105 protein-coding genes and 2 riboswitches are annotated in these 115,330 nt (G+C 70.4%); of the genes, 46 read left to right on the top strand and 59 right to left on the bottom strand.

The features are described from left to right. The coding region (locus C9992_RS17800; RefSeq protein WP_235008322.1) for an SDR family oxidoreductase at positions 1-1,018 on the top strand (1,018 nt) is incomplete at its 5' end. Between the two features lie 572 nt (positions 1,019-1,590). Next, positions 1,591-2,454 (top strand): hypothetical protein, encoded by an 864-nt coding sequence (locus C9992_RS17795; protein WP_235008321.1) that lies wholly within the window; start codon positions 1,591-1,593, stop codon positions 2,452-2,454. A gap of 326 nt (positions 2,455-2,780) precedes the next feature. On the opposite strand, the gene C9992_RS17790 is transcribed toward C9992_RS17795, so the two are convergent. The 3 genes from C9992_RS17790 to C9992_RS17780 all read right to left on the bottom strand — a co-directional run bounded on the left by C9992_RS17790 (position 2,781) and on the right by C9992_RS17780 (position 5,716). Then, complete coding sequence (locus C9992_RS17790; protein ID WP_106816977.1) at positions 2,781-3,896, bottom strand: adenosine deaminase; 1,116 nt, start codon at positions 3,894-3,896, stop codon at positions 2,781-2,783. 87 nt (positions 3,897-3,983) lie between these two features. Further along, complete coding sequence (locus C9992_RS17785) at positions 3,984-5,318, bottom strand: thymidine phosphorylase (RefSeq protein ID WP_106816976.1); 1,335 nt, start codon at positions 5,316-5,318, stop codon at positions 3,984-3,986. Next, complete coding sequence (locus C9992_RS17780; RefSeq protein ID WP_106816975.1) at positions 5,315-5,716, bottom strand: cytidine deaminase; 402 nt, start codon at positions 5,714-5,716, stop codon at positions 5,315-5,317. Before C9992_RS17780 ends, C9992_RS17785 begins: the two co-directional genes overlap by 4 nt. Positions 5,717-5,752: 36 nt before the next feature. Between C9992_RS17780 and C9992_RS18550 the strand changes: the two genes are divergently transcribed. Next, positions 5,753-5,881, top strand: coding sequence for a hypothetical protein (locus C9992_RS18550; protein ID WP_327317992.1), 129 nt, complete (start codon positions 5,753-5,755; stop codon positions 5,879-5,881). On the opposite strand, the gene C9992_RS17775 is transcribed toward C9992_RS18550, so the two are convergent. The 6 genes from C9992_RS17775 to C9992_RS17750 form a co-directional block, all read right to left on the bottom strand. Then, the gene (locus tag C9992_RS17775) at positions 5,871-7,103 is read right to left on the bottom strand and encodes an ABC transporter permease (protein WP_106816974.1); all 1,233 of its coding nucleotides are present in this window, start codon (positions 7,101-7,103) and stop codon (positions 5,871-5,873) included. The two genes, C9992_RS18550 and C9992_RS17775, sit on opposite strands and share 11 nt — an antisense overlap. Before the next feature lie 46 nt (positions 7,104-7,149). Then, complete coding sequence (locus C9992_RS17770; protein ID WP_200826379.1) at positions 7,150-8,550, bottom strand: ABC transporter permease; 1,401 nt, start codon at positions 8,548-8,550, stop codon at positions 7,150-7,152. Further along, a complete protein-coding gene (locus C9992_RS17765; protein ID WP_106816973.1) occupies positions 8,547-10,064 on the bottom strand; it encodes an ABC transporter ATP-binding protein in 1,518 nt (505 codons plus the stop codon). The genes C9992_RS17770 and C9992_RS17765 overlap by 4 nt, the downstream gene beginning before the upstream one ends. A gap of 93 nt (positions 10,065-10,157) precedes the next feature. After that, positions 10,158-11,276, bottom strand: coding sequence for a BMP family lipoprotein (locus C9992_RS17760; RefSeq protein WP_106816991.1), 1,119 nt, complete (start codon positions 11,274-11,276; stop codon positions 10,158-10,160). Positions 11,277-11,454: 178 nt separating this feature from the next. Next, the gene (locus C9992_RS17755; RefSeq protein ID WP_106816972.1) at positions 11,455-12,570 is read right to left on the bottom strand and encodes a mannose-1-phosphate guanylyltransferase; all 1,116 of its coding nucleotides are present in this window, start codon (positions 12,568-12,570) and stop codon (positions 11,455-11,457) included. Between the two features lie 97 nt (positions 12,571-12,667). Further along, positions 12,668-13,831, bottom strand: coding sequence for an endo-1,4-beta-xylanase (locus C9992_RS17750; RefSeq protein WP_106816971.1), 1,164 nt, complete (start codon positions 13,829-13,831; stop codon positions 12,668-12,670). Positions 13,832-14,160: 329 nt separating this feature from the next. On the opposite strand from C9992_RS17750, the gene sdhC reads away from it, so the two are divergent. The 7 genes from sdhC to trpS all read left to right on the top strand — a co-directional run bounded on the left by sdhC (position 14,161) and on the right by trpS (position 21,207). Continuing rightward, positions 14,161-14,586 (top strand): succinate dehydrogenase, cytochrome b556 subunit, encoded by a 426-nt coding sequence (sdhC, locus tag C9992_RS17745; RefSeq protein ID WP_106816970.1) that lies wholly within the window; start codon positions 14,161-14,163, stop codon positions 14,584-14,586. Further along, entirely contained in the window at positions 14,586-15,044 is a 459-nt protein-coding gene (locus tag C9992_RS17740; protein WP_106816969.1) for a succinate dehydrogenase hydrophobic membrane anchor subunit, read from the top strand. Before sdhC ends, C9992_RS17740 begins: the two co-directional genes overlap by 1 nt. A gap of 40 nt (positions 15,045-15,084) precedes the next feature. After that, positions 15,085-16,908, top strand: a complete 1,824-nt coding sequence (gene sdhA / locus C9992_RS17735; protein WP_106816968.1) for a succinate dehydrogenase flavoprotein subunit — start codon at positions 15,085-15,087, stop codon at positions 16,906-16,908. Continuing rightward, the gene (locus tag C9992_RS17730; protein WP_200826378.1) at positions 16,908-17,708 is read left to right on the top strand and encodes a succinate dehydrogenase iron-sulfur subunit; all 801 of its coding nucleotides are present in this window, start codon (positions 16,908-16,910) and stop codon (positions 17,706-17,708) included. The genes sdhA and C9992_RS17730 overlap by 1 nt, the downstream gene beginning before the upstream one ends. Positions 17,709-17,804: 96 nt before the next feature. Continuing rightward, entirely contained in the window at positions 17,805-19,151 is a 1,347-nt protein-coding gene (locus tag C9992_RS17725; RefSeq protein ID WP_106816967.1) for a YihY/virulence factor BrkB family protein, read from the top strand. A gap of 41 nt (positions 19,152-19,192) precedes the next feature. Then, positions 19,193-20,059 carry an exodeoxyribonuclease III gene (locus C9992_RS17720; RefSeq protein ID WP_235008320.1) on the top strand — a complete coding sequence of 289 codons (867 nt, stop codon included), beginning with the start codon at positions 19,193-19,195 and terminating at the stop codon, positions 20,057-20,059. A 140-nt stretch (positions 20,060-20,199) separates the two neighbouring features. Then, a complete protein-coding gene (gene trpS / locus C9992_RS17715) occupies positions 20,200-21,207 on the top strand; it encodes a tryptophan--tRNA ligase (protein ID WP_106816966.1) in 1,008 nt (335 codons plus the stop codon). 193 nt (positions 21,208-21,400) lie between these two features. Here trpS and C9992_RS17710 read toward each other — a convergent pair whose 3' ends face one another. Then, positions 21,401-22,267 carry a type IV toxin-antitoxin system AbiEi family antitoxin domain-containing protein gene (locus C9992_RS17710; protein ID WP_106816965.1) on the bottom strand — a complete coding sequence of 289 codons (867 nt, stop codon included), beginning with the start codon at positions 22,265-22,267 and terminating at the stop codon, positions 21,401-21,403. Positions 22,268-22,465: 198 nt separating this feature from the next. Between C9992_RS17710 and C9992_RS17705 the strand changes: the two genes are divergently transcribed. Beyond that, entirely contained in the window at positions 22,466-23,032 is a 567-nt protein-coding gene (locus tag C9992_RS17705; protein ID WP_106816964.1) for a GNAT family N-acetyltransferase, read from the top strand. A gap of 38 nt (positions 23,033-23,070) precedes the next feature. Next, positions 23,071-23,931 (top strand): Fpg/Nei family DNA glycosylase, encoded by an 861-nt coding sequence (locus C9992_RS17700; protein ID WP_106816963.1) that lies wholly within the window; start codon positions 23,071-23,073, stop codon positions 23,929-23,931. 30 nt (positions 23,932-23,961) lie between these two features. On the opposite strand, the gene glpK is transcribed toward C9992_RS17700, so the two are convergent. Further along, positions 23,962-25,503, bottom strand: coding sequence for a glycerol kinase GlpK (gene glpK, locus C9992_RS17695; protein ID WP_106816962.1), 1,542 nt, complete (start codon positions 25,501-25,503; stop codon positions 23,962-23,964). Between the two features lie 149 nt (positions 25,504-25,652). Beyond that, positions 25,653-27,365 (bottom strand): glycerol-3-phosphate dehydrogenase/oxidase, encoded by a 1,713-nt coding sequence (locus C9992_RS17690; protein WP_106816988.1) that lies wholly within the window; start codon positions 27,363-27,365, stop codon positions 25,653-25,655. Positions 27,366-27,552: 187 nt separating this feature from the next. Further along, positions 27,553-27,715: riboswitch (FMN riboswitch) on the top strand. 65 nt (positions 27,716-27,780) lie between these two features. On the opposite strand from C9992_RS17690, the gene ribD reads away from it, so the two are divergent. The 6 genes from ribD (at position 27,781) to C9992_RS17660 (ending at position 33,506) form a co-directional block, all read left to right on the top strand. After that, positions 27,781-28,866 (top strand): bifunctional diaminohydroxyphosphoribosylaminopyrimidine deaminase/5-amino-6-(5-phosphoribosylamino)uracil reductase RibD, encoded by a 1,086-nt coding sequence (ribD, locus tag C9992_RS17685; RefSeq protein WP_106816961.1) that lies wholly within the window; start codon positions 27,781-27,783, stop codon positions 28,864-28,866. Then, the gene (locus tag C9992_RS17680; protein ID WP_106816960.1) at positions 28,866-29,564 is read left to right on the top strand and encodes a riboflavin synthase; all 699 of its coding nucleotides are present in this window, start codon (positions 28,866-28,868) and stop codon (positions 29,562-29,564) included. Before ribD ends, C9992_RS17680 begins: the two co-directional genes overlap by 1 nt. Continuing rightward, the gene (gene ribA / locus C9992_RS17675) at positions 29,561-30,835 is read left to right on the top strand and encodes a GTP cyclohydrolase II (protein ID WP_106816959.1); all 1,275 of its coding nucleotides are present in this window, start codon (positions 29,561-29,563) and stop codon (positions 30,833-30,835) included. Before C9992_RS17680 ends, ribA begins: the two co-directional genes overlap by 4 nt. Further along, complete coding sequence (ribH, locus tag C9992_RS17670; RefSeq protein WP_106816958.1) at positions 30,832-31,314, top strand: 6,7-dimethyl-8-ribityllumazine synthase; 483 nt, start codon at positions 30,832-30,834, stop codon at positions 31,312-31,314. Before ribA ends, ribH begins: the two co-directional genes overlap by 4 nt. A gap of 88 nt (positions 31,315-31,402) precedes the next feature. Further along, complete coding sequence (locus tag C9992_RS17665; RefSeq protein WP_106816957.1) at positions 31,403-31,756, top strand: Fe-S protein; 354 nt, start codon at positions 31,403-31,405, stop codon at positions 31,754-31,756. Positions 31,757-32,027: 271 nt separating this feature from the next. Next, positions 32,028-33,506: an MFS transporter gene (locus C9992_RS17660; protein WP_106816956.1), complete on the top strand. Its 1,479-nt coding sequence runs from the start codon at positions 32,028-32,030 to the stop codon at positions 33,504-33,506. 70 nt (positions 33,507-33,576) lie between these two features. On the opposite strand, the gene C9992_RS17655 is transcribed toward C9992_RS17660, so the two are convergent. The 7 genes from C9992_RS17655 to C9992_RS17625 form a co-directional block, all read right to left on the bottom strand. Beyond that, positions 33,577-34,194, bottom strand: coding sequence for a DUF4166 domain-containing protein (locus tag C9992_RS17655; protein ID WP_235008319.1), 618 nt, complete (start codon positions 34,192-34,194; stop codon positions 33,577-33,579). 71 nt (positions 34,195-34,265) lie between these two features. Beyond that, positions 34,266-34,865, bottom strand: coding sequence for an SRPBCC family protein (locus C9992_RS17650; protein ID WP_106816955.1), 600 nt, complete (start codon positions 34,863-34,865; stop codon positions 34,266-34,268). A gap of 2 nt (positions 34,866-34,867) precedes the next feature. Next, entirely contained in the window at positions 34,868-35,278 is a 411-nt protein-coding gene (locus C9992_RS17645; protein WP_106816954.1) for a hypothetical protein, read from the bottom strand. Then, positions 35,275-35,949, bottom strand: coding sequence for a TetR/AcrR family transcriptional regulator (locus tag C9992_RS17640; protein WP_106816953.1), 675 nt, complete (start codon positions 35,947-35,949; stop codon positions 35,275-35,277). Before C9992_RS17640 ends, C9992_RS17645 begins: the two co-directional genes overlap by 4 nt. 121 nt (positions 35,950-36,070) lie before the next feature. Then, the gene (locus C9992_RS17635; protein ID WP_106816952.1) at positions 36,071-36,895 is read right to left on the bottom strand and encodes an ABC transporter permease; all 825 of its coding nucleotides are present in this window, start codon (positions 36,893-36,895) and stop codon (positions 36,071-36,073) included. Beyond that, positions 36,892-37,776: an ABC transporter permease gene (locus C9992_RS17630; RefSeq protein WP_106816951.1), complete on the bottom strand. Its 885-nt coding sequence runs from the start codon at positions 37,774-37,776 to the stop codon at positions 36,892-36,894. The genes C9992_RS17635 and C9992_RS17630 overlap by 4 nt, the downstream gene beginning before the upstream one ends. 35 nt (positions 37,777-37,811) lie before the next feature. After that, a complete protein-coding gene (locus tag C9992_RS17625) occupies positions 37,812-38,753 on the bottom strand; it encodes an ABC transporter ATP-binding protein (RefSeq protein ID WP_106816950.1) in 942 nt (313 codons plus the stop codon). Between the two features lie 102 nt (positions 38,754-38,855). On the opposite strand from C9992_RS17625, the gene C9992_RS17620 reads away from it, so the two are divergent. Both C9992_RS17620 and C9992_RS17615 read left to right on the top strand, forming a co-directional pair. Then, positions 38,856-39,116, top strand: coding sequence for an AsnC family protein (locus C9992_RS17620; protein ID WP_456085563.1), 261 nt, complete (start codon positions 38,856-38,858; stop codon positions 39,114-39,116). 26 nt (positions 39,117-39,142) lie between these two features. Then, positions 39,143-41,230: an ABC transporter ATP-binding protein gene (locus C9992_RS17615; protein ID WP_106816949.1), complete on the top strand. Its 2,088-nt coding sequence runs from the start codon at positions 39,143-39,145 to the stop codon at positions 41,228-41,230. 193 nt (positions 41,231-41,423) lie between these two features. Here C9992_RS17615 and C9992_RS17610 read toward each other — a convergent pair whose 3' ends face one another. Continuing rightward, positions 41,424-43,202, bottom strand: coding sequence for a phosphoenolpyruvate carboxykinase (GTP) (locus tag C9992_RS17610; RefSeq protein WP_106816948.1), 1,779 nt, complete (start codon positions 43,200-43,202; stop codon positions 41,424-41,426). A gap of 244 nt (positions 43,203-43,446) precedes the next feature. On the opposite strand from C9992_RS17610, the gene C9992_RS17605 reads away from it, so the two are divergent. Then, positions 43,447-44,883, top strand: coding sequence for an XRE family transcriptional regulator (locus C9992_RS17605; RefSeq protein ID WP_106816947.1), 1,437 nt, complete (start codon positions 43,447-43,449; stop codon positions 44,881-44,883). Between the two features lie 82 nt (positions 44,884-44,965). Here the strand turns inward: C9992_RS17605 and C9992_RS17600 are convergent, their stop codons facing one another. From C9992_RS17600 to C9992_RS17585, 4 genes are all read right to left on the bottom strand, one after another. Next, positions 44,966-46,114: a winged helix DNA-binding domain-containing protein gene (locus C9992_RS17600; RefSeq protein ID WP_235008318.1), complete on the bottom strand. Its 1,149-nt coding sequence runs from the start codon at positions 46,112-46,114 to the stop codon at positions 44,966-44,968. Between the two features lie 93 nt (positions 46,115-46,207). Then, a complete protein-coding gene (locus C9992_RS17595) occupies positions 46,208-46,789 on the bottom strand; it encodes a DUF6790 family protein (protein ID WP_106816946.1) in 582 nt (193 codons plus the stop codon). Between the two features lie 93 nt (positions 46,790-46,882). Then, positions 46,883-48,352, bottom strand: coding sequence for an NAD-dependent succinate-semialdehyde dehydrogenase (locus C9992_RS17590; protein WP_106816984.1), 1,470 nt, complete (start codon positions 48,350-48,352; stop codon positions 46,883-46,885). A gap of 169 nt (positions 48,353-48,521) precedes the next feature. After that, positions 48,522-50,438 (bottom strand): FAD-binding monooxygenase, encoded by a 1,917-nt coding sequence (locus tag C9992_RS17585; RefSeq protein WP_106816945.1) that lies wholly within the window; start codon positions 50,436-50,438, stop codon positions 48,522-48,524. Between the two features lie 144 nt (positions 50,439-50,582). On the opposite strand from C9992_RS17585, the gene C9992_RS17580 reads away from it, so the two are divergent. Continuing rightward, positions 50,583-51,305 carry an IclR family transcriptional regulator gene (locus tag C9992_RS17580; RefSeq protein ID WP_106816944.1) on the top strand — a complete coding sequence of 241 codons (723 nt, stop codon included), beginning with the start codon at positions 50,583-50,585 and terminating at the stop codon, positions 51,303-51,305. A 438-nt stretch (positions 51,306-51,743) separates the two neighbouring features. Here C9992_RS17580 and C9992_RS17575 read toward each other — a convergent pair whose 3' ends face one another. Next, entirely contained in the window at positions 51,744-52,052 is a 309-nt protein-coding gene (locus tag C9992_RS17575) for a hypothetical protein (protein ID WP_106816943.1), read from the bottom strand. Positions 52,053-52,193: 141 nt separating this feature from the next. On the opposite strand from C9992_RS17575, the gene C9992_RS17570 reads away from it, so the two are divergent. Beyond that, entirely contained in the window at positions 52,194-53,861 is a 1,668-nt protein-coding gene (locus C9992_RS17570) for a thiamine pyrophosphate-binding protein (RefSeq protein WP_106816942.1), read from the top strand. 136 nt (positions 53,862-53,997) lie between these two features. Here C9992_RS17570 and C9992_RS17565 read toward each other — a convergent pair whose 3' ends face one another. From C9992_RS17565 to C9992_RS17520, 10 genes are all read right to left on the bottom strand, one after another. Next, complete coding sequence (locus tag C9992_RS17565; protein ID WP_106816941.1) at positions 53,998-54,759, bottom strand: enoyl-CoA hydratase/isomerase family protein; 762 nt, start codon at positions 54,757-54,759, stop codon at positions 53,998-54,000. A 10-nt stretch (positions 54,760-54,769) separates the two neighbouring features. Further along, positions 54,770-55,984, bottom strand: coding sequence for a 1,2-phenylacetyl-CoA epoxidase subunit PaaE (gene paaE, locus C9992_RS17560; protein WP_106816940.1), 1,215 nt, complete (start codon positions 55,982-55,984; stop codon positions 54,770-54,772). Then, positions 55,984-56,478, bottom strand: coding sequence for a 1,2-phenylacetyl-CoA epoxidase subunit PaaD (paaD, locus tag C9992_RS17555; protein ID WP_106816939.1), 495 nt, complete (start codon positions 56,476-56,478; stop codon positions 55,984-55,986). Before paaD ends, paaE begins: the two co-directional genes overlap by 1 nt. Then, positions 56,472-57,254 carry a 1,2-phenylacetyl-CoA epoxidase subunit PaaC gene (paaC, locus tag C9992_RS17550; RefSeq protein WP_106816938.1) on the bottom strand — a complete coding sequence of 261 codons (783 nt, stop codon included), beginning with the start codon at positions 57,252-57,254 and terminating at the stop codon, positions 56,472-56,474. Before paaC ends, paaD begins: the two co-directional genes overlap by 7 nt. Before the next feature lie 161 nt (positions 57,255-57,415). Then, the gene (gene paaB / locus C9992_RS17545) at positions 57,416-57,721 is read right to left on the bottom strand and encodes a 1,2-phenylacetyl-CoA epoxidase subunit PaaB (RefSeq protein ID WP_106816937.1); all 306 of its coding nucleotides are present in this window, start codon (positions 57,719-57,721) and stop codon (positions 57,416-57,418) included. After that, entirely contained in the window at positions 57,718-58,803 is a 1,086-nt protein-coding gene (gene paaA / locus C9992_RS17540) for a 1,2-phenylacetyl-CoA epoxidase subunit PaaA (RefSeq protein ID WP_235008317.1), read from the bottom strand. The genes paaB and paaA overlap by 4 nt, the downstream gene beginning before the upstream one ends. Before the next feature lie 94 nt (positions 58,804-58,897). Next, on the bottom strand, positions 58,898-59,329 hold the full coding sequence (gene paaI / locus C9992_RS17535) for a hydroxyphenylacetyl-CoA thioesterase PaaI (protein WP_235008316.1): 432 nt from the start codon (positions 59,327-59,329) through the stop codon (positions 58,898-58,900). Further along, complete coding sequence (gene paaZ, locus C9992_RS17530; protein ID WP_235008315.1) at positions 59,326-61,494, bottom strand: phenylacetic acid degradation bifunctional protein PaaZ; 2,169 nt, start codon at positions 61,492-61,494, stop codon at positions 59,326-59,328. Before paaZ ends, paaI begins: the two co-directional genes overlap by 4 nt. After that, the gene (locus C9992_RS17525; protein WP_235008323.1) at positions 61,491-62,303 is read right to left on the bottom strand and encodes a 3-hydroxyacyl-CoA dehydrogenase family protein; all 813 of its coding nucleotides are present in this window, start codon (positions 62,301-62,303) and stop codon (positions 61,491-61,493) included. Before C9992_RS17525 ends, paaZ begins: the two co-directional genes overlap by 4 nt. 116 nt (positions 62,304-62,419) lie before the next feature. After that, on the bottom strand, positions 62,420-63,157 hold the full coding sequence (locus C9992_RS17520) for an enoyl-CoA hydratase/isomerase family protein (RefSeq protein WP_106816934.1): 738 nt from the start codon (positions 63,155-63,157) through the stop codon (positions 62,420-62,422). A 134-nt stretch (positions 63,158-63,291) separates the two neighbouring features. On the opposite strand from C9992_RS17520, the gene C9992_RS17515 reads away from it, so the two are divergent. Beyond that, a complete protein-coding gene (locus tag C9992_RS17515; protein WP_106816933.1) occupies positions 63,292-63,909 on the top strand; it encodes a TetR/AcrR family transcriptional regulator in 618 nt (205 codons plus the stop codon). Between the two features lie 165 nt (positions 63,910-64,074). Here the strand turns inward: C9992_RS17515 and C9992_RS17510 are convergent, their stop codons facing one another. Further along, complete coding sequence (locus C9992_RS17510; RefSeq protein ID WP_106816932.1) at positions 64,075-65,457, bottom strand: MFS transporter; 1,383 nt, start codon at positions 65,455-65,457, stop codon at positions 64,075-64,077. 145 nt (positions 65,458-65,602) lie between these two features. Here C9992_RS17510 and C9992_RS17505 point away from each other — a divergent pair, with 145 nt between their 5' ends. The 12 genes from C9992_RS17505 (at position 65,603) to C9992_RS17450 (ending at position 77,966) form a co-directional block, all read left to right on the top strand. Further along, complete coding sequence (locus C9992_RS17505; RefSeq protein WP_106816982.1) at positions 65,603-67,186, top strand: fumarylacetoacetate hydrolase family protein; 1,584 nt, start codon at positions 65,603-65,605, stop codon at positions 67,184-67,186. Continuing rightward, a complete protein-coding gene (locus tag C9992_RS17500; RefSeq protein ID WP_106816931.1) occupies positions 67,183-67,884 on the top strand; it encodes a GntR family transcriptional regulator in 702 nt (233 codons plus the stop codon). The genes C9992_RS17505 and C9992_RS17500 overlap by 4 nt, the downstream gene beginning before the upstream one ends. A 72-nt stretch (positions 67,885-67,956) precedes the next feature. Beyond that, a complete protein-coding gene (gene hpaE / locus C9992_RS17495) occupies positions 67,957-69,552 on the top strand; it encodes a 5-carboxymethyl-2-hydroxymuconate semialdehyde dehydrogenase (protein ID WP_106816930.1) in 1,596 nt (531 codons plus the stop codon). Positions 69,553-69,686: 134 nt separating this feature from the next. Next, complete coding sequence (gene hpaD / locus C9992_RS17490; protein ID WP_106816929.1) at positions 69,687-70,853, top strand: 3,4-dihydroxyphenylacetate 2,3-dioxygenase; 1,167 nt, start codon at positions 69,687-69,689, stop codon at positions 70,851-70,853. A 111-nt stretch (positions 70,854-70,964) separates the two neighbouring features. Next, positions 70,965-71,789, top strand: a complete 825-nt coding sequence (locus C9992_RS17485; RefSeq protein WP_106816928.1) for a 2-keto-4-pentenoate hydratase — start codon at positions 70,965-70,967, stop codon at positions 71,787-71,789. Beyond that, positions 71,774-72,574, top strand: coding sequence for an HpcH/HpaI aldolase family protein (locus tag C9992_RS17480; protein WP_106816927.1), 801 nt, complete (start codon positions 71,774-71,776; stop codon positions 72,572-72,574). Before C9992_RS17485 ends, C9992_RS17480 begins: the two co-directional genes overlap by 16 nt. Before the next feature lie 51 nt (positions 72,575-72,625). Further along, positions 72,626-73,225, top strand: a complete 600-nt coding sequence (locus C9992_RS17475) for a hypothetical protein (protein WP_106816926.1) — start codon at positions 72,626-72,628, stop codon at positions 73,223-73,225. A gap of 81 nt (positions 73,226-73,306) precedes the next feature. Continuing rightward, complete coding sequence (locus C9992_RS17470) at positions 73,307-73,687, top strand: YciI family protein (RefSeq protein WP_106816925.1); 381 nt, start codon at positions 73,307-73,309, stop codon at positions 73,685-73,687. Next, on the top strand, positions 73,687-74,799 hold the full coding sequence (locus tag C9992_RS17465; protein ID WP_106816924.1) for an RNA polymerase sigma factor: 1,113 nt from the start codon (positions 73,687-73,689) through the stop codon (positions 74,797-74,799). Before C9992_RS17470 ends, C9992_RS17465 begins: the two co-directional genes overlap by 1 nt. A 653-nt stretch (positions 74,800-75,452) precedes the next feature. After that, positions 75,453-76,304 carry an ABC transporter substrate-binding protein gene (locus C9992_RS17460; protein WP_106816923.1) on the top strand — a complete coding sequence of 284 codons (852 nt, stop codon included), beginning with the start codon at positions 75,453-75,455 and terminating at the stop codon, positions 76,302-76,304. Between the two features lie 22 nt (positions 76,305-76,326). Then, the gene (locus C9992_RS17455; protein WP_235008314.1) at positions 76,327-77,232 is read left to right on the top strand and encodes an amino acid ABC transporter permease; all 906 of its coding nucleotides are present in this window, start codon (positions 76,327-76,329) and stop codon (positions 77,230-77,232) included. After that, positions 77,229-77,966 (top strand): amino acid ABC transporter ATP-binding protein, encoded by a 738-nt coding sequence (locus tag C9992_RS17450; RefSeq protein ID WP_106816922.1) that lies wholly within the window; start codon positions 77,229-77,231, stop codon positions 77,964-77,966. The genes C9992_RS17455 and C9992_RS17450 overlap by 4 nt, the downstream gene beginning before the upstream one ends. A gap of 219 nt (positions 77,967-78,185) precedes the next feature. On the opposite strand, the gene C9992_RS17445 is transcribed toward C9992_RS17450, so the two are convergent. Together C9992_RS17445 and glyA are read right to left on the bottom strand one after the other, a co-directional pair. After that, positions 78,186-79,067 (bottom strand): bifunctional methylenetetrahydrofolate dehydrogenase/methenyltetrahydrofolate cyclohydrolase, encoded by an 882-nt coding sequence (locus C9992_RS17445; RefSeq protein WP_106816921.1) that lies wholly within the window; start codon positions 79,065-79,067, stop codon positions 78,186-78,188. A gap of 227 nt (positions 79,068-79,294) precedes the next feature. Continuing rightward, positions 79,295-80,569 carry a serine hydroxymethyltransferase gene (glyA, locus tag C9992_RS17440; RefSeq protein WP_106816920.1) on the bottom strand — a complete coding sequence of 425 codons (1,275 nt, stop codon included), beginning with the start codon at positions 80,567-80,569 and terminating at the stop codon, positions 79,295-79,297. A 76-nt stretch (positions 80,570-80,645) separates the two neighbouring features. Continuing rightward, positions 80,646-80,730: riboswitch (ZMP/ZTP riboswitch) on the bottom strand. 184 nt (positions 80,731-80,914) lie between these two features. Between glyA and C9992_RS17435 the strand changes: the two genes are divergently transcribed. The 6 genes from C9992_RS17435 (at position 80,915) to C9992_RS17410 (ending at position 88,149) form a co-directional block, all read left to right on the top strand. After that, positions 80,915-82,447 (top strand): family 20 glycosylhydrolase, encoded by a 1,533-nt coding sequence (locus C9992_RS17435; RefSeq protein WP_200826376.1) that lies wholly within the window; start codon positions 80,915-80,917, stop codon positions 82,445-82,447. A gap of 13 nt (positions 82,448-82,460) precedes the next feature. After that, positions 82,461-83,597: an N-acetylglucosamine-6-phosphate deacetylase gene (nagA, locus tag C9992_RS17430; protein WP_106816919.1), complete on the top strand. Its 1,137-nt coding sequence runs from the start codon at positions 82,461-82,463 to the stop codon at positions 83,595-83,597. A gap of 332 nt (positions 83,598-83,929) precedes the next feature. Beyond that, a complete protein-coding gene (locus C9992_RS17425) occupies positions 83,930-85,924 on the top strand; it encodes a sigma-70 family RNA polymerase sigma factor (RefSeq protein WP_106816918.1) in 1,995 nt (664 codons plus the stop codon). Positions 85,925-85,934: 10 nt separating this feature from the next. Continuing rightward, positions 85,935-86,345 (top strand): YrdB family protein, encoded by a 411-nt coding sequence (locus C9992_RS17420; protein ID WP_106816917.1) that lies wholly within the window; start codon positions 85,935-85,937, stop codon positions 86,343-86,345. After that, complete coding sequence (locus C9992_RS17415; protein ID WP_106816916.1) at positions 86,342-87,748, top strand: FAD-binding oxidoreductase; 1,407 nt, start codon at positions 86,342-86,344, stop codon at positions 87,746-87,748. The genes C9992_RS17420 and C9992_RS17415 overlap by 4 nt, the downstream gene beginning before the upstream one ends. Further along, a complete protein-coding gene (locus C9992_RS17410) occupies positions 87,745-88,149 on the top strand; it encodes an NUDIX hydrolase (protein ID WP_235008313.1) in 405 nt (134 codons plus the stop codon). The genes C9992_RS17415 and C9992_RS17410 overlap by 4 nt, the downstream gene beginning before the upstream one ends. A 61-nt stretch (positions 88,150-88,210) precedes the next feature. Here C9992_RS17410 and C9992_RS17405 read toward each other — a convergent pair whose 3' ends face one another. The 6 genes from C9992_RS17405 to C9992_RS17380 all read right to left on the bottom strand — a co-directional run bounded on the left by C9992_RS17405 (position 88,211) and on the right by C9992_RS17380 (position 94,407). Then, positions 88,211-88,990: a glucosamine-6-phosphate deaminase gene (locus tag C9992_RS17405; RefSeq protein WP_106816914.1), complete on the bottom strand. Its 780-nt coding sequence runs from the start codon at positions 88,988-88,990 to the stop codon at positions 88,211-88,213. Next, on the bottom strand, positions 88,983-89,933 hold the full coding sequence (locus C9992_RS17400; RefSeq protein ID WP_106816913.1) for an ROK family protein: 951 nt from the start codon (positions 89,931-89,933) through the stop codon (positions 88,983-88,985). Before C9992_RS17400 ends, C9992_RS17405 begins: the two co-directional genes overlap by 8 nt. A gap of 43 nt (positions 89,934-89,976) precedes the next feature. Beyond that, a complete protein-coding gene (locus C9992_RS17395; RefSeq protein WP_106816912.1) occupies positions 89,977-90,816 on the bottom strand; it encodes a carbohydrate ABC transporter permease in 840 nt (279 codons plus the stop codon). After that, a complete protein-coding gene (locus C9992_RS17390; protein WP_106816911.1) occupies positions 90,813-91,781 on the bottom strand; it encodes a carbohydrate ABC transporter permease in 969 nt (322 codons plus the stop codon). The genes C9992_RS17395 and C9992_RS17390 overlap by 4 nt, the downstream gene beginning before the upstream one ends. An 87-nt stretch (positions 91,782-91,868) precedes the next feature. Beyond that, positions 91,869-93,137, bottom strand: a complete 1,269-nt coding sequence (locus C9992_RS17385) for an extracellular solute-binding protein (RefSeq protein WP_106816910.1) — start codon at positions 93,135-93,137, stop codon at positions 91,869-91,871. 70 nt (positions 93,138-93,207) lie between these two features. Then, entirely contained in the window at positions 93,208-94,407 is a 1,200-nt protein-coding gene (locus C9992_RS17380) for an ROK family transcriptional regulator (protein ID WP_106816909.1), read from the bottom strand. Between the two features lie 221 nt (positions 94,408-94,628). Between C9992_RS17380 and C9992_RS17375 the strand changes: the two genes are divergently transcribed. Next, a complete protein-coding gene (locus C9992_RS17375) occupies positions 94,629-96,383 on the top strand; it encodes a L,D-transpeptidase family protein (RefSeq protein ID WP_106816908.1) in 1,755 nt (584 codons plus the stop codon). 129 nt (positions 96,384-96,512) lie between these two features. Here C9992_RS17375 and C9992_RS17370 read toward each other — a convergent pair whose 3' ends face one another. Beyond that, positions 96,513-98,741 carry an NADP-dependent isocitrate dehydrogenase gene (locus C9992_RS17370; protein ID WP_106816907.1) on the bottom strand — a complete coding sequence of 743 codons (2,229 nt, stop codon included), beginning with the start codon at positions 98,739-98,741 and terminating at the stop codon, positions 96,513-96,515. Positions 98,742-98,953: 212 nt separating this feature from the next. Between C9992_RS17370 and C9992_RS17365 the strand changes: the two genes are divergently transcribed. The 3 genes from C9992_RS17365 (at position 98,954) to C9992_RS17355 (ending at position 101,793) form a co-directional block, all read left to right on the top strand. Next, positions 98,954-99,406, top strand: a complete 453-nt coding sequence (locus C9992_RS17365; RefSeq protein ID WP_106816906.1) for a GNAT family N-acetyltransferase — start codon at positions 98,954-98,956, stop codon at positions 99,404-99,406. Between the two features lie 155 nt (positions 99,407-99,561). Continuing rightward, a complete protein-coding gene (locus C9992_RS17360; protein ID WP_106816905.1) occupies positions 99,562-100,530 on the top strand; it encodes an acetylxylan esterase in 969 nt (322 codons plus the stop codon). Positions 100,531-100,734: 204 nt separating this feature from the next. Continuing rightward, entirely contained in the window at positions 100,735-101,793 is a 1,059-nt protein-coding gene (locus C9992_RS17355) for a hypothetical protein (RefSeq protein ID WP_146145351.1), read from the top strand. Positions 101,794-101,853: 60 nt separating this feature from the next. Here C9992_RS17355 and C9992_RS17350 read toward each other — a convergent pair whose 3' ends face one another. The 14 genes from C9992_RS17350 to C9992_RS17285 form a co-directional block, all read right to left on the bottom strand. After that, positions 101,854-103,668, bottom strand: a complete 1,815-nt coding sequence (locus C9992_RS17350; protein WP_106816903.1) for an ABC transporter ATP-binding protein — start codon at positions 103,666-103,668, stop codon at positions 101,854-101,856. Beyond that, complete coding sequence (locus C9992_RS17345; protein WP_106816902.1) at positions 103,665-105,611, bottom strand: ABC transporter ATP-binding protein; 1,947 nt, start codon at positions 105,609-105,611, stop codon at positions 103,665-103,667. The genes C9992_RS17350 and C9992_RS17345 overlap by 4 nt, the downstream gene beginning before the upstream one ends. Before the next feature lie 458 nt (positions 105,612-106,069). After that, positions 106,070-106,579 carry a methylated-DNA--[protein]-cysteine S-methyltransferase gene (locus C9992_RS17340; RefSeq protein ID WP_106816901.1) on the bottom strand — a complete coding sequence of 170 codons (510 nt, stop codon included), beginning with the start codon at positions 106,577-106,579 and terminating at the stop codon, positions 106,070-106,072. Next, positions 106,576-108,192, bottom strand: a complete 1,617-nt coding sequence (locus C9992_RS17335) for a DNA-3-methyladenine glycosylase 2 family protein (protein ID WP_106816900.1) — start codon at positions 108,190-108,192, stop codon at positions 106,576-106,578. Before C9992_RS17335 ends, C9992_RS17340 begins: the two co-directional genes overlap by 4 nt. Before the next feature lie 119 nt (positions 108,193-108,311). Then, entirely contained in the window at positions 108,312-108,977 is a 666-nt protein-coding gene (locus C9992_RS17330; protein ID WP_106816899.1) for a hypothetical protein, read from the bottom strand. Positions 108,978-108,986: 9 nt separating this feature from the next. Further along, complete coding sequence (locus tag C9992_RS17325; RefSeq protein ID WP_106816898.1) at positions 108,987-109,619, bottom strand: hypothetical protein; 633 nt, start codon at positions 109,617-109,619, stop codon at positions 108,987-108,989. Position 109,620: 1 nt separating this feature from the next. Next, the gene (locus tag C9992_RS17320; protein ID WP_106816897.1) at positions 109,621-110,748 is read right to left on the bottom strand and encodes a hypothetical protein; all 1,128 of its coding nucleotides are present in this window, start codon (positions 110,746-110,748) and stop codon (positions 109,621-109,623) included. Continuing rightward, positions 110,745-111,047, bottom strand: coding sequence for a hypothetical protein (locus tag C9992_RS17315; protein WP_106816896.1), 303 nt, complete (start codon positions 111,045-111,047; stop codon positions 110,745-110,747). Before C9992_RS17315 ends, C9992_RS17320 begins: the two co-directional genes overlap by 4 nt. An 86-nt stretch (positions 111,048-111,133) precedes the next feature. After that, positions 111,134-111,421 (bottom strand): WXG100 family type VII secretion target, encoded by a 288-nt coding sequence (locus tag C9992_RS17310; RefSeq protein ID WP_106816895.1) that lies wholly within the window; start codon positions 111,419-111,421, stop codon positions 111,134-111,136. 120 nt (positions 111,422-111,541) lie between these two features. After that, positions 111,542-112,318 (bottom strand): hypothetical protein, encoded by a 777-nt coding sequence (locus tag C9992_RS17305; RefSeq protein WP_106816894.1) that lies wholly within the window; start codon positions 112,316-112,318, stop codon positions 111,542-111,544. Beyond that, the gene (locus C9992_RS17300; protein ID WP_106816893.1) at positions 112,315-112,932 is read right to left on the bottom strand and encodes a hypothetical protein; all 618 of its coding nucleotides are present in this window, start codon (positions 112,930-112,932) and stop codon (positions 112,315-112,317) included. Before C9992_RS17300 ends, C9992_RS17305 begins: the two co-directional genes overlap by 4 nt. Position 112,933: 1 nt before the next feature. Further along, a complete protein-coding gene (locus C9992_RS17295) occupies positions 112,934-113,551 on the bottom strand; it encodes a hypothetical protein (protein WP_106816892.1) in 618 nt (205 codons plus the stop codon). Positions 113,552-113,611: 60 nt separating this feature from the next. Then, positions 113,612-114,823, bottom strand: a complete 1,212-nt coding sequence (locus tag C9992_RS17290) for a hypothetical protein (RefSeq protein ID WP_146145350.1) — start codon at positions 114,821-114,823, stop codon at positions 113,612-113,614. A 5-nt stretch (positions 114,824-114,828) separates the two neighbouring features. Beyond that, complete coding sequence (locus C9992_RS17285) at positions 114,829-115,122, bottom strand: flagellar protein FlgN (protein ID WP_106816890.1); 294 nt, start codon at positions 115,120-115,122, stop codon at positions 114,829-114,831. Positions 115,123-115,330 lie beyond the last annotated feature (208 nt).

Raw genomic sequence — 115,330 nt, 5'->3', positions numbered from 1 at the left:
GTGCCGGCGCGGGCGGGGCTGCGGGCGGCGGGATTGGTTCGGCGGGTCCCGCGGGGCCGGTCCCGTGACCCGGGGCCTGGGGACAGGGGGCTCCGGATTCCTCGGTTCGCACGTAGCCGCGGCCCTCGCCGCCCGGCCCGACGTGGCACTCGTCGTGGCCGGCGACGTGCGGGAGCCGCAGCATCCGGTCCACCGCGTCGTGTACGACCGGTGCGACGTGACGCGACCCGGCACCCTCGTGCCGTTGCTGCGCCGGCACGGCATCGATGTCGTCGTCCACCTCGCGGCGATCGTGAACCCCGGGCGCGATCACGAGCTGGAGTACCGGGTCGACGTCGACGGTTCCCGCCATGTGCTCGAGGCGTGCGTCGACGCCGGCGTCAGGCGGGTCGTGGTCTCATCCTCGGGCGCCGCCTACGGCTACCACGCCGACAACCCCGAGTGGCTGCGCGAGACCGATCGAGTGCGCGGGAACGACGAGTTCCCGTACGCACGTCACAAGCGCCTGGTCGAGGAGCTGCTCGCTGAGTACCGCGAGACCCAACCGCAGCTCGAGCAGGTGGTGTTCCGTATCGGCACGATCCTCGGTCCCACCGTGCGCAACCAGATCACCGCGCTGTGGGACGGCCGCGCGATCCTGGCCGTCCGCGGCTCGGACTCGCCGTTCGTGTTCGTCTGGGTCGACGATGTCGCGGCAGCGATGGCCCGCGCCGCGACTGACGGGCCACCCGGCATCTACAACGTCGCCGGAGACGGCCGCCTGACGGTGCGCGAGATCGCCCGGCGTCTGGGCAAGCCCGTCGTCGCCGTTCCCGCGGGGCTGCTCGGCCTCGGCCTCCGGGTCGGGCGTGCGCTGCACCTCACCGTCCACGGCCCCGAGCAGGTCGGCTTCCTCCGCTACCGCCCTGTGCTCGCCAACGACGCACTCAAGGACCGCTTCGGCTACACCCCCGCCAAGACCTCCGCCGAGGCCTTCGACGCCTATCTCGAGACCCACCCCGGCGTCGCCCGCCGCTGACCCGGCGCCGTTTGTCCACCCCGCGCCGTCCGGCCCGTCGTCGGCCACCCGCCCGGTCGCATGGGCCCCCAGTCGCGTGGCGCCCGGTCGCGTGGCGCCGGGTCGCATGAGCGACACAAACTCCTCAAGCCCGGGCCGAATCCCGGGCGCCGACTCCGGACCACGCCGCCGATCCCGCGATTCGGAGGAGTTCCGGCACACGCCGCCGATCCCGCAATTCGGAGGAGTTCCGGCACACGCCGCCATCCCGCGATCTCGAATCCCCCCTGCCGGCACCCCGCCCGCACACCCGCACCGCCGGTCGATCGGCAGCGCCGCTGCTCCCACCTGACACAAACTCCTCAATCCCGGGCGGCAACCCTGGCTCCGGCATCCAACCCGGCCGCCGATGCGGCGCTTCGAAGGAGTTCTGGCAGCGGCTGGACCTTGCGGGTGCGCTCGGAATCGGGGCCCCGGGGTGGCGGGGCGGAGTTGTTGTTGTCGCCTCCTCCCGAGGAGGCCAGATCGAGTGACTCTCCACAGGATGCCTTCCCCGCCCATCCGCGGTCGTCCGGTCGCGGCAGAGTCGACGCATGTCGGGAGTCCGGGAGGCGCCGTGGGGTCAAACCGCCCCCACATTCCTCGGTCTCGCCGCACTCCGACGTGCCGGCATGACGCGAGCGGGCATCGCCCGCTCCGTTGCTTCAGGCACCCTGATCCGCGCGCGGAACGGCCGCTACGTCGTGGGCGGCACCCACCCGGACCTCGAGTTCGTGGCGCGCCTGGGCGGTAGGCTCGACTGCGTCTCGCTGCTTCGCCACCTTGGCGTCTTCGTGCTCGACGGCTCGTCGATGCACATGCAGGTGGATACGGGTGCGAGCAGGTTGCCGACACCACCGTCCGGCGTCGTACGGCACTGGCGCGTGTCACGCGCGCGGCGTGACGCTCTCGTCGCCGACCTGACCGAGGCCCTTGCCCAAGCCGTGCGATGCCAAGGCCCACGGGAGGCCGTCGCCACCCTCGACAGTGCCTGGCATCTCGGTCTCATCGACGACGAAGGTCTTGCGCTCGTCTTCGAACGCCTCCCTGAGCGATACCGGGTGCTGAGATTCCTGCTGGACAGGCGGAGCGAATCCGGCTCGGAGTCACTCATGCGTCTGGTCCTGCGCACGCTGGATTGCCACGTCGACGTCCAAGTCAAGATCCCGGGCGTAGGCAGAGTGGATTTCGTCGTCGACGGCTGGCTCATCATCGAGTGCGACAGTGAGAGGTTCCACTCCACCTGGGAGGCTCAGAAGCGCGACCGACGGCGGGATCTCGCCGCAGCGGCGCGCGGCTACGGCACGATCCGGATCCTCGCCGAGGACATCTTCTACCACCGGGATGAGGTTCGAGCAGCGCTCCAGTCCACGCTGGCTCACCGCACCGCGCTGCGCCGGGCCGGCGCAAGGCGCTGACACGGCACTGACGGCGGCGCACAAACTCCTCATGAAGGAGTGCCGCGTGCACGCAGACGCGTGCCGGGACCGACCTCCGCGGTGAAGCTGAGGAGTTCGGGCGCACCGGCACTCCTGAGCCGACGACGCCTCGACGACCCCGCCCGCTCTCTCAGATCGCAGGGCCGGCGCGACAGCGGCACAAACTCCTCACACACGAGCCGCACCGGCATCACACCGCACCCGAAGACGGGTTTCCGGCGCGACGTTGAGGAGTTCGTGTCGTGCGGGGACGTCGCGTGGCCGCAGACTCGAGAACCCCCGCCCCCCGAAGCCGACGACCCGGATTACGCGCCGAACCCCTCCGCGATGAGGTCGATGAGCTCCTCGCGCTCCTCCACGGGGAGGAAGGCGCCGGCGGCGGCGTTCAGCTGGAACGCCTCCAGGTCGTCGAGGCTGTACTCGAAGGTCTCGGCGAGCAGCGCCAGCTCGCGCGTCAGTGACGTGCGGCTCATGGTGCGGTTGTCGACGTTCACGGTCACCGAGAAGCCGAGCTGGTAGAGAAGGTCGAAGGGGTGGTCCTCGAGGGTGGTCCCCCAGCGCTCGATGGCGCCCGTCTGCAGGTTCGACGACGGCGAGAGCTCCAGCGGGATCTCGCGGTCCCGCACCCACCGCGCCAGGTCGCCGAACTGCACGAGCACCTCTTCCCCGGCGCGCGAGACGACCTCCAGGTCCTCGGCGATGCGCACGCCGTGGCCCAGCCGCAGCGCGCGGCCGTCGATGAGGGCGGAGCGGATGGATTCCAGACCCGCCGCCTCGCCGGCATGCACGGTCGTCGGGAAGAACTCCGACGCGAGGTAGTCGAAGGCGGCACGGTGGTTGGCGGCCGGGAAGCCGTCTTCGGGGCCTGCGATGTCGAAGCCGACGGCGCCGCGCGTGCGCCAGTCGACGGCCAGCCGGGCGATCTCGAGGGAGCGATCGGTGTGCCGCATGGCCGTGATCAGCTGCCCGACGCGGATGTCGTGGCCGCGGCTCTCGGCGGCATCCTCGCCCTCTTCGATGCCCTCCTGCACCGCCTCCACAACCTCGTCCAGCGACAGGCCGCGGGCCAGGTGCTGCTCGGGCGCCCAGCGCACCTCGCCGTAGATGACGCCGTCGGCCGCGAGGTCCTCGACGAACTCGCGCGCGACGCGGGTCAGCCCCTCCCGCGTCTGCATCACCGCGGTGGTGAGGTCGAACGTCTTCAGGTACTCCACCAGCGACCCCGAGTCGCTCTTCTCCGCGAACCAGTCGGCGAGGTCGTCCGGGTCGGACTCGGGCACCTCCAGCCCGATCGCGTCGGCGAGCTCGATGATCGTCGCCGGACGCACGCCCCCGTCGAGATGGTCGTGCAGCGACACCTTGGGCAGGCCGCGGATCGAGAGGCCGTCGAGGATGGCGTCGCCGTGCTGATCGATGGGCATGGGGTTCTCCTCGGTTGCGATCGCGAGAGTGGTGTGATGACGGATGCCGCGGCCGGCGTCGCGCCGGAAACCCGGCGGCTGAACAGTCTAGGCAGTGATGCGTTCCAGGACGAGAGGAGAGCGCGCCGGAGCATCCGGGCCGATCTCCCACGCTCCCTCGAGGGCGTCGAGGGCACGCTCGAACCGGGTGGCATCCTGCCCCAGCAGGGTGAACAGCGGCTGACCGGCGGCCACCTCGTCACCGGGCTTCACGTGCAGGTCGATCCCGGCGGCGTGCAGCACCGGGTCCTGCGCGCGTGCGCGCCCGGCGCCCAGGCGCCACGCGGCGATGCCGAAGGGCAGCGCCTCCATCCGCGTCACGAATCCGGCGTTCGGCGCGGTGACGGTGTGCGTCTCGTTGGGCGCCGGCAGCGCGGCATCCGGATCGCCGTCCTGCGCGCGGATCATGGCGCGCCACGAGTCCATGGCGCGGCCGTCGCGCAGCGCCGCTTCGACGTCGGCGTCGGGCTGTCCGGCGAGGGCCAGCATCTCGCGGGCCAGCGCCACGGTGAGCTCGACGACGTCGGCGGGGCCGCCGCCGGCGAGCACCTCGACCGACTCCCGCACCTCGTTCGCGTTGCCGATCGCCAGGCCCAGCGGCGTGTTCATGTCGGTGAGGAGCGCTGTGGTGGCCACGCCCGAGTCGGTGCCGAGCTCGACCATCGTGCGGGCCAGCTCACGAGCACGGTCGACGTCGCGCATGAACGCGCCGGAGCCGAACTTCACGTCGAGCACGAGCGAGTCGGTGCCCTCGGCGATCTTCTTGGACATGATGCTCGAGGCGATGAGCGGGATCGCCTCGACGGTGCCCGTGACGTCGCGGAGGGCGTAGAGCTTCTTGTCGGCGGGGGCCAGACCCGAGCCCGCGGCGCAGATCACCGGACCGATGTCGCGCAACTGGGCGAACATCTCGTCGTTGCTGAGGGCCGCCCGCCACCCGGGGATCGATTCGAGCTTGTCGAGAGTGCCGCCGGTGTGGCCCAGGCCTCGGCCCGAGAGCTGCGGGACGGCGACGCCGAACGACGCCACGAGGGGCGCGAGAGGCAGCGTGATCTTGTCGCCGACGCCACCGGTGGAGTGCTTGTCGACAGTAGGCTTGCCGAGCCCGGCAAAGCTCATGCGCTCGCCCGACGCGATCATGGCGTCGGTCATGACGCGGATCTCGTCGCGCGTCATGCCGTTCAGGAGCACGGCCATCGCGAACGCGGCCATCTGCGAGTCGGCGACGTAGCCGCGCGTGTATGCGTCTACCATCCAGCGCAGCGCCGGCTCGGGCACCGCGGCGCCGTCACGCTTGGCACGGATGACGTCGACGGCGTCGAAGGGCTCGACAGCGGCAGCGTCGCCCGCCGGAGCCGATTCAGCCGGCCGCGGATCGCTCATCGAGCAGCCTCTTCCAGGTCGCGCGGGCCGAACGCGTCCGGCAGCACCTCGTCGATGGTGCGGATGCCGGAGACCGTCTCGAGCAGCATGCCCGGGATCGCGAACTCGTACAGCAGCTGGCGGCAGCGGCCGCACGGCATGATGGTGTCGCCGTGGCCGTTGACGCACACGAACGCCACGAGCCCGCCCCCGCCGGAGTTCTGCAGCTCGCTGACGAGCCCGCACTCGGCGCACAGGCCCACGCCGTACGACGCGTTCTCGACGTTGCAGCCGGTCACGATCCGTCCGTCGGTCACGAGCGCAGCGGCGCCGACCTTGTAGCGGGAGTATGGGGCGTACGCCCGCTCCATCGCGTCGGTGGCGGCGGCGCGCAGCTCATCCCAGTCGATATCGGTCACCCGAGCTCTCCGTTCCGTCGAGGATTCACAGTGGTCATGCGCGCAACACGGGACCCCGGCATCCGTCCGAACGGACCGGCATGGGAAGGGTCTGCGGCAGATCCGGATGCCGCGACGCGGCATCCGTCTCTCATCTGGGCGGCGGCGGGCACCGTCATCCCTTGATGTACGGCTTGCCCGCGGCGGCGGGCCCGCGGATCTGGCCCGCGAAGCCGGCGACGGCGAGGATCGTGACGATGTACGGCAGCATCGCCATGAACTCGACCGGGATCGGGGTCTCGAGCACCGAGAGCAGGTTGCGCAGGTTGGTGGCGAAGCCGAACAGCAGTGCGGCGAAAGTCGCACGGATGGGATCCCATCGCCCGAAGATCACCGCCGCCAGGGCGATGAAGCCGAGGCCGGCCGTCATGTCCTTGGTGAACTGCGGCACCGACACGAGCGTGAAGTACGCGCCGCCGATGCCGGCGATGGCGCCCGCGAGCGAGACGTTCCAGAACCGCGTGGTGTTGACCTTGATGCCGACGGTGTCGGCCGCCTGCGGGTGCTCGCCGACCGCGCGCAGCCGCAGCCCCCACCGCGTGCGGTACAGACCCCACGCCACCAGCGCGACGGTGACGTACATGAGGTAGCCGATGAAGGTCTGGTTGAACAGCACCGGGCCGATGATCGGGATGTCGCCGAGCAGCGGGATCTTGAACCGCTCGAAGACGACGGCGGTGTTCAGGCTGCGCTCGTTGGGCACGAGGAGGGCCCCGTACAGGAAGCCGGTCAGACCGGCCACCAGCACGTTGAGCACGACACCGACGATGACCTGGTCGACGAGGTACTTGATGGAGAACGCCGCGAGCACGAACGCGACCAGCACGCCGCCGATCATCGCGCCCAGCAGGCCGACGAACGGGTTGCGGGTCATGCTCGACAGCAGGGCCGCCACGAACGCGCCGAAGAGGAACTGACCCTCGATGGCGACGTTGACGACGCCCGACCGCTCGCCGATCACACCGCCGAGGGCGCCGAAGATCAGCGGGATCGACAGCGACACGGCGCCGAACAGGAGGCCCGTGACCGGCACGAGGCCGTCCGCGGACGCCCACACCAGGAAGGCGAAGACCCCGAGCACCCCGTACACGATGGGCAGCCACGGTCCGGGGCGCCGGTAGGCGTACGCCGCCCACAGCGCGTACGCCGTGAGCAGGACCAGGACGACCCAGACGGCCCAGCTCGTCGCGGCCGTCGGCACCGAGACGGTGGGCAGGTCCAGGGCCGACCGCGCATCGCCGAGCCGGAACCTGCTCTCGCCGGTGCGCGGCGCGAACAGGAACAGGAGCCCGAGCAGCACCGTGACGATGCTCAGCGACACCGCCAGCTTGTAGTGGCGCAGCTTCACGGGTGCGGCCGTCGCGGCGGCGGGGCCGGGGTGGCAACGGTGGCGCTCATGCCGACACCGCCTTCTCGTTCGAGGGCTCGACAGGTCGCTTGGCCGCCTTGGCGCGGGCCTTCGCAGCCTTCTCGGCGTCGGACTTGGGCAGGAAGAAGATGGTGCGCACCAGCGGCGGCGCCGCGATGAACAACACGATCAGCGACTGCACGACCAGGACGATGTCGACGGGGATGCCCTGCGATGCCTGCATCGTGAAGCTGCCCGCCTTCAGCGCGCCGAACAGGATGCCGGCGGCGAAGGTGCCCCATGCGCGGCTGCGTCCGAGGAGGGCCACGGTGATGGCGTCGAACCCGATGCCCGCGTCGATGAACGCATCGAAGCCGCTGACGACCGAGCCCTGGATCTGGTTCATCGCCGCCAGGCCCGAGAGCCCTCCGGCGAAGAGCATGGCGTAGATGTACATGCGCGGCACCGAGATGCCGGCGGCGCGTGCGGCGTGCGGGTTCTCCCCCACGGCGCGCAGCCGGAAGCCGAGGCTGGAGCGCTCGATGAGCCACCACACGAACACCGTCGCGGCGATGACGATCACGAAACCCCAGTCCAGGAGCGGGAACCGGGGCCCGAGCAGGTCGGGGAACTGCGCACTGGCGGGCGTCGGGTTCGAGATCGGCTGGTTGCCGGCCGTCTGCTGCAACAGCCCCGGAGTGCGCACCAGCCACATCACGAAGTACAGCGCGACGTAGTTGAGCATGATCGTGAGGATCACCTCGTGTGCGCCGGTGCGGGCCTTCAGCAGACCCACGATGCCACCCCAGATCGCGCCGCCGGCGATCCCGGCGGCCAGCGTCAGCGGCAGCTGGATGAACATCGGCAGGTCGAGCTGGAAGGTCAGCAGTCCGGCCGTGGCGGCGCCGATGAGCATCTGCCCGCGACCACCGATGTTGAAAAGGCCCACGCGGAACGCCAGGGCGACACCGAGGCCCGCGGCGATCAGCGGTGCCGCGAAGCCGAGCGTGTTCGTCAACGGCCGGATCTGCGTGGCGAAGTCGTTGGCGCGCGCATTGAAGATCGACCCGCGGAAGAGCGCCTCGTAGCCGCCGTACACGGCGTTCCAGATGGCGACGAACGTGTCGCCGGGACGGGCGAAGAAATAGCCGGATGCCGTGCGCACATCCTCGTCGGTGAACGCGATGAGGATGCCGCCGACGATCATGGCGGCGACGATCGCGAGGATCGTGGTGACGGCGCTGCCGCGCAGCAGCTCCTTGATGAAGACGTTCTGCCGCGGCGGCGGGGGGACCTGCCCGTCGGCGGCGCCGGCCGCAGCGGGCGTGGACGCGCCCAGGTCGGGGGAACCGGTGAGCGGTCCCGAGACGGAGGGCAGCTGCTCGGGCGGCAGGCCGCGGGTGGGCTCGGGCGTTCCGGCGCCGGGCGCCGAGGATTCGTCGTTCACGCGGCGACTCCGCTCTCGGGCGATTCGCCCGCCATCATCAGGCCCAGCTGGTCGCGAGGCGTGTCGCTGGGCACGATCCCGACGATCGCGCCGCGGTACATCACGGCGATCCGATCTGCGAGGGCGACGACCTCGTCCAATTCCGTGGACACCACCAGCACCGGCACGCCGGCGTCGCGGGTCTCGACGATGCGTTGGTGGATGAACTCGATGGAGCCGACGTCGACGCCGCGCGTGGGCTGGGCGGCGACGAGCAGCGACAGGTCACGGCTCATCTCGCGGGCGATGACCACCTTCTGCTGGTTGCCGCCGGACAGCGTGCCTGCGGGGACGTCGGCGCCCTGCGTGCGGATGTCGTACTCGGTGATGCGCGCCCGGGCGAACTCGTCGAGCGCGGCCCGGCGGATGGTCCCGCCGCGCACGAAGTCGGCGTCACCGGAGCGGTCGAGGATGAGGTTCTCGGCCACGGTGAAGGCGCCCACGAGGCCGTCCTCGGTGCGGTCCTCGGGCACGAAGCCGACGCCCTCGTCGAGGATGCTCCGGATGCTCCTGCCGACCAGCTCGACTCCGTCGAGCCGCACGGACCCGCTCACCCTCTCGCCGAGGCCGACGATCGCCTCGACGAGCTCGGTCTGCCCGTTGCCCTGCACGCCCGCGACGGCCAGCACCTCGCCGGGTCGGATGTCGAAGCTCACGTCGTCGACGACGACGGCGCCCTCCGACGTGATGACGCGCAGGTCGCTGACCTGGAGTCCGCCCTCGCCGATCTTCGGCGGGTTCTTGTGCACCGTCAGCTCCACGGCGCGTCCCACCATGAGCGATGCCAGCTCGGCGTTGGACGCGGTGGGCGACGCCTCGCCGACGACCTTGCCGAGCCGGATGACCGTGATGCGGTCGGCGACCGCGCGCACCTCGCGGAGCTTGTGGGTGATGAAGACGATCGACGTGCCCTCGTCGCGCAGCTGGCGCATGATCGCCATGAGCTCATCGGTCTCCTGCGGCGTGAGCACGGCCGTGGGCTCGTCGAACACGAGCACCTTCGCATCGCGTGCGAGCGCCTTGATGATCTCGACGCGCTGCTGCACGCCGACCGGGAGGTCGCCGACGACCGCGTCGGGATCCACCTCGAAGCCGAAGCGGGCGGCGACGTCGCGCACGTGCTGTCGTGCGGCGGCGAGGTCGAGGGCGCCCAGGGCCTTCGTGTCCTCGTGGCCGAGCATGACGTTCTCGGCCACGGTGAAGACGGGGATGAGCATGAAGTGCTGGTGCACCATGCCGATGCCCGCGGCCATGGCGTCGCCGGGGCCGCGGAAGTGCTGGACCACGTCGTCCAGCAGGATCTGACCCTCGTCGGCCTGATAGAGCCCGTACAGGACGTTCATCAGGGTCGACTTGCCGGCGCCGTTCTCCCCCAGGAGAGCGTGGATCTCGCCCGGCTGGACCACGAGATCGATGTGGTCGTTCGCCACGAGAGACCCGAACCGCTTCGTGATTCCACGGAGCTCGAGCTTCATACTGTGCACCTTAGCGATTGAGTGAGCGGGCGAGGAAGGACCGCGGCCGGGCGGATGAGGCATCCGCCCGGCCGCAGCCCGTCATCGCTCGGATTACGGCGAGCTGGGCGAGGTGACCTCGAGCTCACCGGAGATGATCTGCTCCTTCAGGGCGTCGAGCTCGTCGACCAGGCCGTCGGGCAGCTGCGACTCGAAGTCGTGGAACGACGACAGTCCGACGCCGTCGTTCTCCAGCGTGCCGACGTACGGGGTGACGTCGAACTCGTCAGCGGCCGCCTGCATGGTGGCCTCGTACACGGCCGTGTCGATGCGCTTCATGATCGAGACGAGCACCAGGTCGGCCACGGACGGGTCGGCCACGGCGAGGTCGGAGTCCACACCCAGCATCACGGCGCCGTTGTCGGTGTCGCGGATGGCCTGCGCGGCGCTCTGGTAGATCGGACCGCCGACGGGCAGGAGCACGTCCACGCCCTGGTCGAGCGCGGTCTGCATGGCCTGCTTGGAGTCGTCGTTCGCCTCGAAGTTCTGCGTGAACTGACCGGTCTGGCCGGCGACGTCCCACCCGTAGGTGGCGACGCTGGCGCCCTTGTCCTCGTTGTACTTCTCGACGCCGTCGATGAAGCCGTCCATGAAGATCGTCACCGGCGGGATCGGGATGCCGCCGACCGTGCCGACGCTGTTCACGCCCGAAGCGGCCGACCATGCCGCCGCGGCGTAACCGCCGAGGTAGGCGGCCTGGACCGTGTCGAACATGAGCGGCTTGATGTTGGGGGCGTCGGTCTCGCCGTCGCCGTCCGCGTCCGCCCAGTCGTCGATGATGGCGTACTCGATGTCGGGGTTGGCGTTGGCCGAGGCGATCGTGTCGGCCGACAGCTTGAAGCCCACCGAGACGATGAACGTGCAGCCCTCGGCGACGAGGTTCTCGAGGTTCGGCGCGTAGTCGTTCGCCGACTCCGACTCGACGTCGATGAGGTCGACGCCCAGCTCGTCGGCGGCCTTCTGCATGCCCTCCAGGGCCGACTGGTTGAACGACTTGTCGTTGAAGCCACCGTCGTCGGAGACGATGCACGGGGTGAAGCCCTCGACCGCGGGTCCGGCGTCGCCGCCGTCGGTCGGGCTCGTCTCGGGCGCGGAGCCGCAGCCCGCGAGGGCCAGCAGAATGCCCGCGGCGGCTGTGACGCCGACGAGCTTCTTGGTGCGTGAGATGGTCAACTCAGCCTCCACAGGATTCGCCCCGCGTCCTTCACGGGGACTGCACAAAGTTACCCACTGTGACGCCGGGCTTGCATGCTCGTCAGCCCCCCGTGCGCGAAAGGTTACAAAGACGCAATATCCCGCTCAGATGAGCAGCCGATCGGGGAAAACGGATGCCGCGGCCCGCGGCATCCGTTCACAGCACCTCGCCGCGACCGCTGAGCTTCAGTGCGTCGACCACGCCCTTCACCCGCTGGGCGTGCTCGCTCGTGGTGACCAGCAGCGCGTCGTCGGTGTCGACGACGACGATGTCGCGCACGCCGATGACGCTGATGACGCGGCGCGTCTGGCTCACGACGATGCCGCTCGCGGCGTCCGAGAGCACCCGCGCGTTCTCGCCGAGGATGGCGAGGTCGTTCTTGCGTCCGCCCGAGTTCAGCTTGGCGAGGCTCGCGAAATCCCCCACGTCGTCCCAGTCGAAGTGGCCGGGGATCACGGCGAGCCGGCCCTTCTGCGCCGCGGGCTCGGCGACGGAGTAGTCGATGGCGATCTTGGTGAGCGTCGGCCACACGCGGTCGACGACGGGTCCGCGCTTGTCGCGGTCGTCCCACGCCTCGGCGAGATCCATGAGGCCGGCGTACAGCCCGGGGTCGCTCTCGGCGATCTCGCCGAGGAGCACGTCGGCGCGGCTGATGAACATGCCGGCGTTCCACAGGTAGTTGCGGTCGGCGAAGTACTCCTTCGCCGTCTCGAGGTCGGGCTTCTCCACGAAACTCGCCACGAGCGCGGCCTCGGGCGCGCCGTCGACGGTGAGCGCATCGCTCTTCCTGATGTAGCCGAAACCCACAGACGGCTCCGACGGCTGGATGCCGATCGTGCAGATGTAGCCCTCCCGCGCGGTCGCGACCGCCTGGCGCACCGCCCAGTCGAACAGCTGGGGCACCCGGATCACGTGGTCGGCGGCGAACGAGCCGATGATCACGTCGGGCTCGCGCCGGGCGAGGATCGCCGCGGCCAGGCCGATCGCGGCGGTGGACTCGCGCGGCTCGGACTCGAGGAACACGTTCCTGTCGGGGATGCCGGGAAGCTCCTTCTCCACGGCCGCGCGGTGCGCACGGCCGGTGACGACGGCGATGCGGTCGTGTCCGGCCAGCGGCTCCAAGCGGTCCCACGTGTCGCGCAGCAGCGTGCGACCGGAGCCCGTCAGATCGTGCAGGAACTTCGGCGCGTCGGCCCGCGAGAGCGGCCACAGCCGGCTGCCGATACCGCCCGCGGGGATCACGGCGTAGAAGTCGTCGATGGGTCCGGACATGGCACCCAGGTTATCGGCGTCGTCTCGATATGCGCGTCGGCTCTGGACCGGCCGGCACGACGGCGGCGGGCGCCGACGCCCGCCGCCGTCGATTCGGTCAGTGCCTTCTGGGCGAGATCCCCGGTGTCGCTTCCCGCAGTGACTGGAGCATCGCGTCGAAGGCCGGCTTTGGAGAGAAGTCGTCCTCGAAGATCGTGGCCCAGCCCTCTCCAGGGAAGACCCCGGGAACCCAGGACTTCGAGTCGGGGAAGCCCCACACGGTGAAGGATCTGCACGCCGTCACGTTGAGGCATGCCTCGAGCATCGCGTCGTAGCGCTCGGCCTGCAGGGCGACCTGCTCGGGTGTCGGACCGGTCTGGCCCGGCAGCAGCGGGATCCGGACGTCTGCCTCGGTCACAGCGACCTGGAGCCCGAGCGCCGCGAATCGCTCGAAGTTGGCCTGCATCGAGGTGTCGAAGCCGTACAGCAGGCTGAGGTGCCCTTGGGCACCGAATCCGCTGAGGGGCACACCATCGGCCAGCAGCTGCTGCGCGATGTCGTAGTAGGCGTCGGTCTTCTCGTTGATGCCTTCGGCGTTGTAGTCGTTGAGGAACAGCGCCGCCTCGGGGTCGGCCTCGTGCGCCCAGCGGAACGCGTCCCCGATGAGCGAGACGGGTTCATCCGCGCAGGCCTTGAGGAACGGATTGGCCTCGGTGCGCAGCCGCACGCCGCCGGCATCCCAGGTGTCCTGGAAGATCTCGTTCGCGACGTCCCACTCGTAGATCCGCCCCTTGAAGTGGCCGACGACCGTGCGGATGTGATCCTCGAGCACATCGCGGGCCTGAGCGCATGTCCAGGTCTGACTCGCCTCGGTCACCCACGCGGGGTTCTGGCTGTGCCAGAGCAGCGTGTGGCCGCGGACCTGCTGGTGGTTCGCCCGGGCGAACGCCACGAGCGCGTCCGCGGAGGCGAAGTCGTAGACGTCGGGCGCGGGGTGGATGGCGTCCCACTTCATGTCGTTCTCGGGAGTGAGGGACGAGAACTGTGCGCCGAGGACGCGCTGGAACGGGGTCGGGGCGGACGGGTCGTAGTCCACGAGGTCCCGCGCACCCCATACGGCGCTGCCGACGGCGAGATCACGCGGGGCCTGGTTGCGGAGCGTGTTCTTGTCGGAGTGGCTGAACCCCGGCGGCTCCGCGTTCGCGGCCGTCGTGGCGCACAGCGGCAGCACCAGGGCGGCGGCAGCAGCGGCCACCAGAAGCGATCGGGTCGGTCGGCGCATGGAGAACTCCTGACATCTTCGTCGGTGGATATGCGGCGTGGGGAGCGCATATGTTCTTCTCTCCCGCAACGCTAGGTGGGGGTCTTGAAGCGGGCAAAAGGTTTCGGAGAGTTTTCAAGAATGTCGGTTCTTGCCGCCCGTGAAGATCCCTCCGGAAGAGGGGACGGTAAGGGTCCCCTTCGTCGCCCGTCCGCGCGGAGCGGGAATAGGATGGTCGCAGCGCCCGCGTGACGCCGATGGCCCGAAGCGCACCGTTCCGGGCCTTCTTCGGGGGCCGTCCTCACAGTCTGAGGTCCGCCCCGTCGTGTTTCGATCCAGGGAGGACGGACGTGTCTGCACCAGCACGCGTCACACCGTCGGTATCCGAGACCACTTCCCGAGTCCCCCGCGGCACCCTGTACCGCGGGAACGAAGGCATGTGGTCGTGGGTGCTGCACCGCATCACCGGCGTCGCCATCTTCTTCTTCCTTCTCGTGCACATCCTCGACACGGCGCTCATCCGGGTGTCGCCCGAGGCGTATGACGCCGTCATCGGCACGTATAAGAACTGGATCATGGCCCTGGGCGAGGTCGCCCTCGTCGGGGCGATCGCGTACCACGCGTACAACGGCCTGCGCATCATCGCGGTCGACATGTGGTCGTGGGCGACCCGCCACCAGCGCCAGCTGTGGTGGGGCGTGCTGGGACTGTGGGTCGTCACCATGCTGGGCTTCGTGCCCCGACACCTGATGTTCGCGTTCGGAGGGGGGCACTGATGGCGACCATCGCAGAGCCGCGCAGTCCTCGCGTCGCCGTCCGGCGCAAGGGGCCGAACCTCGAGAAGTGGGGCTGGATCTACATGCGCGCCTCCGGCGTGCTGCTGGTCGTCCTCATCTTCGGCCACCTGTTCGTCAACCTCATGGTGGGCGAGGGCATCCACGGCATCGACTTCGCGTTCGTCGCCGGCAAGTTCGCCTCGCCGTTCTGGCAGTGGTGGGACGTGCTCATGCTGTGGCTCGCGCTCATCCACGGTGCGAACGGCATGCGGACGATCGTCAACGACTACGTGACGCACAACGGCACGCGGCGCGTGCTGGTGTGGGCGCTGTGGCTGGCCGCCGCGTTCCTCATCGTGCTCGGCACGCTGGTCGTCTTCACCTTCGACCCGTGCCTCGGGTTCGACCCCGAGACGGCATCCGGCGTCATCAGCGACATCTGCAGCGCCCAGGGCTGAGCGCGCACCTCCGGCAACAGACAATCGAGGCAATCGACACGTGAGCACCCAGACCGCGGACTCCTACGTCAAGGACGGCGTCCACTACCACCAGTTCGACATCGTCATCGTGGGCGCGGGCGGCGCCGGCATGCGTGCGGCCATCGAGGCGGGCCCCGGTGCCCGCACGGCCGTCATCACCAAGCTGTACCCGACGCGCTCGCACACCGGCGCCGCGCAGGGCGGCATGGCGGCGGCGCTGGCCAACGTCGAAGAGGACTCCTGGGAGTGGCACACCTTCGACACCGTCAAGGGCGGCGACTACCTCGTCGACCAGGACGCTGCCGAGATCCTCGCGAAAGAGGCCATCGACGCGGTCATCGACCTCGAGAACATGGGCCTGCCCTTCAACCGCACGCCGGACGGCAAGATCGACCAGCGTCGCTTCGGCGGCCACACCGCCGATCACGGGAAGACCCCGGTGCGCCGCGCGTGCTATGCCGCCGACCGCACCGGCCACATGATCCTGCAGACGCTCTTCCAGAACTGCGTCAAGCTCGGCATCAACTTCTTCAACGAGTTCTACGTGCTCGACCTCATCACCGTCGGCGAGGGCAAGGACAAGCAGATCGCCGGGGTGGTCGCCTACGAGCTGGCCACCGGCGACCTCCACGTCTTCCAGTCCAAGGCGGTCATCTTCGCCACCGGCGGGTTCGGCAAGATCTTCAAGACCACCTCGAACGCCCACACCCTCACCGGCGACGGCGTCGGCATCATCTGGCGCAAGGGGCTGCCGCTGGAGGACATGGAGTTCTTCCAGTTCCACCCGACCGGGCTCGCCGGCCTCGGCATCCTGCTCACCGAGGGTGCCCGCGGTGAAGGCGCGATCCTGCGCAACGCCAGCGGTGAGCGCTTCATGGAACGCTACGCCCCCACGATCAAGGACCTCGCCCCGCGCGACATCGTGAGCCGCTGCATGGTGCAGGAGGTGGCCGAGGGCCGCGGCGCCGGCCCCCACCGCGACTACGTGCTGCTGGACTGCACCCACCTGGGTGCGGAGGTGCTCGAGACGAAGCTTCCCGACATCACCGAGTTCGCCCGCACGTACCTCGGTGTCGACCCCGTCGTCGAGCCGGTGCCGGTCATGCCGACGGCGCACTACGCGATGGGCGGCATCCCGACCAACAACAACGCCGAGGTGCTCGCCGACAACACGACCGTCGTGCCGGGCCTGTACGCGGCGGGCGAATGCGCGTGCGTGTCGGTGCACGGCTCGAACCGCCTCGGCACCAACTCCCTGCTCGACATCAACGTCTTCGGCAAGCGCGCCGGTCGCAACGCGGTCGAGTACGTGAAGACGGCGGAGTTCGTACCGCTGCCCGAAGACCCCGCAGCCGACGTCCGCAGCATGATCGAGGGTCTGCGCGAGAACCAGGGCACCGAGCGCATCGCGGTCCTGCGCAAGAAGCTCCAGGACGAGATGGACCGCAAGGCGCAGGTCTTCCGCACCGACGAGTCGCTCGGCGAGGTGCTCGACGTCATCGAGGAGCTGCGCGAGCGGTACAAGAACGTGCACGTCGACGACAAGGGCAAGCGGTACAACACCGATCTGCTCGAGGCCGTCGAGCTCGGATTCCTCCTCGACATCGCGGAGGTCGTCGTCGTCACCGCCCGCAACCGCAAGGAGAGCCGCGGCGGGCACATGCGCGACGACTTCCCCACGCGCGACGACGAGAACTACATGAAGCACACCATGGCGTACCTGTCGGGCGACCCCCACTCGTCCCACGCCGAGGACCACATCACGCTGGACTGGAAGCCCGTCGTCTTCACCAGGAACGAAGCCGGCGAGTTGCGATACCCGCCGTTGGAGAGGAAGTACTGATGGCGACCTCCGTCACCGATGTCATCGAGCGCACGGATGCCGACGCACCCGCTCAGGCGCAGGAAGAAGCGAACGACACCGGCATCCAGTCGTTCCTCGTGACGTTCATCATCCGCCGGTTCAACCCGGAGGTCGACGAGGAGCCGCGCTGGGTCGACTACGACGTGGAGCTGTACTCGACCGACCGCGTGCTGGATGCCCTCCACAAGATCAAGTGGGAGGTCGACGGCTCGCTGACGTTCCGCCGCTCCTGCGCCCACGGCATCTGCGGTTCGGACGCCATGCGCATCAACGGCCGCAACCGGCTCGCGTGCAAGACCCTCATCAAGGACCTCGACATCTCGCAGCCGATCTACGTCGAGGCGATCAAGGGCCTGCCGCTGGAGAAGGACCTCGTCGTCGACATGGAGCCGTTCTTCGCGTCCTACCGCGAGGTGCAGCCGTTCCTCATCGCGAACTCGAAGCCCGAGCCCGGCAAGGAGCGCATCCAGTCGATCGTGGACCGCGAGGTCTTCGACGACACCACCAAGTGCATCCTCTGCGCGGCCTGCACGTCGTCGTGCCCGGTGTTCTGGACCGACGGCCAGTACTTCGGCCCGGCCGCTATCGTCAACGCGCACCGCTTCATCTTCGACTCGCGCGATGACGCGGGCGACGTGCGACTGGACATCCTCAACGACAAGGAAGGCGTGTGGCGCTGCCGCACCACCTTCAACTGCACCGAGGCCTGCCCGCGCGGCATCGAGGTCACCAAGGCGATCGCCGAGGTCAAGCAGGCGGTGCTCCGCGGTCGCCCCTGACAGGCCGGTCGCTCAGCGCTCCTGCTGAGCCGCGAGACACACGAGGATGCCGCATCGCAGTGCGATGCGGCATCGTCGTGTCGCTAATCTGAACCCGTGACCCGCGTGCCCCCGCCAGATGCCCGTGCGGCAGCCGATGCCGCGCAGCGCGAGGAGGAGTCGCTCCGCGAGCGCTGGGAGGCGACGGAGCACAGCCTGCGCGAGCGGTTCGACGTGCCGATCAGCCGAGCGACGCGGCTCACCGAGGCGACACTCGCGTGGTTCCCGGTACGGGTGTGGCGCCACTTCCTCATCGAGAACGGATTTCTGCTCTCGGCCGGCGTCAGCTACGTGGCGCTCTTCGCCTGCTTCGCCGCGATCTACCTCGCATTCGCCATCGCGGGACTCTGGCTGGGCGGAAGCCCGCAGGCTGTTGATGCGCTGATCGACTTGATCAACGTCTACATCCCCGGTCTGATCGCGCCGTCCGGGGGCATCGCGACGCCGGATCAGGTACAGGCGATCGCGTCCTCGAACTCGGGCGTGCTGGGGTGGACAGGTCTCATCGCCCTCGGCACCCTGATCTGGACCGCGATCGACTGGGTCACCTACTCTCGCAGAGCGGTGCGCGAGCTGTTCGCCATCCCGCCCGACCGGCGCAGCTACTTCCTCCTCAAGGCGCGCGACTTCCTCGCGGCGGTCATCTTCGGCGCCGCTCTCATCCTCGGTGCCGCCCTGAGCACCGTGGGGACCTACGCGGTCGAGTGGATCTTCTCGCTCATCGGGTGGAAAGACACCAGCGCACTCACCGAGATCAGCGTGAGCATCGGCTCGCTGGTGATCGGATTCGCGGTGACCTCCACGGCGCTCGTCGGCTTCTTCCGCTTCCTCACCGGCACGAAGCTGCCGTGGCGGCGCATCTGGCCGGGCGCCATGCTGGGCGGGCTGGGCATCTCGATCCTGCAGCTGGGCGCCGGCCTCCTCCTCAGCTACACCCCGTCCAATCCTCTGCTGGCCACCTTCGCGCTGTTCATCGGGATGCTGCTGTGGTTCCGGCTGCTGGGCATCGTGATCCTCGTCGCGGCGGCGTGGATCGCCGTCGCCGCCAAGGATCACAACGTGGTCATGCTTCCGCCCACGGAGGCGGAGCGGATCGCCGCGGAGCACGCCGCACTGCTCCTCGCCGCCCGGGTACGGCTGCGCACCGCGCAGGAGGCGCGCAGGCAGGCGCCGTGGTACCGCGTGTGGGTCGCCGACCGCGCGGTTCGCGACGCCGAGGAGGAGCTCAGCCAGGTCGAGGCCGCCGCCCCGAAGGTGCCGCAGCATCCGTCCCGTGCCGCAGCGCCGGCGGGCACACCGGCGCCCGCGCCGCCGCCGGCACCGTCGCCGAACGGGAAGCCGGTCACGCGCGGGAAGCGCAGGAAGGCGACGAAGGCCGACGGTGGACCGGCCGAGGAGGCGTGACGGATCCGTCGATGTCGGCGGCGCCGGATAGTCTGGCCGTCGTGTCTCGCCGTGTCCGCATCGCCTCTGTCAACGTCAACGGGATCCGCGCCGCCACGCGCAAGGGCATGCTCGAGTGGCTCGACGCCGCCGACATCGACGTGATGGCCCTGCAGGAGGTGCGTGCGACCGAAGAAGAGCTGCGTGCCGCGCTGCCTGGCTGGGAGATCGTCAACGACGAGGCCCTGAGCAAGGGTCGCGCCGGCGTGGCGGTGGCCAGCCGCATGCCCGCTGTCGATGTGCGTCGCGTGCTCGGGCCCGCCGCCGAGGACGCCGCGGAGGTTCTCGACAGCGCCGGCCGCTGGATCGAGGCCGACTTCGACATCGACGGGGAGCGGCTGATCGTGGTGAGCGCGTATGTGCACACCGGAGAAGCCGATACGCCCAAGCAGGACGCGAAGTGGGCGTTCCTCGACGCCATGGAGAGGCGGATGCCGCAGCTCAAGGCCGCCTCGCCGCTCGCGCTGGTGATGGGCGACCTGAACGTGGGCCACCGGCACTTCGACATCCGCAACTGGAAGGGCAACGTCAAAAAGGCGGGGTTCCTGCCGCGTGAGCGGGCGTACTTCGACCGCTTCTTCGGCGAGGAGGGCGTCCCCACGACCGGCGCCGACGGCTCGGTCGGACCGGGGCTCGGCTGGGTGGACGTGGGCCGACGCTTCCACGGCGACGTCGACGGGCCGTACACCTGGTGGTCGATGCGCGGACGCGCGTTCGACAACGACACCGGATGGCGGATCGACTACCACCTCGCCACCCCCGAGCTCGGCGCCCGCGTCATCGATTACCGCGTGGTCCGCGCCCCCTCGTGGGACACGCGCTGGAGCGACCACTCCCCCGTGGTCGCCGACTACACGCTCGGTCGCTGACGTCCCGCGCGGCGCGGCCGTCGCAACCTGGACCACCGGGGGTCTGGCAGGCGGCTCCGAAGCGTCGACGACGTGAACGGGGGACCACCCGCGGATCGACCGGGCCGAGGCATCCCGTCATCCTGAAATAGGATCGTCTGGTGAGCAAACCCCGTCTGTACTCCGGCATGCAGCCCTCGGCCGACTCCCTCCAGATCGGCAACTACATCGGGGCGCTCATGCAGTGGCGGGACCTGCAGGAGTCGTACGACGCGTTCTTCTCGGTGGTCGACCTCCACGCCCTCACCCAGCCGAACGATCCCGCCGAGCTGCGCGAGAAGACGCGCCGCACCGCTGCGCAGTACATCGCCGCCGGCATCGAGCCCTCGAAGTCCACGCTCTACGTGCAGTCGCACGTGCCCGCGCACGCGGAGCTCGCCTGGATCCTCTCGACCATCACCGGGTTCGGCGAGGCCGGTCGCATGACGCAGTTCAAAGACAAGTCGCAGCGCTACGGCTCCGACGCGACCTCCGTCGGCCTCTTCACGTACCCGGTGCTGATGGCCGCCGACATCCTGCTGTACCAGACCGACATCGTGCCGGTCGGCGACGACCAGAAGCAGCACGTCGAACTGACCCGAGACCTGGCGGAGCGCTTCAACGGCCGCTACGGGACGACCTTCGCGGTGCCGATGCCGGTGATCCAGCAGGAGACCGCGCGCATCTACGACCTGCAGAACCCGACTGCGAAGATGTCGAAGTCGGCGGAATCGGATGCCGGCGTCCTGTGGCTGCTCGACGACCCGGCGGTGTCGGCCAAGAAGATCATGCGGGCCGTCACCGACTCCGAAGGGTCGGTGCGGTACGACCGCGAGGCCAAGCCGGGCGTGTCGAACCTGCTCGTGATCTACGCGGCTCTCACCGGCCGGCAGATCCCGGCGATCGAGGACGAGTACGCCGGCCGCGGCTACGGCGACTTCAAGAAGGGCCTCGCCGAGGTCGTGGTCGATGAGTTCGGACCGGTGCGCGAGCGCGCCCTGCAGATGCTCGACGACCCGGCCGAGCTCGACCGCGTGCTCGCCGCGAACGCGGCGAAGGCGCAGGACGTCGCCGACCGGACCCTCGCGGACGTGTACGACAAGGTCGGCCTCCTGCGCCGCACCCGCTGAGGCTCGGGCCGGTCTGCCAGCCCTCGCGGGTGGCTGCGCCACCCGCGAGCGGCCGGCGCAGCGCGCAGCGGCCGGCTGACTCCGCATCCGGCGCACAATTCAGGCGCAGCCCGGATCTGCGTGCCGGGATCGGGCATGCGACCCCGATACGCCTGAATTATGCGCCGCCGCCAGCGCACGCAACGCGCCAGCGCTACGCCTGGCGACCGAGGGTCCGAAGGATGCCCCCTAGGGCAGATCGCACCATGTCGGGGTTGTACATGACGTCTTCGGCAAGGGGTCGCAGGGTGGCATACCCCAGGTTCGCGGCGGCGAGATCGCGCCGGCGGTCGCTTCGCTGCTTCTCCCAGCCCTCGTGGTGGGCCCGGCTGTCGCATTCGACGATGAGCCGGTCCTCCACGACGAAGTCGACTCGACCGACACCCAGGATCTTCACTTGAGCCTGGTACCGGAGCCCGGCCTGTCGGAGTATCAGCCGCATGAAGGTCTCCGGCCCGGATTCTGCGGTGCCGTCCGCCAACCGCAGGATCGCCCGGCAGCGAGCGGGTAACACCTCGAACACGCTCTGCAGCTCGGCCCACGTCATCAATCCAAGGTGCAGCACGCTGTCGACGGTGGCGACCGCGGCCCGCACCGGCTGACACCGCACCGCCTGAGCCACTGCGTCGAAGAGCGAGACGCAGCCGAGACTGGCGCTGCTGTCGCTGAGCGGCCACCAATGCAGAACCACTCCCTTCTGCGAGTTCCGGTGCAGCCGCTGATGAGGGTCGTCCGGTGAACGCAGGCGCGACATCGTTCGTTCGACGTGCACATGGAGAAGGGAACCGTCGAGCACGAACACGCCCAGGAGCACAAGAAGCGAGACGCAGGCGAGGCGGCCGCCGACCCGCACCGCGCGGTCGATTCCGTTCGTCGACGCGGCGAGCATATACCGGTCACGGCGAACCCGCAGCAGCCGCCCCTCCCGCACCGCGCGGGTGATCTGTTTCGGTCGGATGCCGGCAGCGATGAGGTCGGCTCGCCGCAGCACGTCGTCACGACCTGGATAGACGGTCCGCATCCGTTCACCCTGGCGAAGTCTGGCCTACCTGCGGCGGGATCCGACACGCATCGGGGAGATCCAGCCGCCGGCACAGGCTGTGGAGGAAGAGGCATCACGGACCGCAACTCAGGCAATCCTCGGCAACGGCGGGCTTACGCGGAGTAGGGGCGGCGATCCGCCTGAGTTGTGCGCCGCAGATCCGCATAGGCTGAGCCGATGCAACCGGTGACCCTTCGCACCGCGCGGCTCGAGCTGTCGCTCCCCCGCGCGGACGACGTCGACGCGATCCATGCCGCCTGTCAAGACCCCGACATCCAGCGGTACACGCGGGTCCCGTCGCCGTACACGCGCGCCGACGCGGAGAAGTTCATCGACGCGGTCGCCGAGCAGTGGGCGGGCGACCTGCATCGCACCTGGGTGATCCGCGAGGGCAACGCTCTGGTCGGGACCATGGGGTTCTACCGCCTGGACGGTCAGGGCAACGGCGAGATCGGCTACTGGATGGCGCCCGACCAGCGCGGCGGTGGACGCCTCCGCGAAGCCGCCGGCGCGGCGATCGAGTGGGGGTTCTCCCGCGAGGGCGCCGACCTCACCCGCATCGAGTGGCGTGCCGTCGTGGGCAACGAGCCGTCAGCGCGGGTCGCACGGGCGCTGGGCTTCCGCTTCGAGGGCACGCTCCGCCAGGCACTCGTGAACGCGCAGGGGCGCACGGACGGCTGGATCGCATCGCTCCTGCGAACGGACGACCGGATGCCGCAGCCCTGGCCCGTGCTCCCGGACTGAGCAGCCCGCGTGTCGCCGGCGCATGGCAGGATGAGCGCATGCCCGAGATGCCCGAGGTGCAGGGACTCGTCGACTTCCTCCGCGAGCGGCTCACGGGCGTGCGCATCGCACGCGCAACGGTCGCCAACATCGCGGCGCTGAAGACGTACGACCCTCCGATCGATGCCCTGAAGGATGCCGAGATCACCGGTGCCACGCGTCGTGGCAAGTTCATCGACCTCGCCACGACCGGGCCGCACCTGGTCTTCCACCTCGCGAAGGCCGGATGGCTGCGCTGGTACGACGAGCTGCCGAAGACGGTGATCCGGCCGGGGAAGACGCCCATCGCCCTGCGCGTCGCACTCGAGGACGGCGCGGGGTTCGACCTCACCGAGGCGGGGACGAAGAAGTCGCTCGCGGTGTACGTGGTGCGCGAGCCGGCCGACGTGCCGGGCATCGCACGCCTGGGTCCCGACCCGCTCGACCCGTCCTTCACGCGCGACGTGTTCGCGTCGCTGCTCGAGGGCCGGCGCACCCAGATCAAGGGCGTGCTGCGCGACCAGATGATCATCGCCGGCGTCGGGAACGCGTACTCCGACGAGATCCTGCACGCGGCGAAGATGTCGCCGTACGCGCTGGCCTCGTCCCTGAGTTCCGAAGACGTCGACCGGCTGTTCGCCGCGATGACCGAGACGCTGACGGATGCCGTGGCCGAGGCATCCGGAAAGCCGCCGGCCGAGCTGAAAGACGCCAAGCGCCGCGGCATGCAGGTGCACGGCCGGCGTGGCGAGAAGTGCCCGGTCTGCGGTGACGAGGTGCGCAGCGTGTTCTTCGCCGACAACTCGCTCGAGTACTGCCCCACCTGTCAGACCGGGGGCAAGATCCTCGCGGATCGACGGCTCTCGCGCCTGCTGAAGTAGGCACGACCCGTCGCGAGGCGCGGGCGGCGGTCAGTCGCCGGTCGTGCCCATGAGCACGCGGGCGTCGTCGTCGACCCAGTCCAGCGACTTCGACACGGCTTTGCGCCACTGCCGGTACCGGCGCTCGCGCTCGTCGTCCGGCATCCGTGGCTCGAAGCGCACGTCCTCCCGCCAGTGCGCGCGCAGCTCGTCGCGGTCCCGCCACACCCCGGTCGCGAGGCCCGCGGCGTACGCCGCGCCCAGCGCCGTCGTCTCGACGACCTTCGGTCGCACGACGGGGATGCCGAGGACATCGGCCTGGAACTGCATCAGCAGGTCGTCGCGGGTCATGCCGCCGTCCACCCGCAGCTCGTCGAGCTCGCGACCGGTGTCGGCGACGACCGCCTCGATGACGTCGCGCGTCTGGAACGCCGTCGACTCGAGGGCGGCGCGGGCGATGTGCGCCTTGTTGACGTAGCGCGTGAGCCCGACGAGGGCACCACGGGCGTCGGGTCGCCAGTAGGGTGCGAACAGGCCCGAGAACGCCGGTACGAAGTAGGCACCGCCGTTGTCGTCGACCGTGGCGGCGAGGGTCTCGACGTCTTCGGAGCGCTGGATGATGCCGAGATTGTCGCGCAGCCACTGCACGAGCGAGCCGGTGACGGCGATCGAGCCCTCCAGCGCGTAGCGCGCCGGCTCGTCGCCGATCCGGTACCCGACCGTGGTGATGAGTCCGCTGCCGGAGCGCACGATCTCGGTACCGGTGTTGACTAGGAGGAAGTTGCCCGTGCCGTATGTGTTCTTCGACTCGCCGGCATCGAACGCGGCCTGGCCGAACGTCGCCGCCTGCTGGTCGCCGAGGATGCCGGCGATGGGCACACCGTCGAGCACGGACGGCAGCTGCGAATGCCCCCTGACCTCGGACGACGACCGGATCTCCGGCATCATCGCGCGCGGGATGCCCCACAGCTCGAGGAGGTCGTCATCCCAGTCCAGCGTGCGCAGGTCCATGAGCAGGGTGCGTGAGGCGTTGGTGACGTCAGTGACGTGGATGCCGCCGCGCGCACCGCCGGTGAGGTTCCACACCACCCAGGTGTCGGGCGTGCCGAAGAGCAGGTCGCCGGCTTGGGCTGCCGCGCGCGCTCCGGGGACGTTGTCGAGGATCCAGGCGACCTTGGATGCCGAGAAGTAGGTGGCCAGCGGCAGCCCGGTCGTCTCGGCGAACCGGTCGACGCCTCCCTCCGCGATCAGTTCGTCGATGCGCGGCTGGGTGCGCGTGTCCTGCCACACGACGGCGTTGTGCACCGGTCGTCCGGTGCGCCGCTCCCACACGATCGCGGTCTCGCGCTGGTTCGTCACGCCGATCGCCGAGACGTCGGATGCCGTCACCCGGGCGCGGGTGAGGCAGGACGCGATCACCCACTCGGTGTTGGTCCAGATCTCGACGGGGTCGTGCTCCACACGCCCGGCGCGAGGGAAGATCTGCTCGTGCTCACGCTGCGAGACGGCGACGATCCCGCCGTCCGGGTCGAACACGATCGCCCGCGTGGAGGTGGTCCCCTGGTCGATCGCCAGCACGTGATCGGACAACATCGTCTCCTTCCCTCACCACCGATCCGTTTGTGCGAAGAACACGCCGTGAAGCGCATCGCCGGAACGGCGTGTTCTCCGCACAAACGGAATCCGGGTCGGGCGCGAACCCGACGTGAGAACACGCTACCGGTCGCGCGACCGCGGGCTGGTCAGCGGACGGATGCCGCGGTCCAGGTGGGGTCGGCCGCGTGCACGCGTGCCAGCCCGCGCTCGACCTCGCGCTGCACGCGCGCATCGTCCCACCCGAGCACAGGTGCCACGGCGACCGCGACCTCGAGGGCCGCGTCGCGAGTGGCTGCCCCGGTGAACGCCAGTGAGGTGCGGCGCAGGAGGAGGTCGTCCAGGTGCACGACCGCCTCGGCCTCCGCCAGGTACCGCATCTCACCCGAGCTGTAGCCGGGCGCGTGCTCGAGGGGGGCGTCGGCGGGGTCGGCGGCGATGGCGCGGATGACGTCGGCGGCGACCGTGCCGTATCGGTCGAGCAGCGCCGCCGCCCGGGCGGTCGGGAGCGGCCCGGCGTGAGCGGCGATCCACTGCTGCCGGGCGCGCTCTGTCGTGGGGAACCCGCGTCCGCCACCGATCGGCAGGCCCTTGGTCGAGCGACGGCGGGGCTGGGCGAGCAGGGCCAGCGCGCGGTCGGTGACGTGCTCGGCAGATGCCCGGAACGTCGTCCACTTGCCGCCGACGAGGCTCAGCACCGTGGCATCCCCACCCGTGAGCCGCTCCGCCTCGACGCGGTAGTCGCGCGAGACGAATCCGGGCGCCAGGTCGCCGTGGCCCGGAAGCGGACGGACGCCCGAGAACCGGTAGACGATGCGGGACCGATCCACGGCGATCTCCGGCAGCACCTGTGCGATGAGGTCGATGAAGTAGTCGACCTCCTCGTCGGTGCACACGATGGGATCGCCCATGTCGTGTTCGAGGTCGGTGGTGCCGACCAGCACCCGCCCCTTGAGGGGGTAGATCAGGACGATCCGCCCGTCCTCGTTCTCGAAGAAGAGCTCGCGACCGCCCGTCGCCGCGAGCAGCTCGGGGTGGTCGAGCACGATGTGCGATCCCTTGGTGCCAGCCATGTAGCGCGTCGGATCCCCGAGTGCGGCGTTGGTGAGGTCGGTCCACGGCCCGCTGGCGTTGATGACGACGGATGCCGCGAACGAGGTCTCTGCGCCGCTGCCGGCATCCCGCAGGATCACGTGACCGTCCCGCACGCCGACGGCTGCGGTGTAGTTGGCGGCACGGGCGCGCGCGCCCCCGGCCGCACGGCCGTCGCGCATCACGTCGAGGGCGAGCCGCTCGGGATCGTGGAGCGAGGCGTCCCAGTAGGTCGCGGTGTACTTCACGGCCGGGTTGAGCTCGGGCAGCTGCTGGAGCGAGCGCGTGCGTCCGTGGAACGTGTGCCGGGGCACCGTGCCCTTGCCGAGAAGTCCTCCACCGCGCGAGAACGAGTCGTAGATCACGAGGCCGATCTTGATGAGCGCGGCGCCGCGCTCGCGCGGCCGGCCGGCGCCGTGCCGGAGGAAGCGCAGCGGCGCCGTCAGCACGCCCGAGAACGTGGAGAAGATCGGGATCGTCGTCTGCAACGGCCGGACGAAATGCGGCGCGGTGCGCAGCAGCGCGTTGCGCTCGGTGACCGCCTCGTGCACCAGCCGGAACTCGCCGTTCTCGAGATACCGGATGCCGCCGTGGATCATGTGCGACGAGGCCGCCGAAGCGCCACTGACGAAGTCGGAGCGCTCGACGAGCGCGACGTCGACCCCCTGCAGCGCCAGGTCGCGGAACGTCGCCAGCCCGTTGATGCCGCCGCCGATGATGAGCACGTCGGCGTAGGGCCGCTCCGCAAGCTCACGGAACCCGGCGGTCATCTGCTCGGCGATCCCGGACGGGTCGCCCTGCACCGGTGCACCTGCCGCCTCTGCCGTGCTCATCGTCTTCACACCCCCACCCCAGGCTACGTCGCCGCGCGGAAACCGGGCCGCACGACGCCCGGGACTTCATGCGGCGACATGGAATGAATGGCGGGAAGCCGCGTTGACTACACTCGAGAGCATCAACGTGCTCCGGGGTCGGTGAGAATCCGAACCGGCGGTGACAGTCCGCGAGCCGCGGCATCCGCACCCGATGACGGTGCCGCCGAGGCCGATCCGGTGGAACTCCGGAACCGACGGTGATGCGACGGGTATCCGTCGCTAGTCCGGATGGGAGGCAGCACGGGCGGCGCCACGCGCGCCGCAGCTTCCCGCGCCCCGGAGCGTCGACAACGACGGATAGAGGGGCCGAATGGCGAGCGAGGCGGAACGCGACGCGATGCGTCGAGCGCTGACGATCGCGCGGCAGGGCCCGCGGGGCGTGAACCCGCAGGTCGGCGCCGTGCTGTTGTCGGCCGACGGCGAGCTGCTCGCGGAAGGCTGGCACCGGGGCGCCGGGACGCCGCACGCCGAGGTCGATGCGCTGTCGAAGCTGGCTCCGGGCGCTGCGCGCGGCGCGACGGCGGTGGTCACGCTCGAGCCCTGCAACCACCACGGACGCACGGGGCCGTGCTCCGAGGCGCTCATCGCCGCCGGCGTCGCCCGCGTCGTGTTCGCGGTGCCCGACCCGGGCGTGCGCTCCTCCGGCGGCGCCGCGCGTCTGCGGGATGCGGGCGTCGACGTCGAGTCGGGCGTGCTCGCGGATGAGGCGACCCCGCTGCTGGAGTCCTGGCTCACCGTGCAGCGGCTCGGCCGCCCGCACGTGACGGTCAAGTGGGCGCAGAGCCTCGACGGCCGGGCTGCGGCATCCGACGGCACCAGTCAGTGGATCACCGGCCCTGCCGCCCGCGCCGACGTCCACCGGCGACGGGCTCAGGCCGATGCCATCGTGGTCGGCATCGGCACCGTGCTCGCCGACGACCCGGCCCTGACGGCGCGCACCGACGACGGCGCGCTGCGCGAGCACCAGCCGGTTCCCGTCGTGCTCGGCGCGCGCAGCGTCCCCGGCACGGCGGCCGTGCGCCGCCACCCTCACCCGTATCTGCAGTACCGCGGCGATGCCGCATCGGGCGGCCTCACCGGCGTGCTCGAGGACCTGCGCGCCCGGGGTGTGCAGCGCGTGTTCGTCGAGGGCGGCCCCGCTGTCGCGTCCTCGTTCCTGCGCGAGGGCCTCGCCGACGAGCTGCTCGTCTATGTGGCGCCGGTTCTGCTGGGCGGTGACCGGCTCGCCGTTCGCGACGTGGGCGTGCGCACCATCGGCGACGCGCACCGGCTGACCGTGACATCGGTCACCCCCCTCGGCGACGACCTGCTCTACGTCGCCCGTCCCGCGCCGGAGGCGGCCCACCGTGGCGTCGCGCTCCACGCGGTCACCACGTCCTCGGAAGGAGACGGCTGATGTTCACCGGAATCGTGGAGGAGATCGGCGAGATCACCGCTGTGGCCCCGGACGGCGACGGCGTACGGGTGACCGTGCGCGGACCGAAGGCCGTGTCGGATGCCGCCCACGGCGACTCCATCTCGGTCAGCGGCGTCTGCCTGACCGTGGTCGACCAGGGTGCGGACTGGTTCGCCGCCGACGTGATGAAGCAGACGCTCGACATGTCCACCCTCGCCGGCGTCGTCCCCGGCCGTGCCGTCAATCTCGAGCGTGCCACGGCCGCACACGGCCGGCTGGGCGGCCACATCGTGCAGGGCCACATCGACGGCACCGGCGAGGTGCTGGAGGTGCGTCCGGGCGCGCAGTGGCGGGTGCTGCGCATCTCGCTGCCCGCCCACCTCGCTCCGCTCGTGGTCGACAAGGGGTCGATCGCGGTGGACGGCGTCTCGCTCACCGTCAGCGCCGCCAGCCCCGCCCCCTCGACAGACGCGGGAACCGCATCCCCGGCCGGCGAAGCCTGGTTCGAGGTCTCGCTGATCCCGGAGACGCTCGCGGCCACCACGCTGGGTGAGCGCGTCCCCGGTGACCGCGTGAACCTCGAGACCGACATCCTGGCGCGCCACGTGCAGCGCCTCCTCTCTTTCACCACCGCGGCTCCGGCCGCCCAGGCAGTTCCCGCGGACGCGTCCGCACCGACGGAAGGAGGCTCCGAATGAGCCTTGCCACGATCCCCCAGGCGCTGGAGGCGCTGCGCGCCGGCCGGCCGGTCATCGTCGCCGACGATGAGAACCGCGAGAACGAAGGCGATGTCGTGCTGTCGGCCCAGCTCGCGACGCCCGAGTGGGTCGCCTGGACCGTCCGGTGGACCAGCGGGTTCCTGTGCGCGCCGATGCCGACGGACTGGGCGGACCGGCTCGATCTGCCTCCCATGGTCGAGAACAACGAGGACGCGCGGGGCACGGCCTACACCGTGAGCGTGGATGCCGCCGACCGCGTGTCGACCGGGATCAGCGCCGTCGACCGCGCCCACACGCTGAACGTCCTGGCTGACCCGGAGTCCACTCCGGCCAGCGTGATCCGCCCCGGCCACATCCTGCCGCTGCGTGCGGTCGACGGCGGCGTGCGCGAGCGCGCGGGGCACACCGAGGCGGCCGTCGAGCTCATGAAGCTCGCCGACCTCGCACCCGTCGGTGTCATCGGCGAGGTGGTCGCCGAGGACGGGAGCATGATGCGGATGCCCGGGCTCCAGGAGCTCGGCGCGCAGTACGACATCCCGGTGATCACCATCGAGCAGCTCACCGCCTACCTCGACGAGCACGCGCCGTGCGACCCGGCGACCCGCAGCGGCCACAAGCGGCGGGTGAGCCTGCGGGCCGAGGCGAACGTGCCGACGTCGCACGGTGCGTTCCGGTTCCTCGCATACAAGGATCGCGTGACCGGCACCGACCACATCGCGGTCGTCTCGGGCGAACTCGGCGACGCGCCGCTGGTGCGTGTGCACTCCGAGTGCCTGACCGGTGAGGCCTTCGGTTCGCTCAAGTGCGAGTGCGGGCCGCAGCTGGAGGCCGCGCTGGATGCGATCGAGCAGGACGGGGGCGTCGTCATCTACATGCGCGGTCACGAGGGCCGTGGGATCGGGCTGATCAACAAGCTCCGCGCGTACTCCCTGCAGGAGCGGGGGCTGGACACCGTGGACGCCAACCTCGCCCTGGGCCTGCCTGCCGACGCTCGCGACTACGCCGCCGCCGCCGGCATCCTGGCTGACCTCGGCGTCGAGCGGGTGCGCCTGCTGACCAACAACACCGACAAGGTGCACCAGCTGCGCGAGCTGGGCCTCGACATCGTCGAGCAGGTGCCGCTGCTGGTGGGGGTCGGACCGAACAACCACCAGTACCTGGCGACCAAGCGCGACCGCATGGGGCACCTCATCGCCGAAGAAGACCTGGCCGACGCACTGGCCCAAATGCACGAGGGAGCAGAACGATGAGCGGCAAGGGCGCACCCCAGGCCACCACAGATCTCGACGCCACGGGCGTGAACGTGGTGGTGGTCGCCGGTACCTGGCACGAGGCGATCACCGACGGCCTCATCGCCGGCGCACAGCGCGCTCTGGACGCGACCGGCGCATCGCACCGCCTGGTGCGCGTGCCCGGTTCGTTCGAACTGCCCGTCGTCGCGAAGGCCGCGCTGGATGCCGGCGCCGACGCCGTGGTGGCGCTCGGCGTCATCATCCGCGGCGGGACCCCTCACTTCGAGTTCGTCTCGAACGCCGCAACGGACGGGCTGACCCGTGTCGCACTGGACACCGGCAAGCCCGTCGGCTTCGGCGTCCTGACCCTCGATGACGAAGCACAGGGTCTCGCCCGGGCGGGTCTGGAGGGTTCGGAGGAGGACAAGGGCTTCGAGGCCGCGGACGCCGCGATCCGCACCGCGCTGGTGCTGCGCGCGCTTCGACAGCCGCAATGAGCAGTCGGGATCTCTCGATCAGCCCGGCAGGCGAGCCGCACCGACGAAAGGCATGAGCAGCCACCCGACCTTCAGGTAGGCTGATGGCATGGAAATCCTCCGCCACGTCGTCGTGCTCGTCCACCTCGTCGGCTTCGCCATCCTCTTCGGGGCCTGGGTCGTCGAGGCGGTGAACCGCAAGCGCCGCTTCACCCGCCTGATGGACTGGGGTCTGGCGATCGCCGCGGTCGCCGGCCTCATCCTCGCCGCGCCGTGGGGGCTCGACCACGACCTGAACTACGTCAAGCTCGGCATCAAGCTCGTCATCCTGCTCGTCATCGGCGCGCTCCTGGGCATCGGGCGCGGCCGCCAGCGCACGACCGGCGCCGTCCCGCCGGTGATGTTCTGGGCCGTGGGGGTGCTGACGCTGACCAACGCCGCACTCGCCGTCATCTGGCGCTGACCGCGGGATCGGCCCGGCCCCGGCGCCCGGCTGACCTTCGGCGACGTCTCCGACACACGTGCGCCCCGCCGACATGCTCGGCGGGGCGCACGTGTGCCCGCACTCCGACCTGCCGCGTCGCGGGAGTAGACTCGAAGCTTGTGCCGGGCGACCCCGCCCGCACTCACGGTGATCCAGTGCAGTGCCGCGTGACGCGTCACCCCTGCGCCGTGCGGACGCCCGCCGCCCCATCCGACCCGGATGCTCCGCCCCGCGCAATTCCCAGGTGACAATGACCTCCCCCACCACTGCCGTCCCCGCGGCGGCTCCCGCAAATCCCCGTTCCCGCGTCATCCTCGCGAGCCTCGTCGGCACGACCATCGAGTTCTACGACTTCTACGTCTACGCCACGGCCGCGGTCCTCGTCTTCCCGATCCTCTTCTTCCCCACGGGCAACGACACCACCTCACTGCTGCTGTCCTTCAGCGTGTTCGGCGCCGCGATGATCGCGCGGCCGCTCGGCGCGATCGTGTTCGGCCACTTCGGCGACCGGTTCGGCCGCAAGGCCACGCTCGTCGCGTCCCTCCTCACGATGGGGATCGCGACGTTCCTCATCGGCTGCCTGCCCACCTACAACGAGATCGGGGTCTGGGCGGCCGTGCTGCTGCTCGTCCTCCGCCTCTTCCAGGGCTTCGCGCTGGGCGGCGAGTGGTCGGGCGCGGCTCTGGTCGCCACCGAGAACGCCCCGAAGGGCAAGCGCGCCTGGTACGGCACGTTCCCGCAGCTCGGAGCGCCGCTGGGTTTCATCATCGCGAACTCGGTGTTCCTCGCCATCAACTACCTGCTCCCACACCCCGAGGGTGCCGGTCAGCGTTCGGCCGACTTCCTCGCCTGGGGATGGCGGGTGCCCTTCCTCTTCTCTGCGGTGATGGTGATCATCGGTCTGTGGGTGCGGCTGCGCCTGGTGGAGTCCGAGACGTTCGTCAAGGCCGAGCAGAAGGGCGTCATCCGCCGGTTCCCCCTCGGGACGGTGATCCGGCACCACTGGTGGCACCTGATCCTCGGCACGTTCATCATGCTCGCCACGTACGTGCTGTTCTACCTGATGACGAACTTCACCCTCTCGTACGGCACGAAGGCTGCCGACCTCGAGACCGCCTCCGCCGCCGCCCAGAAGGCGGCAGATGCGGCCGGCACCGCGTTCGACCCCGCCGCGTTCGCCGCACAGTTCTACCCGGGCCAGGGCTTCGGCTACACCGACTTCGTGCTGATGCAGATCATCGGCGTGGTGTTCTTCGGCATCTTCACGCTGCTGTCCGGCCCGATCGCCGACGCGATCGGCCGCCGCCGGCTGCTGCTGTGGGTGACCGGACTCATCATCGTCTTCGGGTTCACGTTCAACCTGTTCCTCTCGCCGCAGCTGGACCCCAAGTTCACCGGTGCGCTCACGCAGGCCTTCCTCATCTTCGGGTTCATGCTCATGGGGTCGACGTTCGGACCGATGGGTGCGGTGCTTCCCGAGCTGTTCCCGACGAACGTCCGATACTCCGGATCGGCGATCTCGTACAACGTCTCGTCGATCCTCGGGGCTGCTCTCGCGCCGATCGTCGCCGTCTGGCTGTGGGCGTCGGCGGGTGGCAGCCCGGTGCTCGTCGGGCTGTACCTCTCGGCGATGGGGGTGCTGACCTTCATCGCGCTGATCCTCGCCCCCGAGACGAAGAACGTCGACTATGACGCCGATCTCGGCGTGGGGGCCACCGGCTCGCTCTGACCCGACCGGATCGACGAGCGGATGCCGCGGCCAGTCGGTCGCGGCATCCGCTCTTCTCGTGCGCGGGTGATCACGCCCGCCGCTCGTGCCGCAGCGGCATGACGTGCGCGGGAATGTCCGCGGAGGCGGGGAACTCGCACCGGAACTCGCCCTCGTAGCCGAACAGGAACCCGAAGAACCGGTTGCGCACCTCGAGGCGGATGCGGAACACCTGCGCACGCTCGTCGAAGCTCTCGCGGAGCTCTGCGCGGCCGCTGAAGATCATCGGGAAGCGGAAGCCTGCAACCCCGGCGTAGAAACGCTGGGCACCCGACCGCAGGAGAAGGGAGCCGTCCGGTTCGGCGACGAGCTCGAGATCGACGGCGAGGTGCTGGTGCGTGCCGAGATAGTCGATGATCCGGCCGTCCCGGCCGAGGATCATGGTGGCGTCGAAACGGCGCAGGGCTCGAGGCATCCGGAAGTGTCGCACGAACGTGACCGTCTCGCGCCCGAACGGGTCCAGGTACGGGTAGTTCTCGATCGTGAACGGGATGTCTTCACCCGCCTCGGGGACGAGGATGTTGCGGAAGCGTCCGATCTGAAGGAACGGGACCGTCCACCACGGGCCGCGGCGGACCCTGGTCATGGTGCCGCGGCCGACGCAGGCGTAGCCGGTACCGAGGCCCACGCCGAACCGGCGTTGCAGCATGGGGTGGAGACGATCGAAATCCTCTCCCATCGCTCTCGCGAACATCGAGGTCGTGGTCTTCGTCCCGCCGCTCACGGTTGCGCCAGCTCTTGCAGCGTCGCCGGGGCATCCGCCATCACGTGCCGGTGCGGAGCGCGCCGCTCGCACCGAGCCGCGCGCGGGCGTCGGGAGCGCCACCACCACAGCACGCTGCGCAGCGGCCACCTCTCGGGCGGAGTGCCCGTCTCCGCCCAGATCCGCAGTCGGTCGAAGCTCCACGCGGTGGCCCAGCCGATCAGCGGCCGCACGAGGAGATCCAGGCCGCGGCCCCAATTGGGGGCATAGTCGTACCCCGTCGAGAACAGGACAGCGTCCCCGTCCGGGCGGTACCGCCAGTACCCGCGGCCCGCGCCGAGCGGGGACAGACGAGTGTCGGCGTCGAAGCGCAGAGCGGACGTGGCCGTGCCATCGGGACGCAGGCGTTCACCGATCGTGGTGCCCGTGCCGGTGATCACGCACCCGGGCAGCCGACGTTCATAGACGAATCGCGTGCCGCCGCCGGCCAGTGGCGCTGTCGGAACGATGCGGCTGAAGCGCGCGTCCCACCGCGTGTGCTGGGCGGGGTCCTGGGTCAACTCCCACACGCGTTCCATCGGCGCGGCGATGCGGATGCTCACGAAGAGGGGGCGCATCCTCACCAGAGTCCTGCGATCAGGGTGGTCAGCCCGCACAGCGTCGTGAAGGCGACGGGGATGCTCAACACGATCGTGCCCCACACCGTCATCGCCCGGACGAAGCGCACGCCCTTCTGCGGCTGCCCCAGCATGCTGATCGAAGAGAGCGCGGCCGCAGACGCGATGATGACGCCCGACACCGCGGGCACCGCCACTGTCGCGGGGACCACCGGGAACGCGATGAGCAGCCAGGAGATGAGACCCGTCGGCGACGGCCAGAGGAGCGTGGCCAGTCCGAGGCAGCCCGACACCACGACGATGCAGACGTTCACGATGGTCAGCACGCGGAACCAGCGCTCCCGCCAGAGCCCGACGTCGGCGGGGTCACCACCGGCCGCGGCGGGGGCCGCTCCCGCAGCGTCGGCGGTCATGCCTGCACCTCCGCGATGAGGTCGAGCAGCTCACGCAGCGGCTTGCGGAGGATGCGGACCCTCACCAGGGGAAGCGACAGCTTGAGCAGCCGGAGGCCCCGGTCGAGCAGCCGCTGCGTGCGCTCCCTGCCGTCGGAGGTGTCGTACACCCAGAACAACGCGAGCAGCAGATGGCCGAGCATCAGCGCAGCCGGCAGGTCCTGCTCGAACTCGGCGGGGAGCTTGTCTCGCGCTCCGGCGACGGCTTCGCGGAAGAGCCCGACGACGATCTCACGGGACGCGGAAGAGTCGCTGGACAGCGGGTTGATCGACGATCGCGGCGAGACCGCGGCCGAGAGGAACTCCGGCGCGAACCGGTGGTACGGCTCCAGCTGCGCCAGGCCGGTGCGGAAGACGATGCCGAGCCGGTCGACGAGGTCGTCGCTGGATTCCAGCAGCGGCAGGGCGGCGGCGCGATGCTGCTGCTGGACGTCCAGATACAGCTCCTGCACGAGGTCGTTCTTGGACGCGAAGTGGTAGTTCGTCGTCCCGACGGAGACGCCGGCCTCACCGGCGATGAGTCGGATGGTCGTCTGGTCGTACCCGCGCTCACGGAACGAGCGCAGGGCTACGTCGCGGAGGAGAGCTCGCGTGCGCTCGCTCTTGGTGGGTGCACCGCTAGAACTGGACATGTTCAGAAGCTAGCAGCGTTTCTGAACACGTTCAAGAACGGATCTCGTCGACCGGCAGGCGCCCCAGACGACGGATGCCGCCGCACGACGCGTGCAGCGGCATCCGGCTCCGGCGCGCGGTTCAGTCCAGGAAGAGCGCGCGCAGCCGTTTGGTGGTGAAGACGAGCCCGACCCCGATCATGACGACGAAGTAGAGCACGTGCCACCACATGTCGGGCGACAGGATGCCGGTCGTCAGGCCGCGCACCAGCTCCACACCGTGCCAGAGCGGGAATGCCATGATGATGCGCTGGATCCACTCCGGGTAGACGGTGATCGGATACAGCGTCGCGGAGAAGAGGAACATCGGCAGCAGCACGAAGTTGATCCAGTCCATGTGCTGGAAGGTCTTCATGTAGCTCGTGACCGCCATGCCCAGGCTCGCGAAGCCGAACGCGATCAGCAGCACGGCGGGGATGGCGAGGATCGCCGTCCAGGCGAGGTTCAGCCCCAGCAGCTGCATGATGACCATGAACCCGGTGGCATACAGCAGTCCGCGCAGCAGCGCGTAGAGGATCTCGCCGAGGGCGACATCCAGCGGACCCAGAGAGGTCGCGAGCATGCCCTCGTAGAGCTTGCCGTAGTTGAGCTTGAAGAAGACGTTCCACGTGGAGTCGTAGATCGCGCCGTTCATCGCCGAGACCGCGAGCAGGGCGGGCGCGATGAACGCCGCGTACGAGACCTCCTCGCCGCTGGAGGTGGGGACGTCGCCGATGATCGCGCCGAGCCCGATCCCCATCGAGGCGAGATAGAAGACCGGTTCGAAGAATCCGGAGAACACCACGATCCAGCTGGACGACCGCGCTGCGATGAGGCCGCGCTGGACGACCGATTGCGGATTGCCCGCCCACAGGGCGCGCACGCCGCCGACCCGAGTCGGGGCATCCGTCAGGGTCGACGCGCTCATTTCGCGAGCCTCCTCTCGAAGAGCCGCCGGCCCACGACGAGGCCGCCGATGGCCAGGGCGAGCAGGTACACCACGTGCACGACGATCATGAGCGGCGCCATCGGCTGGCCGTACGTGACGAGCCTGCCGAGCTCGGTCGCATGCCATAGCGGGGAGATCCACCCGATCCACTGCAGCCACAGCGGCAGGGTCGCGAGCGGATAGAAGGTGCCCGAGAAGAGGAACATCGGCATGAAGATGAAGCGCTGGACCAGCGCGAACTGACCCTTGTCGTCTTCGATCGAGGCGGCGTACGCCATGAGGGGGACGCCGAAGGAGAGGCCGCCGAGCAGCGCGATGAAGATCGCCAGCCAGGCCGTGCCCGGTCGCGTGGCGTCCGGCTGCAGCCAGGCGAAGAAGATCACGATGAAGACGAAGTACAGCGCGACCGTCAGGCCCATGCGCGCTCCCGCCCCGGCCACCACGCCGTTGGCGATCTGACCCGACGACAGCGGCGAGGCGTTGAACCCGTAGAAGTAACGGCGCCATTTGAAGCCCGCCATGACGGGGTAGGTGAACTCCTCCGAAGCCACCGCGACCGCCGAGGTCATGAGCAGCGCCGGCGCGACGAAGACGAGGTACGGCACCTCTTGGTCGCCCACCACGATGGGCGCGTCGATGAGCGCGGCCAGGCCGACGGCGAGACCGAGGAGGTAGAGCACCGGCTGGCCCAGGGCGCCGACGATGATCGTCCACCCGTAGGCGCGCATCGCACGCACCATGTGCTCGGTGACGTAGAAGGAGCCCAGGGCACGCGGCTTGCGGCCCCACTCCATCGCCTCGGCGCGGAGCTCTTCGAGTCCCGGGTGCGTCGTCGTGTCGCCGGCCGTCTGGGGCGGCATCCGCGAGCTCCCCGGCTGGCTGCCCGGCTGGTCGCTCATTCGATCAGCGACCTTCCGGTCAGGCGCAGGAAGACGTCCTCCAGGCTCGAGCGGCGCACGAGCGAGGTCAGCGGGTTCAGACCTCGCAGCGTGACGGCCTCGAGTGCCGCCTCGCCGTTGTGCGCGTACACCAGCACGCGGTCGGGCAGCACCTCGACCCGGTCGCCGATGCCTTCCAGCTGCGGCGCGACCTGCTCGTTGCGGTCGGATCCGAACCGCACCTCGAGCACCTCGCGGCTGGAGTACTCGCGGATGAGCGAGGCCGGGGTGCCCTCGGCCATGATCCGGCCCTTGTCCACGACGATGAGCCGGTCGCACAGCTGCTCGGCCTCGTCCATGTAGTGCGTCGTGAGCACGAGCGTGGTGCCCCGCTCCTTCAGCCGGAAGAGGCGATCCCAGAGCACGTGGCGGGCCTGCGGGTCCAGGCCCGTCGTGGGCTCGTCCAGCAGCAGGATGCGCGGATCGTTGATGAGCCCGCGTGCGATGGTGAGCCGGCGCTTCATGCCGCCCGACAGCGCGTCGACCTTGCTCTTGGCCTTGTCTTCGAGCGCGGCGAAGGCGAGCAGCTCGTCCGCCTTCTCGGCGCAGACCTTGCCGGGAAGACCGAAGTACCGCCCGTAGATGTACAGGTTCTCGCGGGCGTTCAGCTCGCCGTCGAGGTTGTCCTGCTGGGGCACGACGCCCAGGCGCGAGCGGATCTCCGGCCCGTAGCGGTCGGGATCGAGCCCCAGGATCTCGAGGGTTCCCGAGGTGCGCGTCGACACGGCGCCGATCATCTTCATCGTGGTGGACTTGCCCGCGCCGTTCGGGCCGAGCAGGCCGAACGACTCTCCGGGTGCGACCTCGAACGACAGGCCGTCGACAGCCAGGAAGTCGGGTCTGCCTTTGACCTTGTAGGCCTTGACGAGGTTCTTCGCGTCGATCACGGGGGCGGGCACCGGACTACCCTAACGCTCCGGTCCGACACGTCCGGGGCCAACGGCCTGACCTGCCGTCAACCCTTGTTGACATGTGGCACCCGTGTCAATTATGGTTGACGCGTGGATGCGGTCACCACGGCATCCGGTTCCGAACGAGAGGCGGCGATGAGCGGGGACGAGATCCAGACCCTGATCGGAGCCGCCGGCGAGCGCGAGCCGCTGGCCGAGCTGCACCGCCTCGCCGAGGTCCGCCGGGAGCTCGCCCGCGCCGAAGAGGTGCAGGTGCGCAAGGCCCGCAATCTGGGCTTCTCCTGGCAGGCGATCGCGAGCGCCTTGGGCGTGAGCAGACAGGCCGTCCACAAGAAGTACGGTCGAAGGTAAGCCCCCTTCACGAACGAGGTACACCCATGCCCTCCGCCGAACTCGACGAAGCGCCCGCCACCGCGGCCGCGGCATCCACCCCCTCCCGGAGCCGTGGCGTCCGTGCCCGGCGCGGCAAGAAGGACAACGGCCCCCGCGCGACGTTCCGCCAGCTCCTGCCCTACCTGTTCGAGCACCGTCGCACGCTGGCCGTCGTCGTGGTGCTGAGCATCCTCAGCGCCGGGGCATCCCTCATCCAGCCGCTGCTGGTCGGCGAGGTCATCACGCGGGTTCAGAAGAGCCTTGACCTCGGCCTGCTGCTGTGGGCACTCGTCGGCTTCGTCATCCTGGCGTCGCTCATCTCAGGCTGGCAGCACTACCTCCTGCAGCGCACCGGCACCGCCGTGGTCTACTCGAGCAGGCGGCGCCTCATCGCCCGCATCCTGCACCTGCCCATCAGCGAGTTCGACGCCCGCCGCACCGGAGACCTCGTCTCACGCGTCGGAAGCGACACCACACTGCTGTACGCGGCGCTCACCCAGGGCCTGGCGGACTCGATCGGCAACGCCCTGCTGTTCGCCGGCGCCCTGATCGCGATGGCCGTCATCGACCCGCTGCTGCTCGGGATCATCGTGCTCGTGATCGGCGTCTCGGTCGTCGGGGTGACGGCGCTCAGCGGCCGCATCCGCACCGCCTCCACGGAGCAGCAGGAGAAGGTGGGCGCGCTCGCGTCGGGGGTGGAGCGTGCGGTCGGATCCATCAGGACCGTGCGCGCCGCCGGTGCGACCGAGCGTGAAGTCGACGCCGTCACCGGGCGCGCGACGGACGCGTACAACGTGGGAGTGCGAATCGCGAAGGTGTCGGCGCTCGTCGTGCCCATCGCCGGCATCGCGCTGCAGGTGTCGCTGCTCGTGGTCATCGGGCTGGGCGGCTTCCGCGTCGCCACCGGCGCACTGTCGATCGCGAGCCTCGTGACGTTCATCATGTTCCTGTTCATGCTGATCGCCCCGCTCGGCTCGTTCTTCGGCGCCATCACCTCCGTGAACCAGGCCCTCGGCGCACTGGGACGCATCCAAGAGGTGCTGGACCTTCCCACCGAGACGCAGGATGACGCCGCCATCGCCGCGCGCGTCGCGACGGGAGGATCTGCAGAACAGAGGAGATCTGCACAGCAGAGGGAGGTTTCGGGCGATGACGTCCTCGCATCGGCAGATCTCCTCGAAACCGCGGGCGCCACGACCGGGGCCCCGGCGATCGAGTTCCGCGACGTGCGGTTCCGCTACCCCGAGAACGTCGTCGCCGCACGCCGCAAGGCCGAATCCGAGGCGCGCGCCGTCCTCGAGAACGCCCACGTCGACACCTCGACCCTGCTGCTGGACGGCGGTTCGCTCGCCGGCGACGGCTCCGAACCCCGGGTCACGGACGGCGCGGATGCCGCGGCATCCGTTGCCGACGGAGAGGTGCTGCGCGGCGTCTCGTTCACCGTGCCGCGCGGGGCACGGGTCGCCTTGGTCGGCCCGTCGGGCGCGGGCAAGAGCACGACGCTCGCGCTCATCGAGCGGTTCTACGACCCGACCGGAGGGGCGATCCTGCTCCACGGCACCGACGTGCGCACCCTCGAGCGCGACGCCCTGCGCGCGCAGCTCGGCTATGTCGAGCAGGACGCGCCGACGCTCGCCGGCACCATCGGCGACAACCTCCGTCTCGCCTCACCCGATGCCTCCGACGCCGACTGCGAGCGGGTCCTGCGTGCGGTCAACCTCGGCGAGGTGCTCGACCGCGGTCCGCTGGGCCTGGATGCCCCGGTGGGTGAGGCGGGCGTCATGCTCTCGGGCGGCGAGCGTCAGCGCCTCGCGATCGCCCGCGCGCTCCTGGCCGCTCCCCCGATCCTGCTGCTGGACGAGTCCACCTCATCGCTGGACGGCCTCAACGAGCAGCGCATGCGCGAGGCGATCGACGCGGTCGCGTCCGGGCGCACCCTCATCGTGATCGCGCACCGCCTCTCGACCGTGGTCGACAGCGACCACATCGTCGTGATGGACCACGGCGAGGTCGTCGGCCAGGGCACGCACTCCGAGCTCGTGCAGTCCACGCCGCTGTACCGCGACCTCGCGAAGCACCAGCTCCTCGTCTGACGCAGGGCGGTCCGCCCGCCCGCCCTCGGTGCGCACCGCCCGCCTGAATCGGTTCACTTGCGCTGAATGTACGCTCGCACGGCGTTCGGCCGTACGTTCAGCGCAAGTGAACGGGACGGAGCGTTGCCTCGACCCACTGCGAAGAAGCGGGTCGAGGCAACCTTCCCCTGCGTGGGGTCCTCCCGGAACGGGGTCAGGCACGCTGCAGGCGGTACCGCAGCGCGGCGAGCTCGGCCCACAGCGGCGCGGGGACACGGCCCTCGAACGTGCGGTAGAACTCCTCGGTGAGATCGGCCTCCTGGAGCCACAGCTTCGGGTCGATCGCGAACAGCTCGTCGAGATCCTCGGGCGTCACGTCGAGCCCCGAGATGTCGAGGTCGTCCGTGCGCGGCAGGCGGCCGATCGGGCTGTCGACGGCGCCGACCTCGCCCTCGATGCGGCGGATGATCCAGTCGATGACACGCGAGTTGTCGCCGAACCCGGGCCACAGGAACCGGCCGTCCGAGCCCTTGCGGAACCAGTTCACCTGGAACACCCGGGGCGCCCGGTCGAACCGCAGCTGCTGGCCGATCTTGAGCCAGTGGGCGAAGTAGTCCGCCATGTTGTAGCCGCAGAACGGCAGCATCGCGAACGGGTCACGGCGCAGCTCGCCGACGGTGCCCTCCGCCGCGGCGGTCCGCTCGCTCGACACGTTCGAGCCCATGAAGACGCCGTGGGTCCAGTCGGTCGCCTCCACGACCAGCGGCACGTTGGTCGCCCGGCGTCCGCCGAACAGGATGGCGTCGATCGGCACGCCCTGCGGAGCATCCCAATCCTCAGCGATCTGCGGGCACTGCGCGGCGGCGACGGTGAAGCGCGAGTTCGGGTGGGCGGCGGGACGACCGGATGCCGGGGTCCAGGGCTTGCCCTCCCAGTCGATGAGCTCGGCGGGCGGCTCGTCGGTCAGGCCCTCCCACCACACGTCGCCGTCGGGCCGCAGCGCGACGTTCGTGAAGATCGTGTTGCCCCAGAGCGTCTCGACCGCGGTGACGTTCGTCGAGGTGCCCGTGCCCGGGGCCACTCCGAAGAACCCCGCCTCCGGGTTGATCGCCCACAGGCGCCCGTCCTCACCGGGACGCAGCCACGCGATGTCGTCGCCGAGCGTCTCGACGCGCCAGCCGGGGATGGTCGGGCGCAGCATCGCGAGGTTGGTCTTGCCGCACGCCGAGGGGAACGCCGCGGCCAGGTGGTACGCGCGGCCGGCGGGGTCGATGACGCGGATGAGCAGCATGTGCTCGGCGAGCCAGCCCTCGTTGCGCCCGATCACCGATGCGATCCGCAGTGCGAAGCACTTCTTGGCGAGGATCGCGTTGCCGCCGTAGCCGGAGCCGAACGACCAGACCTCGAGCGTGTCGGGGAAGTGGACGATGTACTTCTCGTCGTTGCACGGCCACGCGACATCCTGCTCGCCGGGTTGCAGCGGCGCCCCGACGGAGTGGACGGTCTTGACCCAGGGGGCGCCACCGGCGATCTCGCGCAGCACCTCGGTGCCGACGCGGGTCATGATGCCGATCGAGGCGACGGCGTACGCACTGTCGGTGACCTGCACGCCGATGTGCGACAGAGGCCCGCCCACCGGTCCCAGGGAGAACGGCACGACATACATCGTGCGGCCCTTCATCGAGCCGGCGAACAGCGGGGTGATCGTCGCCCGGATCTCGTCGGGTGCGACCCAGTTGTTCGTGGGTCCGGCATCCTCCTCGCGCTCCGAAGCGATGTAGGTCCGCGCCTCGGTGCGGGCGACATCGCCCGGGTGGGATCGGGCGAGGTACGAGCCGGGCCGCCACTCGGGGTTGAGCTTGATGAGCTTGCCCTCGTCGACCATCTCGCGCAGCAGCGCGTCGTTCTCGGCACGCGACCCGTCGACCCAGTGGATCCGATCGGGCTGCGTGAGCGCGGCGATCTCGTCGACCCAGCGACGCAGCTCGGTCATCCCCTCGCCCTGGACGGTCGGTAACCCGCCGAACGTCCGCGCGGTCGGGGTGGGGGTGGGGCGGCGGAGCCTTCGGTGCGGGTGAAGATGTCGGCCAGGGCCATGGTGTCGCTCCTCGTTGATCGACCGTCAGATGGTTTCGACGATGCAGATTCGTGCGCTTCCTCTACTTTCACCCTTCACAACGGCGTCTTCCCAAGAAATGTGGCGTCAAGAGTTGCGATTCTTTCGCTAGCATCAAGGAATGCCACCCACCTCGCTCGAGCTGTCGACCCTCGGCCATCGCATCCGCCACCAGCGACTGGCGCACGGCTACACGCTGGACGAGCTGGGCGCGCTCGTCGGAGTCGCGGGAAGCCAGCTGAGCCTCATCGAGAACGGCAAGCGCGAACCGAAGCTGTCGCTGCTTCAGGCGATCGCCTCGGCGACCGGGGTCGAGGTGGCCGATCTGCTCTCGTCCGAGCCGCCGAACCGGCGTGCGGCGCTGGAGATCGAGCTCGAGCGCGCACAGTCGAGCTCGGTCTTCCGCCAGCTCGGTGTGCCGCCCGTCAAAGTCTCGAAGGGCATGAGCGACGAGACACTGGAGTCGATCCTGGGCCTGCATCGCGAGCTGCAGCGCCGCGAACGCGAGGCCATCGCCACCCCCGAAGAGGCTCGGCGCGCCAACACCGAGCTGCGGCTGAAGATGCGGGAGCGCGACAACTACCTTCCCGACATCGAGAAGCTCGCCGAGAAGCAGCTGAAGGCTGCGGGCCACGCGTCGGGCGCCCTGACTCACCGCACCGTCAGCATCATGGCCGAGAAGCTCGGCTTCGAGCTCATCTACGTCAACGACCTGCCGCACTCCACGCGCTCGGTGACGGACCTCGAGCACGGTCGCATCTATCTGCCCCCGGCATCCATTCCCGGCGGCCACGGCCTGCGGTCGATGGCGCTGCAGGCGATGGCGCATCGACTGCTCGGGCACAAGCCGCCGACCGACTACGCCGACTTCTTGCAGCAGCGCCTCGAGATCAACTACTACGCCGCGTGCTGTCTCATGCCCGAAACGGCCTCGGTGGCATTCCTGCAGCAGGCCAAGAAGGACCGCAACCTCGCCGTCGAGGATTTCCGCGATGCCTTCGGCGTGACCCACGAAGCAGCCGGCATGCGACTGACGAACCTGGCGACCCACCACCTCGGGATCAAGCTGCACTTCCTGCGCGTCGACGGCTCCGGCGCCATCTCGCGCGTGTACGAGAACGACGACCTGCCGCTCCCCATGGACGTGACCGGGGCGGTGGACGGGCAGATCGCGTGCCGCAAGTTCTCGGCACGCGCGGCCTTCTCGGAGCAGAACCGCACCACCGAGCACTACCAGTACACCGACACACCCGCGGGAACGTACTGGTGCTCGACGCAGACCGGGACGACCTCGGCGGGCGAGTTCTCGATCACCGTCGGTGTGCCGTTCGACGACGCGCGCTGGTTCCGGGGACGCGAGACGCAGAAGCGGGCGACGTCGACCTGTCCCGACGAGTCGTGCTGCCGGCGGGCGGCTTCGGACGTCGCAGCACGCTGGGCAGGCAAGGCATGGCCGAGCGCCCGCGTGCACATGCAGATGTTCTCACCACTCCCCCGCGGCGCCTTCCCCGGTGTCGATGACAACGAGGTCTACGACTTCCTCGACCGCCACGCCTGACGGGTGCGGGTCTGGATCGACCCACAGGGTCTGGATCGACCCACAGCCTGAGGCCGCTCCCCTCGTGCCCGAGCGGGAGGCCCTACGCCGTGATGAACCGGCGGTAGCGGTCGAGGGCGGCCACGATCTCGGCATCCGTCGCGGTTCCCGGGGCGAACAGCTCGGGAATCGGGTCGTCGGCGTGACGCCCGACGGCGACCGAGTGGGTCCAGACCCCCACGATCTCGCCACGGGCGACGAGGATGGGCCGCACGATCCCGTTCATGCTCGGACCGATCGCCGACAGGAACTCCGGCGCGCACGGCACCGTGCGGTCGACGTACGAGAGGTAGTACTCCTCGAAGGGCGGCAGCGCGACGACGGCGGGCGCCGACGGCAGAGCGCGCGGCCGCGGCCCGGCGGCGATGTAGGTCGGCTCCGGGTCGTCGTCGACGAGGACGACGGGTGCCGCCACACCAGCTCCGTCGCTGCTCGACGCGGCGGCCCTTTCCGCCGCGGCGCGCGAGACGCCCAACGGCAGACCGGTCCACCAGGCGAAGTCCCGCGCACCCGCGGGGCCGTGCGAGCGGATGTACCCCGTGAAGAGCTCGGCGAGCGGGTCGGCGGGCGTGACGGCGTCGCGGATCCACTCCTCCGCCAGCACGATGTACTGCTCCCGCGTCGGACCGCCCTCGCGCGGCACGACCGGACCTTGGCACACGACCGCGCGAAGCGACAGCGCCACGAGCAGGTGGTAGCCGCGCTGCTTCGCCGTCGACACGCCGGCGCGCTCGAGCACCTCGAACAGCTCCTTGCGGGTGAGACGGTTGCCGCCGGCAAGGGCGGCGCGGACGGCGGCCTCTGCCCGATCGACCTCATCCGCGTCGATGCCCTCGGCCCGATGCACGGCGGCTGCCTGCCGACGCTGACGCTCTCCCGTGATCGAGAGGACCCAGGCGAGGTCTTCGGCGGGAATGAGGTGGATGGTGCCGCGCATGGTCCACGAGCGCACGATCTCGCCGCGGTCGAAGGCGGCGTCCACGTCGCGGACGGTCGTGACGCCCCGTGTGCGGGCGGCGACGGCCCAGCGCCCGCCCCAGAACTCCTGCGCCTGCGTGGCGAGCATGTGCCGCGCCGCCTCGGCGACGCTGGCCGCCGGCGTGCTCAGGCGATGCGAGCGGAGACGCTCCTGCCGCATGTCCCGCCCGGATGATCGGGGCGACACGGCGTCCGGCGTCGGTGTGGGGACCATGCCGCCATCATGGCGCACTCCGCGGACGCGAAGCGTCCGCGATGCGAGCGACAGCACTTCTGGTCGCGCAGATGTGGACGGGATGCCGCGCGCTCACGCCTCCACGACGTCCGGGACCGCTTCCCGGTCCGAGCCTTCGGCCTCACGCCGAGACGTGAGGACGAAGCCCCAGAGGAAGACGAAGCCGATCACGGGCAGCAGGATGTCGGTGTACAGGATGCTGCCCGCGTTGCCCTCCGCCTGATTTCCGGTCGTGACGATCTGGTAAATGTGCCCCGCCGCCGCGCCCCACAGGAAGAGCGCCGGCCCGAGAAGCGCGGCGAGCTTCACCAGCCACGGGCGACCGGCGGGGAAGGCGAGGAAGCCGACAGCCGCGAAGCCGAGACTGGCGAAGGCCACCTCCAGCTGGAACGGACTCTGGTCCCAGCCGATCACCTTCGCCGTGAAGTCGCCGAACACGCTGTGCATCACGAAGTTGTAGAGGTAGCTCACCCCGACCGACAGCAGCAGGAAGTGGTCGAGCAGCTTCGCCCACACGTCCGCCGCGGTCAGTCGGCCGCGCCGCGCCCGAAGGCGCAGCATCCCGATCCCGGCGGTCAGCAGACCGAGCACGAACAGCGTGACGGTGAAGTTGGACAGCACGAGCGTGATGACGTTCGCGATGACGGTCTCCATGGACATCCTCCCGACGATGCGACAGCGCGGCCGCACTCCACCGCGTTCGCACTGTATCGGCGCAGGGCTCGTGCCGGAGGGAGGCTTCGCCGGTCAGAACGGGTTGGGTGTCAGCGTGTACTTCGTCTGGAGGTACTCGTGGATGCCCTCGGCACCGCCTTCACGGCCCAGGCCCGACATCTTCCAGCCCCCGAACGGCGCGGCGGCGTTGGAGACGACGCCGACGTTCAGGCCCATCATGCCGGTCTCCAGTCGCTCGATCATGCGCTGGCCACGGGCGAGGTTCTCGGTGAACACGTACGAGACGAGTCCGTACTCGGTGTCGTTGGCGATGCGCACGGCGTCGTCCTCGGTGTCGAACGGGATGATCGCCAGCACCGGCCCGAAGATCTCCTCGCGCAGGATGTCGGATCCGGGCTGCACATCGGTCACCACGGTCGGCTCGTAGAACGTGCCGGCGCCGTCGATCGCGTTGCCGCCGGTGGCCACCTGGGCGCCGCGGGAGACGGCATCCTCGACCAGTTGCGACGCCTTCGCGACGGCGCGGTCGTCGATCAGCGGGCCGATCGTGACCCCTTCCTCCGTGCCGCGACCGACCTTGAAGCCCTTCACGCGCTCGGTGACGCGGCGGGCGAACTCGTCGGCCACGGATCGCTGCACGATGAAGCGATTCGCCGCCGTGCACGCCTGCCCGATGTTGCGGAACTTCGCGAGCATCGCCCCGTCGACCGCCTTGTCGAGGTCGGCGTCGTCGAAGACGACGAACGGCGCGTTTCCGCCCAGCTCCATCGAGGTGCGCAGCACCCCCTGCGCCGCCTGCTCGAGCAGCTTCTGCCCGACCTGCGTCGACCCGGTGAACGACAGCTTGCGCAGCCGGGGGTCGCGGATGATCGGCTCGGACACGGCACCCGAGGTCGAGGTCGTGAAGACGTTGACGACGCCCGCAGGCAGCCACGCGTCCTCGAGCAGCTTGGCGAAGTAGAGGGTCGTGAGCGGGGTGAGCTCGGCCGGCTTGATGACCACGGTGCACCCCGCGGCGAGCGCGGGCGCGATCTTGCGGGTGGCCATCGCGAGGGGGAAGTTCCACGGGGTGATCAGGAAGCACGGGCCGACGGGATGCTGCGACACGATCATGCGGCCGGTGCCCTCGGGGTTCGCTCCATATCGGCCCTGCACCCGCACCGTCTCCTCGCTGAACCAGCGCAGGAACTCGCCGCCGTACACGACTTCACCGCGCGCCTCGGCCAGCGGCTTGCCCATCTCGATCGTCATGAGCAGCGCGAACTCCTCCTTGCGCTCCTGCAGCAGATCGAACGCACGCCGAAGCAGCTCGGCGCGCTCGCGCGCGGGCGTCGCCGCCCAGGCCGGGAACGCGTCGACGGCGGCATCCAGCGCCGCCTTCCCGTCCTCGGGAGAAGCGTTCGCGATCTCCTTGACGACCTCGCCGTTGGAGGGGTCGTAGACCTTGAGTGTCTTGTCACCGGTGGCCGCGCGCCAGCGGCCGCCGATGAACAGCCCGTCGGGCACGGACGCGAGCAGTTCGGACTCACGGGTTTCGGTGATCGTCGTGGTCACGAGGACTCCCTTGTCGGTTCCGGAGGCCGCGCGCTGCGGCATCCGTTCTGTGGATGTCTACCGGGCCAATTCTGCCCGTCGCCGCCGAGAGCGGCCGATATACGCGATGTACAGGTGGAGGGTCTGGTTCGCCCCCGCGGAGCGAGGACTCTGTTCCTCAGGTGAGCGCGGGACTCACGGCTGCGCGCTGCTCGACGAACGCGCCGGCGAAGAACGCCGCCAGCTCGTCGGTCGCCTGCAGCGGCAGCACCGCCGCGACGTACTGGTCCGGCCGCACCACGACCACGACGCCGTCACGAGACAACCCGCGCTCCTCGAAGATGTCGTCGCGCGTCCAGGCGCTCGGCGCGGCGGCGTACACCTTCTCCCAGTCGGTCAGGCCGAGCGGTCCGGTCTTGGGGAGGAACACCTCGGGAACACGCGAGATGTCGACCTCGTCGTGACGCTGCTGGTAGATCACCTTGACGTCGAAGACGGCGTCGACGTCGGCGCCCTCGGGCGTGAACCGGCTCAGCGGCGACTGCGGCGACGACATGAACTGCGCCCATTCCGAGAGTGCCGATGCCTCCCCCGCCGCCGGCGCGTCGGCGAAGGCATAGATCCGCCATCGCCCGTCGGCCTTCGCGTGGTGGCCCAGATGGATCGGGTTGCCGTCGCAGACCCGCACGACCTCCACCGACTTGAACCGCTTGCCCAGCGGGAAGCCCTCGGCGAGCGCCTGGTGCGCGGCATCCGTCACGATCATCGACGGCCCGTACTGCGTCATGAATCCCGACGGGAACTCGGCCGTCGCGAGGTAGTAGGTGGCGAGGTCCTGCGGGTCCGAGATCTCCTCGGGCTTGCGCGCCATGAGCGCCGACCACTCGCGGTCGAAGTCGATCAGCTGCTGCGCGACCGGCTGCCGCTCGGCGGAGTAGGTCGACAGCAGCGACGCCGGGCTCAGGCCCGTCAACACGTACCCGAGCTTCCAGCCGAGGTTGAAGCCGTCCTGCATGGACACGTTCATGCCCTGCCCGGCCTTGGCGCTGTGCGTGTGGCACGCGTCACCGGCGAGGAACACCCGCGGGTCGTGCCCCTGATCGACGTCCACGTCGTCGAACTTGTCGGTGACGCGGTGGCCGACCTCGTAGACGCTGTGCCAGGCCACCTGCTTCACGTCGATGGCGTACGGGTGGAGGATCTCGTTCGCCTTGCGGATGATCTCCTCGATCGGAGTCTGACGCACACGGTGCTCGTCGTCCTGCGCGACTTCGCCCAGATCGATGTACATGCGGCTGAGGTAGCCGCCCTCTCGCGGGATGTGGAGGATGTTGCCCGCGACCGAGTTGATGGCGCATTTGGTGCGCCAGTCCGGGAAGTCGGTGTTGACCAGCACGTCCATGACGCCCCACGCGTGCGCGGCGAACCGCCCGACGTGCTTGCGACCGATCGCCCCGCGGACGCCGCTGCGGGCGCCGTCGCAGCCGACGACGTACTTCGCCCGGACGGTGCGCTCCTGACCCGCCCGTTCGCCGTCCGTGTGCCGCACCCGCACCTCGACGGGGTACTCCCCCTCCTCCTGCACCGTGAGGCCGAGGAACTCGATGCCGTAGTCGGGCGCGATGCGGCCGGGTCCGAGCGCGGCGGCCTCGGCGAAGTAGTCCAGCACGCGCGCCTGGTTCACGATGAGGTGCGGGAACTCGCTGATCTTGTAGGCGTAGTCCTCAGTCCGCGCGGTGCGGATGATGTTGCGGGGGTTCTCGGGGTCGGGGCCCCAGAAGTTCATGTAGGCGATGTTGTACGCCTCGGCGATGATCCGCTCGGCGAAGCCGAAGGCCTGGAACGTCTCGACACTGCGAGGCTGGATGCCGTCGGCCTGGCCGAGGACGAGGCGGCCGTCGCGGCGCTCGATCAGGCGGGTGGTGACCCCGGGGAACTGTGACATCTGGGCGGCCAGCAGCATGCCCGCCGGGCCGGAGCCGACGATCAGCACGTCCATCTCGTCGGGGAGCTCGGCCGGGCGGTCGATGCCCGTACCGGCCGGGTCCTGCACGCGCGGGTCGCCGGAGACATAGCCGTGATGGTGGAACTGCATCGTGTCCTCCTCGGACGACGGTGTCGAGGGCTTGTGGCCTGGTGCTTGTCGCGTAGGTGGCGGTGTTCTATATTCGAACACACCGTTCTACTATTGAACAGATCGTATACGACGGCCGAACCACCGGCAAGACTGCGAGGCCCCATGACCCCCGCGCCCGCCCCGGCGCGCGACACCGCGCCCGCGTCACAGACACTGAGCCGCGGCATCCGGATCCTCGAGGTGCTGGCCGACGCCCGCAGCCGGCTCTCGATCGACGAGATCGCCCGGCGCCTGGAGGTGCACCGCTCGGTGGCCTACCGGCTGCTGCGCACACTCGAGGACCACGGCGTCGTCGAGCGGGATCCCGCGGGCCTCGTGGAGCTCGGCCCCCGCATGGCTGCGCTGGCTGCGGGCGTCGCACACGACCTGCAGGCCGAGGCGCTGCCCGAGCTGACGGCGGTTGCCGGAGACCTCGGTGCGACCTGCTTCCTGGCCGTGCTGGACCACGACGAGTGCGTGACACTCTCCAGCGTCGAGCCGCGCCACGCCGTGAACCCCGTCGCGCAGCGCCCGGGGACGCGGCATCCGGTCACCCGCGGAGCCCCGGGCAAGGCGATCCTCTCCCTGCTGCCACGTGGTTCGTGGCCGGGCGCGGTGCCTGAGGAACTCGAACGCGAGGTCGCGGACGCCGCGACCCGCGGCTTTGCGACCAGCCACGACGAGGTCATCCCCAGCCTGCGGGCGGTCGCGGTGCCGCTGTCGGTGCGCGGGCGGGGCCCCGCGGCGATCGCCGTCGTGTTCGTCGCCAGCGCCCACTCCGACGAGCAGATCGCAGCCCGTCTGACCCGGTCGGCCGCCTCGATCCGTGAGGCGCTGGGCGGCTGAGCCGACGCCCGGCGCGCGCCTGCCGGCCCGGACACCTCGGTCGTCGGGCCCGTGCGCTGCCGACCCGAACTCCTCAAACTCGCCCGTCCTGCGGCGCTGGAGCACCGGCTCAGGCCGGAGTCCGGGCAGTTTTGAGGAGTTCGCGCACCGCCCGTCGCCGACCACCCGTCATCAACGAGCCGCGAGCACCGGGTGCTCGGCTCGTCGGGACATCCGTCGCTTGCCCCGCCCCAGCCGGCCCGAAACTCCTCAAACCCGCCCGTCCAGCGGCGCCGACGCGCGGTCTCCGGCGGCAACCCGGGCGATCTAGAGGAGTTCGTGCACGGTCGCTAGCGCCATGGCGGGCGGCGTCAGGCGGCGCCGACGCGCGGTCTCCGGCGGCAACCCGGGCGATCTAGAGGAGTTTGTGCACGGTCGGCGGCGCCACGGCGGGCGGCGTCAGGCGGTGGTCGGGTACTCCGTGACGAGGCGGATGTTGTACTCGACGATCCGCTGCGGCACGCCGGCGAAGGCCTCGGCGCGGGCGTCCGAGGCGAGGTACTCCTGCTCGAGCGCCAGGAACGCCTCTTCGTCGCCCTCGGCGCTCACGGCCCACACGAACTCGTTCGTCTCGCGGATGCCGTAGGCGAACTCGATCGTGAAGCCGGCGGCCGGCCGCACGCGCGGCATCCACTGCTGGAACCACGCGACGAACGCGTCGTACTCCCCCTCGACGAGCGTGTACCGGCGCAGCTGAGTCGTCTTCATGACTCCCATCCTGCCGGAAGTCCTATACTCGACTCGTCCGGCGGCACCGTCGCCCGCCGGTGCTCGAAAAATGGGCACGCAGCGCGCACGCGCGAGACACATACGGCACTCACGATCCGTTCCGTCTCGAAAGGCTCCGCCATGCCCGCCCCCACCCCGACGACCGTCTCGGCCCACGTCGCCCTGACCCTCGCCCGCCACATCGACCACGTGTTCGGTGTCATGGGCAACGGCAACGCCTACTTCCTCGACGCGCTGGAGCGCTCGACCGACGTGCACTTCACCGCGGTGCGCCACGAGGCAGGCGGGGTTGTCGCCGCCGACGCCTATCACCGGGCGTCGGGGCGACTCGCCGCAGCGACGGCGACCTACGGCGCCGGCTTCACCAATACCCTCACGGCCCTCGCAGAGGCCGTCCAGGCCCATGTGCCACTCGTGCTCGTGGTCGGCGACGAGCCGACCTCGGGTCCGCGCCCGTGGGACGTGGACCAGATCGCCCTCGCCTCAGCCGTCGGTGCCCGCACGTACACGGTCGGGCGGGCGGATGCCGCGGCCACGACGGTCATCGCCATCGAGCATGCCCTCACATATCGGGTGCCCACGGTGCTGGCGATCCCGTACGACGTCGCGGCGCGGGATGCCGGACCGGTGCCCGCGGCGCCGGAGCCGCGCCTTCCCGGACCGCTGCAGCCGGCCGGTGCGTTCGCGCAGGGCGCCGTCGACGGCCTCGTCGACGCCCTGGCTTCGGCGCAGCGGCCGTTCCTCCTCGCCGGTCGCGGGGCGTGGATCTCGCAGGCGGGGCCGGCGCTCGGCGAGCTCGCCGACCTCACCGGAGCGGTGACGGCATCCACGGCCCTCGGACGTGGGGTGTTCCCCCGTGCCGAGTACGACCTCGGGGTGACAGGAGGGTTCGGGGCTGACGGGGCGATGGCCCTGGTACGCGAGGCCGATGTCGCGGTCGTCTTCGGCGCCTCCCTCAACCAGTTCACGATGCGCTTCGGCGACCTCTTCGCGCCCGGCACCAAGGTCTTCCAGATCGACGTGACGCCGGCGGCCACGCATCCCCACGTCGGCGGGTTCGTCCGCGGCGATGCCGCGGTCGTCGCGGAGGCCGTCGCCGCAGGGCTGCGTTCCCGCGGCGCCGCCCCCAGCGGCTGGCGCGAGAGCGTCGATCTGGTGCCGCTGCGTTCCTACGACCCCGGCGACGGGGTCGCGCCGGACGGTCGCCTCGACCCCCGAACGGTGGCGACGCGGATCGCCGAGCTGCTGCCCGAGGACCGCGTCGTCGTATCCGACGGCGGGCACTTCATCGGCTGGGCCAACATGTACTGGCCTGTCGCCTCGCCGGATCGCATGTCGATGGTCGGCACGGCGTTCCAGTCCATCGGGCTCGGCTGGCCCTCGGTCGCGGGTGCCGCGCTCGCCAAGCCCTCGGCCACGGTCGTGCTCACCACCGGCGACGGCGGTGGGCTCATGGCCCTCGCCGATCTCGAGACGGCGGTCCGCGTCGCTGCCGGACGGGGCCTGGCGGTGGTGTGGAACGACGCCGCGTACGGTGCCGAGGTCAACCTGTACGGGCTCAAGGGTCTCGCGAAGGAGCCGATGCTGATTCCGGAGGTCGACTTCGCCGCGCTCGCCGCGGGTGTCGGCGCGGAGGGGGTCGTGGTGCGCGGTCTCGATGACCTGGACCGGCTGGCGACGTGGCGACGCGAGCCGGAGGCATCCCGCCGGTTCCTCGTGCTGGACTGCCGCATCTCGGGCGGCGTCGTCGCTCCCTATCAGCAGGAGATCATCCGCGTGAACTCCTGACCGGCGGGTGGGTGCGGGCACCGGGTGTGAAAGCGGCGGGCTGGATCGCCCGAATCGGTCCGCCGCGGGGGCCTGCAGCGGCGTGTCGTCCCGGCGCTTTGACGCGGCGTCGCCTTGCCCGGGCGAGCTTCCCGGCTCACTCCCCCGTGAAGTCGGGCTTGCGCTTCTGCTGGAAGGCGGCGAACCCTTCGCGGTAGTCGGCGGTGGTGCGCAGCGCCTCCTGCGCGCGGGACTCTTCGGCCACGGCATCCCAGAGTCGCTCGCCCCGCAGGCGCGCGATGAGGCGCTTGGATGCGACGAACGCAGCGGTGGGACCGGATGCCGCGACCGCGGCACGCTGCTGGGTGAAGTCGAACACCTCCTCGACGGGCATGGCGCGGCTGAAGAGTCCAGCGGCGACGGCCTCGGCACCGGACATGAGCTCGCCGGTGTAGATGAGGTCGAGCGCGCGGTGCGCGCCGAGCCGCTCGTAGAGCAGGGCATGACCGCCGGAGTCGAGCATCGCCCCGAGGCTCGCGAACGGCGAGCCGATCTTCGCGTCGTCGGCGACATAGACGACGTCCGTGGCGATGGCGAGGCCCAGGCCCACGCCGAGGCACGCGCCGTGCACCGCGGCGAACGTCGGCGCGGGAAAGGCGGCGATGCGGCGCATAAGGGTCTCCACGCCGGCGAGGTATCCGGGCACATCGTCGGTCACCGGGTCGACACCGGCGATGTCGCGGCCGGCGCAGAACGCGCGACCCTCGCTCCGCAGCACGAGCGCACGCACCCCGGCCTCTTCGGCGGTGCGGTAGGCGGCGTCCATCTCCCCCAGGTCGCGCAGCGACAGCGCGTTGAGCTTCTGCGGCGCGTTGAGCACGACCTCGGCCACGTCGCCGTCGACGGCAAGTTCGATCATGGCGTTCCTCTCAGACGTCGTAGTCGACGACGACGGTGTCGGTGGTGGGATGCGACTGGCAGGTCAGGATGTATCCGCGCTCCAGCTCGTCGGGCTCCAGTGCGTAGTTCTCGGTCATCGTCACCGACCCCTCCCGCAGGTGCGCGCGGCACGTGCCGCACACGCCGCCCGCGCACGCGAACGGGACGTCGGGTCGTACCCGGAGGGCGGCGTTCAGGATCGTCTCGTTCGCCGAGACGGGGCTGTCGACCGACTGCGACTGCCCGTCGAGGCTGAACTCGATGCGGCGCACCGGCTCGTCAGCCCCGAGCACCACGGGCCGACCCGCGGCGGGCTCGGCGCGCTCGCCCTCGCCGGTCGTGAACAGCTCGTAGCGCACGTGCGCCGGATCGACGCCCCGGTCGGCGAGGGCGTCGCGGCAGAGCTGGACCAGCTCGTAGGGACCGCACAGGAACCACTCGTCCACGGTGTCGGGCAGCACGAGCTCGTCGAGGATCCGTCGCAGCCGAGATTCGTCGATCCGCCCCGACAGCAGCGGAGCCGTGCGCTGCTCACGAGAGAGCACGTGATGCAGCGCGAGTCGGGTCGGATAGCGGTCCTTGAGGTCCGACAGCTCGTCCAGGAACATCACGTCCAGGCTCGACCGGTTGGTGTAGACCAAGGTGAACCGCGAGGTGTCCGAGCGGGCGAGCACGGTGGCGGCGAGCGCCATCAGCGGTGTGATGCCCGAGCCGGCGGCGATGCCGGCGACATGCGCGCCGTCGAGGTCGGCGAGCTTGGACGTGAAGGTGCCCTGCGGGCTCATCACGTCGATCTCGTCGCCCACGTGCAGCTCGGTCTGCGCCCACGTCGAGAACCGCCCACCCGCGTCGCGCTTGATCGCGACGCTGATCGTGCGCGGACCGTCGCCGCCGCCACCGGAGTCGGCGGCGCGGCAGAGCGAGTAGGACCGCCGCACCTCGTGACCGTCGAGCGTCGCGCGCAGCGCCACGTGCTGCCCGGCGAGGTAGTCGAACTCGTCGCGCAGCTCTTCGGGGAGTGCGAAGGTGACCTCGATGGAGGCGTCGGTGAGCGGTCGCACCGCGGCCACCCGCAGAGTGTGGAAGCGGGCACGGTGCTTGCGCTCGCGAGGACCGCCGACGGCCGACGTGAGCAGCGCCTCGGCGACCCGCTCGCGCTGCGCATCCCCCGGCCCTGGCGCATGTCGAATGGCGTCGCGCGCCATCAGTGCACCTTGAAGTGGTCGAAGGGCTCCAGGCACGCCCGGCATTCGTAGAGCGCTTTGCACGACGTGGACCCGAAGCGCGCCAGCTCGCGGGTGTTGAGCGATCCGCACCGCGGGCACCGGACCGACAGCTGCAGGCGGATGGGACCCCCGTGGGCCGCACGCCCGGTCGGAGGCGCGATGCCGTAGTCGACGAGCTTGCGCTTGCCGGCATCGGTCATCCAGTCGGTCGTCCAGGCCGGAGCCAGCGCCAGGCGCACCTCGACCTCGTGGAAACCCGCCGCGGTGAGGGCCAGCACGATGTCATCGCGGATCGCGTCCATCGCCGGGCACCCGGAGTACGTCGGGGTGATGGTCACGGTGACGTGGTCGTCCTCGACCGTCACCTCGCGCAGAACGCCGAGATCCTCGATCGTGAGCACCGGCACCTCGGGGTCGGCGACCGCTGCCGCCGCCTCCCACGCCTCCTCGGCGATCGCGTGTCCGGTCACCATGTCGCCCCCGGGTGCTGCCGGGCGAGCACCTGCATCTCGGCGAGCAGATACCCGAGCGAGGGGAAATGCGAACCGTGGCGTCCGCCGCCCGACGACGTCGCCCCCTCGGGAACCTCGATCGCGGCTTCGGCGAACACCGCGGCCATGACGGCGTCGAAACCCGCCCGCAGCGTGGAGGGCCGCACGGCGGTGTCGCCCAGGCGATCGATGAGAGGCTCGTCGCGGAACAGCTCGTCCACATAAGGCCACACGTCGCCGACCGCGCGCACCATGCGCCGCCGGGACTCGTCGGTGCCGCCGGCGAGCCGGAGCGTCCACTGCACGGCGTGATCGCGGTGGTACTCGACCTCTTTGACGGCCTTCGCGGCGATCGCCTCAAGTGTCGGGTCGGACGACTCCTGCAGTGCGGTGTACAGCTCGAACTGGAAGACGGATGCCGCGAGCTGGCGTGCGATCGTCTGCGCGAAGTCCCCGTTGGGCTGCTGGACCAGCCACACGCACCGGAAGTCGGCCTCGTCACGCCAGTACGCCAGATCGTCCTCGGCGCGGCCGTCGTACGTGCCGGCGTAGCGCAGGAACGACCGGGCGTGCCCCAGCAGGTCGAGGGCGATGTTGGCGAGCGCGACGTCCTCCTCGAGCTCGGGCGCACGGGCGATCCAGGCGCCGAGCTGCTGGGACAGGATCAGCGCGTCATCGCCGAGCCACAGTGCGTACTCGGCGACGTCGGCCGTTGCGGCGTTCCCCTCGGCACCGGCAAGTTCCGCCGAGAGCGTCACCTGCTCGACCGTGACGTCGCCGTGCGGGTCCGCGGTCGTTGAGCGAGCATCGGTCGTTGAGCGAGCATCGGTCGTTGAGCGAGCATCGGTCGTTGAGTGAGCATCGGTCGTTGAGCGAGCGGAGCGAGACGAAACGCGGCGACCCGATGAAGAGGATGCGGTCACAGGTGCGGCACCCCCTCGGACGCGGTGTAGTACGTGGCGTGACGGTAGTTCTTGCCCGCGGGGCTCTCGAAGAACGCGCCCTTCGCGTCGGGGTCGCTCGTGGTGATCGCCTCGGCCGGCACGACCCAGATGGAGGTGCCCTCGCCCCGGCGCGTGTACAGGTCGCGCGCGTTGCGCAGCGCCAGCTCGGCGTCGGGAGCGTGCAGCGAGCCGGCGTGCACGTGGCTGAGACCTCGCCCCGCGCGCACGAACACCTCCCACAGCGGCCACGACTCGCGGGGAGAGGCACCGGGGGTGGTCATGATCGAGCCTCCGTCTGTGGTTCGGGGCGTTTCGTCTCGCTTCGCTCGCTCAACGACCGTCGCTCGCTCAACGACCGCCGCTCACTTGACGACCGGGTCTCTTGCTCGCTCGACGACCGGGCGGCGAGCTGCTGCTTGCGGGCGTACTCGGCGGCCGCCTCGCGCACCCAGGCGCCCTCCTCGTGGGCGACCCGGCGATGGCGGATGCGCTCCGCGTTCATCGGACCGCGCCCGGCCAGCACCTCGTGGAACTCGGTCCAGTCGATCTCGCTGGTGTGCCAGCGCTGTGCGTCCTCGTCCCAGCGCAGTTCGGGGTCGGGCAGCGTCACGCCCAGGACCTCGGCCTGCGGCACCAGCATGCCGATGAAGCGCTGGCGCAGCTCGTCGTTCGAGAAGCGCTTGATCTTCCACGCCATCGATTGCGCGGAGTTGGGCGAGGCTTCGTCGGGCGGCCCGAACATCATGAGGGAGGGCCAGTACCAGCGGTTCACGGCATCCTGCGCCATCTCCCGTTGCGCCGGCGTGCCCTGCATGAGGGTCAGCAGGATCTCGAACCCCTGCCGCTGATGGAAGGACTCCTCCTTGCAGATGCGCACCATCGCCCGGCCGTAGGGGCCGTAGGAGGCACGGCACAGCGGCACCTGGTTGCAGATCGCAGCGCCGTCGACGAGCCAGCCGATCGCCCCCATGTCGGCCCACGTGGGGGTCGGGTAGTTGAAGATCGACGAGTACTTCGCGCGACCTTCGATGAGCTGCTCGGTCATCTCGTCGCGCGTGATGCCGAGCGTCTGGGCGGCCGAATACAGATACAGCCCGTGACCCGCCTCGTCCTGCACCTTGGCCATGAGGATCGCCTTGCGCTTGAGGCTCGGCGCCCGCGTGATCCAGTTGCCCTCGGGCTGCATCCCGATGATCTCGGAGTGCGCGTGCTGCGAGATCTGGCGGATGAGCGTCCTGCGGTAGGCCGCCGGCATCCAGTCCCGCGGCTCGACACGCGAATCGGCCGCGATGATCGCGTCGAACGCCGCCTGCCCCGCGGCCTCATCGATCGCCGCCTCTCCGATCAGCGCCTCGGTCGTCATCGTCGACTCCGTTCCGGTTGCCGAGCCGGTCATAGGATTACAGACCGTTCGTTCAGTAAAAGTGTAGTACGGCAGTGGAGGCGCCACCACGGCCTCACACCGAGCCGTCAGGGTGCGGCCGGCGCGTGGCGAAGGATCGTCCGCGGAACTCGGCGACGATCTCGCCCGTCTCGTCGGTCACGGTGACGTCGTACAGCCCGCCGCGGCCCGAGACGACGCGTCGACGCGCGTGAGCGGTGAGCGTCTGCCCGGCCCTCGTCGCCTTCAGGAACGAGATGTCGGCGCCCGCAGCGACGGTGACGCCGTCGTCTTCGTTGCAGGCCATGGCGAACGCCGTGTCGGCGAGCGCGAAGACCATGCCGCCGTGCGTGATCGCAAAGCCGTTCGTCATGTCGTCGCGCACGCGCATCGACACGATCGCCTCACCGGGCTCGTCTCGCTCGACCACCATGCCCAGGGCCGCGGATGCCCGGTCTCGCTGCAGCATGCCGCGCTGCCCGGCGAAGTGCGCGGCGGGATCGATCACGCTCCGACCTCCGCCGAGACCGGCGGTGCGGTGGCCGCGGCCGTGGCATCCGCCTCCTCCACCGTCTTCGCGACCAGGGTGAGCACGTCATAGGTCGCCACGATCTCGTCGCGCTGGTTGAGGATGACGGCGTCCCACCGCACTTCGCCATACTCGTCCGTCTCGCGCGGGGTGATCTGCTTCGCCGTGAGCACGACGCGGATCTCGTCGCCGGGCGAGACCGGCGTGACGAAGCGCAGATTCTCGAGGCCGTAGTTGGCGAGCACGGGGCCCGGGTCGGGGTCGACGAACAGCCCGGCCGCCCACGACACCAGCAGGTAGCCGTGCGCGACGCGGCCCGGGAAGAAGGGGTTGGCGGCGGCAGCGTCCTCGTCCATGTGGGCGTAGAACAGGTCGCCGGTGAACCGGGCGAACGTCTCGATGTCGTCGAGGGTGACCAGCCGGGACGGAGACGCGATCTGGTCGCCGATCTCGAGCTCGGCCAGCGACTTGCGGAACGGATGCCGGTCGGACCGCGATGCCGCGCCCTGGTGCCACACCCCCGTCAACGCGGTGAGCATCGCCGGCGATCCCTGCACAGCGGTGCGCTGCATGTGGTGCAGCACCGCCCGGATGCCGCCGAGCTCCTCCCCGCCGCCGGCGCGCCCCGGCCCGCCGTGCACGAGGTGCGGGACCGGGGCACCATGGCCGGTCGATGTGCGGGCATCGTCGCGGTCGAGGAAGAGCAGTCGCCCGTTGTAGGCGGCGGTGCGCGCGAGGAGCGTCGCGGCGACGGCGGGGTCGGCTGTCGCGACGCTCGTGACCAGCGAACCGCCTCCCCGGCCGACCAGGTCCGCTGCCTCGTCCACGCTGCGATACGCCAGGATGCTCGCCACCGGGCCGAACGCCTCTACGTCGTGGACGGCGTCGGGCAGCGCGTCGGCCGCACCGTCGAAGCCCAGCACGATCGGCGACACGAACGCGCCGTCGGGGGCCGGACCGGTCGAGCCGTCGGCGCGCGTGATGTCCGGGGCATCCGTCGTGCCCACGAGCACCCGGCCACCGGCCGCCTGCAGCCGGCCGACGGCCTGCAGCACCTCCTCGCGTTGGGCGAGGGAGACGAGCGGACCCATCGTCACCGTCTCGGCGCGCGGGTCGCCGATCACCACCCGCTCGGCGATCTTGGTGCGCAGCGCCTCGACGAGGGGCTCCACGGCGGCCTCGGGCACGATGGCCCGGCGGATCGCGGTGCACTTCTGCCCGGCCTTCGTCGTCAGCTCGACCATCAGCTGCTTCACGTAGGCATCGAATTCCGGGGTGCCGGGCACCGCGTCGGGCCCGAGCACGGACGCGTTGATCGAATCCGTCTCGGTCGTGAACCGCACACCGGGCGCCGCCTGGGCGCGAAGCCGCTCGGCCGTCGCGGCGCTGCCGGTGAACGCCACCAGGTCGCCGAGGCCCAGGTGGTCGAACAGGCCGGGCACCGCGCCGCTGACCAGCTGCAGGGACCCCGCGGGGAGCAGGCCCGTCTCGACGAGGATCCGCACCCACGCTTCAGCGACGTACGCGGACGGCGAGGCGGGCTTGACGACGGTGGGCACGCCCGCCAGGAACGCCGGCGCGAACTTCTCGAGCGCACCCCACATCGGGAAGTTGAAGGCGTTGATCTGCACGGCGACGCCGGGCAGGCGCGTGTACACGTGGCGTCCCAGGAACGAGCCGTCCTTCGACAGCGGCTCCACCGGACCGTCCAGATACACCTGCCCGTTGGGAAGCTCGCGGCGGCCCTTCGAAGAGTAGGTGAACAGGACGCCGATGCCGCCGTCGACGTCGCTCAGCGAGTCGCGCTGCGTGGCGCCCGCCCGCGCGGAGAGGTCGTAGAGCTCGTGCTTGCGTTCGGTCAGCGCCAGGGCGAACTGCTTGAGGAGCACTGCACGCTGGTGGAAGGTCAGCTCCCCCAGGCTGCGCTGTCCCACCGTGCGCGCATGGTCGAGCACGCCTTCGAGGTCGATGCCCCGGGTGCTCAGCCACGTGACCGTCTCGCCCGTCGACGCGTCGCGGACGGCGACGGGATCGGCCCCCGGGGATGGGTCGGCTCCGCCCGGCCCCGCCGCCGCGCCCGGGACCCACCACTGGTCGCGGAGGTAGCTGGGAAGGATCGCGATGCCTTCACGCTCGGTCGTCACTGTCCACTCCATTCATAGAAGCCGCGGCCGCTCTTGCGGCCCAGATGTCCCTCCGCGACGAGCCGGCGCAGCAGCTCGGGCGGTGCGAAGCGGTCGCCCAGCTTCGCCTGGAGCTCTTCGGCGATGCCCAGCCGCACGTCGAGACCCACGAGATCCGTCGTGCGCAGCGGCCCGACCGGATGCCGGTAGCCCAGCTCCATCGCCGCATCGATGTCGGCGGCCGACGCGACGCCGTCCTCGAGCATGCGGATGGCCTCCAGCCCCAGTGCGACGCCCAGCCGGCTCGACGCGAAGCCGGGGGTGTCGCGCACGACGATCGGGGTCTTGTCGAGGGCCTCGATCCATCCCCTCGCCCGGTCGACGAGCGCCGTCTCGGTCGCCGGTCCCGCCACGATCTCGACGAGCTGCGACGCGGGCACCGGGTTGAAGAAGTGCATCCCGAGGAACCGGCCCGGGCGCTCCAGTGCCGCGGCGAGGTCGGCGATGGAGATGGACGAGGTGTTGGTCGCGAGCACCGTGCCGGCATCCGTCGCCCGCTCGGCGCGGGCCAGCGCGTCGACCTTGAGCGCGCGCTCCTCGGGCACCGCCTCGATCACGAGCTCGCAGCCGGCGAGGCCGGCGGTGTCCGCCGTCGCCTCGAGCACCGCGGCGACCTCGTCCACCGTCCGGGTGGTCGTGCCCCGCTCGACGCTGCGGCGCACGGCGTCGAGGACGCGAACGGACGCCGCGGCCGCCGCGTCGGCGTCACGCTCCACGACGATCACGTGCGCGCCGGCGAGCGCGAACGCGTGAGCGATGCCCGCGCCCATGCGTCCGCCGCCGATCACCGCCACCCGCGTGGGGACTCCGGCGGATTCGGGACGCTTCGTCTCGCGTCGCTCGCTCGACGACCGGGGCTCCACGCCTTCTCGGCGCGCGTCGGCGCTCATCGCCGCTTCCTCTCCAGGAACGCCGTCATGCGCTTGTGCTTCTCGGGACTTTCGAACAGCTGCGCCTGCAGCTCCAGCTCCAGCTCAGGGTGGGCGGCGCGCGGCGCGTGCAGGGCGGTCTTGGTGTGGCGCGTGGCGAGCGGGTCGTTTCCTGCGATGCGATCCGCGAGGGCGTGGGCGGCAGCCAGGAGGTCATCGGGCTCGTAGAGCGACGACACCAATCCCCACGCGAGGGCGGTCTCGGCATCCAGGATCCGCCCCGTCAGCAGCATCTCAGCCGCCCGCGCCTCGCCCACGATCTCTGGCAGCCGCCACGTCGCGCCGGCCGCGGCGATGATGCCGAGGCCGGTCTCGGGGTTGCCGATCCGCAGTCGCGGCGTGCCGATGCGGATGTCGGCCGCGTATGCCAGTTCCGCACCGCCGCCCAGCGCAGACCCGTCGATCGCCGCGATCACCGGCATCGGCAGCCGGTGCACGCGCTGGAACGCCCGGGTGTTGATGCCGCGGCGCGCGTCGGCGGCCCGCCGCTCGCGCAGCTGCGCGATGTCGGCGCCCGATGCGAAGACGCCGTCCGCGCCGATCAGGATGAGCGTGCGGGGGTCGTGCTCCAGCTCGTCGCAGAGCTCGTGCAGCCGGTCGATGGTCTCCTGGTCGATGGCGTTGCGGACCTCCGGCCGCGACAGCGTCGCCACGACCCGGTCTCCCCGGCGCTGGATGAGCAGCGACTGCGGCATCGGCATCCTTCCGTCCGCTCCCTCGCGGTCGCCCCCATAATACCTAACCGATCGTTCAGTAATGGCCTTCCGTGCGCACGGCTCGGGCGGAACGGGATGACGGATGCCACGGCTGCGGGTGCAAGACTGGGCGCATGTCGCCCGCACCGAGCACGGAACCCGCGCAGACCGCGCGGCGCGGGCGGCCGGGTTACGACCGCGGCCAGGTGCTCGAGATCGCCGTGGCGCTCTTCAACGAGCAGGGCTACGACGCCACGTCGGTGTCGGACCTCGCTGCACGGCTGGGACTGACCAAGTCGGCCCTGTACCACCACTTCGATTCCAAGGAGCAGCTGCTCGCGCTGGCGCTCGACGAGGCGCTCGACGGTTTGGAGGGGGTGCTCGACGAGCCCGAGGCCGTGCGCGGTTCAGAGGTCGAGCGCCTCGGCGCCGTGCTGCGCGGCGCCGTGCGCGTGCTCGTGGACAAGCTGCCGTATGTCACGCTGCTGCTGCGCGTGCGCGGCAACAGCGCGGTGGAGCGGGCCGCACTCGAGCGCCGCCGCGCGTTCGACCACCGCGTCGCGGGGCTCGTCGCGCAGGCCCAGCAGGCGGGCCAGGTGCGTGCCGACGTCGACGACGCCGTCGCCACGCGCCTGATATTCGGCATGGTCAACTCGATCGTCGAGTGGTACCGGCCGGGTGGTCCTGTCGACCGCGAACGGCTCGCGCACGACGTCGTCGCGGTGGCGCTCGACGGCATGCGCACACGCTGACCCTCGACCTTCTGCCGTCCGTGTCCCACTTTCGCGCAATTCGCGGTGCTCTTGCGGCAACTTCTGGGACACGATCGCCGCAAGGTGGGACACGGCGTGATGTGACGACGGATGCCGCGACCCGCGCCGTCGAGGGCGCGGGTCGCGGCATCCGGTCGCCGGGATTCAGGCGCGGGCGACGCCGTAGATCGGGCTGACCTCCTGCTCGGCCTCGTGCTCCGGACCGAGCGGGATGCCGGAGCGGTCGCGCAGCAGCAGGGTCGCAAGGAGTCCGATCACCGTCATGCCGGCGAGGTACCAGGTCACCGACATCGTCGTGCCGGTGGCCTGGACCAGCGCCGTCGCGATGGTCGGCGCGAACGCACCGCCCAGGATCGCGCCGATCGCGTACGAGATCGACACGCCGGAGAAGCGGATCGAGGCCGGGAAGAGCTCCGAGTACAGCGCCGCCTGCGGTCCGTATGTGAAGCCGAGACCGATCGTGAGGATCGCGAGGCCCAGGAACAGGAGCCAGATGTTGCCGGTGTTCACCAGCGGGAAGAGCGTGAACACACCGACCAGCTGCAGGATCCACCCGATGATGTACGTGGTGCGGCGGCCGATGCGGTCCGATACGAACCCGGCGGCGAGCGTCGACAGCAGCCACGTCACGGCGGAGGCGGCGACCGCCCACAGCACGGGACCGCGGTCGAGGACCAGCGGCCCGTCGGGGTTCGTGGCGTAGCCCTGGATGTAGCCGCCGGTCGTCATGTAGCCCACGGCGTTGTTTCCGGCGAACACCAGCGCGGCGATGATCACCAGCAGCAGGTGCTTGCGGAACAGCTGCACGATCGGCATCCGCGCCTTCTCCTTGCGCTCGGCGAGCTCGGCGAACACGGGGCTCTCCTCCACGCGACGACGGACGTAGTAGCCGACGACGATGAGGACGACGCTCAGCAGGAACGGGATCCGCCACCCCCAGGCGACGAAGGCGTCGCCCGGAGCGATCATCGCCATGAGGGCCATCACGCCCGAGGCGAGCAGCAGGCCCAGCGGCACGCCGATCTGCGGCGAGGCGCCGAACGCGCCGCGGCGCTTCTTCGGCGCGTGCTCGACCGCCATGAGGACCGCGCCGCCCCACTCGCCGCCGGCCGAGATGCCCTGCAGGATGCGCAGCAGGACGAGCAGGATCGGCGCGGCGATGCCGATCGCCTCGTACGTGGGCAGCACGCCGATGAGGGCGGTCGCCGCACCCATGAGGATCAGCGTCCACATGAGCACGAGCTTTCGTCCGTACTTGTCTCCGAAGTGGCCGGCGAGGAACGCGCCCAGCGGCCGGAAGAGGAAGCTCACGCCGACGGTGGCGAAGGCGACGAGCGCACTGTTGGCGCCCAGCGGCGCGAAGAAGAGCTGGCCGAACACGAGCCCGACCGCCGTGGCGTAGATGAAGAAGTCGTACCACTCGACGGTGGTGCCGACGACCGTCGCGAAGACCACGCGGCGGCGGTCGGCGGATGCCGCGATGGTCCCGGTGGGGGTGAAGCCCTGCGGGGGCTGTGAGGTGCTCATGGTGACTCCTGTGTCGGGCTGACGTCGTCGTCGCGGCCAGTTCCCACTCGTGGTTGCCGCTCGCTCGACCGATGATATACGATTTCGAATACGACGCAAGAGTGAAGGAGCTCGCATGGATGAGACGACCGTCGCCTCCGAGGCGATGTCGGAGTCGTCTGCCGACGCCCGTTTCGCCGCCCTTCCCACCCGACCCGGCAAGATCATCGCGATCCACCTCAGCTACGCGTCGCGGGCGGATCAGCGCGGGCGGCGGCCGCAGCATCCGTCGTACTTCTTCAAGCCGTCGAGCTCGGTCGCGGCATCCGGTGGCAGGATCGAGCGCCCCGCGGGCACCGAGCTCCTGGCCTTCGAGGGCGAGATCGCCCTCGTGATCGGGGCGGCCGCCCGGCGCGTGCCACTGGCCGAAGCGTGGGACCACGTCGCGTGGGTGACCGCGGGCAACGACTTCGGACTGTACGACCTGCGCGCGGCCGACAAAGGTTCGAACGTGCGCTCCAAGGGCGGAGACGGATACACGCCGCTCGGCCCCTCGCTCATCGATGCCCGCACCGTCCACCCCGACGCGCTGCGCGTGCGCACCTGGCTCAACGGCACCCTCGTGCAGGAGGACACCTCGGCGGGGATGATCTTCCCCCTCCCCCAGCTCGTCGCCGACCTGTCGCAGCACTTCACGCTGGAGCCCGGCGACGTGATCCTCACCGGCACGCCGGCCGGATCATCGGTCGCCGTCCCGGGAGACGTGGTCGAGGTCGAGGTCGACGTCCCCGAGGGGCCGTCGTCGGGGCGTCTGGTGACCACGGTCGTCGAGGGGCAGGCACCCTTCGACCCCGACCTCGGCGCCCTGCCTGCGGTCGACGACCTGCAGCGCACCGAGGCGTGGGGCTCCCGCGAGGCCGCTGGGCTGCCCACAGAGGTGGCATCGGCCGTTGAGCGAGGGAGCGAAGCGACCGACACGACACGCGCCGAGTCTGCGGCCGACGCGTCCTCTCGCTCCGCGGTCCCTGAGTGGACAGGAACGCCCGGGGACCCACTCAGCACCGAGCTGCGCGCGAAGCTCGAGGCCGCGCCCGTCGCCGGTCTGTCCCAGCAGCTGCGTAAGCGCGGTCTGAACAACGTCACGATCGACGGCGTCCGGCCGCTGCATCCCGACACGAAGTTCGTGGGCACGGCGCGCACCCTCCGGTTCGTCCCCAACCGCGAAGACCTGTTCGCCTCCCACGGCGGTGGCTACAACGCGCAGAAGCGGGCGTTCGATGCCGTCGGCGAGGGCGAGGTCATCGTCATCGAGGCGCGCGGTGAGAGCGGGTCGGGAACGCTCGGCGACATCCTCGCTCTCCGCGCGCACGCCCGCGGCGCCGCAGGCATCGTCACCGACGGAGGGGTGCGGGATGCCGCAGCCGTCGCCGCCGTCGGCATCCCGGTGTACTCCGCGGGCGCGCATCCCGCCGTGCTCGGCCGCAAGCACGTGCCGTGGGATGTCGACGTCACGATCGCGTGCGGCGGAACGACGGTGCAGCCGGGAGACATCATCGTCGCCGACACCGACGGCGTCATCGTGCTGCCCCCGGCGATCGCCGAGGAGGTCGTCGACGCGGCGCTCGCGCAGGAGGACGAGGATGCCTGGATCGCCCAGCGCGTCGCGGAGGGGCATCCGGTCGACGGGCTGTTCCCCATGAACGCGCAGTGGCGCGCGCGGTTCGATGCCGAGAAGGGCGGGAAGCGATGACCGAGCTGGACACCGGAGTGGACGCTCCCAGCCAGAGCAAGTCGCAGCGCGCCTACCATTGGATCAAGGAGCGCATTGCGAGCCAGGACTTCACCCCCGGCTACCGGCTGGTGCTGGGCAGCATCGCCGGCGACCTCGACATGAGCGTCGTGCCGGTGCGCGAGGCGATCCGGCAGCTCGAGGCCGAGGGGCTCGTGACGTTCGAGCGCAACGTCGGCGCGCGGGTGTCGATGGTCGACGACTCGCAGTATCGCCACAGCATGCAGGCCCTGTCGATCCTCGAGGGCACCGCGACGGCCCTCGCGGCGCGCCGGCTCACCGCTGACGACCTGCGTGCCGCCCGCCGCGTCAACGAGCTCATGATCGAGACGCTCGAGCACTTCGATCCCCGGGCGTTCACCGCCCTCAACCACGAGTTCCACTCGACCCTCTACTCCAAGTGCGCCAACCCGCGCATGCTGGAGCTCGTGAACGCGGAGTGGGGCCGTCTCGGCCACCTGCGCGACTCGACCTTCAGCTTCGTCCCCGGCCGTGCACAGGAATCGGTGCGCGAGCACGAGAACATCGTGCAGCTCATCGAGACGGGGGCGCCGCTGGGTGAGATCGAGAAAGCGGCCCGCCGTCACCGGGCCGCGACACTCGACGCCTACATGATCCACGAGCATCCCGACGAGGCCCTGGGTCTGCCCGCGTTCTGATCCGGCATGCCGCGACCGCCGGCATCCCGCACCCCTCCGAACCCTCCGAACCCCTCCGACGAAGGAGACACCATGACCGACACCGCCACCGATACCGCTGCGGCACTCTCCACGCGACACGTGCCGGACGGGCTGCCCGAGCGCATTCAGCACTACATCGACGGCGCGTTCGTCGACTCGGTCGACGGCGACACGTTCGACGTGCTCGACCCCGTCACGAACGAGACCTACGTGCGGGCCGCGGCGGGCAAGAAGGCCGATATCGACCGCGCCGTCGCCGCCGCGCGCCGCGCCTTCACCGAGGGACCGTGGCCGCGGATGCTGCCGCGCGAACGCTCCCGCGTGCTCCACCGCATCGCCGACATCGTCGAATCGCGGGACGCCCGGCTCGCCGAGCTCGAGTCGTTCGACTCCGGCCTGCCGATCACGCAGGCGCTCGGTCAGGCACGGCGTGCAGCCGAGAACTTCCGGTTCTTCGCGGACCTGATCGTGGCGCAGACCGATGACGCCTTCAAGGTGCCCGGGCGCCAGATGAACTACGTCAACCGCAAGCCGATCGGCGTGGCCGGCCTCATCACGCCGTGGAACACGCCGTTCATGCTGGAGTCGTGGAAGCTCGGCCCCGCCCTGGCGACCGGCAACACCGTCGTGCTCAAACCGGCCGAGTTCACGCCGCTGTCGGCCTCGCTGTGGGCCGGGATCTTCGAAGAGGCGGGCCTGCCGCAAGGCGTGTTCAACCTCGTGAACGGACTCGGAGAGGATGCCGGCGACGCGCTGGTGAAGCATCCCGACGTCCCCCTGATCTCGTTCACCGGCGAGAGCCGCACCGGCCAGATCATCTTCGGCAACGCCGCGCCGTTCTTGAAGGGGCTGTCGATGGAGCTCGGCGGCAAGAGCCCCGCCGTCGTCTTCGCCGACGCCGACCTCGAGGCCGCGATCGACGCGACGATCTTCGGCGTCTTCTCCCTGAACGGCGAGCGCTGCACCGCGGGATCGCGGATCCTGGTGGAGCGCTCGGTGTACGACGAGTTCGTCGAGCGGTACGCCGCCCAGGCCGAGCGCGTGGTCGTCGGGTACCCGCACGACCCGAAGACCGAGGTCGGCGCCTTGGTGCATCCCGAGCACTACGACAAGGTCGTCTCGTACATCGAGATCGGAAAGAGCGAGGCCCGGCTCGTCGCCGGCGGCGGACGCCCCGAGGGGTTCGAGACCGGCAACTTCGTGCGGCCGACGGTCTTCGCGGATGTCGCGCCCGACGCCCGCATCTTCCAGGAGGAGATCTTCGGGCCGGTGGTCGCCATCACGCCGTTCGACACCGACGAGGAGGCCCTCGAGCTCGCCAATGGCGTGAAGTACGGCCTCGCCGCGTACGTGTGGACCAACGACCTCAAGCGGGCCCACAACTTCTCGCAGGCGATCGAGGCGGGGATGGTGTGGCTGAACTCCAACAACGTGCGCGACCTGCGCACTCCGTTCGGCGGGGTCAAGGCCTCCGGCCTCGGCCACGAGGGCGGCTACCGCTCGATCGACTTCTACACCGACCAGCAGGCCGTGCACATCACGCTCGGCCCCGCGCACAACCCCACGTTCGGCAAGGCAGATCCTTCGGCGGGCGCACGCACCCCCGCCGCCGAGCAGACCGACGCCGCCGAGAAGCTGCAGGCCTGAGCCGAGGCATCCCCCACCCATCCCGATTCGGTTTGTGCGGAGAACACGCCGCAATCGCCACGCACATGACGGCGTGTCCTTCGCACAAACCGCAGAGGACCGGCCGACCAGAGAACCACGCAAGGACGCGACAGATGACCGCCCGCAAAGACATGACCCTCACCTCCTCCGGCTTCTACGTGAGCCAGGAGGCACCGATCCACACCGACGACCCGATCCCGACGCCCACAGCCCCGGCCCCCGACATCCTGCGCTGCGCGTACATGGAACTCGTCGTCACCGACCTGGCCGCGTCGCGCGAGTTCTACGTCGACGTGCTCGGGCTGTACGTGACCGAGGAAGACGACGAGGCGATCTACCTCCGCTCGACGGAGGAGTTCATCCACCACAATCTCGTGCTGCGCCAGGGGCCGACCGCCGCGGTGGCGGCGTTCTCGTACCGCGTGCGCACGCCGGAGGACCTGGACCGGGCAGAAGCGTTCTATCGCGAGCTCGGCTGCGAGGTGAGACGCGAGCCGACCGGGTTCACGAAGGGCATCGGCGACTCGGTGCGCGTCATCGACCCGCTCGGCTTCCCGTACGAGTTCTTCTACGCCACCGAGCACGTCGAACGGCTGTCGTGGCGCTACGACCTGCACACCCCGGGCGAGCTCGTGCGCCTCGACCACTTCAACCAGGTCACCCCCGACGTGCCGCGTGCCGTCAACTTCATGCAGTCGCTGGGATTCCGCGTCACCGAGGACATCCAGGACGAGGAGGGTACGGTGTACGCGGCGTGGATGCGCCGCAAGCCCACCGTGCACGACACCGCGATGACCGGCGGTGACGGGCCCCGCATGCACCATGTCGCGTTCGCCACGCACGAGAAGCACAACATCCTGGCGATCTGCGACAAGCTCGGGGCGCTGCGCCGCTCGGATGCGATCGAGCGCGGCCCCGGCCGGCACGGCGTGTCGAACGCCTTCTACCTGTACCTGCGCGACCCCGACGGGCACCGCGTCGAGATCTACACGCAGGACTACTACACCGGCGACCCCGACAACCCCGTCGTCACGTGGGACGTGCACGACAATCAGCGCCGCGACTGGTGGGGGAACCCCGTCGTGCCGTCGTGGTACACCGAGGCCTCGCTGGTGCTCGACCTCGACGGCAACCCGCAGCCCGTGGTGGCGCGCACGGACGAGTCCGAGATGGCGGTGACGATCGGCGCCGACGGCTTCTCCTACACCCGCCCCGACGACAAGTCCGAGGCGCTGCCGAGCTGGAAGCAGGGCGAGTACAAGCTCGGCCACCAGCTGTGACGCTCATGAGGTGAAAGCGGCGGGCCGGATCAGCTTCTCGCCACCCGGATCGGCCTCCTCCGGTCGATCCAGCCCGTCGCTTTCACGCCGAGCACCGACGAAGGAGAACGGATGACCTCGATACGACCGCAGGACGGCCCGTCGGGCCAGCGGCTGCACCCGGACGACATAGCCGCGCTCGCCGCGGAACTGGCAGAGGCCGACCGCACGCACGGCGTGATCCCGCGCATCACGGCGCGGCACCCCGAGGCGACGGTGGAGGACTCGTACGCGATCCAGGGCGTGTGGCGCGACAGGAACATCGCGGCGGGGCGCACGCTCGTCGGGCGCAAGATCGGGCTCACCTCCAAGGCCATGCAGCAGGCGACCGGGATCACCGAACCGGACTACGGCGTCATGTTCGACGACACCGTCTATCGGTCCGGGGCTGAGATCCCGGTCGAGAGGTTCTCGAACGTGCGCATCGAGGTGGAGCTCGCGTTCGTGCTGAAGACGCCGCTCGAGGGCCCGGACTGCACGCTCGACGACGCCCTCAGCGCCATCGACTACGCCGTGGCGGCTCTGGAGGTGCTCAACTCGCACATCGAGCTGGAGGGTCGGACGATCGTCGACACGATCGCCGACAACGCGGCGTACGGCGCCATGGTGCTCGGCGACGTGCACCGGCGCCCCGACGAGATCGACCTGCGGTGGATTCCCGGAGTGCTCAGCCGCAACGGCGAGATCGAGGAGACGGGTGTCGCGGCGGGCGTCCTCGGTCACCCCGCGACCGGTGTGGCGTGGCTCGCGAACAAGTTCCACCAGCACGGCGCGCGCCTGGAGGCGGGCGAGATCATCCTCGCCGGCTCGTTCACCCGCCCCATGTGGGTGTCGCGAGGCGATAGCGTCAAGTGCGACTACGGACCGATGGGGGTGATCGAATGCCGCTTCGTCTGAGCCCGACGTTCCGGCAGGCGCTGGCCGCTGAGGACCGCCCCCTGGCAGGCATGTGGGTGTGCTCGGGCTCGCCGCTGGTGGCGGAGATCTGCGCCGGTTCGGGCCTGGACTGGGTGCTCATCGACATGGAGCACTCCCCCAACGGTCTGGAGTCGGTGCTCGCGCAGCTGCAGGCGGTGGCGGCATATCCGGTGACCCCGGTCGTGCGGGTGCCGATCGGCGACGTAGTGACGATCAAGCAGGTGCTCGATCTGGGGGCCCAGAACCTGCTGGTGCCCATGGTGTCGTCGAGGACGGATGCCGAGGCCGCCGTGGCGGCTGTCCGTTATCCGCCGCGCGGCACGCGAGGCGTCGGCTCGGCACTTGCCCGATCCGCGCGCTGGAACCGCGTCGACGACTATCTGCTCGATGCCGATGCGCACGTATCGCTCTTCGTGCAGGTCGAGACCGCCGCGGGAGTGGAGGCGGCATCAGAGATCGCCGCGGTCGACGGTGTGGACGGCGTCTTCGTCGGCCCCTCCGACCTGGCCGCCTCGATGGGTCTGCTCGGGCAGCAGACGCATCCCGACGTGGTGGCCGCGGTGCTGCGCACCTTCGAGGCGGTCCGTGCCGCCGGCAAGCCGGTCGGCGTCAACGCGTTCGACCCGACCGCGGCCGATTCCTACATCGATGCCGGTGCGTCGTTCGTGCTCGTCGGCGCCGACACGGCGATGCTGGCACGCGGCTCCGAGGCGCTCGCGGAACGATTCACGCGCTCCGGTCGCGAGCCGCGCGGTTCGTACTGAGGCAGCGGCATCCGTTCCCCCTCCCCTGGCGGAACGTGGCACAGTGAACGCATGAAGAAGTGGGTCGTGCGATTCGCGTCTCTCCTGCTGTTCAACGTGCTCGTGCTCCTCGTCGTCGGCTGGCTCACCCCCGCCCGCGTGGGCTGGGCCGCACTGTGGGCCGGCATCGTCATGACCGCGATCGTCATCTGGATCAAGCCGCTGGTCGAGAAGTGGTTCCGCTCGATGGCGGCCAGGTCGGCCAGCCGGCGCACCAAGGCCGGCGAGAAGCTCGTCGAGTTCCTGCTGGCCTTCGCCGTCGCCTTCATCGTCTGGCTCGCGACGGTGCTGCTGTCGGGAGTGTCCGTCGGGGGCGGCATCTTCGGCGCCTTCTGGGGCTGGGTGGTGCCGCCGGTGATCCTCCTCGTCGGCTGGGCGGTCTACGGCGCCATCGACGACAGGGTGGAGGCGCGAGCGGGCGCACTGTACGACCGGGCCACACGTGGACGGACGGCCGCCGACGGTCGCGGTGCGCCGCGCCCCGAGGCATCCGCATCCGCCGATCCGATTGCGACGTATCCCGGAGCCGACCCGTCGGGTGCGCCGGCCCGCGGACGGCGCGACGACGGTCTCACCGACGAGCAGCGCCGCATGCTCGACGAGCTGGGCTGATCGCGGATCGGCCGACGTGTCGATCCGCGCCGGTCGAGATCGTCATAGCGGTGTCGACACCCACTGAGAAAGGACGACGCCATGCGATACGCACTCCTCCTCCACTACCCCGAGATGACCGCCGAAGAGCTCGGCCCCGAAGCCCTCGCGGAGGGCATGCGGGAGTTCGACGAGTACGCCAAGGCCCTCGATGCCGCAGGCGTGCTCATCTCGGCGGAGGTCCTGCAGCAATCGGCTGTCACCACCACCGTGACGGTCGAGAACGGGATGCCACGGGTGCAGGACGGCCCGTTCGCCGACACCAAGGAGCAGCTCGGCGGGACGTTCGTCATCGACGTCGCCGATCTGGATGCCGCGATCCAGTGGGCGGCGAAGGCTCCGTCCGTCGGCTGGGGAGCGGTGGAGATCCGCCCCAGCGCGACCCACTTCGCCGACGGCGCGTGGACGACCTTCCAGCGCTGATGCCCGACACGCCCCGGACACCTCAGGGCGGCGCCGACGCGTTGCCAGAGAGGTCCGGGCACGGGAACGGATCCGGCGCCCGCGCCGCCGCCGAACGAGCGGCGCGGGCGTCGTACGGCCGCATCCTCTCGATCGTCGCCGCGTCCACCCGTGACGTCGGCGTCGCCGAGGACGCGCTCGCCGACGCCTTCGAGCGTGCCCTGCGCACGTGGCCGGAGGACGGCATCCCCGCCAATCCCGAAGGGTGGCTGGTGACCGTGGCCCGAAATCGCGCCCGGGACGCGCTCGGTTCGGCGGCGCATCGCAACGCCGTGCCCTTGGACGAGGGAATCGCCGCCGTCAGAGCCGACGAGACCGCCGTCGACGCGCTGACGGCGCTCGAGGCGCGCGAATCGATCCCCGATCAGCGGCTAGAGCTGCTGTTCGCGTGCGCCCATCCCGCGATCGACCCGGCGATCCGCACTCCCCTCATGCTGCAGACCGTGCTCGGATTCGACGCGGCACAGATCGCGCACGCCTTCGGCGTGCAGCCGGCGACGATGGCGCAGCGTCTGGTGCGCGCCAAGCGCCGCATCCGCGACGCGGGCATCCCGTTCCGGGTGCCGGACCGCGCTGCCATGCCGGCCCGACTGCCCTCGGTGCTCGAGGCGATCTACGGCGCCTATGCGATCGACTGGCTGGACCAGGGCGACGAGCCGCGCGAATCGCTCGCGGACGAGGCACGCTGGCTGGCGGTGCTCACCGCGACCCTGCTCGACGACGAGCCGGAGGCGTGGGGGCTCGCCGCACTGCTGACCTACGCGCAGGCTCGGGTCCCCGGGCGCACGTCGCGTCCCTGGCCACCGCTGGACGAGCAGGACCCCGCCACCTGGGACCGGGCGCTCATCGCCGAAGGCGCCGCCCTGCTTCGGCGCGCCGCAGCGCTCGGGCAGCCGCTCGGGCGATTCCAGCTCGAGGCGGCGATCCAGTCCGTGCACTGCGACCGCGCCCGCACCGGCGTGCTCGACGTCCCGTCGCTGGTCAAGCTGTACCGCGGCCTGGTCGCGATCGCACCGACCGACGGCGCCCGCGCGGCGCTGGCCGCCGCCGAGGCCCGCCTCGCGGTGTTGTGACCGGAGGATGCCGCGGGCTGCGGCATCCCGGGCGGCGGCGTGGCGGGTGCCGGGCGTTGCGTGGGGCGGCGCGGTGGCGCATGCCCGGGGGCGGACGCCGCGTGGCGGGTGCCGGGCGTTGCGTGGGGCGGCGCGGTGGCGCATGCCCGGGGGCGGACGGCGCGTGGCGGCGTTGCGTGGGGCGGCGTTGCGTGGGGCGGCGCGTTGCGTGGCGCGGCGCGCTGCGTGGCACGGCATCCAGTACACACGTTGCGGCCGAGACCACATGATCCGTGCGCGCACAACATGTCGACTCGTCCGGAACATGTCGACTCGTCCACAGGAGCGCGGCGGCCCACGCCCCGCGGCCTCCGGCGCCTCGGTCCCGGCGCCCTGCGCCGCCGCGGCATCCAGTACACATGTTCCGGCCGAGACCACGTGATCCCTGCGCGCACGACATGTCGACTCGATAGAAACGTGTCGGCTCGCCGCTCGCGGCGCGGCACCCCAGCCCGGGCAGCCCGAGCCGCGGCAACCTCAGCCACAGCATCCCGCCCGGAGCGAGGCGTAACAATCCGACCCGTTCGCACGGCACCCTTCGCACCGTCGCCATGATGGAGGCACCGGACGCGCGACAGCACGCGGCGCCGGAACACCCGACACTTGGAGGCATCATGTCCCGTCGCAGTCGCCTGCTCGGTCTCGCCGCCGGCGTGGCCCTCACCGGGCTCACGCTGGCCGGCTGCGCCGCAGGCGCCGCGCCGTCCGGCGACGACTCGGGTTCCGACGAGGGCTGGGTCACCCCCGGCAAGTTCACCGTGGCCACGGGCGAGCCCGCATATTACCCGTGGGTCATCGACGACGACCCGGAATCGGGCGAGGGATTCGAGGCGGCGGTGGCGTACGCGGTCGCGGACCAGCTCGGTTTCGACGCCGACGATGTGGTGTGGGTGCGCACCGGCTTCGACGAGGCGATCGCGCCGGGTCCGAAGGACTTCGACGTCAACCTCCAGCAGTTCTCGATCACCGACGAACGCAAGCAGTCCGTGGACTTCAGCTCGCCGTACTACGAGACCACGCAGGTCGTCGTCACGACGGCGTCGTCGCCCGCCGCAGACGCCGCGTCGATCGCCGATCTCAAGGATCTGGTCATCGGCGCGCAGACCGGCACCACCAGCTACACCGCCATCGAGTCGGTGATCCAGCCGACTCAGGGCGCGCAGGCCTTCAACACCAACGATGACGCCAAGCTCGCCCTCGAGAACGGGCAGGTCGACGCGATCGTCGTCGACCTGCCGACCGCGTTCTACATCTCCGGCGCCGAACTGACCGACGGCGTGCTCGTCGGTCAGCTGCCCAACCCGGATGGCGCGACCGGCGACCAGTTGGGATTCGTTCTCGCGAAGGACTCCCCGGTGACCGGGAAGGTCAGCGCCGCCGTGGACGCCCTGCGCGAGAACGGGACGCTCGACGAGCTCGCCGAGCAGTGGTTGGGCGGCGAGGGACAGGCGCCGCTGCTGAAGTGACGTCCGCCGGGATACTGGCCGGATGAACCGCGCACCCGGCAGCGCCGCCGCCGACAGCTCCCCCGGTCGCGTGCCCGTCGTGCCTCGCGAAGTCAGCGCCGTCGAGCTCGAACGCCGCGCGTTCCGCAAGCGGCAGGGCGCGGCATCCGTGGCCATCAGTGTCGCATCGACACTCGTCGTGGCCGTCCTCGCGTGGCTGCTGATCATCAACACGCCTGGATGGGCGCGTGTTCAGCAGCAGTTCTTCAACCCCGAGATCGCGCTCGCCTCGCTCCCGCGCGTGTGGGACGGATTCCTGCTCAACCTCCGCGTGCTGGCCATGTCGGCCGTGCTTGTGCTGGTCTTCGGCTTGCTGCTGGCGACCCTGCGCACCCTCCGCGGCCCGTTGTGGCTGCCGCTGCGAGCACTCGCCGCTGCGTACACCGATGTCTTCCGCGGCATCCCGCTCATCATCGTGCTCTACCTCGTCGGGTTCGGCGTCCCGGGGCTGCAGCTGATCCCGGTGCGCCTGCCGACCGAGTTCTGGGGCACCATCGCGATCACCCTCACCTACTCTGCCTACGTGTCCGAGGTGTTCCGTGCCGGCATCGAGGCGGTGCATCCCTCGCAGCGGCACGCGGCGCGGTCGCTGGGGCTCAGCCACGGCCAGGCGATGCGGCTCGTGGTGGTCCCGCAGGCGGTGCGCAAGGTGACGCCGGCGCTCATGAACGACTTCGTCGCGATGCAGAAGGACGTCGGCCTGATCTCGCTGCTGGGAGCAGTGGATGCCGTGCGCGCGGCGCAGATCGAGACCGCGGCGTACTTCAACTTCACGCCTTACGTCGTCGCGGCGATCCTGTTCGTGCTGCTCGCGATCCCGACGATCCGGCTGACCGATTGGTACACCGCCCGCGTGCGCGCCCGGGAGCAGATCGGAGGCATCGTGTGAGCGAAAAGGTCCTGCGTCTGGACGGCGTGTGGAAGTCCTTCGGCGACCACGACGTGCTGCGCGGCATCGACCTGGCCGTCGCGCCCGGCGAGGTGGTCGCCGTCATCGGCGCCAGCGGATCGGGCAAATCCACGCTCCTGCGCACGGTGAACCTGCTCGAGCCGATCGACGACGGACGCATCTGGCTGGGCGACGCCGACATCAGCGATCCACGCGTCGACGTCGACGAGGTGCGGGCGCGCATCGGAGTCGTCTTCCAGCAGTACAACCTGTTCCCCCACCTGACGGTGCAGCGCAACATCACACTCGCGCTGCGGCACGTGCATCGCATGAGGAGAGATGAGGCGGATGCCGCAGCCAGCGCGCTGCTGCAACGCGTGGGTCTGGCCGACAAGGCCGGGGCCCACCCCGACCGGCTGTCGGGAGGGCAGCAGCAGCGGGTGGCGATCGCCCGCGCGGTCGCGACGTCCCCCGAGCTCCTGCTACTGGACGAGGTGACGTCGGCGTTGGACCCGGAGCTCGTCGGCGAGGTGCTGGACCTCGTCCATGAGCTGGCCGATGAGGGCATGACCATCGTGATGGCGACGCACGAGATGGCATTCGCGCGTGATGTCGCCGATCGTGTCGTGTTCCTCGACGAAGGCCGCGTCCTCGAGCAGGGCCCGCCCTCCGAGGTATTCGGCGCCCCGCGCGAGGAGCGCACCCGCGCGTTCCTCGCCCGCTTCAGCGCGTAGTCCGCGGCGAGGCGCGGGCCGCGGCGAGGGCCCCGGCCGCGGCGGGGCTCGGGTCGCGGCGAGGGCCGGGCCCGCGGCATCCGTCTTCACGCCGAATGCACGACCTCGCGCCGAATGCACGACGTGGCAACGTCGCCAGCTCGTGCGCTCGCCACGAAGCCGTGCACTCGTCGGCGTGCGCGCGAGCTGCGGCGCGATGCGCCCGCCGGGCGTCCGAGCTCAGCCGGCGGCGCGCTCGGCGGCCTCGACCACGTTCGTCATGAGCAGGGCGACGGTCATCGGTCCCACGCCGCCCGGGTTCGGCGACAGGAAGCCCGCGACCTCGGCCACATCCGGGTGGACGTCGCCGTACACCTTCGACTTGCCTGTCTCGGGGTCTTCTTCGCGCGTGACGCCGACGTCGAGCACGGCGGCACCGGGCTTGACGTCCTCGGCCCGCACGATGTGCTTGACGCCGGCGGCCGCGACGATGACGTCGGCCTGACGGAGGTGGTGCGACAGGTCGGTCGTGCCGGTGTGCGTCAATGTCACGGTGGCGTTGATCTCACGCCGCGTCAGCAGCAGGCCGATCGAGCGGCCGATGGTCACACCGCGACCGACGACCACGACATCCTTGCCCTTCAAGTCGTAGTCGTTGCGCAGCAGCAGCTCGATGACACCGCGGGGCGTGCAAGGCAGCGGCGTCGTGATGGGCGCGTTGACGTTGAGGACGAGGCGCCCGAGGTTCGTGGGGTGCAGGCCGTCCGCGTCCTTCGCGGGGTCGATGCGCTCGAGAATCGCATCGGTGTCGAGGTGCTTGGGAAGCGGCAGCTGGACGATGTACCCGTGGCATTCCGGGTCGGCGTTGAGCTCGTCGATCAGCGCCTCGACCTCTTCCTGTGTGGCGTCCGCCGGAAGCTCCCGCTGGATGGAGTTCATCCCGATCGACTCGGATTCGCGGTGCTTCATGCCGACGTACAGCTGCGAGGCGGGGTCCGCGCCCACGAGCACGGTGGCGATCCCGGGCGTCACGCCCTTCTCGCGCAACGCGGCGACCCGCTCGCGCAGCTCTTCCTTGATCTGAGCGGCCGCCGCGCGACCATCGAGCTTCTGTGCGGTCATGTCCGTCCCCTTCGTTCGCGTGTCATCGTTCCGGCCACCTTCCGCCGCTCTCCCGCGAGACTTCACCTGAGCGCCGAGACAGCGGGTTGCATCCGATGTCTCGGCCCTCGGTTGAAGTCTCGCGGATCAGGACGGAGGGGCGGACGGATGCCGCGAGCCGCGGCATCCGGAATCCCTATGTCGATAGTGGTATCAGATGGGGCCGCATCCCACAGGCCCGTTCCCGCTCAGTGGTGAAGGCCCGGGTACAGCGGGAACGCCGCGGTGAGGCTCGCCACGCGCAGGCGCAGCGCCTCGACGTCCGCGCCCGGCTGCAGTGCGAGCGCGATGATGTCGGCGACCTCGCTGAACTCGGCGTCACCGAAGCCGCGGGTCGCCAGCGCCGGGGTGCCGATGCGAAGGCCCGACGTGACCATCGGCGGGCGAGGGTCGTTCGGCACCGCGTTGCGGTTCACCGTGATGCGGATCTCGTGGAGGAGGTCCTCGGCCTGCTTGCCGTCGATCTGCGCGTTACGCAGGTCGACGAGCACGAGGTGCACGTCCGTGCCGCCCGAGCGGACGGTGATGCCGGCATCCTTGACATCCTGCTGCGACAGCCGCTCGGCGATGATGTGCGCGCCGCGCAGCACCCGCTCCTGGCGCTCCTTGAACTCCGGCGTGGCCGCGAGCTTGAACGCGGTCGCCTTGGCGGCGATCACGTGCATGAGCGGGCCGCCCTGCTGGCCGGGGAAGACGGCCGTGTTGATCTTCTTCGCGATCTCGGCGTCGTTGGTCAGGATGAAGCCGGAGCGGGGGCCCCCGATGGTCTTGTGCACGGTCGACGACACGACGTGGGCGTGCGGGACGGGGCTCGGGTGCAGGCCGGCCGCCACGAGACCGGCGAAGTGGGCCATGTCGACCCACAGCGTCGCGCCCACCTCGTCGGCGACCGCCCGGAACGCCGCGAAATCGAGCTGACGCGGGTAGGCCGACCAGCCGGCGATGATGACCTTGGGGCGGTGCTCGAGGGCGAGGCGGCGCACCTCGTCCATGTCGATGGTCGAGGTCTCGGGGTCGACCCCGTACGCCACGATGTTGTACAGGCGGCCCGAGAAGTTGATCTTCATGCCGTGGGTGAGGTGGCCGCCCTGGTCGAGCGAGAGGCCCAGCAGCGTGTCGCCGGGGCGGGCGATCGCGTGCAGCACCGCGGCGTTGGCCGTGGCGCCGGAATGCGGCTGCACGTTGGCGAACTCGGCGCCGAACAGCGCCTTCGCGCGCTGGATCGCCAGTTCCTCGGCGACGTCGACCTCCTCGCACCCGCCGTAGTACCGGCGGCCCGGGTAGCCCTCGGCGTACTTGTTGGTGAGCACCGACCCCTGCGACTGCAGCACCGAGACCGGCACGAAGTTCTCGGAGGCGATCATCTCGAGGTAACCGCGCTGGCGTTCGAGCTCACGGTCGAGCACCTGGGCGATCTCGGGATCCACCTCGGCGAGGGGGGCGTTGAAGAACTGATCGGTCATGCGATCTCCAGACTCACGGCTTCGGTGTCTCGCTGCGCATGGCGCGCCCCTCGACATCCGGGTTTACTCGGAACATCTGCTCGGCCCAGGCGTGCGGTCGAATGCCGTAGTCGGTCGCTCCCCGGTGGTGGTCCACCTCAACGCCAGTCGCGACATCCCGAGCATAACGGACGCCGACCGGATAGGCTGAGCCCGATCCCTTTTGTTAGGACTCTTTACATGTACCGTCGTCGCAGACGGACGGACGGTCGCCGCAGACGCATGGCCGCATCGGCCGCCATGGCGACCGTCCTCGTCGCGGCATCGGTGACAGCGTGCGCCTCGGTCGCACAGAATGGAGAAACCGTGTCGCTGCCCGTCGTCCCCGCTCCCGCCTCGATCACCGAGGCCGCGGGCGCGCCGTTCCGGCTCACCGCGGAGACCTCGGTGGCAGGTGATCAGGATGCCGTCGCCGCCCTCGCCGCGCTGGTCACGCCGCGCACCGGCATGACGCTGACATCGAGCGAGGGCGACGCCGCCATCCGGCTGCGGCTTGCGGCGGCTGAGACAGAGGCTGCGGAGTCGTACCGGATCGAGGTGGACGAGACGGCCGTCGTCGTGACGGGCGCCGACACGGCAGGCCTCTTCTACGGCGTGCAGACGCTCGGCCAGCTGATCCGCCGCGACGGCGACCGGTGGGTGGTGCCGGCCGTAGACATCGCGGATGCCCCGCGCTTCGCGTATCGCGGCGTCATGCTCGACGTCGCGCGGCACTTCCACGGCGTCGACACGGTGAAGGGCTACATCGACCGGGCGGCGTCGCTCAAGCTGAACGCGCTGCACCTTCACCTCACCGACGACCAGGGCTGGCGCATCGAGCTGCGCTCGCGGCCGGAGCTCACCGAGCGCGCGAGCGGCACCGCCGTCGGCGGCGACCCGGGCGGCTTCTACACGAGGGACGACTACCGGCAGATCGTCGAGTACGCCGCGTCACGGCACATGATCGTCGTGCCCGAGATCGACATGCCCGGACACACGCACGCGGTCGGGCTGGCCTACCCCGCGATCACCGAGGAACCGCGCGTCAACGACGAGATGCGCCAGGTCATCGCCGAGTTCGGCGGCGGGGAGCCGCGCGCCGGCGAGGCGTATCAGGGCATGGCGGTCGGCTTCTCGTCGCTGAGGATCCATGACGAGGCGACGTACGACTTCGTGGCCGACGTGTTCGGGGAGCTGGCTGCCATGACCCCGGGGCCGTACCTGCACTTCGGCGGCGACGAGTCGCTGAGCACGAGCGACGAGGACTTCGCCGTGTTCGTGACGCGTGTCAGCGCCCTCATCGCCGATCTCGGGAAGACGCCGGTCGCGTGGCATGAGGCGGGTGCAGCCGCCGACATCGCCGACACGACGGTCGGTCAGTACTGGGGGTTCCTCACGCCGCAGGAGGGCGCCGCGGAGAAGGCCCGCACCTTCGTCGACAACGACGCCCCGCTCATCCTCTCCCCCGCCGACGCGGTATACCTCGACATGCAGTATCCGGCCTCGCACGAGGCGGCGGCTCCGCCCCTCGGGCTGACCTGGGCGAACGGTCCGACCAGCGTGGAGCGGGCCTACTCGTGGGAGCCTTCCGACGTGATCCCCGGCCTGGAGGAGTCCGCCATCCTCGGAGTGGAGGCACCGCTGTGGGCCGAGACCGTGCGCACGGCAGCCGACATCGACGCCATGGCGTTCCCCCGGATCGCCGCGGCGGCCGAGGCGGCGTGGTCGCCGGCCACCGGGAGGAGCGAACTGCGCACGTGGTCGTCGTTCCGGGAACGCGTCGGCGCCCTCGGACCGCTGTGGTCCCGCCTCGGCATCGCGTTCCACCCGTCCGACGAGATCCCCTGGGTCACCGAATGAGCAGGATGCCGGCATGACGACGCTCGTCCACTCCATCCGCCTGTTCGGCGCCCCGGCCGTCGACGACGACCGCCGCGACGGCTGGGTGCTGTTCGACGAAGACCGGGTGGCCGGTGCCGGCACCGGTGGGGAGCTGCCAGACGCCGACGCGTCGATCGACGGCGAGGGCGGATGCCTCGTCCCCGGGTTCATCGACATCCACGGACATGGCGGGGCCGGGGTCAGCTACGACGACGGCCCCGATGCCATCCGCGCGGCGCGCGCCCTGCATCGGGCCCACGGCACCACCCGCGCCGTGATCTCGCTCGTCACCGCGTCGCTCGACGACCTCGTCGCGCGCGTGTCGATGGTCGCGGACCTCTGCGGGGAAGACCCGGCCATCCTGGGCTCGCACCTCGAAGGGCCGTTCCTCGACCCCGGCCACAAGGGCGCACACACCGAGGCGCTCCTGCGCCCGGCCGATGCGGCATCCATCGATCGTCTGCTGGAAGCCGGGCGCGGCACGATCCGGCAGGTCACGCTCGCCCCCGAGCTGCCCGGCGGGTTCGACGCGATCCGCCGCTTCGTCGCGGCGGGCGTGTCCGTCGCCGTCGGCCACACCGCCGCCGATGCCGACACCGCACGGCGCGCGTTCGACGCCGGCGCGACGGTGCTGACGCACGCCTTCAACGCGATGCCCGGCATCCATCACCGCGCGCCAGGTCCCGTCGTCGCCGCGCTGCGGGACGACCGCGTCATCCTCGAGGTGATCTCCGACGGGGTCCACGTCGATCTCGACCTCGTGGCGACGCTCTTCGCGGCCGATGGCGACCGGATCGCGCTGATCACCGATGCGATGGCAGCGGCCGGTGCCGCCGACGGACGCTACGACCTGGGCGGGCTCGCCGTCGAGGTCACCGGTGGGGTGGCGCGCCTCGCCGACGGCGGGTCGATCGCCGGCTCGACGCTCACGCAGGACGCGGCGCTGCGCAACGTCGTCGACGCCGGCGTTCCGCTCGAGCGTGCGGTCCATGCGCTCACGGCGGCCCCCGCCCGCGCGATCGGGCGGCGGGACCTCGGGCATCTCGCCCCGGGTGCTCTCGCCGACGCGGTGCTGCTCGATCAGCAGCTCGGGGTCCGGCGGGTCTGGACCGCCGGGCACGAGGGCTGAGTCCGCCCTCCCGGACGATGCGGGCGGGGCCCGCAGGCCCCTCCCCCGAGATGCCTGCGTGCCCCGCCACGCCCCGCGGAGCAGCCGCGGGGGGCGCCGGCGCCCGTAGCCCCAACGGGCGTTCCGGCGACCACTCCTGATGAGAGAGACGCGGCGGCAGGGCGTTTTATTACGCGCGCGCGGAAAATCGCGGAGAAAGTCGTCGACAGGCCGCGAGACCTGCTTGCTCTCGGCCCTGGCGGTTTCGCGGCGCGACGACGACAATGTAGATCCATCGGACGCGATCGCCGTCGAGCCACCCGATTCCGGCGAGGTCGCGGGATCGGAAGATCATGGACCACGATCAGGCAGGCACGCATCATGAACCGGCCGCGGACGACGCCCGATCGGTCACCGAGGACGCCGAACTGGTCGCCCGCTCCCGAGCGGGTGAGGTCGCGGCGTTCGCCGAACTGTGGCGACGCCACTATCGCGCCGGCATCACGGTGGCACGAAGTCTGACGTCGAGCCTGGATGCCGACGACCTCGTGCAGGAGGCCTTCACGCGGATCTACCAGTCGATCGCGTGCGGTCGAGGGCCGACCGGTTCATTCCGCGCGTACCTGTTCGCCACCATCCGCAACACCGCGGCGGCATGGGGGCGCGCGCGACACGAGACGACGCTGGACGAGCTCGAGGCCGTTCCGGACCCGTCGACGGGCTTGGAGGCGAGCGAGGCGACGCTGGACCGCACGCTCACGCATCAGGCGTTCCGGAGCCTTCCCGCACGCTGGCAGGAGGTGCTCTGGTACTCGGAGATCGAGCGCATGAAGCCGGCCCAGATCGCGCCGCTGCTGGGCATGAAGGCCACCGCGGTCGCGCAACTGACCTTTCGCGCCCGAGAAGGACTCCGCGAGGCGTGGATCCAGGCGCACCTGCGCGCGGTGGACGAGGACAGCGAGTGCCGGTGGGCGATCGAGCGGCTCGGCGCGTACAGCCGCCGCAACCTCGGGCGGCGCGATCGCGCTCGGCTCGACCAGCACCTCGCGGCGTGCGCACACTGCACCCCCGTCGCCGCCGAGGCGCGGGAGGTGTCGAGCCGCCTTGCGATCGTGCTGCTGCCGCTGCTCGCGGGCGCCGGGACGGCCGCCTCCCTCGCGACGGCGCCGGGCGCCGCGCCCACCGCCGGTCTGGCGGCCGCGCCGCCCGTCGCCGTTCCCGGCGCGGTGGCCTTCGCGCCCGGTGGTGCCGCGGGCGGCGCCGTCGGCGGCACAGCCGGGACCGCCGTGGGTGGGCTCGCCGCGGGGACGGGCGCCGTGGGCGCGGGCGGGTTGAGTGCTGCAGGAGCGGGTGCGGGTCTGGCCGCCGCGAGCGCCGCCGGTGCGGCCGGCGGCTCGGCGTTCGCCGCGATCGGCGCCGCATCCGGGCTTGCCGCGGCGAGTCTGGTCGTCGTGGCCGGGGTCGTCACGGCGGCCGCGGTGCCCGCGGGGCCGCTGACCGTTCCGGCTCCCGCGCCGAGCGTCGCGGCCGGGGATGCCCCGGCGCCGCTCACGTCCCTCGGAGACCAGGAGCCGTCGGGTCCGGCGTCGCACGGGCCGCATCCCGCAGACATCCCCACCGCGAGTGAGCGCGACGGAGCCGGGCACGTCCCTGACCCGCCGGCCGCTGGTGAGGGGTTCACCGGTGCGGCCGGCGCCGGGGGAGGCGCCGGCTCCAGTGATGGCGTGGCGAACGAGAACAGCCGAGCGGCGAACGGCTCAGCCGGCGGCGGCAGCGACGGGGTGAACGGCTCCCTCGGCGCGGGAACGCGGGCGGCAGGCGTCGGCACAGCGGCGCGCGACGTCCGGCCGGGGGACGGGAAAACCGCCGCGGACACGGGCGCAGCAGCGGACGGCGCGGCCGAGGCATCCGCCCGGCGCGGCACCGGCCGGCCGGAGAGGAGCACCGGCGGCTCGACCGGCTCCCCGCCCTCGCCCGGGTCCGCCCGGAGCGACACCGGGGAGCCCGACAGCGGAACAGCCATCGGGCGCGCCCCCGGCGAGAACGGCAACGCCGGCGGTCAGAGCAGCAACGGGCGCGCCCCCGGCGAGAACGGCAACGCCGGCGGTCAGAGCAGCAACGGGCGGGGCCCGAGGGAGAACGCCGGCCCCCACGCCGGTTCGAACCCCGACGGCGGCGGCAAGAACTCCAACGCTGCCCCGAACCCCGGCGCCGCTGCGAACGCCGATGCCGGCGGCAAGAACCCCAACGCCGCCCAGAACGCCGACGCCGGCGGCCGGAACGACCGCGCCGCGGAGCCACCTGTCGCGTCCGCGCCCAGCGAAGGACCGGCTGATACGGCGCCGTAGACTGGAGGTCATGTCCGACACGCCGAATGTCACGCCCACTCCCCCGGGCTCGGCCCCGTCTCCGGCGGCACCGGCCCCCGGGATGCGGCCACCGCTCTCGGCGATCGACATCGTCGCGTTCGTGTGCGAGATCTTCGCGTTCGGCACGCTGGCATTGTGGGGATTCACGATGTGGCCCTTCCCCGGCAACATCGTGGCGGGCATCGGGGCTCCCGTCGTCGCGATCCTCGCGTGGGCGCTGTTCGTCTCGCCCCGGGCGGTCTTCGCCGTGCACCCGTTCGTGCGCGCGATCGTGGAGCTGCTCGTCTACGCCTCGGCCACCGTCGCGTGGTGGATGATGGGCAACGCGTGGATCGGCCTCGGCTTCGGCGTCGTCGCCGTCACCGCGGGCGTCATCGCGGGCCGTCGGCGCCTGTCGTGACCCCCGCCGACACGCTCGCCGAGCTGCGGGCGGCACTCGGCGACCGCGTCGACACCTCGCCGGCGTCGATCGGCGCCGCGCGCGCCGACAAGTCCGGGCACGCGGCATCCGGTCGCCCGCTCGCCGTCGTGCACGCACGCTCGGTCGAAGACGTCCAGCAGACGCTGCGCATCGCCTCACGCACGCGCACACCGGTCGTGACACGGGGTGCCGGCACGGGCCTCGCGGGCGGAGCGAACGCGGGCGAGGGAGAGATCGCGCTCTCCGTGCGAGGAATGGACCGCATCCTCGAGGTGCGCCCCGACGACTTGCTCGCCGTGGTGGAACCCGGCATCCTCAACGCCGACCTCAACACCGCTCTCGCCGAATACGGCCTGTGGTGGGCACCCGATCCCGCCAGCCGGGCGATCTCGACGGTCGGAGGCAACATCGCCACCGGCGCCGGCGGCCTCCTGTGCGCCAAATACGGTGTGGTGCGCGACGCGGTGCTGGGCGTCGATGTCGTGCTCGCCGACGGCCGCCTGCTGCATCTGGGACACCGCACCGTCAAGGGCGTCACCGGCCTCGACCTCACCTCGCTGATGATCGGCTCCGAGGGGACGCTCGGGGTGATCGTCGGGGCGACGCTGAAGCTGCGTCGGCTCGTCCCGGGCGAGGTGTGCACGATCGCCGCGACCTTCCCCGACGTGCGCTCCGCCGCCACCGCATCGGCGGCGGTCACCGCATCGGGTGCGCAGCCGTCGATCATGGAGCTGATGGATGCCGCATCGCTGGCGGCCGTGCACGCGCTGCTGTCCCTCGATCCACCCACCCCGGGGGCTGCCCAGCTGACGATCCAGACCGACGGACCCGCCGCCGTCGCCGAAGCGGACGCGATCGCCGCCGTGCTGCGCGCTGCCGGCGGAACGGTCGCCCTGTCGCACGACCGCGAGGAGGGCGAGCGGCTGCTCGCCATCCGCCGCTCGATGCATCCCGCGATGGAGACGCTCGGCACCGCGCTCATCGAAGACGTGTCGGTGCCGCGCAGCGCGCTGCCGGCGATGTTCGACGAGATCGCGCGCGTCGAGCGCGAGCACGGCATCGTCATCCCGACCGTCGCGCACGCGGGCGACGGCAACCTGCATCCCAACTTCATCTTCGACCCCGCGGCCGAGCCGGGCGCGGGCGTCGACGAGTTCGGGGTCGTCGAGGCCCCCGACCACATCTGGGCCGCCGCCGACGACCTCTTCCGGGCGGCGCTGCGCCTGGGCGGCACCCTCACCGGAGAGCACGGTGTGGGCGTCCTCAAGCGGCGCTGGCTGGCCGACGAGCTCGGCGAAGACCAATGGGAGCTGCAGCGACAGATCACCCGGGTCTTCGACCCCGATGGGATCCTCAACCCCGGCAAGGTCTTCGCGCCGTGACCGGCCAGGTGCACGTGAGCGCCGCCGTCGTCGTCGACGACGCGGGCCGCGCGCTCGTGGTGCGCAAGCACGGCGCCACGGTGTTCCAGCAGCCGGGAGGCAAGCCCGATCCCGGCGAGAGCGCCCTGGACGCCGTGGTGCGTGAGCTGGCGGAGGAGACCGGCATCGTCGCCGAGCCCGCGGCGTTCCGGCCGCTCGGCCGGTTCACGGATGCGGCGGCCAACGAACCAGACCACATCGTCGTCGCCGACGCGTACGTGCTGCGTGTCGCGGCGGGCAGCGGCTCCGCGACCGCCGCGGCCGAGATCGCCGAGCTGCGCTGGATCGCCGAGCACGAGGTGGACGACACTCCCCTGGCTCCCCTGAGCCGGAATCACCTCATCCGCTTCGCCTGGCACTGACTGCGCCATCCGTTCCCCGGGTGCTGCCGCGTCGGGGTCCGTTCTCAGCGGCATCCTGCGATCAGATGCCCTGCCAGTCGGGCTTGTTGTCGAAGGCGTAGCGGTAGTAGTCGGCGCGGGTGAGCTGCGAGGCCGCCGCCTCGTCGACGACCACGGTGGCGCGCGCGTGCAGCTGGATCGCCGATCCGGGCAACGATGCCGACAGCGGCCCCTCGACGGCACCCGCGACCGCGGCGGCCTTGCCCTCGCCGAAGGCGAGCAGCACGAGATGACGCGCCCGCAGGATGGTGCCGAGTCCCTGCGTGATGCAGTGCATCGGCACGTCGTCGATCGAGTCGAAGAAGCGGGCGTTGTCGCGACGCGTCTGCTCGGTGAGGGTCTTGACGCGTGTCTGAGAGGCGAACGACGAACCGGGCTCGTTGAAGCCGATGTGCCCATCGGTGCCGATGCCGAGGATCTGCAGGTCGATGCCGCCGGCTTCGAGGATCGCCTCCTCGTACTCCTCGCCGTGACGCTCGATGCCCTCGGGGCTGCCGTCTGGGGTGCGGATGAGCGCCGGATTCAAGCCGAGCGGCTCCACGACCTCGCGCGTGATCACCGAACGGTAGCTCTCGGGGTGCGCCGGATCGATCCCGACGTACTCGTCCAGCGCGAAGCCGCGCACCCGCGAGACGTCGACGCCCTGCAGCCGGTCCCGCAGCGCCTCGTACACCGGCAGTGGCGTCGACCCTGTCGCAAGGCCCAGGACCGTCTCCGGATTCTCACGGATCAACCGGGCGATGTGATCGGCGACCAGCGCGCCTGCCGCCGCCTTGTCTCGGACGATGACGATCTCAGCCATGGACCAGCGCCTCCTCGGTGTCGTGTGTGGCGTCACCCTCTGCACCGACCAGAGCGGCGCCGAGCGCGGCGGCCGGCGATCCCGGCGGCAGCAGCTCGATCCTCTCGGTCAGACGCAGCGAGCGCATGAACGGGGATGCCTCGGCACTGGCCGACAGCTCGGCCGCGACATCCGTCATCAGCCGCTCGCCCAGCGCGGTCACACCCCCTCCGAGCACCACGATATCGACGTCGGCGGTGAGCACCAGCACCCGGACGGCGGCGGCGACCCCGCGTGCGAGGCCCGCGCGCAACTGCCGCGCAGACGCGTCGCCGGCGTCCGCGGCGTCGAAGACATCGCGCACCGGCAGCGCCGAGCGCCGCGCCCAGCGTTCGGCGATCGCGCCACCGCCGGCGAACGCCTCGATGCAGCCGCGCTGACCGCAGCGGCACAGCGGACCGTTCGGGTCGACCGAGATGTGACCGACCTCTCCCGCCGTTCCGCGAGCGCCGCGCCACAGCACGCCGTCCGACACGATGCCGGCGGCGATTCCGGTGCCGAGGTTGAGGTACGCCATCGACCCGGGGACCCCGCCGCTGCGGGCGTGCAGCGCGTGCGCGCCCAGCGCGGCGGCCTTGACGTCGTTCTCCACATGCACCGGCACGCCCAGCTCGGGACCGACTGCGGCGGCAAGGTCCAGTTCCTCGACGCCCAGGTTGACGGCGTGCACCACGCGGCCGGTTCCCGGCTCGATCTGACCGGGGATGCCGACGCCGACCGACCCGACGGCGCCCAGGTCGACGCTCGCCTCGGTCGCGAGCGCGGCGACGGCGTCGATGACGGTGCGGGCCACGGCATCCGGTCCCCACCCGGTCGGGATGCGGATGCGGCCGCGGATCGTTCCCGCATCGTCGACCGCCACCGCATCGGTCTTGGTCCCGCCCACGTCGAGCCCGACCCTCATCGGCCGTCCTCCCTGCGGACGGCGGCACTGCGCTCGGTGTCCATCAGCCCTTGACCGCCCCCGCAACCATACCGCTGGTCATGCGGTGCTGGACGATCAGGAAGAACGCGATCACCGGCACCGCCATGATCGTGGAGGCGGCCATCACCACTGCCCAGTCGGTGGCGCTGGTGGCCTGCACGAAGGCCCGCAGCCAGATGGGCAGGGTGAGCGACTCGGGCCGCGTCATGATGACGAGGGCGAAGACGAACTCGTTCCACGCCTGGATGAACGCGAACACCCCGGTCGCGATCAGCCCGGGGGCCAGGAGAGGGAACGTGATGCGCCAGAAGGCGCCCGCGCGGCTGCATCCGTCGATCATGGCCGCCTCTTCCAGGTCGGCCGGCACGCCGTTGACGAATCCGCGCAGCGACCACATGGCGAACGGCAGCACGAGCGCGATGTTGACGAACGCGAGCCCCAGGATCGAGTTCAGCAGGTGCCACCCGTCGAGCACGCGGAAGACCGAGACGATCATGGCCTCGGCGGGGATCATCTGCAGCACGAGGATCGCCACGATCAGGGGGATCCGCGAGCGGAAGCGGTAGCGCGAGATCGCGACGGCCCCGAGGAAGCCGAAGCACAGGCCGGCGACGAGCGTGATGCCGGTGACGGCGACGGAGTTCAGCAACGCGGTCGAGAGGCCGTCGTTGAACGCGTCGCCGTAGTTGCTGAGGGTGAACTCGTCCGGCCACCAGTGGGGCGTCGGCGTCTGCACCGCCGACGCGGGCAGCAGCGACGTGTTCACCATCCAGTAGACGGGGAAGAGGGATGCCGCAATGACCACGAGTGCGGCGACGTTGAGGAGGATCCTCGGTGCCAGGCGACGAGGTCGGGCGTTCATGATTCCTCCTGCTTGAGCATGGAGCGGATCCAGTAGCCCGACACGGCGAGCAGGATCACCACGAGGATGACCGAGATCGCCCCGCCGGCGCCGAGGTCGCCGGAGGCCATGGAGACCGAGTAGATGTAGACGCCGATCGTGTTGGTGTCGGCACGGATGCCGCCGATCGACTGGAGCGCGTAGATCTGCGCGAAGACCTTGAGATCCCAGATGACCTGCAGGATCAGCAGGACCACGAGGATCGAGCGGAGGTACGGCATGACGATCAGGCGGAAGCGTGTGAAGCCGCCGGCCCCGTCGAGCGAGGCGGCTTCGAGCACCTCGTCGGGAACCTGCGTCAGCGCGGCGTAGGTGCTGAACGCGACGAACGGGATCGCGCCCCACGTGATGATGATGGCGGCGACGGCGTAGAAGCTGACGGGATCGATGAGCCAGCTGTGGCCCATCCAGTTGTCGCCTGTCACCTGCGTGAGCACCCAGTTGACCAGGCCGTAGTCGCTGTCGAAGATCCAGCCCCACACGATCGTGGCGGTGAGGGCCGGCATCGCCCATGCCAGCAGCAGAGCGCTGGAGACGGCGGTGCGCATGATCGCGCCGAGCTTGGTCATCATCACCGCGATGAGGACGCCGAGGACCATCGTCGCGATCACGCTGACGATGCACAGCGCGATGCTGCGGACGAGCACCGCCCAGAACTCCGGGTCGGTGAGGACGTCGAGGTAGTTGTCGATGCCGATGAACTCGGGCGGTGCGCCGAAGATCTGCGCGCGACCGAACTTCTGGAACGACATGATCACCAGCTGCACCAACGGCCAGCCGATGAAGACGACCAGCATGATGAGAGCCGGCGTGAGCAGCGCCAGCGGCGCCCAGGGGAAGCGGCGCTTCTTGCGATCGCCGTCCATCACGGGCTCGGGCGCCGAAGTCGAGGGCGGGGCGGACGCCGGTGCGGGCATGGTCGTCATGGCACGCCTCCTCTGCCTATTGTGTCGGTTGCTTACGGACATGGCACGGGGTGCCCCGCACTGCGCGAGGCACCCCGTCCGACGGCATCAGCCGTTGAGGATGGACTCGATCTGCTCGTCGGCGGCGGTGGCGAGCTCCTTGATGTCGCCGCCGTTCGCGATGTTGACGAACAGGTCCTGCATGATCCCCTGCGCCTCGACGTCGGCCCAGTTCGGCGACGCGGGGGTCAGCTTCGCGTTGGCCGCCGCCTCGGCGATGACCGTGGCCAGCTCCGGCGTCGCGGCGGCGACCTTGTCGCCCAGCGAGACGAGCGCGGGAACCAGGCCGTTCTCGGCGAGGATCGTCTGGTAGTCGTCGCTCAGCATGATCTCCAGCGCGCTCTTGGCGAGGTCCGGGTGCTGCGACTTGGCCGCGATGCCGACGTTCGAGCCACCGGCGAACACCTGCGCGGCACCGCCGTCCATGCCCGGGAGGGCGAAGTAGCCGGTGATGTCGGCGACAGCAGTGGGCTGCTTGTCCTCGTCGGCCACGATCGACCAGTACGCCCAGCTGGGGGCGGAGTAGGTCGCGGCCTGCTCGGTGCGGAACGGCACCCAGCCGTCGGCCTCGTCGCCGTCCTTGGCGGCCAGCGACGCCTTCGTCATGAGCTCCTGCACCTGCGCGAGACCGGCGAGCGACTCCTCGCTGGACAGCTGAGCGTCCCACTCGTCACCGTCCTGCACGGCGATCTCGCCACCGTTCTCCCAGATGAAGGGCAGCCCGTTGTACCAGTCCTTGCCGGGGAAGTAGACGCCCGAGACGCCGGGCAGGGCACCGGCGAGCGCCACGCCGTTCGAGACGTACTCGTCGAGGGTCGTCGGCACGGCGACGCCCGCCTGCTCGTACATCGCGGTGTTGTAGAAGACCACGCGCGCGCCCGAGTAGTACGGGGCGGCGTACAGGGTGTCATCCCACGTGCCTGCCTGCACGAAGCCGGGCAGCAGGTCGTCTCCGCCCAGCTGGTCGTAGATGTCGTCGAGGCTCAGCAGGGCGCCGCTCGAGGTGAACGCCGGCGCCTGCGTGTTGCCCATCTCGACGATGTCCGGGCTGTCGCTCGAGGACAGGCTGGTGGTGAGCTTGTCGACCAGCCCCGTCCACTGCTGCTCCTCGATGACCAGCGTGGACCCCGGGTTCTCCTCCTCGAAGGTCTCCTTCAGGTAGTCGCGGGCCTCCTGGGGCGTGTCGGTGCCGACGAGCCAGACGCGGATCTCCGCGCCCTCCGCCGACGAGCCACCGCCGTCGCCGCTGCCGCTGCAGCCTGCGAGGAGAAGCGCCGATGCGCCCAGGAGCGCCACAGCTCCAAGCGTCTTCTTCATGGTGTCTTCCTTCGTGTTCTGTTGGTATCGGCTGGGCCGGCCGGCCCATCCGGGGGTGGTCGGGGCTTCCTCAGGACACCCCGAGTTGTCCTGACAGGACCATGACGGCAGCTCCGCGCAGGACGATGTCCTGGCCTTGCGTCGTCATCCGCACGCGCACGCCCTCGTCATCGTTCGACGGAGCGAGCGTGCGCGCACGGAGTGTCTCGACGGTCTGGTCCGTGAGGGAGCCGCCGAGAAGTTCGTGGGGGCCGGAGAGCACGATCTCCGACACGTCGAGAGCGCCGACGACGGGCGCCAGCGCGATGCCGAGCCGCTCCCCCGCATCGCGCAGGATGCCTTCGCGTTCGGCCGCCGAGGACGTCCCGGCCAGCCGGGACGACAGCGAAGGCGCCGACAGCCACGCTTCGAGGCATCCGACCTTGCCGCACGCGCACCGCGGCCCACCGTCGGTGCCGACGGTGACGTGACCGATCTCGCCCGCGGCGAAGCGGCTGCCGCGCATCGGCTGACCCGCCGCTAGCAGTCCGGAGCCGACGCCTCGGCCGACCTTGACGAGAAGGACGTCGTCGGGCGCGCCGCCGAACGTGTACTCGGCCAGCACCGCGGCGTTGGCGTCGTTGGCGACCAGCACGGGAAGGCCGAGAGCGTCGCGGAGCGCCCCCTGCAGGTCGAAGCCCGCCCACCCGAAGTTCGGCGCGGTGAGGATGACGCCGTGATCGTCCACCACACCGGGCGTTCCCACACCGACCCCGAGAACGGGGGCGTGCGCATCGGACACCAGCGCACGGGCGAGGTCGACGACGGTGCCCACGAGCTGCTCCGCCGCCGGCACGGGCACCTCGCGGCGCACCACGATGTCGCCGTCGAGCGTCAGTACCGCACCGATGAACGTGTCACTGCCCGACAGGTCGATGCCGACGATCCGGTGGCCGGCGCGGTCGAGGTCGACGAGTATCGCCGGCTTGCCCGGACCCGATGCCTCCCGCACGCCGATCTCGGCCACGAAGCCGTCGGCGATCAGCTCGGCCACGAGGTCGGAGATGGTCACGCGGGTCAGGCCCGTCTCCCGCGACAGGTCGGCGCGGCTCATGGCGCCCTGGTGGAACAGCGTCTGGAGCACGAGCGCCCGGTTGTGTCCTCTCGCATGCTCCGGAAGCACCTTCGCCCCCTGCCGCAGCGCACGCCCGGCGGCGAACGCCCGAGCGTTCGTGGCGGGCTGCAGCGCATCGCCGGCGGCAGGACCGCGTCGCACATCCGAGGTGGGCATGTTTGTTAGTAGACCTTACGAACCCCCCGTCCGCAAGTCTTCTGAGCAGATTTGGGTGGGAGCTTTACAAAACTGTGACCTTCGGCGCGTCACCAGAGCGGGCGCGGGGTCTCGCTTTCGCGCCGTGACCGGCGATTCATGTGTGATGTTCCCGTGACCTCACGGGGGCGGGTCGTCACCTACCATTAGGGGAAGCGTTGAGCACAGTCGGGGGGTGTGACGTGACGGATCTGGCGACCGAGCCGCAGGCAGGACAGGCGTCCGGGGATGACGCCGTCGAGGCCGAGCAGGCCGTCGAGGACGAGGCGTCGACCACAGGCGACCATACGACAACAGATGACCGCACCGAGGGTTCCGGCCCGGCCGAAGGGGCGACGGACACACCCGCGGATGCCGCGCCCCCTGCGGATGCCGCGTCCCCTGGGGACGCCGAGTCGCCCGCGGATGCCGCGTCCCCTGCGGATGCCGAGTCGCCCGCGGATGCCGCGTCCGACGTCAGCCCGGCCACCCCGCTGAGCGACGCGACGGCGGCGGCAGCCGACGGGGCCACTGACGCGACCGCGGCCACCACCGTCCTGCCCGCCGACGGCTCCCCCGTCTACGCCTGGGCTCCCGCCGAGCCCCAGCCCAAGAAGAGGCACACCGCCCTGTGGATCAGCGCCGCCGCCGGCGTCGCCGTGGTCGGACTGGTGGTGTCGTCCCTCGTCCTCATCGCTCCGGGAACGAGCGTGGCCGGCGTGCCGGTCGGCTGGCTCACACCCGGCGCCGCCGCCGACGCGATCAGTCAGCGCCTCGCTGAGACGACCGTGGTGCTGACCGGCGCCGGCGACGACGTCGAGGTGACCGGCGCGGAGCTCGGCGCCACTGTCGACGCGCGTGCCCTGGCCGACGCCGCGTTCGCCGAGCATCCGATGTGGAACCCGACCACCTGGTTCAGTTCGCCGGGCGACGCCGCCGTCGAGCTGGATCCGGCGACGGCCACGGAGACTCTGCGCGCCGCAGCGCCGCAGCTGTACACCGACCCCGTCGACGCCACCATCGACTTCGACGCCGCCTCCGCCTCGTACGTATCGACTCCGGCCGAACCCGGCACGGGCATCGACGTCGCGGCCGTCGAAGCCGCCCTGCAGTCCGCGTTCGAGTCCGGCCAGACCCGCGTCGAGTTCGATCCCGTCACCGCCGACGTGCCCGCCGACCTCACCACCGAGATCGCCGAGGCGACCGTGGCACAGTTGAACGGCATGCTCGACACCGTCGGCTTCTACGTCGGCGACGAGCGCACGGTGCCCGTCGACCGGGCGGTCGCGGCATCCTGGCTCACGATCGCGCCGGGAGACGGTGAGTTCACCATCACCGCCGACGCATCGGCCATCCAGCCGATCGTCGACACGCTGCCGGCCGCCGTGGACCGTGCGCCCGAGAACGCCCTGGTCATCACCGACACCGCCGGCAAGGTGCTCCGCGAGATCGCCGGCGGTCAGTCCGGTCGCACCGTCGGGGACACCTCGGGCGTCGCCGACGCCTTCGCCGCGCAGCTGTCCGGCGGAGACGCCGTATACAAGCTGCCGGTCGAGGAGGTGCCGGTCGGCACCACGACCCTCGCGCGCAACATCGTGGTCGACCTCAGTGAGCAGCGGACGTACATCTACGAGAACGGTCAGGTGGTCAACAGCTTCCTGATCTCGTCCGGCACGGCAGCGACCCCCACGCACACCGGAAACTTCCGTATCAATTCGCACATCCGGGTGCAGGACATGGGCGCGCTCTGCTACAACCCGAACGCCGTCAACAGCTACTGCACCAAGAACGTGCCGTGGGTGATGTACTTCAACGGCGACCAGGGTTTCCACGGCACGTACTGGCACAACAACTTCGGCAATCGCATGAGCCACGGCTGCGTCAACCTGCCGCTGAGCACGGCGGAGTTCCTCTACACATGGGCTCCGAACGGCACCGAGGTCCGCGTGCAGGCCTGAACCGCGCCGAACAGCAAGAGGAGAGAGCGGATGCCCCGGCCGGGGGCATCCGCTCTCTCCTCTTGTGTCGGCAACGCAACAGGGCGGCCGCCGGCGCCTCTGGTGCTCGGCGACCGCCCCGCGGATGCCTCAGCTGTGGTCGGCGACCAGGGCGTCGATGATCCCGTTGAGCGTGGCCGACGGACGCATCACGCCCGCCACCAGCTCGGCGTCAGGGCGGTAGTAGCCGCCGATCTCGACAGGCGAACCCTGCACCGCGAGAAGCTCATCGACGATCCTCTGCTCGTTCTCGGCGAGCTTCTCGGCGACCGGTGCGAAGACGGCTGCCAGCTCCGGGTCCGCCTGCTGCTTCGCCAGCTCCTGGGTCCAGTACAGCGCCAGGTAGAAGTGGCTCCCCCGGTTGTCGATGGTGCCCAGTGCCCGCCCCGGCGACTTGTCGTTCTCCAGGAACGAGCCGGTCGCGGCATCCAGCGTGTCGGCCAGGACCTGCGCCTTCACGTTGCCGGTGAAGTCGGCAAGATGCTCCAGCGAGGCGGCCAGCGCGAAGAACTCGCCCAGCGAGTCCCACCGCAGGTAGTCCTCGGCGAGGAGCTGCTGCACGTGCTTCGGCGCCGAGCCACCGGCGCCGGTCTCGAACAACCCGCCCCCCGCGAGGAGCGGGACGATCGAGAGCATCTTGGCCGATGTGCCGACCTCGAGGATCGGGAACAGGTCGGTCAGATAGTCGCGCAGCACGTTGCCGGTCACCGAGATGGTGTCCTCGCCCTTGCGGAGCCGGTCCAGCGAGTACTGCGTGGCTGCGGCCGGAGCGAGGATCTCGATCGTGAGGCCCTCGGTGTCGTGACCCTGCAGGTACTCGTTCACCTTGGCGATGAGGGCGGCGTCGTGCGAGCGGTTCTCGTCGAGCCAGAACACCGCCGGAGCGCCGGTGGCGCGCGCGCGACTGACGGCGAGCTTCACCCAGTCGCGGATGGCGATGTCCTTCGTCTGGGTGGCACGCCAGATGTCGCCGGGCTGCACGTCATGCTGCAGCAGCACGTCGCCGGCCTGATTCACCACCTGCACCGTCCCCGCTGCCGCGATCTCGAACGTCTTGTCGTGGCTGCCGTACTCTTCGGCCGCCTGAGCCATCAGCCCGACGTTGGGGACCGTGCCGATCGTCGCGGGGTCGAGCGGGCCGTGCGCGATGACGTCGTCGATGACCGTCTGGTAGACGCCCGCGTACGACGAGTCGGGGATCACGGCCAGCGTGTCGGCTTCGCCGCCGTCGGCACCCCACAGCTTGCCGCCGTTGCGGATGAGCGCCGGCATCGAGGCATCCACGATCACGTCGGAGGGCACGTGGAGGTTCGTGATGCCCTTGTCCGAGTTGACGTACGAGAGCCGCGGGGTGTCGGTGGCCGCAGCGAAGGCGGCCGCGATCTCTTCGCCGCCCTCGAGCTGGCTGAGCCCGGAGAGGATGGCGCCCAGGCCGTCGTTCGGGGTGAGGCCCGCCTCGGCGATCTTGTCGCCGTACTTGTCGAACACGTCGGCGTAATAGGCCTTCACGACGTGACCGAAGATGATCGGGTCGCTCACCTTCATCATCGTCGCCTTGAGGTGGACCGAGTACAGCACGTCATCGGCCTTAGCCGCCGCCAGCGTCTCGGCGAGGAAGGCGTCGAGCGCCTGAGCCGACAGGAACGTCGCATCGACGATCTCACCGGGCAGCACCTTGATGCCCGTCTTGAGCTCGGTGACGGTGCCGTCGGCGGCGACGTGCTGGATCTTCAGCACGTCGTCGGACGGGATCACGGTCGTCTTCTCGTTCGACTTGAAGTCGTCGTGGCCGAGCGTGGCGACGCGGGTCTTGGAGCCCTCGCCGAACGCCTTGTTGCGATGCGGGTGCTTGCGTGCGTAGTTCTTCACCGACAGCGGGGCGCGCCGGTCGCTGTTGCCTTCGCGCAGCACCGGGTTGACGGCCGAGCCCTTGATGCGGTCGTAGCGGGCGCGGACGTCCTTCTCTTCCAGCGACTGCGGCTCGTCGGGGTAGTCGGGGATGTCGTAGCCCTGCGACTGCAGCTCGGCGATGGCCGCCTTCAGCTGCGGGATCGAGGCCGAGATGTTGGGCAGCTTGATGATGTTCGCCTCGGGCAGCGTGGCGAGGCCGCCGAGCTCGGCCAGAGCATCCGAGACCTGCTGCTCGGGCGTGAGCCGCTGCGGGAAGGCCGCCAGGATGCGGCCCGCGAGCGAGATGTCACGCGTCTGGACCTCCACCCCCGCGGGGCCCGTGACGGCCTGGATGATCGGGAGGAAAGAGGCGGTCGCGAGGGCCGGAGCCTCGTCGGTATAGGTGTAGATGATGGTCGAGTCGGTCACCAGTCACGTCCTTCTTGGGGTCGGTCCCCAGCCTAACGCAAGGCCCTCAGATATCTCGACATCAAGAGATCTTCGCGTGCGTGTGAGCTGTCTTTCCGCGGCATCCCGGGCATGCGACCCGCCCTTCGCACGGAGGGCGTGGCCGTGAACACCGTGTAAATCCATCGATCTGCACGATGCCGGATGCCGTCAACCCGGCTAGCCTGGGGCGCATGGGTGATCTGCGACTCGTCGAACTGTCCGCCGCGACCATCGTGGCGGTCAACAATATGTCGCTGAAGCCCGGGCAGGAGGAGTTCCTCTCTCCGGTCAGCTACGGCATCGCCGCGACGGTGGTCAACCCGCAGACGACCTGGCAGCGTGTCGTCCTCGACGGCGAGGAGGTCGTGGCGTTCGTGAGCGGCAACTTCGACCCCGACGCTCCCCAGGAGCACTTCCGCTCGGTGCTGTGGCGGATCAATGTGGATGCCGACGACCAGGGCCGAGGCATCGGGCGATTCGCTGTCATGGGCCTCCTGGAGGAGGCACGCAACCGCGGCATGGACCACGTGAACGTGATCTACGAAGCGGGAGAGGGCGGCCCGCAGCGGTTCTTCGAGCGAGTGGGCTTCACACCGGTCGGAGAGACCGAGTACGGTGAGGTGATCGCAGAGATCCGGCTCTGACGCGGCCCGCACACGACCCGAACCGCATCCGGTATGCGCCCGTCGGCGCTTTCGAGACCGGCGGCGGGGCCTCGAATACCCCTCCCCCATCGAGGCCTCGTCGCCCTCATGAAACGCTGACCGAGCATCGTCGCTCGACGCGCTAGGGTGAGCCCGTGCCGCGATTCGACCTGTCTCCCGCCGAACTCGACAACTACTGCCCCGACGTGCGGGAACCCGCGGATTTCGACGACTTCTGGGCGGCGACGATCGCCGCCGCACGACGTCACGACTCCACTCCTGAACTGGTCGAGGTCGACACCCCACTGACCCTCGTGGACGTCTTCGACGTGACCTTCGCGGGCTTCGACGGCGACCCCGTCAAAGCATGGCTCACGCTGCCGGCCGGGGCGAGCGAGCCCCTGCCGGCCGTGGTGGAGTTCCAAGGGTACGGCGGCGGCCGGGGCCTTGCCGGGGAGCGCCTGCAGTGGGCGGCGGCCGGCTACGCGCACCTGTTCATGGACACCCGCGGACAGGGGTCGATGTGGGGCTCGGGCGGAGACACCCCCGATCCGCACGGGACCGGTCCTTCGTCGTCGGGCTTCATGACGCGCGGCATCGAAGACCCGTCGACGTACTACTACCGCCGCGTCTTCACCGACGCCGTCCGCGCGATCGACGCCGTGCGGTCACTGCCCCAGGTCGATGCCGATCGCGTGGCCGTCTCGGGCGGCAGCCAGGGCGGCGGCATCGCGATCGCCGCGGCGGGCCTCTCGTACGGACTGGTCGCCGTGATGCCCGACGTCCCCTTCCTGTGCCACTTCGAGCGCGCCGTCGGGCTGACCGACAGCGACCCGTACCAGGAGATCGTCCGCTACCTCGCCGTCCACCGCGGGGCCGACGAGCGGGTGTTCGACACGCTCGCATACTTCGACGGCGTCAACATGGCGCGCCGTGCGGATGCCGCGGCCCTGTACTCGGTCGCCCTCATGGACACCATCTGCCCGCCGTCGACCGTATACGCGGCGTTCAACCACCACGGCGGCGCGACCAAGCGCATCGAGGTCTACACGCACAACGGGCATGAGGGCGGCCAGGCCCACCAGTTCCCCAAGCAGGCCCGCTTCCTCGCCGACCTCCTCTGAGCGCGGGCTGCGGGCCCGCCCGCCGTCCCCTGTTCAGGTGTCACAACACGCCGTAACGTCTCGCACGTAACAGCGTGTCGTGACACCTGAAGGACGAGTGGATGGCTCGGGCACGACTCCTCCACAGGCCCGGGTAGGCGGAATCGATCCCGAGATCGCTCACGCGCGACGGGACGACGGACGGCGGCGAGGCATCGTCGACGCATGCCGCGGCATCCTCGCCCTCTTCCTCGTTCTCTCGGCGACACGTTCTCGGTCGGTCACGCTCGATCTGCCGGCGTGCCGCTGCACCGCCTGCGCGGGAAGGATCTGCTCCCCGTGTTCCCGGGCATGCGGGTACGGGCCTCCGCGTCGGGCGCTGGTGCGCACGAGCCCGGCGACACCACCACGTCGCCGTGGGAGCTCGCGCGACGCGACGAACGGCGACGCGCGAGCGCTTTCGCGACGGTGATGCGGCCGGGCATGTTCTTCGCCGGGCGGACCGCAGCGGTCCTTCAGGGCGCTCCGATCGATCCGGGCCCACGGATCGTCGTCGGAGTCTTCGCACCCGGGCGCGCTGCGAGGCGCCCGGGAGTCCGAGGGGTGAAGCTGTCGCCGGCGCTCGCGAGCGTCCGTGTGCAGGACGGGCTGCCGATGACGACGCCGGCGACGACGTGGGCCATGCTCGCTGGGGAGCTCACCGTGCGCGAACTGGTGACCCTCGGAGACTTCTTCGTCCGGGTGCCGCGAGACGCCAAGGGTCGGCTGCAGTCCGATCTGCGGCTCGCCACCATCGGGGACCTCGAGCGCGCCATGTGTGCCGGGCGCCGGGTGGGTGCCGGGAAGCTGAGGGAAGCAATCGAGCTGATCCGCGTGGGCAGCGCCTCGCCGCTGGAGACCGAGTTCCGGCTCGATGCAACGACGGCGGGTCTGCCGGAGCCGGAGCTCGACGTCGAGATCCGTGACGAAGGCGGACGGCTCCTCGGCATCTCCGAGGTCGTCTACCGCGACCAGAGGGTGGCAGTCGAGATCGAGGGCGACCATCACCGCACCGACCGGGCGCAGTGGCACCGCGACATCGAGAAGTACGCCGCGTACGCCGGCATCGGCTGGGAGGTCGTGCGCCTCACTTCGTCACACATCCGAGGGAGCCGGCCGCGCGCCGTCGCCATCGTCGGCGCCGCGCTCCGCCGCCGCGGGTGGGCCCCGACCGTGGCCGCCGAGCCTTCGGGTGTCACGACACGCCGTAACCGCGCGGGCGACACCGCGTGTCGTGACACCTGAACGAGGAGATGAGGATGCCCCGGCCTTCAGCGAAGCCGAGACCGGGGCATCCGGGGCCGATCAGACGAGCGACTCCCGCCAGGCGCTGTGCAGCTGGGCGAACTTGCCGGTGCCGCCGATGAGCTCCTCGGGGGCGTCGTCCTCGATGATGCGGCCGTGCTCCATGACGAGCACCCGGTCGGCGATCGCGACCGTCGACAGGCGGTGCGCGATGATGATCGCGGTGCGGTCGGCGAGCAGGGTCTGCAGCGCATCCTGGATCTGGCGCTCGGACGGGATGTCGAGCGACGCCGTCGCCTCGTCGAGGATCAGCACCGCCGGGTCGGCGAGGAAGGCTCGAGCGAACGAGATCAGCTGACGCTGCCCCGCCGAGACCCGGCCGCCGCGCTTGTTCACGTCGGTGTCGTATCCGTCGGGAAGCGCCTCGATGAAGGCATCCGCCCCCACCGCGCGCGCGGCCGCCTTGATCTCGTCGAGCGTCGCATCGGGCTTTCCGAGCGCGATGTTGTCGGCCACGGTGCCGCTGAACAGGTACGCCTCCTGCGTCACCATGACGATCGCGCGGCGCAGGTCCTTGGGGTGCAGCGACCGCAGATCGACGCCGTCGAGCGTCACCGCTCCCCTGGTGGGGTCGTAGAACCGCGAGACGAGCTTGGCGAGCGTCGACTTGCCGGCACCGGTCGTGCCCACCAGCGCGATGGTCTGCCCGGCGGGGATGTCCAGCGAGAAGTCGGGCAGGATGACGCGGTCCTTGGCGTACCCGAACACGACGTCCTCGAAGCGGATGTGCCCCTTCGCGTCCCACAGGTCCACGGGCTTTACCGGATCGGGGACCGTCGGCTCCTCCTCCAGCACACCCGACACCTTCTCGAGCGCGGCCGTGGCGGACTGGTACGAGTTCAGGAAGAACGCGACCTCCTGCAGCGGCGAGAAGAAGTTGCGCACATACAGCACCGCCGACAGCAGGAAGCCGATCTCCATCACGCCGTCCGCGACCCGGATGCCGCCCCACGCGATCACGACCGCGAGGGTCACCGACGCGACCGCCATGAGCCCCGGCTCGAAGGTGCCGAACAGGCGGATCGAGCGCATGTTCACGTCGCGGTAGTCCATGGCGAGGCCGCCGAACTCCTCGTCGTTGCGCTCCTCCTTGCGGAACGCCTTCACGGCGCGGATGCCCGTCATCGTCTCGACGAACTTGACGATCACCTTGGCGCTGATCACGCGGGACTCCCGGTACACGAGCTGCGAGCGCCGGTAGAACCAGCGCATCAGCAGGAGCAGCGGGATGCCCATGACGGTGAGGATGAGGCCGGACTGCCAGTCCACGAGGAACAGCGCGACGAGCGTGAACGCTCCGTAGAGGATTCCCGACACCAGCTCGTTCAGACCGCCGTCCAGGAGCTCCCGGATGGTGTCGAGGTCGCTGGTCTGACGCGAGATGATGCGGCCCGAGGTGTAGGACTCGTGGAACTCCAGGCTGAGACGCTGCGTGTGCAAGAAGATGCGCTTGCGCAGGTCCAGCATGATCGCCTGCGTGAGGCGTGCCGCCACCACGACGTACCAGCCGATGAGGGCGGCGCCGCCGAAGGCGGTCACCAGGTACACCAGCACGACGAGGATCGTCGGCATCCAGTCCATCCGCTCCACCACCGCGGGAAGCGCGTTGTTGATGCCGATGCCGATCAGCCAGGGGCCGGCGACCCGCAAGGCGGTCGAGACCACCAGCACCACGCCGGCGAGGATGAGCTGCGCCCGCACCGGCGTGATGAGCGATCCCAGCAGCCGCAGCGAGCGCTTGCGGATCGCCTTGCTCTCGGCGCGGGTGTAGTCCGAGCGGTCTTCGCCGCTGGTTCCGGTCACGGTGGCGCTCATCGGGTCACCTCCCCCATCGCATCCTGATCTTCTCGAACCGCCTCAGACTCCGCCGGCTCCTCAGCCTGTCGGCGCGCTTCCGACTCCGCGGCGGCCTGAGCCCGAGAACGTGGCTCCGCCTCATCGGCGCCCTGCGCCTGGCGCCGGGCCTCGAGCCGGGCCTCCTCCACCTCGAGGCTGGAGATCACGTGACGGTAGTGGCTGCTGGTGCGCAGCAGCTCGGAGTGCGTGCCGACCGCGGTGATACGCCCGCGCTCGAGGAGCGCGACACGGTCGGCGAGCATGACGGTCGAGGGACGGTGCGCGACGACCAGCGCGGTCGTCTCGTGCAGCACCTCGCGCAGCGCGTCCTCCACGAGCGCCTCGGTGTCGACGTCGAGCGCCGACAGCGGGTCGTCCAGCACGAGAACCGCCGGCCGGGCCGCGACGGCACGGGCGAGGGCCAGCCGCTGCCGCTGACCGCCGGAGAGCGACAGCCCTTCCTCGCCGATGATGGTGTCGACTCCGTCGGGGAGGTCGTCGACGAAACCGGCCTGGGCCACGCCCAGCGCCTCGCGCAGCACCCGCTCCGCCTCGGCGCTGCCGGGCTCGAGGTCCTCCCTGCCCAGCAGCACGTTCTCGCGCACGCTCTGCGAGAACAGCGTCGCGTCCTCGAACGCCATGCCGATGTGGCGGCGCAGCTCCTTGAGCGACAGGTCGCGCACGTCGACGCCGTCCAGCGTCACGCGGCCACCTGTCACGTCGTACAGCCGTGTCGGCAGGGTCGTCAGCGTCGTCTTGCCCGACCCGGTGAGTCCGACAAGCGCCATGGTCTCTCCGGGGCGGAGCACCAGATCGACGCCGTCCAGCAGATCCCGCTCGTGGGCGCCGGCATCCTGGTAGCGGAAGTGGGCGCCCTCGAAGGCGAGCTCGCCCCGCGGGCGCTCGATCGAGACGGGCGCGGGCGGGTCGACGATGCTGTTCTCCTCGTCGAACACCTCGAAGATGCGGTCGGTCGCGGTACGGGCGTCCAGCAGGAACGAGAAGAGGAACCCGATCGACTCCATCGGCCAGCGCAGGACCGTCGCCATCGCGAAGAACGCGATCAGCTCGGCGGCCTGCAGCTGTCCCATCGCCGTCAGGTAGATCCCCACACCCAGGCACAGCGCGAACGCGATGTCGGGCAGCAGCACGAGCCAGAACCAGATCCAGCCGACCGCGCGCGCCTTGCGCAGCTCGGTCTCGCGCAGCGTCTCGGCCTGCCGGGTGAACCGCTGCAGTGCATGCTTGCCGCGACCGAAGGCCTTCAGGACGCGGATGCCGTGGACGCTCTCTTCGACAGAGGTCGCCAGGTCGCCCGCCTGGTCCTGTGACTGGCGCGCGAGGGAGCCGTAGGTCTTCTCGAACCGGTAGCCCGCGTACCACAGCGGCGCGGAGGTCACGAGGAAGACGGTGCCCAGCAGCCAGTGCCAGCGGAACAGCAGCGCGGTGCCGACGGCGATCGTCAGCACGTTCACGACCAGCAGCACCAGGCCGAAGGCGAGCCAGCGGCGGAGCATGCTGATGTCCTGCATCATGCGGCTCAGCAGCTGCCCCGACTGCCAGCGGTCGTGGAAGGCGACGGGAAGGCGCTGCAGACGCGCGTAGAAGGTCTGGCGCAGGTCGTATTCGACGAGCGTGGCCGGGGCGAGCACGAACCAGCGGCGCAGCCACACCATGGCGGCCTCGGCCAGACCGAGGCCGAGGATGGCGGCGGCACCCCAGGTGATCGCGGCGATCTCTCCGGAGGCGATCGGGCCCTGGACCACCTGCTCCAGCACGAGCGGGATGGCGAGGGCCAGCAGGCTGGCAAGGAGCGCGCTGACGGCGCCCAGCACCAGCCGGGGCAGCACCGGTTTGGCGAAGGGGTAGAGGCGCGCGAGCGCCCGCGGGGTCGAGAGCCTTACGGCGGAAGACGTGGTCATGATCCTTGTACGGTTCGTGTGCGAGGTGAATCGGTGCCGCGCGGATGGCGGGGACGGCGCGCCGCACAACTCGTGCGGGATCGCCGGAGGGTCGTCCTGGTGGCCAGAACGCGGGAGCGGGTGATCCTATGCCGCTCGACAGGTCCGCGGACGGACCGGGGGCGACGGATCGGCGGAGGTCGCGCCGGGGAGAACTATCCCTCGAGGGCGACGCGCGGGGTCCCGGCGGCAGGCAGGAAGACGATCGGCTTCGTGGTGACGATGGCCTGAGACATGGCTTCCTCCTGGGATCGTGGGACGTGGTCCAGCGGTCGCGGTCAGCGACACACCAGCCCTCCAGCGTATACCTGGGAATATGCTGTGCGCAACACGGACTTTCCGCTCCCCCGGAAAGCCGCTGCATCCGCACGCGCGAGGGCTCCGGACCACGCGGGTGGCCCGGAGCCGATGATGCGAGTTCAGGCGAGCGCCGGCACGCCGGCCTCGCGGTCGAGCAGCTGGCGCTTGACCTCGAGCCCCCACGCGAAACCCCCGAGCGTGCCGTCCGTGCGCAGCACGCGATGGCACGGGACGAAGAGCGCGGGCGCATTCCGAGCGCAGATGGATGCCGCGGCCCGCACGGCTCCCGGCGACCCGAGCTCCGCCGCGAACTCGCGGTAGGTCAGGGGGCGCCCGGGGGTGATGCGCCGCAGGGCCTGCCACCCGGCCAGCTGCATCGGGGTTCCGTGCTGCGACACCGCGACGTGGTCGATCGCTGACAGGTCGCCGTCGTAATAGGCGGCGACGGCGGCGGCGGCCTCGGTCTCGCCCTCCGTCACGGCTTCCGGCCGCGAGTGCTCCGCCAGCCGCGCGAGGATCGCGTTGCGGTCGGCGGTCCACCCCGAAGCGAGCACATGGCCGCGTTCGTCGGTGAGGATCGTGAACGCGCCGTCCGGGGTGTCGAGGGTCTGGATCGTCGCAGTGTTCATGGGGTGCCTCCGATGGTCGGCGGGGATGGGATGCGCGCACGCGTGCGCGACGGGACGGGTCTGGGCGGAACGGCCCGCCACAGATGGGCGGTGAGATAGCTGCGCCAGGGGGCGGCGCGACCGGCCCAGGCGGTCAGCTCGCGCGGATCCCCGGGAAGACCGATCGCGGCCGCCCCGGTGCGCACCGCGACATCGCCGGGAAGGAACACGTCGGGATCGCCCAGCACGCGCATCCGCACGTAGTCGGCCGTCCATGGCCCGATCCCGGGCATCGCCAGCAGAGCGGCGCGCTGGTCCGCCGCATCGTCGCCGGTGGTGAGCGTGAGAGACCCGTCTGCCAGCGCGGCGGCGGCCCCGGTGATGGAGCGGATCCGAGCGGCCGGTCCGCGCAGCACCTCGTGCCCGTGATCGGCGATCGCCGCCATGGTCGGGAAGAGCAGCAGGCCCCGGCCGGCGGCGGCGACCACGTGGGACGCCGGCACGGGGCTCGGCGGGGGCGGATCGTCGGCCCCGGATGCCGCCACCGCGAGCGCGGGCACTTCCTCGCCCAGCGCGGAGGTGAGGGCAGTCAGCGCCGTGCGGGCGGCGGCCACCGTGATCTGCTGCCCCACCATCGCGCGGATGAGCATCTCGTGGGGATCGGCGGCCCCGGGAACACGGATGCCGGGAAGGCGTGCCACCAGTGGCGCGATCTCCGGATGCTCCGACAGGGCCTCGTCCACGGCGCCGGGGTCGGCGTCGAGGTCGAACAGACGACGCGCACGTGTGACGAGGGTCGACAGATCCGCGAGGTTGGTGAGCGCGGCCCGCAGGCGCACACGGCCCGCGTCGTCCAGGCGGAGCTCGAACCATGCGGGCCCGTGCGCCAGGCGCAGCGTACGCGCGAAGGTCGACGCGGTGGCCGTCTCCGCGCCGGCGACGGCGCGGGCCGCCATCCAGGCGAAGAGGCCGTCGGCGTCCAGCGCACCGCGGTGCGGAAGGGCGAGATCGATCACGACGCCGGGACCGGACGGCACGCCTGCGCTCCGTTCGCCCGCCCGTGCCGGCCGGCGCCGCGCGCGCAGCTCGAGCGGCGGCATCCCGAAGACCTCGCGGACCGTGTCGTTGAACTGGCGGACGCTGGCGAATCCCGAGGAGAAGGCGACGTCGGCGGCAGGCAGATCGGTGCCGACCAGCAGCATCCGAGCCGTCTGCGCGCGGTGCGCCCGGCTGAGGGCGAGGGGCCCGGCGCCGAGCTCGGCCGTCAGCAGCCGGGTGAGATGGCGAGGCGAGTAGCCCAGGCGACGGGCCAGTCCCGGGACGCCTTCGCGCTCCACGACGCCGTCGGCGATGAGGCGCATCGCCCGCCCGGCCGTGTCGCCTCGCAGGTTCCACTCCGGCGATCCGGGCGCGGCCTCGGGCAGGCACCGCTTGCAGGCCCGGTAGCCCGCCTCGTGCGCTGCGGCGCTGGTCGGGAAGAACGTGACGTTCGACGGCTTGGGGGTGCGGGCCGGGCAGCTGGGACGACAGTAGATGCCGGTCGAACGCACCGCGGTGACGAACTGCCCGTCGAAGCGGGCATCGCGGGAGTCGATCGCGCGATAGCGCTCGTCGAAGGTCATCGCCAGGCTCATGCCCCTAGCCTGACACGGGGCACCGACGCCCGCTCGCGGAAATCGGACACGGCTGTGGCGGCATGTCGCCCGCGAGGCCGACGCCGGAACCGATGCGGCGTCCCGGTGGACGCCGGTGATCAGCGCCGCGCGAGCCCGGAGCGGATGCGGCTCCAGAGCGGGTCGCCTTCGCTCACGCCCGACACGATCCGGATGACGCCGCCCGCCTGGCCGAGCCCGCACGCCAGTGCGACGATCCCGATGACGCCGGCCGCCGCGGACAGTCCGGTGAAGGATGCGCCCGCGAGGTCGCGCGCGGCGAGGGCGATTCCCCCGATCGCCAGGAGCAGGGCGAGCGTCGCCGTGATGAGCCGTGCGAAGATCGGTGGATCGAGATTGGCGGTGCGCGTCAGCACCCACCCGCCGGCACGCCGGGTGCGCCCGCCCGCGCGATAGGGAAGCCGCAGCCAGCCGGTCGCCGCCCGCGTGAGCACCCGCCCCGTCTGCCAGAGCCGCAGGAGCGCCGCAGCCCCCGCGATCGCGATCAGTGCGGACACCGCGATGAGGACGACGTCGACCGTTGCGGCCGAACCGAGCGCCGCGATCGCATCGAGCATGCCTCCCACGATGAACACGCCCAGCGCCGTCGCGGCGAACGCCAGCAGACCGAACGCCCACCGCGACCAGCGTTCATAGTCGGCACGGAGGAGCAGAGCCACCCGGTCGGCCCGCGCGACGGCATCCTCGTCCGTCGGAACGTCGCCCGTCCACTCCCGTGAGGTCGGACGGATCAGTGCGAAAGCCATACGGTCAGGCTACGGTGTGCCGGCAGCAGGTCCGGTCGCGGGCGCCTCCGGCCACGCCGGCTCGACTCCCGCAGGCAGCACCTGAACGGTCGACAGGGTGAACGCGGTCAGCACCGCCAGTTCGCGGCGCTGCGCGGCATCCGAGCACATTCCCATGACGAGCACCGTTCCGTCGCCGGCGGACAGCCGGATCTCGCCGACGGTCGTGATGACGCGGCTTCCGGCGAGCTCGAGCGTGCCGGAGGCCACGGTGCCCACACGCCCGTCGGGCGCGGTGAACGTCTCGGCCGTCGAGTCGACGCCGAATCGCGCGAGCGGGAAGAATCGGTGGAACTCGAGCGACGGGGCATCCGTCCCCTCGACCACCCTCACCACGTTGGTGCAGAGGAACGTGACGGCCGGACGCTCGCCGAGCGTGATGGACACGCCCGCCCGGTCGAAGTCGCTGCCGGCGAAGGCGGTGACGCCGGCGCGGAACCCGTCCACGATCGCCGCGCGAGCCGCATCCGGCAGCCATCCCTCGCCGCTGGCGAGATACCACTCCAGCCACTCGTCCGGCGTGGCTTCGCCGAAGGATGTGAACTCGATCCAGCCCTGCGGCATGCGCTGCCACACGCGATCGGCGCTCCTCGCTCGGCCCATGTCACAGCTCATCGTCGGTGCGAGGGCCGTTGCCCTGGATGGTGTTGTCGACGCGCTCGGCCAGGTTCTGCCAGGAACCGCTGAGGCTCTCGACGAAGCTCTCGCCGTTGTCGTGCGCATCCTTCGCCTGGGACATCGCCCAGTAGGTGTTCGAGACCAGGTTGGGCAGGTTCACGTTCAACGCGACCGCCAGCGAGCCGGCCGCCGTGCCGCCGCCGGCCAATGCAGGAGTCATGCGCTGGATCGAGGGGATGAGAACCTGACCTCCCGGGCCGATGAGCGACTTCGCCGCCATGCCGAGAGCCCCGCCGGCCAACAGGCCCAGGGCGCCGACGGCGAAATCCGTCCAGTCACCACGGCCGGTCAGCGCCTGCAGCCCGTCGATCGCGACGAGCGCGATCGACATGATGAGCGCGACCGTCCCGAGCACGGGGATGAAGAGCGACAGGATCGCGATGATCGGCAGCGCCGCCCGGAGGATGTCCTCGAGGATCGGCACCACATTGTCCATGAGCCAGGTGCCGGCGTCGGCCAGCCACTCGCCCGCATCGCCGAGGAAGTTCGAGAACGCGTTGCCCGCGTAACTGTCGAGGATGCCGCCCGCGTCGTTCAGCGACCGCGCGGCCACGGCGGCCTCGGCGTCGACCTCCGTCTTGAGGCTGCGAGCCGAGGCGCGGATCTCCTCGAGCTCGGCGCCCGCGCTTCCGAGCGCGAGGGCGGCATCCGAGACGGCACCGGGGTCGGCATCCTCATCGTCCTTGTGCCGCACCGCAGACGCGTGCGCGGTCTCGCACGCGGCCACACGGGCGGCCGCGGCATCGGCCTCCTCGGCCAGTGCCTGGGCGCGCTGCTGGAACGAGCTGAGCTGCGTCGCCCACGTACGCAGCGCGTCGCGCGAGGTGCGCAGCGCCTCGCCCGTGTCGGTGAGGTGCGGCCGGAAGTCCTCGCTCATCGAGGCACGGAATGCCGTGGCCGACAACCCCACCCACTCGGAGTCGTCGCCGCCGTCGAGCATCGACAGCGCGTCGTCCACGCCGTCGCAGCCGGCCGACAGCGCGTTGACGTAGCGGTCGAGCGTCGCCAGGTCGCCCGGCGCCGGATCGAACCCGAGGGCGCTGAAGTCCGTCATGACGCGCTGCCTTCCTCGGGCACCATGCTCGCGCCCAGCTCGCTGTCCAGACCCTGGAACGCCTCGAGGATGCCCTCGAGGCCGGCGCCGGCATCCTCCGCGTAACGCGCGAGCTTGTCGAGGCCGCCGCCCCACGACCGGTGAAGGTCTTCGAGGCGGCGACGGAGTTCGTCCTGCGGTACGGCCGACCCCGACACGTCCGACAGCGCGCCGGTCGCGCCGTCCAGCAGCGTGCGCATGTTGGCGTACGCGTACCGGCTCGCGGCCATCGCTTCGTAGTCGATCCGCACATCGGTCATGACAGTCCTCCGGAAACAGCTGACCGGAGGCCGCGGGAGCGGCGCTCCGGTCAGACAGTCGAGCTTTGCGTGCGCGGCCGGGGGGTTCAGCCGCCGGCGAGCTGCTGGTCGAGGTCCTGAATGGCACGCATCATGCCCAGCAGCGACTCCGACATGTCATTGATGCCGTCCACCGCACCCTTCAGACCCGTCGTCAGCTCCGAGTACCCCTCACCGAACTTGCCCGACGCGTGCTGAGTCTTGAAGTCCTCACCCAGCAACGTGTCCACCTGGCTCTTCAGCGAATCCAGCTGACCCTGAATGTCATCACGAGCCTGCGACAGCGACGACGCCACCTGCTCCATCTCCGCATACGAGGCACCGAAATCGGCCATCGTCCACTCCCTCACTCAGAAAACCCGACCCGCACCGGGCCGACACCCACAACCTAACCGACCCCCGCAACACCCCACGATGGGGACCATTCCCCATCACCGGCGGCCAGGGCCGGACCGTCACGCGGAGTCGGGTCGGTAGTAGCCGGATCCGGCCTCGGGGGCGAGCGTCAGGGCGAGGTGGCCGGGGGCGGTCGCCCGTGCTTCGGCCGCCTCGGCCGCGCTGATCCTCCCCCGTTGGAGCAGCAGATCGATCGCCCCGTCGCGATCGGCCATGATCTGCCGGAGCTGCTCGGCGGGGATCTCCGAGATGCTCTGGTCGACGTTGTCGATCGGGTTCTGCGGGCCTCCCGCGATCGTGTTGCCGCGCACGAAATTCGCGGCGTAGATGATCACGTCCGCGACGATCACGGCCACCCAGACCCACGCACCGCCGTCCAGCAGCTCGCGACCGGCCGTGAGCGCGATCGTCACCGTGAACAGCCCGGGCAGCACGTGCATGAGCGTGTTGGAGATCAGGGCCGACCGTGCGACGGCACGGGGGAACCGACGACGCTGCAGCTGGCTCCATCCCGTGATGGGGAGCGAGATGAGCGTCAGGATGCCGGCGAAGGCGAGCGGGAAATCGTAGGCGCTCCCGCCGACGACCCAGCGCAGCATGGCCGCCGCACCCACCAACGGGGCGATGAGCAGGAACATGTACGCGAGCGATTGCAGGCAGCTCCCGGCGGAGACACCGGGGTGCTCGGCGCGCACCGCCTCTTTGGGCGCGAGGACGACCAGCGTGTGCTGTGCGCGCGGCGCTTCGACGAAGGAACGCAGTTCGAGCCGCCACCATTGCAGCGGACCCCATTCGTCCGTCTCGTCGACGAGGGCCTCCAGCGTGCGCTCGCTCACAGCGGCCAGTCCTCTCCCACGCGCGTGACCGCCGCGTCCAGCTCGCGCACCCGCGTGTCGTCGCGGGCGGGGATGAATCCGTCGAGCGTGGACTCGCGCATGACGTCGGCGGCGGCATCCTCGACGAAGATCAGCCCATAGGGTGCGACCGGCCCGAGGACGGCTCCGACGGTCGCGTTCTCGCCGACGAACAGCCACCGACGGAAGCCGAAGTCGTGGTCGCCGTGGCGCTCGAGGAGCGTCGCGGAGAAGCCGGGCCCGAGATGCTCGGATGCCACGACCTCGGTCGTCGCCGGCAGCAGTGCCGCGGGCGACCACAGGAAGGCCGCCTGCTCCGCGTCGGTCAACGGCTCAGCGGCGGCGAAGACGGTCAGCGGCGCGACGACGCGGCCCTCCGCGCCGACGAGCAGCAGGTTCTTGCGGTCGTCACCTGTGGCGGCCGCGACGTCTTCGAGCGCCAGGGCGATCCGCTCGGCGGCCGCGTCATCGAGGCCGTTGCGTGCGGCGAACGCATACGCGCTCTCGCGCGCCCAGATCGTGCGCTCGTCCGGTGAGCGGAGGGCGTCGTCGACGGGGATGGTCCGCGCGGGGTCGTGCCTCAGGGTGATCTGCATGTCAGCGTGTGCTCCACGTGAAGGTGGCGACGTGATGATCGAACAGCGCGACCCACGCGAGGAGGACGGGGTCGTCCTCGGCGAGATCGGGCCCGTGGGCGACGGTCGCGGTCCACTGCACGGCCTGCGTACGGCGCGTGCCCGGGACGGGGATCAGGTAGTTGATCAGGAACGAGATGGCCGGCACCTGCTCGACGGTGACCGGGCGTCGATCGGTCCACCGCACGATCCGGTGCCCTTCCCCGACGGCGACCCCGCCACGGTTGCGGACGGCATCCTCCACGATGGCGTCCAGCGGCAGCTCGGGAGTCGCGGTGCGCCGCAGGCCCACCAGGCTCGCCGCCCCGAGCGCCCAGCTCGGCGCCGATTCGCCCGCGAGCGCGATGGCGAAGGCATCCTGACCGCGCAGGCTGCGGAAGACGTCGCCGACCTGGCCGATCAGCCCGGCGGCGAGGTCGGCGCGCCCGGCCGCCGACAGCCGGCTGCGGGCCGCGCCGACCAGCTCGCGCTCGGTCTGGGCGCTGAGGTCGTACGACTGCCAGCCGAGTGGAAGGAGCATGCGATAGGTGGGCAGTGAGGGTGCCACGCGGCCCCTCAGCTCGCTGCGCAGGTCACTCACCGCACCAGTCTCCCATCCAGGCGCGCGCGGTCCGCACCGCCGTGGGCCGCAGAGCGCCGATCACGAGAACGGGTTCTGGTCCGGGTCGAACGCACCAGGCCAGGCGCCCCCCGTGCTGTCCTTGATCTGGCCGACGATCTGGAACTGCGCCACCCAGACAGTGCTGACGGTGTTGAGCGCGTCGCGTCCCGTCGAGCCCATACGCGCCCAGTCGTCGATGTTCTTGCCCGAGAACAATGCGGCGGAGAAATCGGCCGCCTTGTCGGCGAAGGTCGTGCCGCGCAGGGCGTTCAGGCCCGACGCCCAGTCGTCGAACGAGACCGCGCGCAGGCCGGCGAGGCGAATCGCGTCATCGCCGAACGCGGTGCCCAGCGCCCGCCACCCGGAGGCGCTCCCCAGGCCCCGGATGGTGCGAGCGGCGGGGCCGATGAACGGGATGACCCCGATCACGCCGAAGGCGACATCCCACCAGCTGCCGTCGTCGAACGCCAGTTTGCGTGTCAGGGCGACGGCGAGGGTGGCCACCGCGACGATCGCGGCCAGCGCGGCGATGATCGGGCCGCCGATGACGATGGCGAGCACGGCGAGCACGATGCCGGCGACCGCGAGGACGTTGGCGGCGAACTCCAGCGCGCCGCGGACGTCGTCCTTCCAGGAGTCCTCGATCTTGCCGCTGAAGCCCTCCTTGATGTTCTTCGCGGCGGCATCGAACGCATCGAACCAGTCGTCCCACGCGTCGTCGTACGCGGCGGCCTTCTCGTTCCACTCGGTTTTCTTGGCGGTGGCGAGGCCCCGCTTCTCCTCGGCGTTGGCGGACGCCGTGTCGTACGCCGACTTCTCGTCGGCGTCTGCGTCGTCGTCGGGCTCGCGGGGCACGGCGCCCTCGGCGGTCTCGGCGCTGTGGCTGAGCGTGTAGTACTCGTCCCACAGGTCCAGCAGGTCCGTCACGAGCGGGTCGATGACCGCTTTCGAGGTGGCGAGGTCGTTGCCGTACTGGAGGATGTGCGGACCCACCGCGGCGTACAGGTCGGCGGCGTCGGAGAGGTCGGAGCTGACCTTCTCGCACAGCTCGCGCAGCTTCTCGATGGACTGCCCCTCCATCTCGGCGCCGTCGTCGACCAGGCGTGAGATCAGGCGCCACGCGGACGACATGTCGGTGCCGAGGTCGACGATCTGCTGACCGCGGGTCTTCACCTCGTCGGCATCGCCGCGAAGCATGTCGATCATGGTGCCCTTGGGCGTGTGCGAGGGCATGTATGGCGTCACGGACATGTCGCTCACCTGTTCTCAGACCGGCTGGCCGCGTCTACGTCGAAGTCCTGGAATCCCTTGATGACGCCGTCGAGGTGGTCGGCGACCGTCTTGCAGCTGTCCATCAGGCGCTTGCGCCGGTCGTCCCACCGGCCCTCGAAATCGTGGGCGGCATCCTTCAGCTCGCTCTTGCCGTACGGCTGGTCCACGGCGCCCTCCAGATCGCGGCGCCGCCCGCCCGCGTGCTCGAACTCGTCGATGATGTTCCGCAGCTGCGTGCTCAGGTCGCCCAGATCGTCGTAGCTGACCTTGACTCCCACGTGCTCTCCTCAGTTGTCGTCGTGACCGTCGTTGCCGCGCCCGCCGGCGGGAGGGCCCACCCCTCCCGGCCGGCGGAGGGCGGTTCAGCCGCCGGCGAGCTGCTGGTCGAGGTCCTGAATGGCACGCATCATGCCCAGCAGCGACTCCGACATGTCATTGATGCCGTCCACCGCACCCTTCAGACCCGTCGTCAGCTCCGAGTACCCC

The sequence above is a fragment of the Microbacterium timonense genome (genome assembly GCF_900292075.1).
Lineage (GTDB): Bacteria > Actinomycetota > Actinomycetes > Actinomycetales > Microbacteriaceae > Microbacterium > Microbacterium timonense.
Note: the sequence above shows the minus strand (reverse complement) of the source record. Positions and strands in the feature narration are given on the sequence as shown.

Coding starts and splice junctions, on each gene's coding strand:
- nagA (WP_106816919.1), top strand. CDS start 82,461: ATGACGACGCTCGTCCACTCCATCCGCCTGTTCGGCGCCCCGGCCGTC.
- C9992_RS17465 (WP_106816924.1), top strand. CDS start 73,687: ATGCCCGACACGCCCCGGACACCTCAGGGCGGCGCCGACGCGTTGCCA.
- C9992_RS17310 (WP_106816895.1), bottom strand. CDS start 111,421: ATGGCCGATTTCGGTGCCTCGTATGCGGAGATGGAGCAGGTGGCGTCG.
- C9992_RS17790 (WP_106816977.1), bottom strand. CDS start 3,896: ATGCCCATCGATCAGCACGGCGACGCCATCCTCGACGGCCTCTCGATC.
- glpK (WP_106816962.1), bottom strand. CDS start 25,503: ATGTTGTCCGATCACGTGCTGGCGATCGACCAGGGGACCACCTCCACG.
- C9992_RS17325 (WP_106816898.1), bottom strand. CDS start 109,619: ATGGGCCGAGCGAGGAGCGCCGATCGCGTGTGGCAGCGCATGCCGCAG.
- C9992_RS17565 (WP_106816941.1), bottom strand. CDS start 54,759: ATGATCGAACTTGCCGTCGACGGCGACGTGGCCGAGGTCGTGCTCAAC.
- C9992_RS17610 (WP_106816948.1), bottom strand. CDS start 43,202: ATGACCGAGCTGCGTCGCTGGGTCGACGAGATCGCCGCGCTCACGCAG.
- C9992_RS17520 (WP_106816934.1), bottom strand. CDS start 63,157: ATGCCGCAGTCGCTGCTCATCCAGCGCCGGGGAGACCGGGTCGTGGCG.
- C9992_RS17455 (WP_235008314.1), top strand. CDS start 76,327: ATGAACCGCGCACCCGGCAGCGCCGCCGCCGACAGCTCCCCCGGTCGC.
- C9992_RS17580 (WP_106816944.1), top strand. CDS start 50,583: ATGACCCCCGCGCCCGCCCCGGCGCGCGACACCGCGCCCGCGTCACAG.
- C9992_RS18550 (WP_327317992.1), top strand. CDS start 5,753: ATGCGCGCAACACGGGACCCCGGCATCCGTCCGAACGGACCGGCATGG.
- C9992_RS17740 (WP_106816969.1), top strand. CDS start 14,586: ATGGCGACCATCGCAGAGCCGCGCAGTCCTCGCGTCGCCGTCCGGCGC.
- C9992_RS17730 (WP_200826378.1), top strand. CDS start 16,908: ATGGCGACCTCCGTCACCGATGTCATCGAGCGCACGGATGCCGACGCA.
- C9992_RS17710 (WP_106816965.1), bottom strand. CDS start 22,267: ATGCGGACCGTCTATCCAGGTCGTGACGACGTGCTGCGGCGAGCCGAC.
- paaB (WP_106816937.1), bottom strand. CDS start 57,721: ATGACCACCCCCGGTGCCTCTCCCCGCGAGTCGTGGCCGCTGTGGGAG.
- C9992_RS17570 (WP_106816942.1), top strand. CDS start 52,194: ATGCCCGCCCCCACCCCGACGACCGTCTCGGCCCACGTCGCCCTGACC.
- C9992_RS17755 (WP_106816972.1), bottom strand. CDS start 12,570: ATGTCCGGACCCATCGACGACTTCTACGCCGTGATCCCCGCGGGCGGT.
- C9992_RS17425 (WP_106816918.1), top strand. CDS start 83,930: ATGGACCACGATCAGGCAGGCACGCATCATGAACCGGCCGCGGACGAC.
- paaE (WP_106816940.1), bottom strand. CDS start 55,984: ATGGCGCGCGACGCCATTCGACATGCGCCAGGGCCGGGGGATGCGCAG.
- paaA (WP_235008317.1), bottom strand. CDS start 58,803: ATGACGACCGAGGCGCTGATCGGAGAGGCGGCGATCGATGAGGCCGCG.
- C9992_RS17615 (WP_106816949.1), top strand. CDS start 39,143: ATGCCCTCCGCCGAACTCGACGAAGCGCCCGCCACCGCGGCCGCGGCA.
- C9992_RS17445 (WP_106816921.1), bottom strand. CDS start 79,067: ATGACCGCACAGAAGCTCGATGGTCGCGCGGCGGCCGCTCAGATCAAG.
- C9992_RS17405 (WP_106816914.1), bottom strand. CDS start 88,990: ATGGCTGAGATCGTCATCGTCCGAGACAAGGCGGCGGCAGGCGCGCTG.
- C9992_RS17340 (WP_106816901.1), bottom strand. CDS start 106,579: ATGAACACTGCGACGATCCAGACCCTCGACACCCCGGACGGCGCGTTC.
- C9992_RS17640 (WP_106816953.1), bottom strand. CDS start 35,949: ATGTCCAGTTCTAGCGGTGCACCCACCAAGAGCGAGCGCACGCGAGCT.
- C9992_RS17585 (WP_106816945.1), bottom strand. CDS start 50,438: ATGCAGTTCCACCATCACGGCTATGTCTCCGGCGACCCGCGCGTGCAG.
- C9992_RS17395 (WP_106816912.1), bottom strand. CDS start 90,816: ATGAACGCCCGACCTCGTCGCCTGGCACCGAGGATCCTCCTCAACGTC.
- C9992_RS17390 (WP_106816911.1), bottom strand. CDS start 91,781: ATGACGACCATGCCCGCACCGGCGTCCGCCCCGCCCTCGACTTCGGCG.
- ribD (WP_106816961.1), top strand. CDS start 27,781: ATGGCGAGCGAGGCGGAACGCGACGCGATGCGTCGAGCGCTGACGATC.
- C9992_RS17600 (WP_235008318.1), bottom strand. CDS start 46,114: ATGGTCCCCACACCGACGCCGGACGCCGTGTCGCCCCGATCATCCGGG.
- C9992_RS17655 (WP_235008319.1), bottom strand. CDS start 34,194: ATGCTGCAACGCCGGTTCGGCGTGGGCCTCGGTACCGGCTACGCCTGC.
- C9992_RS17605 (WP_106816947.1), top strand. CDS start 43,447: ATGCCACCCACCTCGCTCGAGCTGTCGACCCTCGGCCATCGCATCCGC.
- C9992_RS17355 (WP_146145351.1), top strand. CDS start 100,735: ATGCCGCGGCATCCTCGCCCTCTTCCTCGTTCTCTCGGCGACACGTTC.
- C9992_RS17330 (WP_106816899.1), bottom strand. CDS start 108,977: ATGGCTTTCGCACTGATCCGTCCGACCTCACGGGAGTGGACGGGCGAC.
- C9992_RS17525 (WP_235008323.1), bottom strand. CDS start 62,303: ATGGGCGCGGGCATCGCTCACGCGTTCGCGCTCGCCGGCGCGCACGTG.
- C9992_RS17350 (WP_106816903.1), bottom strand. CDS start 103,668: ATGAGCGCCACCGTGACCGGAACCAGCGGCGAAGACCGCTCGGACTAC.
- C9992_RS17595 (WP_106816946.1), bottom strand. CDS start 46,789: ATGGAGACCGTCATCGCGAACGTCATCACGCTCGTGCTGTCCAACTTC.
- C9992_RS17795 (WP_235008321.1), top strand. CDS start 1,591: ATGTCGGGAGTCCGGGAGGCGCCGTGGGGTCAAACCGCCCCCACATTC.
- C9992_RS17485 (WP_106816928.1), top strand. CDS start 70,965: ATGACCTCGATACGACCGCAGGACGGCCCGTCGGGCCAGCGGCTGCAC.
- C9992_RS17690 (WP_106816988.1), bottom strand. CDS start 27,365: ATGACCGCCGGGTTCCGTGAGCTTGCGGAGCGGCCCTACGCCGACGTG.
- C9992_RS17345 (WP_106816902.1), bottom strand. CDS start 105,611: ATGACCACGTCTTCCGCCGTAAGGCTCTCGACCCCGCGGGCGCTCGCG.
- C9992_RS17515 (WP_106816933.1), top strand. CDS start 63,292: ATGTCGCCCGCACCGAGCACGGAACCCGCGCAGACCGCGCGGCGCGGG.
- C9992_RS17290 (WP_146145350.1), bottom strand. CDS start 114,823: ATGTCCGTGACGCCATACATGCCCTCGCACACGCCCAAGGGCACCATG.
- C9992_RS17315 (WP_106816896.1), bottom strand. CDS start 111,047: ATGACCGATGTGCGGATCGACTACGAAGCGATGGCCGCGAGCCGGTAC.
- C9992_RS17705 (WP_106816964.1), top strand. CDS start 22,466: ATGCAACCGGTGACCCTTCGCACCGCGCGGCTCGAGCTGTCGCTCCCC.
- C9992_RS17475 (WP_106816926.1), top strand. CDS start 72,626: ATGAAGAAGTGGGTCGTGCGATTCGCGTCTCTCCTGCTGTTCAACGTG.
- C9992_RS17630 (WP_106816951.1), bottom strand. CDS start 37,776: ATGCCGCCCCAGACGGCCGGCGACACGACGACGCACCCGGGACTCGAA.
- C9992_RS17785 (WP_106816976.1), bottom strand. CDS start 5,318: ATGAGCGATCCGCGGCCGGCTGAATCGGCTCCGGCGGGCGACGCTGCC.
- ribA (WP_106816959.1), top strand. CDS start 29,561: ATGAGCCTTGCCACGATCCCCCAGGCGCTGGAGGCGCTGCGCGCCGGC.
- C9992_RS17510 (WP_106816932.1), bottom strand. CDS start 65,457: ATGAGCACCTCACAGCCCCCGCAGGGCTTCACCCCCACCGGGACCATC.
- glyA (WP_106816920.1), bottom strand. CDS start 80,569: ATGACCGATCAGTTCTTCAACGCCCCCCTCGCCGAGGTGGATCCCGAG.
- C9992_RS17680 (WP_106816960.1), top strand. CDS start 28,866: ATGTTCACCGGAATCGTGGAGGAGATCGGCGAGATCACCGCTGTGGCC.
- C9992_RS17470 (WP_106816925.1), top strand. CDS start 73,307: ATGCGATACGCACTCCTCCTCCACTACCCCGAGATGACCGCCGAAGAG.
- paaD (WP_106816939.1), bottom strand. CDS start 56,478: ATGGTGACCGGACACGCGATCGCCGAGGAGGCGTGGGAGGCGGCGGCA.
- C9992_RS17765 (WP_106816973.1), bottom strand. CDS start 10,064: ATGAAGCTCGAGCTCCGTGGAATCACGAAGCGGTTCGGGTCTCTCGTG.
- C9992_RS17300 (WP_106816893.1), bottom strand. CDS start 112,932: ATGCAGATCACCCTGAGGCACGACCCCGCGCGGACCATCCCCGTCGAC.
- C9992_RS17400 (WP_106816913.1), bottom strand. CDS start 89,933: ATGAGGGTCGGGCTCGACGTGGGCGGGACCAAGACCGATGCGGTGGCG.
- C9992_RS17645 (WP_106816954.1), bottom strand. CDS start 35,278: ATGACCGCCGACGCTGCGGGAGCGGCCCCCGCCGCGGCCGGTGGTGAC.
- C9992_RS17575 (WP_106816943.1), bottom strand. CDS start 52,052: ATGAAGACGACTCAGCTGCGCCGGTACACGCTCGTCGAGGGGGAGTAC.
- C9992_RS17320 (WP_106816897.1), bottom strand. CDS start 110,748: ATGACGGACTTCAGCGCCCTCGGGTTCGATCCGGCGCCGGGCGACCTG.
- C9992_RS17700 (WP_106816963.1), top strand. CDS start 23,071: ATGCCCGAGATGCCCGAGGTGCAGGGACTCGTCGACTTCCTCCGCGAG.
- C9992_RS17365 (WP_106816906.1), top strand. CDS start 98,954: ATGGGTGATCTGCGACTCGTCGAACTGTCCGCCGCGACCATCGTGGCG.
- C9992_RS17750 (WP_106816971.1), bottom strand. CDS start 13,831: ATGCGCCGACCGACCCGATCGCTTCTGGTGGCCGCTGCTGCCGCCGCC.
- C9992_RS17335 (WP_106816900.1), bottom strand. CDS start 108,192: ATGAGCCTGGCGATGACCTTCGACGAGCGCTATCGCGCGATCGACTCC.
- ribH (WP_106816958.1), top strand. CDS start 30,832: ATGAGCGGCAAGGGCGCACCCCAGGCCACCACAGATCTCGACGCCACG.
- C9992_RS17635 (WP_106816952.1), bottom strand. CDS start 36,895: ATGAGCGCGTCGACCCTGACGGATGCCCCGACTCGGGTCGGCGGCGTG.
- C9992_RS17660 (WP_106816956.1), top strand. CDS start 32,028: ATGACCTCCCCCACCACTGCCGTCCCCGCGGCGGCTCCCGCAAATCCC.
- C9992_RS17380 (WP_106816909.1), bottom strand. CDS start 94,407: ATGCCCACCTCGGATGTGCGACGCGGTCCTGCCGCCGGCGATGCGCTG.
- hpaE (WP_106816930.1), top strand. CDS start 67,957: ATGACCGACACCGCCACCGATACCGCTGCGGCACTCTCCACGCGACAC.
- C9992_RS17665 (WP_106816957.1), top strand. CDS start 31,403: ATGGAAATCCTCCGCCACGTCGTCGTGCTCGTCCACCTCGTCGGCTTC.
- C9992_RS17480 (WP_106816927.1), top strand. CDS start 71,774: ATGCCGCTTCGTCTGAGCCCGACGTTCCGGCAGGCGCTGGCCGCTGAG.
- C9992_RS17650 (WP_106816955.1), bottom strand. CDS start 34,865: ATGCGCCCCCTCTTCGTGAGCATCCGCATCGCCGCGCCGATGGAACGC.
- C9992_RS17460 (WP_106816923.1), top strand. CDS start 75,453: ATGTCCCGTCGCAGTCGCCTGCTCGGTCTCGCCGCCGGCGTGGCCCTC.
- C9992_RS17505 (WP_106816982.1), top strand. CDS start 65,603: ATGTCGGAGTCGTCTGCCGACGCCCGTTTCGCCGCCCTTCCCACCCGA.
- C9992_RS17420 (WP_106816917.1), top strand. CDS start 85,935: ATGTCCGACACGCCGAATGTCACGCCCACTCCCCCGGGCTCGGCCCCG.
- C9992_RS17500 (WP_106816931.1), top strand. CDS start 67,183: ATGACCGAGCTGGACACCGGAGTGGACGCTCCCAGCCAGAGCAAGTCG.
- hpaD (WP_106816929.1), top strand. CDS start 69,687: ATGACCGCCCGCAAAGACATGACCCTCACCTCCTCCGGCTTCTACGTG.
- C9992_RS17385 (WP_106816910.1), bottom strand. CDS start 93,137: ATGAAGAAGACGCTTGGAGCTGTGGCGCTCCTGGGCGCATCGGCGCTT.